We start from the raw sequence: 106495 nt of genomic DNA, 5'->3' as shown, positions 1-106495 counted from the left end.
CCGGTCCAGCGGCAGCAAGCACCGCCCCGGTGTGGCGGCCGACAGATCAAACTCAAGGCACCATGGCCAGTCGTAACGCGGGTCAGACCACCACCCGAGGCGGCACCCGAACATCCTCACAGTCGTAACGCGATGCGACACTGCGCGCATGTATGACATCGCTACGCGTAATCGCGCCTTAGACCTTCTCGCCCAGGGCTGCACCGTCAGCGAGGTCAGCAGGCGCACGCGCATCTCCCGGTGGGCCATCCGGGACTGGCAGCTGCGGGCCGACCAGGGCAGATCCGTAGCGTCGTCTCGCGCGGCATCGTGCCCCCGCTGCGCCACGCCTACGACGGTTCCGCAGCCTGCGGACCGATACGCCTATCTCTTCGGGCTCTATCTCGGAGATGGCTGCATCAGCCCGGTCAGCGATCCCGCGAAACGGATCTGGGCGTTCCGCGTCTTCTGCGCGGACGCCTACCCGGGCCTTCAGACCGAGTGCGCGGATGCCATCCGCGCGGTCCGGCCCCACAACAAGATCCGCTTCCTCAAGCTGAACGGCTGCACGGAGATAAACAGCCATTCGAAGCACTGGCCGTGCCTCTTCCCTCAGCACGGCCCGGGCAAGAAGCACAACCGGACGATCGCGCTGGAGCCCTGGCAGCAGGAGCTCGTGAAGCGGCATACGGAGCCGTTCATCCGCGGCCTGATCCACTCGGACGGGAGTCGCTCGACCAACCGTGTACGGCATGCGACCGCGAACGGCGATCGCTGGTACGAATACCCGCGCTATTTCTTCACCAACGAATCCGCTGATATCACCAGGCTATTCACGGACGCGCTGGACAGGCTCGACATCGCCTGGAAGCGGTCCAACCGCAACAACATCTCGGTGGCGCGGAGGGAGGCGGTGGGGCGGCTAGATGAGTACGTGGGGCCGAAGTACTGATCCGCCGCCGTGCGAGCCTGTGCGGCTCCGAGTGCGGGGTCAGCCGCCCGGGGTGGTGGGCGGTGGCCCCGCACTGGGTCCGGAGCGTCCTGGGGTCAGGACGACGGGTGGGTGGCGATGGCGTCGCCGATGCGGTGGACGCGCAGCGCGTTGGTGGAGCCGGGGGTGCCGGGGGGCGAGCCGGCGACGATGACGACGCGGTCGCCCTTCTGGAGGCGGCCGATGTCGAGGAGCGCGGCCTCGACCTGGCGGACCATCTCGTCGGTGTGGAAGACCTCGGGGACGATGAAGGTCTCGACGCCCCAGACGAGGGCCAGCTGGCTGCGGGTCTCGGGGCGGGCGGTGAAGGCCAGGAGGGGGATCGGCGAGCGGTAGCGCGACATGCGGCGCGCGGTCTCACCGGTCATGGTGAAGGCGACGAGGGCCTTGGCGCCCACGGTCGCGCCGATCTCTGCGGCGGCGCGGGCGATGGCGCCGCCGACCGTCTCGGGGACGCGGTCGAGGGAGTGGGTGGCGCGGAGGGTGTGCTCCTCGGCGGCGCAGACGATGCGGCCCATGGTCTGGACGGACTCGATGGGGTAGTCGCCGACGCTGGTCTCGCCGGAGAGCATGACGGCGTCGGCGCCTTCGAAGACGGCGTTGGCGACGTCGGAGGTCTCGGCGCGGGTGGGGCGCGGCGCGCTGATCATGGACTCGAGCATCTGGGTCGCGACGATGACCGGGCGGGCCTTCTCGCGGGTGAGCTCGATGGCGCGTTTCTGGACGATGGGGACCTGCTCGAGCGGGAGCTCGACGCCGAGGTCGCCGCGGGCGACCATGATGCCGTCGAAGGCTTCGACGATCTCTTCGAGGCGCTCGACGGCCTGCGGCTTCTCGATCTTGGCGAGGAGGGGGACGGTGCGTCCTTCCTCCTCCATGATGCGGCGGGCGGTGGTGGCGTCGTCGGGGCTGCGCACGAAGGACAGGGCGACCATGTCGACGCCGAGGTGGAGGGCGAAGCGGAGGTCCTCCTCGTCCTTCTCGGTGAGGGCGGGGACGCTGACGGCGACGCCGGGGAGGTTGAGGCCCTTGTGGTCGGAGACCATGCCACCGACGAGGACGCGGGTGCGGACGCGGGGGCCGTCGACGGCGGTGACGCTGAGGACGACGCGGCCGTCGTCGATGAGGACGGTGTCACCGGCGTTGACGTCGCCGGGGAGCCCGCCGTAGGTGGTGGAGACCATGGCGCGGTCGCCGGGGACGTCCTCGGTGGTGACGGTGAACTCGTCGCCCAGGGTCAGGCGGACCGGGCCCTCGGCGAACCGGCCGAGCCTGATCTTCGGTCCCTGGAGGTCGGCGAGGATGCCGACGCCGCGGCCGGTGGCGTTGGAGGCGTCGCGGAGATATCGATAGACCTCCGCGTGCTGCTGCTGCGTGCCGTGGCTCATGTTGAGCCGGGCGACGTCGATCCCGGCCTCCACGAGGGCGTGGATGTTCTCCTGGCTGGAACAGGCGGGACCTATCGTGCTGACGATCTTTGCTCGGCGACTCACGCTACAACCCTAGGTAGTTACTGGGCGGTACGCGTATTCATGCAGGTCGGCGTCGCCCAGTGTTCACGTATTGGTCTAGACCGAAGGGGCCGACAAGGGTCCCTTGGCCTAGATGTGAGGGTATGCCCGGATGCGGGAAACGGCAGCCGGATCCGCGAGTCCGGCTCATGCGGAGTGCGGCGGGAGCGGAAGGGCGCACGGACCGTACGGCCCGCCCGCGCGGAGTCCGGGCCGCGTCTCATGCCGCAGGTCCCGGCCGTACGGAGGGCGGCGCGGGCGGCCGGGACGCCGTGCGTCCGGCCGGCCGCGCGCCGGTGGTTCAGGCCGCGAACGTCCCGACGATCTCCTGGCAGAAGGCCTTGAGGTCGTCGGGCTTGCGGCTGGTGATGAGGGTGTTGGGGCCCGCGGTGCAGCGCGCGACCTCCTGGTCGACCCAGGTGCCGCCGGCGTTGCGGATGTCGGTCTGCAGGCTGGGCCAGGACGTCAGGGTGCGGCCGCGTACGACGCCGGCCTCGACGAGGGTCCAGGGGGCGTGGCAGATCGCCGCGACCGGCTTGGCGCTGTCGAAGAATCCCTTGGCGAAGGCGACGGCCTTGGGCTCGGTGCGCAGGAAGTCGGGGTTGGCGACGCCGCCGGGCAGGACGAGCGCGTCGAAGTCGTCGGCCGAGACCTCGTCGACGGTGGTGTCCACGGGGAACGTGTCGGCCTTCTCGAGGTGGTCGCGGGCCTGAACCTCGCCGCCGGCGGTGGAGACGAGGCGCGGCGTGCCGCCGGCCTGTTCGATCGCCTTCCAGGGCTCGGTCAGTTCGACCTGCTCGATCCCGTCGGGGGCGACGAGGAAGGCGATCGTCTTGCCGTGGAGGTTGGTGCTCATGGGTTTACCTTCCCGAATGGTGCTTTCGGCGGTGCTTCATGAGCCCTGCCCGGCATCGGGGCTGATATTCGCCCTGGGGTGTGACGTTCGGAACAGAGCGGTGCCGTCGAGGCGGGGGGCGGCCGGTCGTCGCCGCGTCCGCCGGTGTTCCGCCGACCGTCGGGCATGGCCGGTCTCCGGCCGCCGGGTCACCGACATCTGCCGTTAGATATCGCAATAAAGCGAATTCCGCCGATTGCCCGAATCAACGTTTCCGTCGCCCGATCATCGAACATCGTTCATACGTTCGCGTTGCGCGCGGCCTTTGAATGGGCCATTTTCTATCTGGTGTTTCGTGGTCCTCGGTCCGACGGGAGCGTGTCATATGCCGGAACTCACCCGCCGTCGCCTGTTCAGTGCGGCGGGGGCGATGGCCGCTGCGGCGTCCGCCGCGGAGTTCCTGCCTCCGAATCTGCGGCGGGCGATGGCCTCCGCTCCGTCGCCGGGAAGGGCCCGGCTCGGCGACATCAAGCACGTCGTCGTCCTGATGCAGGAAAATCGCTCATTCGATCATTATTTCGGGACCCTTCCCGGGGTGCGCGGTTTCTCCGATCCGGCGGCGATCACGCTGAGCACCGGCCGGTCGGTCTTCCACCAGCCGGATCCGCAGAATCCAGCGGGCTACCTCCTGCCGTTCCACCTGGACACGCGGACGACGAACGCGCAGTCGATCCCGTCGACCAACCACGCGTGGAAGGTCCAGCACCAGGTGTGGAACGACGGCGGGATGGACAACTGGGTGCCGGCGCACCGCGCCTCCGACGGGGAGAACGCGCCGTACGTCATGGGCCATTACACCCGGGCGGACATTCCGTTCCAATTCGCCCTGGCGGAGTCGTTCACGATCTGCGACAACTATTTCTGCTCGGTGCTGGGGCCCACGTGGCCGAACCGGCTCTACCTGATGAGCGGCACCATCGACCCGGGCGGCGACCAGGGCGGACCCGTCACCGGAAACCGGGGTCCCGTTCCGTACCGCTGGAAGACCTATCCGGAGGCGCTCACCGAGGCCGGGATCGAGTGGCGGGTCTACCAGGAGGTCGACAATTACGCATGCAATGTGCTCGAACGGTTCGACGCGTTCCAGATCGCTTCGGCCGACTCGCCGTTGTACCGCAACGGGCTCCGCACGTACGCCGCGGGCCAGTTCGAATTCGACGCGGCCCACGACCGGTTGCCGACGGTCTCGTGGATCATCCCGACGAGTTATCAGTCCGAACATCCGGACTACACCCCGGCCGCCGGCGCCGACTACGTGGCCAGCAAGATCGACGCGATCGCGTCCAACCCCGCCGTGTGGGCCAAGACGTTGTTCATTCTCAACTACGACGAGAACGACGGGCTGTTCGACCACGTCCCTCCTCCGGTCCCTCCGGCGGGAACGCCGGACGAGTTCGTCGAGGGCCTGCCGATCGGTGGTGGCTTCCGCGTGCCGTGCATCCTCGTCTCCCCCTGGACGCAGGGCGGCTGGGTGGCGCGCGAGGCGTTCGACCACACCTCCACGCTGCGGCTGCTGGAGCGGGTGACGGGGGTTCGCGTGCCGAACCTCAGCGCCTGGCGGCGGCGGACGTTCGGGGACCTGACGTCGGCGCTGGGGATGGCGGTACGCGGCCGGCCGCCGCAGTTGCCCCGGACGAAACCGGAGCTGGCGCGTGCGGCCGACGCCGTCGACCGGCTGCCGGCCCCGGAGTTCCCCGGGGCGGCGCAGACCCCGCCCCACCAGGAGAAGGGACCACGGCCTCGGCCCCGGGGCTGAGCCGCCGCGGGCCGGAAGGGATCGACAGTGCCGAAGAGCATCTCACGACGGCGGCTGCTCCTGGCCGGGAGCGGCGTCGCGGGACTGATCGTCCTCGCCGTCCCCGCGGGTTCGGCGGCGCAGGCGCCCCGGCCGCGGCCCAGCCCGCGCAACACCGTCCCCGGCGACCCGAAGTGGGACCCGCCGGGCGAGCACCCGCAGGCCAGGCGGGCGGCCGGGTCCTACGTCGCGTACGTGGCGCTGGCCGGCGGGTACTCCGTGGCCGCCATCGACGTCGCGACGCACCGGATCGTGGCGGACGACCTTCCCGCCGACGCCCCGCAGGGCGTCGCGGTGACCCCGGACGGCACGAAGCTGTACGTCGCCGAGACGGGCCAGTTCGACGTGCTGGACATCGATCCGGCGACCGGTTCGGCGCGCCCGCTGCCCGTCGGGCCGTTCCCCCGGAGCGTCGCGGTCTCCCCGGACGGGACGAAGGCGTACGCCGCGGTCACCGGCGGGGACACGGGGAAGAGCGGGTCGGACGTCGTCGCGGTCATCGACACCCGGTCCGACACGGTGGAGCGGTCGGTACGGGTCGGGACGGCCCCGCGGCAGGTGGTGTTCGCGGCGGACGGGGCGCGCGCGTACGTCACGTACGACTCCGGCATCGCGGTGCTGGACGCCCGCAGGGACCGGGTGATCCGCAGGGTCCACGACGTGTCCGGTCCGCAGGGCGTCGCGGTGGACGCGGCCGGCCGGGCGGTGTACGTGACGGAGCCCCGGGCGGGCACGGTCGCGGTGCTCGACGCGGTGAGCGGCCGGGTACGCGGCCGGATCGCGGTCGGTGACGAGCCGTGGGGCGTCGCCGTCACCCCGGACGGCGCGAAGGCCTACGTCAGCCGGATGAACGCCGACGCGGTGACGGTGATCGACACGGCGGCCCGGAGGATCCGGCGGACGGTCACGGTCGGCAGGATCCCGGCTCCCGTGGTGATCACGCCCGACGGCGCGGAGGCCTGGGTGGGCAACGCCATGTCCGGCACCGTATCGGCGATCAGCACGGCGTCGGACGCCGTGATCGCGACGGTCTCCAGCGCCTCCGGGGTGAAGCAGCTGCGCACGGCCCCGCTCGGCATCGCCTTCGCCAGGACTCCCGGTGAGCCGCCCCCGGCGGTCCGCCGCCCCGGGCGGCCCGGGCCGGCGAAACCCGATCCCGCGAAGACCGGTCCCGGGCGGTCCGGCCCTGGGCAGACCGGCCCCGGGGCGGCCCGCCAGGGCCCACCGGCCGGGCCCGCGGGCGGCCGGCCCGGATCCGCCGGCCGTGGCGGCGGGCCGCCGTTCGCGCCCGGTGACGGCGGCCTGACCGTGCCACCGGTCCTCATCGATCCCGCGGACGGCGCGTCGCCCGGGAGCCCTCCCGGAGACGACGGAGGCACCGGTCTGTGGCCGTCGCCGATCAGCGGAGTGGAGGTCGCACCCGACGTGGAGGACGTGGACGAGGCGGCGGAGCGCGATGAGTGGACGGAGGAGGCCGATACGGGGCCCGGCGACGTGATGTCCGACACCATGCCGCCGATCGGTACGGCACCGGACACGATCGTCGCGGCGCCGCCCGCCGGGTTCTCGGCCGCCCGCATCCGCCGCAGTGCCGCGGATTGAGTACTCCTGCTCATGCGATCGGGCTCGGGCGCGCCGACGATCCAGGTATGAACACAACGGTCAGATCGAGCACCACCACCGCGTTCCTGGTTCAGGCGGCCATCTCCTTCGGGATCTCGCTGGCGGCCTGCGTCATCGGCATCGCCTACCTGCCGGTCGGCGGGTGGATCAGGGCGTTCCTCGGGCTCACGTTCCTGTACGCGGTGACCTCGACGTTCACGCTCGCCAAGTGTGTACGGGACCGGCAGGAGACCGCGACCCTCACTGGTCGCGTGGACCAGGCCCGGCTGGACAAGCTGCTGGCCGAACACGACCCGTTCAAGGTCGAGCCGTGACCCGCCGCGCCGGAGCCCTCAGCCCGCTTCCTCGTCGCTCTCGTACGGCCGGGTGGTCGGTCTCTTCGGCGACAGTCCGGCGTACTCCCCAGCGAACGCCAGCAGGTCCGCGGTGAGGGCGCGTTCCTTGCTCGCGGGTGAGGCGGCGTGGGCGGTGTCGGGTTCCCGGCGCATCAGGATCGGCCGGTCGCCGCCGGTGGCGTGCTGGAGGGCCGCGCACATCTTGGTGACGTGCGCCTCTCCGGTCTGCAGGTCGGTCACCGCCCCCGCGAGGAGGAACGCCGGGTAGGGCGTGCCGGGGGTGACGTTGTGATACGGCGAGTAGCCGAGCAGCCGGCGCAGTTGCTCGGGCCGGGAGGCGCTGCCGAACTCCTCGGTCCACGTGTGCCCGAGCCCGAAGCGCTCGTACCGCACCATGTCGCACAGCGGCCCTGCGGCGATGACCGCGGCGTACAGGTCCGGTCGCTGGACGGCGGCGGCGGTGACCAGCAGCCCGCCGCCGGACTGGCCGTAGCTCACCAGCCGGCCGGGACTGGTGCGGCCGGTGTCGATGAGCCAGGCTGCGGCGTCGTTGAAGTCGCTGATCGCGCGCTGTTTGTACGGTCCGCGGCCGGCCTCGTGCCAGTGCTGTCCCGCTTCGCCGCCGCCGCGTACGCAGGCGACCGCGTACGCGCCACCGGCGCCGACCCAGGCGGCCGCCAGGGGGAAGAACCAGGGGCGCATCGGCATCCCGAAGCTGCCGTAGCCGTACAGCAGGGTGGGCCGGGGACCATCCTCCGGTCCGTCCGGCGTGAACAGGAACAGCGTGACCTCGGTGCCGTCACGGGCGGGATAGCGAACGCTGTGGCTGCGGATTCCCGGGGCGGGTCCGGCGGTCGTGGCGCCGGTCTCCCGTTCCGTCGTCCCGCGCACGGGGTCGTAGCGGTAGATCGTCGGGGGTGTGGTCGGGTCGCAGTACCCGAACCAGGCGTAGCGGCCGTGCGGGAGGTTCGTGCGCAGGGAGGACACGACGCCGGCGCCGGGCAGGGGCAGGCGGGTGAGCGGCCGGCCGGTCGCGAGGTCGTGCACGGTGACGGCGGAGATGCCGTCGCGGGCGCGTGCCAGCAGCAGGAGGGGACGCGGAAGCGCGGGGTCGTCCAGGACCAGGCACTCGTCGAGCGGGGCCGTGGGGTCCTCGGCCACCAGCGTCCGCCAGGAGGCCGGGTCGGTGTCCTGCCGGCGCGCGCGGCAGACGCGGCCGCACGGGGCCTCGTGGTCGGTCACCAGCAGCAGGTCGCCGTCCGCGAGGAAGCGCGGGAGCACGCGGGCGCGCGCGGTGTGCCGGTCGACGATCCTGGTGAAGGACGGGGCCTCCGGATCGGTGAGCTCGGCGACGTGCACGTCATTGGGCGAGGCGGGCCCCGACATCGCGGTGACCGCCAGGTGACGGCCGTCGGCGCTGACGGTCAGCCCGTAATAGTCGTCCGGGGCGTCCTCGCCGCCGAACACCACGGGGTCGGCCCGCCACGGCGTACCGATCCGGTGGAGTCTCACCCGCCGCTGCAGCCGCGTGTCACCGGGCGCCAGGTCCTCGTCGGGGACCCGGCTGACGTAGTAGAACGCGTCGCCGCCCGGCAGCCAGGCGAGCGAGGTGTTGCGGGTCCGGGGCAGCGGTCCGTCGACCGTGTCGCCGGTGCGGGCGTCGAGCACCGTGATGTCGCTGCCGGGTCGTTCGGCGACCTCGAGCTGGACGGCCACGCGTTCCCCCTCGCGCGACGGCCACCAGGCGTACGGCCCGGTACGCCCGGACGGGTCGATCGCGGCCGGGTCGAGCAGCACGCGACGGTTCCCCTCCGCGTCGATCACGAGCAGGCGCCTCTGCTCGTCCTCCGGCCGTTGCTCGGCGAGGAACATGACCTGACCCCGCACCATCGGGGAGTCCGACACGCCGAAGGACGACGTCTCATCGACCGATGACGCCCACGTCTCCCGCTCGCTCCATCCGGCCCGGCACGCCTGAAAGAGCCGGTCCTGGGCCGCCGCCCAGTCCCGTACGTCCGGATCACGGGCGTCTTCCAGCCACCGATAGGGGTCGGCGACCGGGAATCCGAACAGATTCTCCACCACGTCGCCGCGCCGGGCGGCGGGGTAGCACAACCGCGTCACGAACGCCCCCTCCGCCGTGCCGGCCGCCTGACATGAGCGGAGGTACTGCGGTTTCTCACGACCGCAGTACCTCGCCTCACTCAGCTAGGACTCGCCTCGAAGGATGTCCTGCTGCCAGCCGCGGACGCCGCCGAAACGGGGCGCCGGACCGGTGGAGCTGTAGGGCATGTATCGGCTCATGACAGCCTCCGGATCCCTATGAATTCGCCCACAACGGGCGTTCACGCTGAACCCATCTCCGCCCCCACGATCCATAAACCGGCCCATGCGAGCATCGCCTCTCAGGAAGTAGCGATAGGGCGTGGTGACCGTAAAAAATGCTGCGAGTCAGGAGCGGGCACGGGAATGCGGCATGCAGGCCGACATTGCCCAGCGGCGATTCATCGAGCTCTCGGATAGATCCGTCTTAACGGGGAGACCATTGGGACGTAAAGGTTCACCGGGCGGTACCGATCGCCGCGAACAGCGCCGAACCGCGCGGAACGGCGCCCCTTCCTCTGTGGTCTAACGGTCGGCGGCGGCCGGGTCACGAGCGCAGGGGCCGCCCGGAACGATGGGAGAGAGCACACCGATGGCCGCGGAAGCACTTTTCGGGTTCGCAGGAGTCGTGTTGGGATCTCTCACGACGTCCGTCTTGACGATCTACAAGGACAGACTGGCGGCACGCCATGAGACGGCCGCCCGTGACCGGCAGTACGAGCGAGATCGTGACGCCGCCCGCAATGCCTTCCAGCGGGAGAGCATCCTGGCCCTGCAGGCGGCGGTCTCGGACCTCCTCAAGGCCGCGTACGAGGAGCTCGACCGGGCCATCGCCGAGTCCCGGCGTTCGGGGTCGTGGCCCGCTCGCCAGTGGGAGACCCCTACGGCCATCGGATGGTCGGAGTCTCTGCTCCGGCTGGAGGCGTTGCGCGCCCGCGTGTTCGACGACGAGTTGCGCCGCCTGGCCGGAGAGATCCGCGAGACCGCCGGCGATGCCGTGTGGGCAAGGGATCTGGACGCCGCCAAGGAGTCCAGCCGGCGCCTCGAGCCCCTGCAGAGCCGGTTCAACGAAGCGGTGACCGAGATCATCCCGTCTCTGTACTGACGGTCGGCGATCGCGCCGGGCGGCACTTGAACGCGCGCGGAAGATGTCAGGATTGAGGCATGGACGCCAAGGGACATGAGATCGAGGTCACGCCCGGCTCGGACCAGGTCGTGGTGCGGATCAAGGACACGGTGGTCGCGAGTTCCTCGCGGCCGGTGGTGCTCACCGAGACCGGCTGCCCCGTGCGGTACTACCTGCCGCGGGAGGACGTGAAGACGGACCTGCTCCGGCCGTCGGAGACGACGTCGCACTGCCCGTTCAAGGGCGACGCCGCCTACTGGTCGGTGCAGACGGACGACGGCACGGCGGAGGACGTCGTGTGGTCCTACCCGGAGCCGTTTGCGAGGGTCGAGCCGATCGCGGGCCTGCTCGCCTTCTGGACCGAGAAGCCGGGCGTCACCCTGGAGGTGAACGGGCAGCCGGTGTAGCCGCCGGCGGCTCCCCGGAAGAATTCTGAAGTTCGTCGCGGACGGGTGTCGATTCTGCGCCGGGTCGTTCGACGCGTCAGTGCAAGCGCGAAGACGGACCCCGAAGGAGCACCACATGACCGCCTCGACCGCCATCTCCACCACGGCCTCCACCGTCGTCTCGGCGGACGGCACGCGGATCGCCTTCACCCGAACCGGTGAGGGGCCCGCCGTGATCCTGGTGGACGGGGCCCTGTGCTCCCGCGAGTTCGGTCCCCTGGGGAAACTCGCCGCGGAGCTGAACGGCCGCTTCACCGTCTACACCTACGACCGGCGCGGTCGTGGCGAGAGCGGTGACGCCCCCTCCTACGACCCCGCCCGCGAGATCGAGGACCTGGCGGCGCTGATCGAGGAGGCGGGCGGCTCCGCGCACGTGTGCGGCGTCTCCTCCGGCGCCGCCCTGGCTCTGGAGGCCGCCCGCCGCGGCCTGCCGATCGGCCGGCTCGCCCTGTACGAGGCCCCGTTCATCGTGGACGACAGCAGGACGCCCGTCCCGGACGACTACGTGGCCGCGCTCGAGCGGGCCGTCGCCGCCGGCAGGCCCGGGGACGCGGTCAGGTACTTCATGCGCTTCGTCGGGATGCCGGCGGTCATGGTGGCCATGATGCGCTTCATGCCGGGCTGGTCGAAGCTGAAGAAGGTCGCTCACACGCTGCCGTACGACGGCGCGTTCGTGAACGAGTTCCAGAAGGGCAGGCCGCTGCCCGCCGGCCGGTGGGCGTCGGTGACCGTGCCGACGGCCGTGATCGACGGCGGCAAGAGCCCGGCCTGGATGCGCAATGCCAACGCGGCTCTCGCCGCCGGCATCCCCGGCGCGGCCTACCGGACCCTGCCGGGCCAGACGCACATGGTCAAGGCGGGCGCCCTGGCCCCGGCGCTGACCCGGCACTTCACCGCGTGACGCCACCCGGCAGTGCCCGCCGGCGCCGGGCCGGACCTGAGACCTCGCCGCCGTCGTTGACCGGGCGGATCCGGCGATCCGGACACCCGACCGGCAACACCAGCGGCGACGAGTCAACAGCGGAGGCCTGGACCGCCGCCGGGGTTCTCAGTCGTCGGCCAGGACGGCCTGGATCTCCAGGCCGATGTCGATCTCGTCGCCGAGGACCAGCCGGTCGCCCTGGAGGGGGACGTTGAACTGGATGCCGAACTCCGAGCGCAGGATGCGCGTCGAGGCGGTGAACCCGGCGCGGAGCCCGCCCCACGGATCGACACCGGTGCCGTGGAACTCGGTGAGCAGCCGTACGGGGTTGGTGATGCCGCGGATCGTCAGCTCGCCCTCGACGCCGTAGCGCGGGTGCCGGGCGCGACGGCCGGTACGGGCCGGGGCCACGCCGGTCGCCGTGAAGGTCATGGTCGGATGATGCTCCACGTCCATGATCTCCGAGGAGCGCACGTGGGCGTCGCGTTCGGCGTTGCGCGTGTCGATGGACGCGATGGTGATCTCGGCGGTCGCGGTCGACCGGAAGGGGTCGTCCGCGATCTCGATGGTGCCGCCGAACTCGGTGAAGCTTCCGCGCACCGTCGTCATGAGGTGCCGGATGCTGAAGGTGATCTCCGAATGCGCCGGATCGATGGTCCAGGTGCCGGTGGTCAGGCCGGGCGGCGCGGCCGTCTCCGTCATGTCACTCCCCGATGGTCACTTTCCGCCCCCCAGCATCAATCTAGTCGAATCATCCACATAAGGCACATTGGGCGCTAAACCTCCCGCGACGCCGACCTGCGCAAACCGTCCGCGACGGCCACGAGCAGCGCCAGGCCGACCAGGGCGGCGGATCCGGACAGGGCCCGCCCGGCGGAGAGGGAGAAGTCGCCGCGCGACGCGGTGCGCGTGCCGAGGAACAGCGACCCGGCGACCGCCAGGCCGAACGCCGACCCGATCCGCTGCCCGGTCTGCAGGACCGCGGCGGCGGTGCCGCCCTCGGCCGGCGGGACGTCCCGCAGGGCGAGCGTCAGGTTCGGTCCGATCACCAGCCCGCTGCCCGCGCCGGCGACCAGGAGCGGGACGAGCGTCACCAGCCACATCCGGGTTCCGTGGTCATGGCGGATCAGGATCGCGATGCCCACCAGAGCGAGCACGACGGTGAAGGCGCCGGCGATCACCAGGAGACGGCCGAGACGGTGCACCGCGCGGCCGCTGAGCGCCGCGCCCATGGCCGACCCGATCGAGAAGGGCGTTCCCGCCGCTCCCGCCGCGAGGGCCGAGTAGCCCAGGCCCCGCTGGAAGTACAGCGGCAGCACGAACACGACCCCGGTGTAGCCGGCGAAGTACAGCACCCCGATGAGGGCGCCGGTCGCGTACGGCCGCCGGCGCAGCAGGCCGAGGTCGACCAGCGGCCGGCCGCCTCTCCCCCGTACCCGCCGCTCCCAGGCGACGAAGCAGGCCAGCAGCGCGACTCCGGCGCGAAGCAGGGCCCAGTGCGGCGATCCGTGCCGCCGTTCGGCCTGGATGAGCGGAAGCATGACCGCGATGATCCCGGAGCCGAGCAGCGCCACGCCCGGAAGGTCGAGCCGGACCGCCCGCTCGTTCCCACGGTCGGGAGGAAGCAACCGGCTCCCGAGGACGAGCGCGCACACGCCGATCGGGACGTTCACGAAGAACACCCAGCGCCAGCCGGCGGCCTGGATCAGCAGACCGCCGACCGGCGGGCCGACCGCGGTGGCCGCCGCGACCATCGCGCCGTAGAAGCCGGAGGCCACGCCGCGTTCACGTCCCGTGAACAGCTGCTGCATCAACCCGACCACCTGCGGCGTCAGCGCTCCCCCTGCGACGCCCTGCGCCAGCCGGGCGCACACCAGCCAGGCGCCGGAGACGGACAGCCCGCACAGCAGGCTCGCCCCGGTGAACAGGACCAGCCCGATCAGGAACACGCGCCTGCGTCCGAGGCCGTCACCGAGCCTGCCCGAGGGTACGAGGGCCAGTCCGAAGGCCAACGTGTAGCCCGCGACGACCCACGACAGATCCTGCGCCGAGATCCGCAACCCGGCCTGCATGGACGGCAGCGCGACGTTGACGATGCTGACGTCGAGCAGCGTCATGAACCCGGCCATCAGGCACACGACGAACGCCCGCCACCGCCCCGGGTCCGCTCCCGGCGCGACCTGCTTTCCGGGCTCCGTGCCCGGCGTGAACTCCGTACGAGGCAAGAGTCGTCCTCCGCTTCGGGATCGCCTCCGAGTGACGCTCCCAGTGCAGCGGTCCGACCGATCACCCATCAATGAGCGATCTCACCGTGGAACAATCACCGAAAGGAATCGGTCGGAGGGTCCTGGTGGAGGTTCGGCAGCTTCGCTACTTCGTCACCGTCGCCGAGATCGGCCACTTCGGCCGGGCGGCAGAGCGGCTGCACATCGTCCAGCCCGCCGTGAGCAAGCAGATCGCCGGGCTCGAACGCGAGCTCGGGCTGACGCTGTTCGACCGGTCCCGTCGTCAGATCAGGCTCACCGCCGACGGCGAGGCGTTCCTGCCCCACGCCCGCCGCGCACTCCGCGCCATCGACCGCGCGGCGAAGGCCGCCGCCGACCTCGCCGCCGGCACCGCGGGCCTCCTACACGTCGGCAGCAGCCCCGGGCTCGGCAGGCGCCTGGAGGACATCCTCACCGAGTTCCGCGGGCGGCATCCGGACGTCACGGTCGACCTGACCACCACCTCGTCGGTGCCGGACAAGCTCGCCGCGATCCTCACCGGCGACCTCGACGCCGCGTTCGTTCCCGCGCCGCCGCACCGCCCCGGCATCGCCGTCCATCACCTCTGGGACGAACCGCTCCTCGTCGCCGTCCCCGCCCCGCGTGCGGCCACTGCCGCCGATCTCGTCACCCTCGCCGACCTGCCCCTCGCCCGCTCTCCACGCGAGGCGAACCCCGGAGCCTTCGACCTGATCACCGCGGCCTGCGCCGCGGCGGGCTTCACACCGCGTCCGGGCCCAATCCTCACCAGCGTCCAGGACCTGCTCGCCGGGCCGATCGCCGCCGGGCACTGCTGGGCGCTGCTTCCGGCCGGCTCGATCCGCGCGGACTCGGCGGCGGTCGCCTTCGTCGCCCCGACCCCGCCGATCCACCTGCCGACCGCCCTCGCCCTGACCGACCCGCCCCGGCGCCCGCTCGCCACCGACCTACTCGTCGCCGCCAGACGCACCAACAGCACGGTGAATACGGACAGGACATTGCTTTCGTAAATGTTGGGCACACCTTGACTGAATGTAGTCACACGCATACTCTCCGTGGAGGTCGCGTGTCCTCAAAGGAAGGATCGCCATGCGAATCTCCGGCCGTACCCTCACCGCCGCCATAGCAGGAGCCCTTACGGTTGGCGGCACGTTCGCCGCCTGCCCACCCGCCGGCGCCACCGCGCCCAGATCCCCCCACGGCACCAAATCCGCGGCCATGGCGCTCGTCACCACCATCACGGAAGTCGAGAACGTGACAGACCGTCCGGTAACGGTCTGGAGCAAAGAAGCCAACTCCTGGTTCTCAACAACCCCCATCGCCGCCCACAGCACAATAACCGGCAGCATGCGGGTTCCCTGGGTCGGCAACCAGGATGAGATGAACAAGGCCATCCAGATCTACAAGATCGGTGTCACTAATTCGGGCAGCGAGCAGAGCTTCTTCCTCTACGACCTCTTCCAGGATTATCACCAGCCAAACAACCAGGTCATGTACGGCTTTTACAATTCCTACGACCTGCCACGTCCCCAGCCCGTGCCTGGCGACAGCACCGGCGGCGGCAATAAGCGCCTCGTCATCGCGCCCGACCGGCCATACATGCGGGTGTCTTAGACGACCGGTACCCCCGCAGGCAGGTAAAGCGGGCACATGGATTATTCGGAGCAACCCACAACACTCCGGAGCGCTTCTCTCCAACTGTGGAGGGGACCGCTCCGGTACGGGAACACACCGACAGCGCCGTGGACGAGGGCATGACATAGCCGCCGCTAGTGCCCCACCGAAGCGGGCGAATGCCGCAGACGACCGTTCTTATTGACGACAAAGAGACACCAGCGGCGGCAAAGTGGCACTAGCGACGATCGAGGCGCCGCCCTCTACACCTCGGTCGCTTCGTTCTTTGCGGTCGGCCGCTCGACACTCAACCGAGCGACCTCGACGCAGGCACCGCCCTGGCCGCTGCTGCGGCTGCTCTTACGCCAAAGCGCGGCGACCTCGACACAGTTACCGCCTTGGCTACTGCTGCGACTGCTCTTACGCCACTGAACCTCGCCGCTCATCACTCTCCGATCAGGTCTGCGATCAGCCGGGCGGAATCATCGGGTGGCAGCGCGCAGGCACGCAGCAGGTCGAGAATGACGTGACACTTCGCGACCTCCTCCGGAAGCCCGATGATCTGCCCGCCGCCGAAGGCTTCAGCGTAGACGAGCTTCGTCTCGTCAGGGAGTGTGAACAAGACCATGGGGCCGCTCATCCCTCCGTGCGCGCCGGCCGCGAACGGGAGCACCTGGAGGACTATGTGGGGGGATTGCGAGGCGCGCACCAGCCGGGCGAGTTGGTCCCGCATCACCTCCACACCGCCAACCGGGCGGCGGAGCACGGCCTCGTCAAGAATGACCCATACGAACGGTGGATCGCTGCGCGTCAGGATCTCCTGACGGCTCATGCGGGCGGCGACGTGCTTCTCGATCTCTTCGTCGGATTTACGGATGTGTCCCGTCTTCAGCTGAGCACGTGCGTAATCCTCGGTCTGGAGCAGACCCGGCACGGCTTGGGGCTCGTACTCCAGGATCCCGGTTGCCTCGGATTCCACGTCGACGAAGGGGCGGAACCACTCCAGGTAGGAGTGCTTGATGATCCGTTTCCAGAGGCGGGCGAGGGCGCCGTTGGTGCCCAGGACCTGGTCACAGGACTTGATGAACTCGATGCGGGGCGCGCGTCGGCCCGTCTCCACCATGGCGATCATGGACGGGGACATGTGGATCGCGCGGCCGAGTCCTTCCTGGGTGAGGCCCGCCTGTTCCCGGTGGAACCGCAGCTCGTCGCCCCAGTAGGCGAGCGCGGTGAGGCCGGAGACGGTGGCCGTGGCCGGCTTGCCGGAGGTCTTCGATGTCATCACAGGGCTCCTCACCTCGCGCGACGGGATCCGAGGCCGGAGGTGCCGTTCTCACGGTCGCTTCACCCCGAACCCGACTGCCTACCGAGCGTAAGTATGCAACGACAGACTGTGCGCCATGACGAAGATTTCCACATTCACCGACCTTCAGCAGGAGATCGCGGAGCTGGTCGCCGAAGAGGCGCCCCGGCGCTTCGCGATCTGCTGGATCGACGTCGAGGCGGATGACGGGGGCGTCCTGTGCTGGGGCCTGCAGTTCCGCGACGGCGACGCCCTCGTCCACCGCGACGACGGAGGCTGGTTCGGGCGGTTCGAGAGCGCGGAAGTGGCCCGGCGCATGCTCTCCCGCACGGGAACCGTCACGCTGGTCTGGCTCGACGGCCCGGACCCGGCCGACCGATGACGAGAGTTGTCACACGGACTCATCCCCCGGTCCGCGCTCTCGCAGATCATGCAGCGCCTCAGCGAGTCGGCGGCGCTGCGCGCAAGGGCGGTTTTCCCTGCGCGCAGCGGTGATGCGGGCCCTACCAGGGAAGTTCGTGGTCATCCTCGTGAAAGGTGCCGGTGGGGCCGGCCTTGCCGATGGTCGCCATGCGCACGATGACCTCGGCACTCTCCTCGACCGGGCGCCCGCCCCCGACGGCGGCGGTGAAATCGGTGGCGGTGAAGCCGGGCGCGACCGCGTTGATCTTGATCTCGGGCAGCGCCTTGGCGTACTGGACCGTGAGCATCGAGACGGCCGCCTTGCTCGCCCCGTACACGACGAAGGCGTTGTGCGACTGAGTGCGCTCGGGGTCGGTGACCGCCCAGAACGAGCCGAGGGAGCTGGACACGTTCACCACGACCGGGTTGTCGGACTTGCGCAGCAGCGGCAGCGCGGCCTGGGTGACGCGGACGACGCCGACGACGTTGGTGTCGAAGATGGCGCTGGCGGACTCGCTCGTGATGCCGTCGGCGCCGACGATGCCGTCCCAGATGCCGGCGTTGTTGACGAGGACGTCCAGACGGCCCTCGCGCTCCTCGATCACGCGCACGGCGGCCCGCACCGACGCGTCGTCGGTGACGTCGAGCTGCACGAACCGCGCGCCGAGCTCCGCCGCGGCCGCCTGCCCTCGCTCGACACTGCGCGCCCCGATGTAGACCGTGTGCCCCTCCTTGATCAGCCGGCGGTCGGTCTCACGCCCGAGTCCTTTGTTCGCTCCGGTGACGAGCGTCACGGTCATGTCCGGTGTTTCCTCTCGATGTCGATCCTCGCTGGATGATGCGGGTCTGGGTAGGCGCTAGAGCCGCATGCCGCCGGACGCTTCGATTCGCTCGCCGTTGATCCAGTGCATGTCGTCGGACAGCAGTGCGGCGACCACCGAGCCGATCTCCTGCGGCTCGGCGGGGCGGCCGAGCGCGGTGATGTCCCCGACGCGCTTGCGGTAGTTCGGGTCGTCCCGGATGACGCCGCCGCTGAAGTCGGTCGCCGTCGCGCCGGGAGCCAGGGTGTTGACCCTGATCCCGCGCGGGGCGAGTTCGGCGGCGAGATACCTGGTCAGCGGCTCGATCGCGCCTTTGCTCATCGCGTACGCGGCCTTGCCCGGGAACACGAAGCGCACGAGCCCCGAGGACAGGTTCACAATCCGTCCCTGGTCCCGGAGCAGCGGGATGAGCTTCTGCGTGACGAAGAAGACTCCCCGCACATTGACGGCGTAGAGCCGGTCGAGATCCTCCGGTGTCGTGTCCGCGAACGAGGCGGTGTGCCAAATCCCGGCGTTGTTGACCAGGTAGTCGAATCGGTCCGTGCCCAGCGCGGTGAGTTCGGCGCGCAACTCGTCGACGAAGGAGTCGAACGTGTCGACCTTGCTCACGTCCAACCGCAGGGCACTGACCCGCTGTCCACGCTCGCGCGCCTCGGCGACCACCTCGTCCGCAGCGCCGGCCTCGGAGTTGTAGGTGAAAACGACATCGACTCCGTGCGCGGCCAGGTCCAGCACCGCCGATCGGCCGATGCCCCGGCTGCCACCCGTCACGATCGCCACCCGCCGGACGGCGCCGTCTCGACCAGCCCGCGCCTCGCCATCCGTCATTGCATTTCTCCTCGCTCACAGGAAAGGATCGATGTGATCGATCCACGGGAAACGCTATTTGCGAGGTGACATGCGGGGAAGTTCCTGTCATTCCTGGGACCGTTAGGACCAGCCAGGACATCGCCTCATCGGGTTATGGTGATGCGATGAGCGACAGCAATCTGCTCGGCGAGTTCCTCAGGGCGCGAAGGGGGCGGATTCGCCCCGCCGACGTGGGGTTGCCCTCTGACGAGAATCGACGCGTGCCGGGGCTTCGCCGCGAAGAGGTCGCGCTGTTGGCCGGAATCAGTGCCGACTACTACCTGCGGCTCGAGCAGGGACGCAACCGCAACCCCTCGGTGGCCGTGCTGGAATCCCTGGCTCGCGCGCTCGACCTCGACCACGCCGGCGTCGAACACCTCATGCGCCTGGCGGCCCCCCGCCCGCCCTCGGCCCGCCGCCGTCCCCGGCGGCCGACGGTGCCGGCGACGATCCGCCTCTTGGTCGAGTCATTGAATCTGCCGGCGTTTGTGGAGGACTGTCACTTCGACGTGCTCGCCGCCAACCGGCTCGCCATGATGCTGTCGCCGAACTTTCAGATCGGCCACAACCGCCTGCTCTCGACGTTCCTGGACCCTGAGGAACGAACGCTGTTCCCGGATTGGGACGCCATGACCGCGGACATGGTCGCGGCGTTCCGCACGAGCGTCGCCGACGCCGCGGACGACGCCCGGACCATCGAACTGGTCGGCGAGTTGTCGCTGAGAAGTCAACGGTTCCGTGAGCTGTGGGGGCGCCACGACGTCCAGTCCCGCGTCGGCACCCGGCCCTCGCGCCTGATGCATCCCCAGCTCGGAGAACTGACGCTGATGCGCGAGAAGCTGGTGATCAGCGGACCCGTCTCTCAACTGCTGGTCATCTGGCACCCTCACCCCGGCAGCGACAGCGCCGAGAAACTCGCGCTGCTCCGATCGATGACCGTGTCCGTCGAACCGTCCGCATTCCCGGACGCCGACCGGCCCGACGGCGACGATGACGCAACAGCCGTACGCGACACGCACAGGCGCTCAGCCCCCTGATCCCACGCGCGAGGTGCCCCGACCGGCCTCAAGTTAACGTCCGGAACAGTGACTCACGGGATTGGCCTCTTCAGCCGGAAGGCCGGACACGTGCATGTGAAGGGATGACCGGCCCGAATCAAGTGTGGGGTCTGAGCCGGTCGTTGAGTGCGGCACCGACGTCGGGGCAGTTCTTCCGGATGGTGTCGAGGAAGGCGCGCAGCACCGGGGAGTGATCGCGGGCCGCGAAGGACAGGACGAGATCGGGCAGGGGTGTGCGCGGGGTCACTTCGCAGAACCGTACTCCCGGACGCGGGACCGCCCTCATGCGGGATGGCCCCAGGCCGACGCCCACGCCTGAGGCGGCGAGGCCGATGATCGTGTGCACGTCCCTCGCGACGGTCGCGCCGCCGAGAGCCGATGAGTCCGTGCCCAGCAGGGCGCGCAGTCCGGCGACTACGGCGGGCTCGTCCTCGCCGGCCGACACGATCAGCGGCTGTCGCCGCAGCTGGTCGGCGCTTACCGACTGTTGACCCGCGTACGGGTGCGCCGTACTCACCACAGCGATGACGTGGTCGCGTCCGATCGGGACGGACACGAGATGCTCGGCTCCGGCGCCCCGTGGGGGGCCGAGGGTGAGGGCCACGTCCAGCTCCCCGGCGACGAGAGCTGGGCTGCTGCGGCTGGTTGCCATCTCGTGCAGCTCCAGTCTCACGTCAGGCCGTTCACGGCCGAACCGGCTCAGGACGCCCGGCAGCGGGTCGAGCAGTGCCGAGGCGATGAAGCCAAGGCGCAGACGTCCCGTCTCGCCGCGCGCGGCCCGGCCCGCGTCGACCTTGGCCGCCGCGATCTCGTCGAGCGCCCGGCGCGCCCGCGCGAGGAACGCCTCGCCGGCGGCGGTCGGGAACACCCCCTGGCGTGTGCGGTCGAACAGCCGGGCCCCGACCTCGCGCTCCAGGTCGGCGATCTGCTTGGACAGCGGCGGCTGTGCGATGCCCAGCTCGCCGGCCGCCCGGCCGAAGTGTTCGTGCTCGGCGAGGGCAACCGCGTACCGCAGGTGTCGCGCTTCCATGACCCGCCCTCCATCCCATCGACTGCGTGCAATATCTCAAAGATATCGCCACGCCACTTATTAGATCTGTGGATGGATGGCGCTGTGGTTCCTGTCTGGAATGGAGCCATGAAGAACGTTCCTCTGACCGACACCGTCTTCGTTTTCGTGCACGGCGCCTGGCACAGCTCCGCACAGTGGGCGGCGACGCAGCGCGCGCTGGCCGGACTGGGCGCTGCAAGCGTGGCCGTCGACATGCCGGGGCACGGCTTCGACGCACCCCTGCCCACCGGATACCTGCTGCCCGGCCAGCCGGGCCTGCTGACCGAGAAGTCACAGCTCGCCACCCTGACGATGGACGACTGCGCCGAGGCAGTACTGAGCGTCCTGCACCAGGTGCGTCACCATCGCACTGTCGTGCTCGTCGCGCACAGCGCGGGCGGCGGTCCCGCGTCATTGGCCGCGGAGCGGGCGCCCGAGCTGGTGGACCGGATCGTCTACCTGTCCGCGTTCGTCCCAGGCGGGCGGCCGCGCTTCTTCGACTATCTGGGCTCACCCGAGAACGCCACCGCGCTGGGCCAGAACCTGAACCTCGGCGACCCCGAGGCCCTGGGCGCCGTACGGATCAATCCGCTCTCACTGGATCCCGCCTACCTCGACGAACTGCGGGAAACCCACTACCACGACACCGCCCTGGACCGCTTCGACCGGTGGCGGTCCGCGCTGAGCCCTGATCTGCCCCTGGCGATCCCGACGACTCCGGTCACCCTGACCGCGGCACGGTGGGGACGAATTCCACGCACCTTCCTGCGCTGCTCTGAGGACCGGGCGCTGACACCGGCCGCGCAGGACCTGATGATCGCGGAAGCCGACCGGGCCTTCCCCGGTAACCCGTTCACCGTGCATACCCTGCCCGGCAGCCACAGCCCGTTCGCCGCCCGGCCGGGCGAGCTCGCCGCGGTCCTCGCCTCGTGAGCCGGCATCGGCCCATGAAGGGTTCCCCGTCCCTGAACGGGGGACGGCTCGCGGCCGGTGGCGGCGGGCGGTTCGTACTGCCGGTCGTGCTGAGCGCGACATTCGTGCAGTTGCTCAATGTCACCGTCGCGCAGATCGCCGCCCCGGCGATCCGGACCGACCTGGGTGCCGGCTCAGGTGCCGTGCAGCTGATCCTGGCCGGGTACACCCTGGCCTACGCCTGCCTGCTCATCACGGCCGCGCGCCTCGGCGACCGGTACGGCTACCACCGGCTGTTCGTGCTGGGCACCGTCGTCTTCATGTCCGGTTCAATAGCCGCCGCGTGTGCTCCGGATGCCACGTTCCTCATCGCAGCCCGGCTGGTCCAGGGCGCGGGCAGCGGCCTGGTCGCCCCGCAGGTTCTGTCGATCATCCAGGTCGCCGTCCCCGCTGCCCGGCGCCCACGGGCTCTCGGCCTGTTCGGTGCCACGATGGGAGTGGCATCGCTGGCCGGGCCGCTGATCGGCGGACTTCTCATCGGAGCCGACCTCTTCGGTCTCGGCTGGCGCTCGGTGTTCCTGGTCACGGTGCCGGTGGCACTCGTCTCGCTCGCGGGCGCGACCGTACTGCCTCGCACGCGAGGCGCGGCCGGACAGCGCGTGGACGGGGTGGGCGTGTTGCTGACCACCGCGGGCTTCGGTGCGCTGGTGCTGCCGCTCGCGCTGGGAGGGGAGGCCGGCTGGCCCTGGTGGACATGGGCCATGCTGGCCGTGTCCGTAGCCGTTCTCGGCTGCTTCGCCCTGACTCTCCCGCACCGGGCGGATCCCCTGGTGCATCCGTCGCTGTTCCGCGACCGGAGGGCGCGTGCGGGGGTGCTGCTGGTGTTCGTATTCAACTCCGGGGTGCCGTCCTTCACGTATCTGCTGCTCCTGCATCTGCAGTCGGCCATCGGGTATCCCGCGCTCACGGCCGCGCTGACGTCGGCTCCCTTCGCGGCCGCGGCCGTGTTGGGCAGCCGTGGCGCACCCACGCTGGCCCGCCGACACGGGTCAGCCGTGCTCACGGTCTCGGCACTGGTACTGGCGGGGACGGCCCTGGCTCTCGCGCCGCTCATCGACACGGCAGCCGGACGCTGGGCGGCGTTGCCGGTCCTGGCTCTCGGCGGCGCCGCGTTCGGCTCGTTCACCGCCTCGGTGTTCGCTCTGGTGCTGGCGAGGGTGGACGGCTCCGCGGCCGGTTCCGTGTCCGGGCTGTTGCCCACGGCTCAGCAACTGGGCGGATCGATCGGGGTGGCTGCGGCGGGGCTCGTCTACTTCGCACCCGCCGCCGGCCCGGGCGCCGCGTTTCGGCACGCCATGATCTACGAGGCCGCCGTCTTCGCCGTCACCGCGCTGATCAGCCTTCGGATGCGCGATCGGAACCGACCAGCCGCGCCACGCGCAGATGCGGCGCGTGCTGCGGGGACTTCCGTGTGACGAGCCGTCTGTGCCGCGTGGCCCTATGGTGCGGTGGCCGGGTTCGTCGGGGCGTCGCTTCCGCGTGAGGAGCGCAGGCGGCCGGCGCGGGACTCGAGGTAGCGCTGTTCGGCGAGGCTGGCGGTGGCCTTGGCGGCTCGCCGGTAATGCTCGTATGCCCCGGCCGTGTCACCGGTCCTCTCCAGCAGGTGGGCCCGTACGGACAGCAGCCGGTGGTGGCCGGCGATCCGTTCGTCGGCGTCCAGCGTGGACAGCAGGGCCAGCCCGGCGCGTGGGCCCTCGGTCTCGGCGAGCGCGATCGCCCGGTTGAGGGTGACCATCGGGTTCGGGGCGATCCGCTCCAGGATCAGGTAGAGGGCGTGCACCTGCGCCCAGTCGGTCTCCTCGGCCGTGGCCGCGTCGGCGTGCGTGGCGGCGATGGCGGCCTGCAGCTGGTACGGCCCCAGCGCCGGGCCGGCCAGCGACGCCTTGACCAGTGCGGTGCCCTCGTCGATCAGGTCGCGGTCCCACGTCGTACGGTCCTGCTCGTCCAGTGGCACGAGGTCGCCGGCGGCCGTCGTACGCGCGTCCCGGCGGGCGTGGGTCAGCAGCATGAGCGCGAGCAGTCCGGTCACCTCACCGTCCTCGGGCAACTGGGCGTGCACCATCCGGGTCAGCCGGATCGCCTCGCGCGCCAGGTCAGGGCGGTGCAGGTCGCTGCCCGAGGAGGCGGTGTAGCCCTCGTTGAAGATCAGGTAGAGCACGTGCAGGACGACCCGGAGCCGCTCCTCGCGCTCGGCGCCCTCCGGCAGGCGGAACGAGCTGCCGGCGGCCTTGATGCGCCGCTTGGCCCGGCTGATCCTGGCCGCCATGGTGGCCTCCGGCACCAGGAAGGCGCGGGCGATCTCGGCGGTGGTCAGGCCGCCGACCGCCCGCAGGGTCAGGGCGGTCTGGGAGGCCGCGGTCAGCGTCAGATGGCAGCAGAGGAACAGCAGGACGAGGGTGTCGTCGGTGTCCGGTACGTCTTCGGGCACCGCCTCGGTGGCCGTCACCGACTCCCGCTCGCGGCGCGCGTGGTCGCTGCGGATCTGGTCGATCAGCCGCCGGGACGCGACGGTCGTCAGCCAGCCGCGCGGGTTGTCCGGCACTCCCTCGGCCGGCCACTGCACGGTGGCGGCGAGGACGGCCTCCTGCACGGCGTCCTCGCACCCTTCGAACTGTCCGTGCCTGCGTACCAGCGTGCCGAGGACCTGCGGCGTGAGTTCACGCAGCAGGTCCCCGAGGGGGAGGGCGGTCATGCCTCCAATTGTCCGTCGGCGAACATCACCTGCCGCACCTCGACGCCCAAACCCTTGATCGCGGCGTCCGGGATCTGTGCGGCGAGCTCGATCGCCCGCTCCTTGTTCTCGCAGTCGATGAGGTAGAAACCGCCCAGGTACTCCTTGGCCTCCAGGAAGGGCCCGTCGGTCACCACCCGCCGGCCGCCCCGCACGGAGACCACGGCGGCCTGTGACGGGTCGACCAGCGCCTGAGTGGTGATCATCTCGCCGGACTCCTTCAGCGCCTCGATGAACCGGCCGTGGCCGTCGCCGATCGCCGCCTTCTCCTCGTCGGTGAGCGCGTCCAGCACGGCCGGGTTGATGTGCATGCTGATCAGGAACTTCATTGCGTACTCCTCGTGGTCCGCGAGCCCCGGTCGGGCCCTTCGACCGGTTGGTCGGAGCCGCGGCCGTCGTCTTGACATCGCCCGCCGAATCTTTTCCGCGAATTCTCTCCGTACCGATGTCAAGAAGCTCTCGGCCGCTCCGACCAAGCGGCGAAACGTCGAGAGAACAGGGGATTCAGAGATGCGGGTCAATCGGGCATGGCTGGGGCTGGTCGTCCTCATGCTGCCGACGCTGCTCGTCGCGATGGACATGACGGCGCTGCTCCTCGCGCTCCCACGGCTGAGCGCCGACCTGGGCGCCTCCAACGTCGAGCAGTTGTGGATCAGTGACGGTTACGGGCTCATGGTGGCCGGGCTGGTCATCACGATGGGAACGCTCGGCGACCGGATCGGCCGCCGGCGGCTGCTGCTGATGGGCGGTGCGGCGTTCGCGGCGCTGTCGGTCGTGGCCGCCTTCGCGGTGAGCCCGCTGATGCTGATCGTCGTACGGGCGCTGCTGGGCGTCGCCGGCGCGACCCTGGCACCGTCCACGCTCGCCTTGATCACGAACATGTTCCGCGACGACCGGCAGCGCGGTCGGGCCATCGCGATCTGGGCGACCTGCCAGTTCACCGGAGGCGCGATCGGGCCCGTGTTCGCCGGATTCCTGCTCCAGTACTTCTGGTGGGGGTCGGTGTTCCTGATCGCCGTGCCGGCGATGGCGGTGCTGGTCCTGGCCGGGCCGTTCCTGCTGCCGGAGTTCCGCGGCGACCGGGCCGGCCGGCTGGACCCGGCGAGTGTCGGGCTGTCGCTCGTGGCGGTGCTGCTGGTGGTCTACGGCATCAAGCAGCTGGCCGTGGAGGGCGTGGGAGTCGTGCCGGCGGCGGCCCTCGTCGTCGGCGCGGCCGTCGGATCCCTGTTCGTACGCCGGCAACTGCGGCTGGAGACGCCGCTGCTGGACCTGCGGCTGTTCCGCAACCGTCCGTTCACGGCCGTGATCGTCGCCCTGGTCCTCGCCGGCGTCGCCATGGCCGGTACGGGCCTGCTGGTGACCCAGTACCTGCAGAGCGTGCTGGGCCACTCGCCGTTCGCGTCGGCGGTGCTGTTCGCGCCGATGGGCCTGGGCGTGGCGGTCGGCACCATGACCGCGCCGGCGCTGGCCCGGCGGATGAGGCACACGACCGCGATCGCCGGCGGGCTGGTGACGTCGGCGCTGGGCGGCCTGTCGCTGGTCGCCGTCGACGGTACGGGCGCCCTGCCGCTCGTGATGGTCGGCACCGCCGTACTGGCTCTGGGCACCGGCCCGCTGTTCGCGCTGGGCACCGGGCTGGTCGTCGGATCCGTGTCGCCAGAGCGCGCCGGGTCGGCGGCGTCGATGTCGGAGACCGGCAACTACCTCGGCGGTTCGCTCGGCTTCGCGCTGCTCGGGGTGCTGGCCGCGGTGGTCTACCGCGACCGGGCGCACGGCACGTCGGACTCGCTGGCCGGCGCGGTCGCCGCGAGCAGGCGCCTTCCCGCCGGTCAGGGCGCGGAACTCCTGCACACGGCGCGGGAGGCGTTCACCGCGAGCCTGCACGTGACCGGCGTCGTCGCCGCAGTCGTCTTCGCCGGGTCGGCCGTGCTGATCCTGACCATGCGCCCGGTGATCCGGCCCACGCCGGGGGCGCTCCCCGAGTACGAGGCGACGCGGGCATGAACGCACGTGGGGCACGCCCGAGAACGGGCGTGCCCCACGAGGGGATCGATCGGTCAGACGAGCGGGCGGGCGGTCGGCGGGATCGGAGCGGGCAGGGCCGAGTGGCCCGTCAGCCACTTGTCCACCGCCGCCGCCGCGGAGCGGCCCTCGGCGATGGCCCAGACGATCAGCGACTGGCCGCGGCCCATGTCCCCGGCGACGAACACGCCGTCGACCGAGGTGGCGTAGGCGGTGTCGCGGACGACGTTGCCGCGCTGATCCAGCTCGACGCCGAGCTGCTCCAGCAGGCCCTCGCGCTGCGGGCCGAGGAAGCCCATCGCCAGGGTGACGAGCTCGGCCGGGATCTCCCGCTCGGTGCCCTCGATGGGCTCGAAGCCGGTCTCCGGGCCGCGTACGTCGACGACGCGCAGGGCCCTGACGCGGCCGTTCTCGTCGCCGACGAACTCCAGCGTGTTGACCGCGTACGCGCGCTCGCCGCCGAGGTCGTACAGCTCCTCGTGCGCCGACTCCATCTTGAACAGCATCGGGTACGTCGGCCACGGCTGGCTGCCGGGCCGGGTCTCCGGCGGACGCGGCATGATCTCCAGCTGGGTGATCGACGCGGCGCCCTGGCGGACGGCCGTGCCGATGCAGTCCGCGCCGGTGTCGCCGCCGCCGATGACGACGACGTTCTTGCCCTTGGCGGAGATCGGCGTGTCGGCGATGTCCCCCTCCTGGACCTTGTTGGCCAGCGGGAGGTACTCCATCGCCTGGTGGATGCCGTCGAGTTCGCGGCCGGGCACCTTCAGGTCGCGCCAGACGGTGGCGCCGCCCGCGAGGACCACGGCGTCGTACGAGGCGCGCAGCTCCTCGGCGGTGACGTCGGCGCCGATGTTCACCGAGCAGCGGAAGTCGGTGCCCTCGGCGCGCATCTGGGCCAGGCGGCGGTCCAGGTGCGCCTTCTCCATCTTGAACTCGGGGATGCCATAGCGCAGCAGCCCGCCGGGGCGGTCCGCCCGCTCGTACACGACGACGTCGTGGCCGGCGCGGGTGAGCTGCTGGGCGGCGGCCAGGCCGGCCGGGCCGGAGCCGACGACCGCGACCTTCTTGCCGGTCCGGACGGACGGCGGCTGCGGCGTGACCCAGCCCTCGGCGAAGGCCCGGTCGATGATCTCCACCTCGACCCGCTTGATGGCCACCGGGTCGGAGTTGATGCCCAGGACGCAGGCGGACTCGCACGGCGCCGGGCACAGCCGCCCGGTGAACTCCGGGAAGTTGTTCGTGGCGTGCAGCCGCTCGATGGCGTGACGCCACTCGTCCCGGTGGACGAGGTCGTTCCACTCGGGGATGAGGTTCCCGAGCGGGCAGCCGTTGTGGCAGAACGGGATCCCGCAGTCCATGCAGCGGGACGCCTGCTTCTCCAGGGAGCTCTTCGGGAAGTCCTCGTACACCTCGCGCCAGTCGCGGATCCGAACGTCGACGGGGCGACGCTTCGGAAGCTCCCGCTGATGGGTCAGGAAACCCTTCGGGTCAGCCATGTCTCCCCCTTCACCCGTTGCTGGCCATGACGGCCTGGTCGGCGTCGCGTCCCTCGGCCTCCGCGGCGGCGCGGGCGGTCAGGACCCTCTTGTAGTCGCGCGGCATGACCTTGCTGAACCGGCCGGCCGCGGTCTCCCAGTCGGCGAGCAGCGCGGCGGCCACCGTCGAACCGGTCTCGGTGTGGTGACGTTCGACGATGTCCCGCAGGTAGGCCAGGTCGTCGGCGTCGAGCGGGTCGAGGTCGACCATCTCGGTGTTGAGACGCTCGGGCCGCAGGTCCAGGACGTAGGCGATGCCGCCGGACATGCCGGCCGCGAAGTTGCGGCCGGTCGGGCCGAGGACGATCGCCCGGCCGCCGGTCATGTACTCGCAGCCGTGGTCGCCGACGCCCTCGACGACGGCGGTGGCGCCGGAGTTGCGGACGCAGAACCGCTCGCCGACCACACCGCGGACGAACGCCTCACCGGACGTCGCGCCGTACAGCATGACGTTGCCGGCGATGATCTGCTCCTCCGCCTTGAACGGCGCGTCGGCGGGCGGGCGCACGGTGAGGCGGCCGCCGGACAGGCCCTTGCCGACGTAGTCGTTGGCGTCGCCGATGAGCCGCAGGGTGATCCCGCGCGGCACGAACGCGGCGAACGAGTTGCCCGCCGAGCCGGTGAAGGTGACGTCGATCGTGTTGTCGGGCAGGCCCTCCCCGCCCCACTTCTTGGTCACCTCGTGGCCGAGCATCGTGCCGACGGTGCGGTTGACGTTGCGGATCGGCATCTCGAGCGTCACCTGGTCGCCGTAGGCGATGGCGCCCTCGGCGAGCTGGATCAGCGTGTTGTCCAGGGCCTTCTCCAGGCCGTGGTCCTGCACGGTGACGCGGCGCAGCGCCGCGCCGTCGGGCAGGTCCGGGCGGTGCAGGATCGGGCGCAGGTCGAGCCCGGCGGCCTTCCAGTGGTCCACGGCCTCGGCGGTGTCGAGCAGGCCGACCTGCCCGATCGCCTCGTCCAGGGACCGGAAGCCGAGCGCGGCGAGGTACTCGCGGACCTCCTCGGCGATGAACTCGAAGAAGTTGACCACGAACTCCGGCTTGCCGCTGAACCGCTTGCGCAGCTCCGGGTTCTGGGTCGCGACGCCGACCGGGCAGGTGTCGAGGTGGCAGACGCGCATCATCACGCAGCCGGAGACGACCAGCGGCGCGGTGGCGAAGCCGTACTCCTCGGCGCCGAGCAGCGCGGCGATGACCACGTCACGGCCGGTCTTCATCTGCCCGTCGGTCTGCACGACGATGCGGTCGCGCAGGCCGTTGAGCAGCAGCGTCTGCTGGGTCTCGGCGAGGCCGAGCTCCCAGGGCGCGCCGGCGTGCTTGATCGAGGTGAGCGGCGAGGCGCCGGTGCCGCCGTCGTGCCCGGAGATCAGGACGACGTCGGCGTGCGCCTTGGACACGCCCGCCGCGACCGTGCCGACACCGACCTCGGCGACGAGCTTGACGTGCACGCGCGCCGCGGGGTTGGCGTTCTTCAGGTCGTGGATGAGCTGGGCGAGGTCCTCGATCGAGTAGATGTCGTGGTGCGGCGGCGGGGAGATGAGCCCGACGCCGGGCGTGGAGTGCCGGGTCTTGGCGATCCACGGGTACACCTTGTGGCCGGGCAGCTGGCCGCCCTCGCCGGGCTTGGCGCCCTGCGCCATCTTGATCTGCAGGTCGTCGGCGTTGGTGAGGTACTCCGAGGTCACGCCGAACCGGCCCGAGGCCACCTGCTTGATCGCCGAGCGGCGCAGGTCACCGTTGGCGTCCGGCGTGAACCGCTCGGGGTCCTCGCCGCCCTCACCGGTGTTGGACTTGGCGCCGAGACGGTTCATCGCGATCGCGAGGGTCTCGTGGGCCTCGGCGGAGATCGAGCCGTACGACATCGCGCCCGTGGAGAACCGCTTGACGATCTCCGAGACGGGCTCGACCTCCTCGATCGGCACCGGCGGGCGCACGCCCTCGCGCAGCTTGAACAGGCCGCGCAGGGTCATCAGCCGCGCCGACTGGTCGTCGACGAGCCTGGTGTACTCCTTGAAGATCTCGTAGCGGCGGCTGCGGGTGGCGTGCTGCAGCTTGAAGACCGTCTCGGGGTTGAACAGGTGCGGCTCGCCCTCACGCCGCCACTGGTACTCCCCGCCGACCTCCAGGGTGCGGTGCGCCAGCTCGTTGCCGCCCGGCGGGAACGCCCGGCGGTGGCGCTGCGCGACCTCCTCGGCGAGCACGTCGAAGCCGACGCCGCCGAGGCGGGAGGTCGTGCCGGCGAAGCACTCGGCGAGGACCTCCTCGCCGAGGCCGACGGCCTCGAAGATCTGCGCGCCGGTGTACGAGGCGACCGTGGACACGCCCATCTTGGACATGACCTTCAGGACGCCCTTGCCGTACGCCTTGACGAGGTTGCGGACGGCCTTGGCCGGCTCGATCTCCAGGACGCCGGTGGCGACCAGGTCCTCGACGGTCTCGATCGCGAGGTACGGGTTGACGGCCGAGGCGCCGTATCCGATGAGCAGCGCCATGTGGTGGCACTCGCGGGCGTCGGCGGCCTCGACGACCAGGCCGACCCGCGTACGGCTCTTCTCCCGGATCAGGTGGTGGTGCACCGCGCCGGTGAGCAGCAGCGACGGGATCGGCGCCCGGTCGGCGGTGGCGCCGCGGTCGGACAGGACGAGGAGGCGGGCGCCGTCGCGGATCGCGGCCGACACCTCGGCGCAGATCTCCTCCAGGCGGTGCCGGAGCGCCTCGCCGCCGCCGGTCACGTCGTACAGGCCGGAGACGACGTACGGCTGGAAGTCGGCCCGGTCGCCGTCGTCGTTGATGTGGATGATCTTGGCCAGTTCCTCGTTGTCGAGGATCGGCGTGGGCAGCACGAGCCGCCGGCAGGACTCCGGGCCGGGCTCGAGGAGGTTGCCCTCCGGGCCGAGCGTCGACTGCAGGCTCGTGACGAGCTCTTCGCGGATGGCGTCCAGCGGCGGGTTCGTGACCTGGGCGAACAGCTGCTTGAAGTAGTCGAACAGCTGCCGCGGGCGGTCCGACAGCGCGGCCAGCGGCGTGTCGGTGCCCATGGACCCGATCGGCTCGGCGCCGGTCTTCGCCATCGGCGCCAGGATGATCTTCAGCTCCTCGTTGGTGTAGCCGAAGACCTGCTGGCGCTTGACGAGCGTCTCGTGCGAGGGAACGTCGCCCTCGTGCAGCTCCTCGACGACGCGCAGCTCGCGCTCGGGCAGCTCCCCGAAGCGGACGAGGCCGTCACGGAGCCACTCGGCGTACGGGTGCTCGCGGGCGAGCTCGGCCTTGATCTCGTCGTCCTCGACGATGCGGCCCTGCGCCGTGTCGACGAGGAAGATCTTGCCGGGCTGCAGGCGGCCCTTGCGGACGACCTTCGACTGCTCGATGTCGAGCACGCCGGCCTCGCTGGCCAGCACGACGAAGCCGTCGTCGGTGACCCAGAAGCGTCCCGGGCGCAGGCCGTTGCGGTCCAGGACCGCGCCGACGACGGTGCCGTCGGTGAAGGTGACGCTCGCCGGGCCGTCCCAGGCCTCCATCAGCGTCGAGTGGAACTCGTAGAAGGCCCGGCGCTCCGGGTCCATCTCGGTGTGGTTCTCCCACGCCTCGGGGATCATCATCAGCACCGAGTGCGGCAGCGACCGGCCACCGAGGTGGAGCAGCTCCAGGCATTCGTCGAAGGAGGCCGTGTCGCTGGCCTCCATGTCGATCACCGGGAAGATCCGGGACAGGTCGCCGGGCAGCAGGTCGGACTTGAGCAGCGCCTCGCGGGCCCGCATCCAGTTCCGGTTGCCCTTGACCGTGTTGATCTCACCGTTGTGCGCGACGAACCGGTACGGGTGGGCCAGCTCCCACGCCGGGAACGTGTTGGTGGAGAACCGCGAGTGCACCAGCGCGATCGCGCTGCTGTAGCGCCGGTCGGACAGGTCGGGGAAGAACGGCTCCAGCTGCGGGGTGGTCAGCATCCCCTTGTAGACGATCGTGCGGCTGGACAGGCTCGGGAAGTACACCCCGGTGTCCTGTTCCATGCGCTCGCGGGCGCAGAACACGATCCGGTCCAGCTCCAGCTCCCGCGCGCCGCCGCGGGCGCTGAGGAACAGCTGGGCGAAGTGCGGCATGACCGCGCGCGCCGTCGGCCCGGTGAACTCCGGGTCGTACGGCAGCTCGCGCCAGCCGAGGACGGTCAGGCCCTCCTCGTCGGCGATCCGCTCGATGGTCGCGACAGCCTCGGCCCGCGTCGCCTCGTCGGCGGGCAGGAACGCGATGCCGGCGGCGTACGCGCCCGCCTCGGGCAGCTCGAACCCGGCGACCTCCCGGAACAGGGCGTCGGGGAGCTGGGTGAGGATTCCGGCACCGTCGCCGTCGTCCGGCTCGGCGCCCTTGGCACCGCGGTGATCCAGGTTACGCAGGACGGTCAAGGCCTTGACGATGATGTCGTGGCTCTTACGACCATTGAGGTCGGCGACCATGCCGACGCCACAGGCGTCATGCTCACCCGCGGGGTCGTACAGACCTTGACGCTCAGGGCGTCCCCGGCCCGGAATCATGGCAGCAGGCACCATCAACCCTCCCGTCGTCTCGTTACGCTCCTCATCAGTGCAGTCCGGGACGACGTTGGCCCACTGCGGTGACAAGAGATTACAACACTGCCTGATTCATCCCCGACGCGGCATGATCGCGAAACTTGCACAATCTCCCGCCTTTTGGTTCAACTGAGCACTTCGCCCGGTTGTTCCGGTCGGCGGTCGATCGCGCGAAACGTGGGTTGAGCTGCCGTGATGCCGGCGGCGGAAGCGCCGCCGGCAGGCTCGATCAGTTGGAGCCGACGTTCCGGCTGAACAGGAACGTCTTGCCCGCCCGCTCGGTGAGCGAGGCCGGGGCGATGGTGTCGGGCTCGGACGCGTTGCCGTCCGCGGCGCCCGCCCAGCCGATCACGACGAAGTGGCCGTACGCGCCACCGGACGCGCCCGTGGCCCCCTTGCCGAACCGATCCACCGGCGAGGCGCCCGACACGGGCAGGAAGAAGCCCTTGTTCCCCGCCTCCGGGTCCAGGTCCTGGATCAGCGTGTTCGCGGCGTTGACGTCCCGCAGGTTGAAGATCACCAGCTGGCCGACCCACTTCTGGTCCGACGAGACGTACGCGGCGCGGATCGCCTGGGTGCAGCCGTCGCTCTGCAGCGCCGCCTTCAGCGCCGGGCCCCACACCGTGCTCGCGCAGTCCGTGTCCAGCCGCCCGTTGCCCTGCAACTGCATCGTGATGTGCTCGATGTTGTTGGTCTGGGCCTTGGCCTCGGCGTCGCCGAACACCTCGTCCGTGGTCATCGGCTTGGAATCCTGGGACGCGGTGTTCAGGTTGTTCCACAACGACCAGGACTTGGTGGCGTTGTAGTACGACGGCTTGGACTGGCCGCCCGCCGAACCCGGCTGCCCGGCCGCCGGCCCTCCGGCTCCCGGCGTCGCCACCGCGGCCGGCGTCGTCCTCGACTTGTCGTCGTCGTTCCCGCCGCTGGAGGCCGCGTAGTACACGCCGCCGAGCACCCCGCCGACCACGACGACCGCCGCGGCGATCACGCCGAAGACCATGCCGCCGTTGCCCTTCTTCGGCGGCGGTCCCATCGGAGGCTGACCCATCGGACCCATCGGGCCCATGGGCGGCTGCCCCATCGGGCCCATCGGAGGCTGCGCCTGGGGCGGCAGCATCTGCGGCTGCCCCATCGGCATCCCGGCCGCCATCGTCTCCTGGTGCTGCCAGCCGGCCCCGGACGGGCCGTATCCGCCCTGCGGAGGCGGCGCGCCCCACCCACCGGACTGCCCGCCAGGAGGCTGCTCGCCCCACCCGCCGGGCTGGCCGCCAGGGGGCTGCTCGCCGGGGCCGTTGGGCGGGTACGGGTAACTCATATCGCGATCTCCTCTGACGACATCGCCTCTTCGATGGGAGAAGCCTAAGGTCTGGTTCCCTGCAGTTTGGGCGAATTCCGACACCTCTAGGCTTGGCGGCATGTCTGAGGTGCCCGAGGAGGCCGCGCGGATGGTCGAGGGCGTCGGTGCCCGCCGCCTGCGCCATGCCCTCGCTCTGCTGACCGGTGATCGTTCATGGGACGCCGACGCGCTCGTCCGGGCGACCGCCGCGCCCCGCCGGGCGATCGACGCGCTGCTGGCCGCGCTCGGGGACGACCTGGAGGACGGGCGGATCCGCCGCGACCGGGTGGACGCCTACCGGCCGCTGGCCGCCCCGGCGGTCCTCGCCGACCCCGTCGCCCACCTCCTCGCCGACCACGCCGAGACCGTCGCCGAGATGGCGGCGCTGATCGCGGCCGCGCCCCGCGCCCGTACCGCGCTCGACCACGTCGCGGCGACCGCCGACACGGCCGTACGGCGGGCACTGCTGCTCGGCGCCCGGTTCTGGCTCGGTTCCGCGCGGCTGCTGTGCGTCGGCGACCACGACCTCACGTCGCTCGCGGTCGCGCTGACCCACCCCGGGGTCGAGATCACCGTGGTGGACATCGACGACCGCATCCTGGAGTTCATCGGCGAGCAGGCCGCCCGGCGCGGCCTGCCGATCCGCTGCCGGTTCGCCGACCTGCGCCTGGGCCTGCCGCCCGGCGCGCGGGAGTGGGCCGACCTGGTCTTCACCGATCCGCCGTACACCCCCGACGGCGTCGCGCTGTTCACCCGGCGCGGCCTGGAGGGACTGCGGGACCGCGACTCCGGACGGGTCCTGGTCGCGTACGGGGCCAGCGAGGGGACCCCGGCGCTGGCGCTGAAGGTCCAGGAGGCCCTCGGGCCACTGCATCTGGCGTACGAGGCGATCTGGCCGGACTTCAACCGCTATGACGGAGCACCGGCGATCGGCTCCGCCAGTGACCTGTACGTTCTGCGCCCCACGAGCCGCACCTGGAAGGCGCTGGGACCCGCCGCCGTGGGCACCCGGATCTACACGCAGGGGCCGCAGGCGGTGGAGGCCCCGGATCGGCCCCTGGAGGCCGCCGTCGCCGAGCCCGCCGACCTGCTGGTCGGCGACTGGCCGAAGGGATTCGCGCCCGGAACGCCGCGCGTGCACCTGGCGACCTGGCTCGCCAAGCCGTACGCCGGCCGCACCGGGGACGTCGTCATCGCGCTCCCGGCCGGGTACGACGCGCTGCTGCCGCGGGTGCTGCTCGCCTCGCGCGCCGAACGGGTGCGCGTGCTCACCCCCGCGGTGCTCCCCCGCTCCCTCAAGGGCGTGCTCTCGGCCGTGTACCACCTGAAGACGGCGCCCGGCGAGATCGTCGCCTCCCGGATCGAGGCACCCGGCGGCACCGGAGCCGTTCTCCGCCACATCCTGGACCGGCCGCACAACCGGGTCGCGGGCTCCTGGCGCGAGGGTCTCATCCGGCACGCCTCCGGTGACCTGACCAAGAACCAGGCGCGCGCCCGGATCCAGGAGGCCGCCCCCTGGCTCGGCGACGCGACCGTCCTCGACCTGCCCGCCCACCGGCTCGCCGGTCTTCCCGACGCCGTACGGCGGACGCTCGGCGCCTGACCCGGCCCGTACCGGCCGCAAGCGACCGGGGTCGGCGATCATGCCCCCGGCCAGCACCGCGCCGACGAGGGGCAGCGGGCCGGTGGCGAGGAGCGGGGGCCGGCGAGGAGCGGCGGATCGGGCGGCGGCCGGTGCTGACCGGTCCGCGTCAGCCCTGCCCGCCCTTGTCGGCGACGCGCTGGACGATGGCGGGCGGAGGGCCGATCGTGACGAGCAGCGACACCAGCTTCGGGTCGGTCTCACTGCCCGAACCGTCCGCGCGCCGGACCCAGGTGATCACCGCGTAGTGGCCCATCGCCACCCCGCGCGCCGTGCTGAAGCCCTGACCGTACGCCGCGTCGTCGTCGCCCAGCGGGCGCACGAACCCGTCGCCGGACCGCGGGTCGGCCGCCGCGACGAGCTTGTCGGCGGCCGTCGAGTCCGCCAGGTTGAAGATCGCGACCAGAGCCGAGAAGCCCTTGTCCCCGTACGCGCCGCGCGTCACCTGCGTGCAGCCCGACTGCTGCAGGAGCTGGGCGAACGGCTGTCCCCACACGGCGTCGGCGCACCGGGCGTCCAGCTTGGACGCCGTCAGCCTCAAGGACGCCTTGGCATCCCGGTCCGAGATGGTCTTCTTGTCGAAGACCTCGTTCGCGGTCAGGGGGCGGGGGTCGGCGGTGCGCTTGGCGATCGGCGCGAACACCGAGGTCGTGGAGGCCGCGGAGTAGGTCGAGGGCAGCGGGCCGCCGGCGGGCGCCGCGGCCGGCTGCCGCTCGGACGGCTTCCGATCGTCGTGGGTCAGCACCACCAGGCCCGCGATGGCGATGAGCGCCACGACGAGGACGACCCCGGCCGCGGCGAAGTACGCGACCGGCGGCAGGGCGCCGGGGCCCTTCTCACCGCGCGCGGGCCGGGCCGGGAGCTTGATCGCGGGGAGCCGGAGCGACCGGCGCGACGGTCGCGGCGTCTCCGCCTCCGGATCACGCTCCCCCTCCCCGCCGGGCGGCCGCCCGCCGTTCCACGCGGCAGGCTCCTGCCCCTCCCACGCGGGAGGCGCCGGGACGTTCGGCCCGGACGGCGGCGGCCCGTCCCACGCGGGAGACCCTGAGCCGCTCGGCCCGGACGGCGGCCCCTCCCAGGTGGGGGGCTGCCCGCCGTTCCAGGCCGGCTGGGGCGCCTCCCCGGCCGGGGGGCGTCCGTGATCCCACGCGGGCGGCTGCTGCGCGTCCGGCGGCGGAGCGTGCCCGCCGTTCCAGGCCGGAGGCGACCCGGCGCCCCACGGCCCGGACGGCGCGGACGGCGCGCCGTATCCGCCGGGCGGCGGTGAGGGCTCTCCCTCGGGGAGCGGCGGGGCGTCCTGGTCCGCGGGGTCGGCGGGCGACGCCGGCCGGCGGCGTGGCCGCCTATTCACCGGCGAGGACGAGTCGTTCCCAGACGAAGTCGTCGGCCCGCTCGATGGCGATACTGGCGTCCAGGAGTTCGTTCATCGTCTGCGGCTGGGCACCGCCGGCCTTCTCCACCCAGCTGATGACCACGTAGTGGCCGTACGCCTGGCTGTAGGCGGCGTTGAAGCCGCCGGTGAAGTTCGTCGATCCCTTCACCGTGAACGGTGAGACGAAGCCCGCGCCGCTGTCGGGGTCCAGGTCGCGGACGATCTGCTCGGCGCCCTGCAGGCTCGCGAGGTTGATCGCGATGAACTGGCCGACGTACTGCTTGTCGTTGCTGACGTACGCGCCGCGGGCGACCTGGGTGCAGCCGTACTTCGCCAGGTCGCCCTGGAACTCCTGGCCCCAGGTGACGGCCTTGCAGTCTCCGGCGAGATCCGCCCCGGCGAGCGTGAAGGTGTACTTGCCGTGGGTGACCGTCTTGTCGTCGTCGCCGAACACCTCGTTCTTGTTCAGCGGGCGCTTGTCCTTGGTGCGGTCGGCCAGCTTCTTCACCTGCGGGTTCGCCGGGGTGTTGACGTACACCTTGGGCAGCACCCGCACCGCGGCGGCGGCCTGCGGCTTCTTGTCGCCGCCACCGCCCATCGCCACGACCGCGACGACGGCGACGATGACGAGCACGGCCACCGCGGCGCCGCCGATGATCAGGAGGTTCCGCTTTGACCCCCCCTCGGAGCCCTGTGCGGCGCGGCGTCCCCGGGACGGCCGACCTTGCTCGCGGTCCTCGTAACCCATCTCGCTCACGAGGCGTGAGCTTAGCGAACCTCCATCGCCGAGATGTCCATATCGCCGTTCTGCCCTAGTTTGCGGCGCTTTTTGTGGCGTAGCCCACGGGCCGATCCGGGGCACACTCCACGGGCCGACGGGCGTCCGCCGGCCCTGCGGAGCGAACGATCAGGTCGGGCGGGCCGCCGACGGCCGTCCGGCCGGGTCGGCCTGCGCCGGCGCGGTCTCCTGGGAGACCTCTTCGGCGTCGGCTTCGGCGTCGGACGTTCGGGCGTCCGCCGTCTCGTCCTTGTCCGCTGCGGCCGATTCGCCGGTCGCCGTGGCGGGCGCGACCTCCGTACGGTCGTCGTCCGCGGGCTCACCGCCCTCGGCCTCGGCGTCTGCCGCCTCGGCGGACCCGGCGTCCTTCGCCTCGGGCGGCGTCGCGTCGGCTTCGGCGGCCGTCGTGTCCTCCGGGTCGGCGGCCTCCGCGTCGGCCACGGCGGGCGCGGCAGCCGCCGGCTCCGGCTCCGGCTCGGGCTCGGATCCGGGCTCCAGGACCGCTTCGGAGTCTGCGGGCTCCGCGATGGCGGTGGTCGTGGTGGCCGTCGCCGTGTCGCCGTCCGCGGTGGCGGGTTCGGCCGGGTCCGCGACGGCTTCGCCGGCGTCGCTCACCGTGCCCAGGGCGCCCGGCGGGTTCTCGGTCCGGTGCCGCTGGAGGTACATGTAGGCCACCGCGCCGAGGAACACGATCAGGCAGGTCCAGTCGTTGAGCCGCAGGCCCAGGATGTGGTGCGCCTCGTCGATGCGCAGCCATTCGATCCAGGCCCGGCCGACGGTGTAGGCGGCGACGTACAGCGCGAACGTGCGGCCGTACGCCAGCCGGAACCGCTTCTCCGCCCAGATGACCAGGATGGCCACCCCGATGCACCAGAGGCACTCGTAGAGGAAGGTGGGCTGGTAGGTGGCGATGTCGGCGTACTTCGCGTCCGGCGGGCGGTGCGCGGGGTCGATCTTCACCGCCCAGGGCAGCTTGCTCGGACGGCCGTACAGCTCCTGGTTGAACCAGTTGCCCCAGCGCCCCATCGCCTGCGCGAGGGCGATGCCCGGCGCGGCGGCGTCGGCGAACACGCGCAGCGAGATGCCGCGGCGGCGACAGCCGATGTAGGCACCGAGGGCGCCGAGCGCGATCGCCCCCCAGATGCCCAGCCCGCCGTTCCAGACCTTCAGGGCGTCGACCGGATGACGCCCGTGCCCGAAGTACAGCTGGTGATCGGTGATCACGTGGTAGAGACGGCCGCCGACCAGGCCGAACGGCACCGCCCAGACCGCGATGTCCAGGACCGTGCCCGCCGTGCCGCCGCGCGCCGCCCAGCGCCGGTCCCCGAGCCAGACGGCGATGATCACCCCAATGATGATCATCAGGGCGTATCCGCGCAGGGGCAGAGGGCCCAGATGAATGCTCCCCTGCGACGGGCTGGGGATGAAGGCGAGCGGCTGCTGCATGGGAAGTGAGATTACCGTCTGACGGACGCGCGGAGGCGCGGCGACGGTGAAGATCGGGCGTCGAATGCGCGGCGCACCGCATGCTCGGTGACCGCGGGCCACGGTGGAGTCGGAGTCCGCCCATCGGCGACCCCGAGGACACTTTGGGCGATCCGGTGGTGGCCGGGAACGCACGAAGGGGCCGCGACCGGTGGTCGCGGCCCCTCGTCCGTCCGGCCGTTCGCGACGGCCGTCGGCGGGCGGCGCGATGGTGGGCGCCGCCCGCGACCGTCACTTGGCGGGCTTGCTCGGCGTGGCCGACGCCGACGGGCTCGCCGAACCGCTCGGCGTGGCCGACGCCGCCGGGCTCGGCGTGGCGTCGACGGGCTTGGCGGCCAGGACGGCCTTCTCCAGCGCGGACGGCTTGAGCAGGACGTTGGTCAGGTCCAGCGACTGACCGTCGAGGAAGACGGTCGGCGTGCCGCTGACCTTGCGGGTCTGCTCGGCGTAGGTCGTCATCGCGTCGACCTGACTCTGCTTCTGCAGACCCTTGACGCACTGCTCGAAGGCCGGCGTGTCGAAGCCGAGCTTGTTGGCCCAGCCGATGAGGTCCTTGTTGGAGAAGCCGTTCGAGCCCTCGGCCGGCTGGTTCTTGTAGATCATGTCGTGGTACTGGACCCACTTGTCCGCCGGAGCGCACAGCGCCGCGTTGGCCGCCCGCTGGGAGTTGCCGCGGATCGGCTCCGACTGCTGCTTGAACAGCCAGAACGGGTAGTAGATGACGTTGACCTTGCCCTCGGCCGCGAGCTTCTTGACCGTGTTGCCGCTGGTGTTCTCCATCTCATGGCAGATGGGGCACTGGAAGTCCTCGAACATCTCCAGCTTGGGCGCCTTGACGCCGGGCTTGCCCATCAGGATCCCGCCGTCGGCCAGGCGGGTCGCCGGCGCGATCGCACCGCTGTAGGTGTTCCTGTTGTTCCTGTTCACCAGGTACACGGTGAGGATCACGGCCAGCGCCACGATGGCGAGAGCGCTGATGGCGATGGTCAGGGCGCGCATCCGCTGCTGCTTCTGCGCTTGGCGCTTGCGCTCCTCTGCCAGCCGCTCGCGGGCCGACCGCTGTCGAGCGGCCTTACTCATCTGGTCTCCTAGTCGAATATCCGGTCAGCGCTCGAACCGTCCGACGCTCAGGCGTACATCCCGAGCACCCGGTCGAGCGCGAATTTGCCGCGCGGGTACAACATCAGCCAGGCGGCGAGAACGAGGAAGCCGAGGTCTCTGAAGACCTCTCTAAGGTAGTGGGTCTGGCCCTTGGCCACCGTGCCGCCGCCCCCGAAACAGCCACAGTCGATGGAAAGCCCACGTGCGGCCACCGAGATGATCCCGGCGATGAAGACGACGAACAGCAGACCCACGCAGATCGCCATGACCCGCGTGGCGAAGCCGAGCAGGATCATCACGGCGAGGACCATCTCCAGCACCGGCAGGCCGAGGGCGACCGGGGTCACCGCGCCCTGCGGCAGGATCCGGTACGCGGACACCGCCGTCTTCTGCAGCGCTGCGGGCTCGGTGAACTTCGCGTACCCGGCGGTGCCGAGGATACCCGCGAGCAGGACCCGCACGACGAGCGTGATCCAGTGCTGGTAGCGCTCGGGCACGGCCGGAACGCGGATCCGTCCGGCCAGGCCGGTCCGGCCCTGGTCGACGTCGGCCTTCCCGCGGGCGGGGCCGGTCCTGGTGTCGGTGGCGCGCGTCTTCCCGCCGCCTGATCCGCCCTTGCCGCGTCCGGGCGGGGTCTTTCCGCCCGCGGGCCCGGACGCCCGTTTGGTGGCCTTGGTCCTACGCCCTGCGGAGTCAGCCTTGGTAGCCACTGTCGTTCCTCACCCTGGTCATGATCCCGGCGCGCGCCAGCATAGGCGACGGGAATGTAAGGACGCCGTCAAAGCACGAGGTAGATCCTGTCACCTCCGGGCCGAGCGCGGACCTTTTATCGCCGCACGCCCTCGGCGAGTTCGGCCGTGAGGCGGCGTACGGCGTCGAGCCCGGCGTCGAGCGACGGCGCGTCGAGCAGCCGGCGGATGAACGCCGAGCCGACGATCACACCGTCGGCGAAGCCCGCGACCTCCGCGGCCTGCTCGCCGTTGCTGACGCCGAGGCCGAGCCCGACGGGCAGCGAGGACGGCTGCGTCATCGCCTTGCGGGTGCGCTCGACCAGGTGCGCGGCGCCGGTGTCGACGGCGGAGCGCGCCCCGGTCACGCCCATGAGGGAGGCGGCGTACACGAAGCCGCGGCACAGAGCGGTGATCTTGGCCAGGCGCTCGTCGGTGGAGCTGAGCGCGACGAGGAACACCCGGTCCAGGTCGTACGCGTCGGAGGCGGCCAGCCACGGCTCGGCCTCCTCCGGCGTCAGGTCCGGGGTGATCAGGCCGCAGCCGCCCGCCGAGGACAGGTCGCGGGCGAAGGCGTCCACGCCGTACCGGTCGACGGGGTTCCAGTAGGTCATGACGAGGGTGCGCACCCCGGTGGCGGCGACCGCCTCGACCGTGCGGAACACGTCGGCGACCCGGATGCCGCCGGTCAGCGCCTGGTGGACGGCGTCCTGGATGGTGGGGCCGTCCATGAGCGGGTCGGTGTACGGCAGGCCGATCTCGATGACGTCGCAGCCCGCCTCGACCATCGTCTTCGCGGCGGTGACGGCGCCCTCGTACGAGGGGAACCCCGCCGGGAGGTACCCGACCAGCGCGGCGCGTCCCTCCGCCTTTGCCTGCTCGAACGCCGTCGCGACGGTGCGCGCCGGTGCGCCCTCGGTCCGCTCCATGCTCTCGCTCCCGCTCCGCTCAGTCATGCGCCCGCCGGCCCTTCGCCCTCGACCAGCCCGAACCATTCGGCGGCCGTGTGCATGTCCTTGTCGCCCCGGCCGGACAGGCAGACCACGATCGTGGCGTCCGGGCCGAGCTCGCGGCCGACGCGCAGCGCGCCGGCCAGCGCGTGCGCGGACTCGATGGCGGGGATGATGCCCTCGGTGCGACACAGGAGCGCGAAGGCGTCCATGGCCTCGGCGTCGGTGACGGCCTCGTAGGTGGCGCGGCCGCTGTCGTGCAGCCAGGAGTGCTCGGGGCCGACACCGGGATAGTCGAGCCCGGCCGACACCGAGTGGGTCTCCAGGGTCTGGCCGTCCTCGTCCTGCAGCAGGTAGGTGCGCATGCCGTGGATGACCCCGAGGGAGCCGCCGACGAGGGTGGCGGCGTGCTTGCCGCTCTCGACGCCGGAGCCGCCGGCCTCGAAGCCGTACAGCCGGACGCCCTCGTCGGGGACGAACGCGTGGAAGGCGCCGATGGCGTTCGACCCGCCGCCCACGCAGGCGACGACCGCGTCGGGCAGTCGCCCGGTCAGCTCGAGGACCTGCTCGCGGGCCTCGACGCCGATGATCCGCTGGAAGTCGCGGACCATCATCGGGAACGGGTGCGGGCCCATGACGGAGCCGATGCAGTAGTGCGTGTCGTCGACGGTCGCCACCCAGTCGCGGAACGCCTCGTTGCAGGCGTCCTTGAGGGTGCGGCTGCCGGTCGTGACCGGGACCACCTCGGCGCCGAGCATCCGCATCCGGGCGACGTTGAGCGCCTGGCGGACGGTGTCGACCTCGCCCATGTAGACGACGCACTCGAGACCGAGCAGGGCCGCGGCGGTCGCGGTGGCGACGCCGTGCTGGCCGGCTCCGGTCTCGGCGATGATCCGGGTCTTGCCCATGCGCCGGGTGAGCAGCGCCTGCCCCAGCACGTTATTGATCTTGTGCGAGCCGGTGTGGTTGAGGTCCTCGCGCTTGAGGAGGATCCGGGCGCCGCCCGCCTCCGCGCCGAAGCGCTTCGCCTCGGTGAGCAGGCTGGGCCGCCCGGCGTAGGTCGCCAGCAGGTGGTCCAGTTCGGCCCGGAAGGCGGGGTCCGCCATGGCGGTCTCGTACGAGGTCGTGAGCTCGTCGAGCGCGGCCATGAGCGCCTCGGGCGCGAACCGCCCGCCGAAGGGGCCGAAGTGCCCGGTCAGGTCGGGAAGAGAGCGTGCGGCATCGATGGTCATCGCAGTGGTCCTGTCGCAGTCGGTTAGGGCCGGATCCGGTCAACTGAGGTGCGGATTCAGGCCCGCCATCGCTCGCGAAGGATCATGCGCATAGCTTACTTGCTCCGCCGCCTACTTGCCTTGGCGAAGCGCCGGGTGCGCCCCGGCCGCGACCAGGTCGGACACCGCCGAGCGCGGGTCCTTGCCGATGACCAGGCTCTCCCCCACCAGGACCGCGTCGGCGCCGGACGAGGCGTACGCGAGCAGGTCGTGCGGCCCGCGCACGCCGGACTCGGCGATCCGCACGATGCCGTCGGGGATCTGCGGCGCGATCCGGGCGAAGACGCCGCGGTCGACGCGCAGCGTGGTCAGGTCGCGGGCGTTGACCCCGATGACCTTCGCGCCCGCGTCCAGCGCGCGGCCCAGCTCCTCCTCGGTGTGCACCTCGACGAGCGGGGTGAGCCCGATCGACTCGGCCCGCTCGATCAGGGAGACCAGGGCCTGCTGCTCGAGCGCGGCCACGATCAGCAGCACCAGGTCGGCGCCGTACGCCCGCGCCTCCCACAGCTGGTAGGAGGAGACGACGAAGTCCTTGCGCAGGACGGGGATGTCGACGCGGTTGCGCACCGCGGCCAGGTCGTCGATGCTGCCGCCGAAACGGCGGCGCTCGGTCAGCACGCTGATCACGGCGGCGCCGCCGGCCTCGTAGTCGGCGGCGAGCGCGGCCGGGTCGGCGATCGCCGCCAGCGCGCCCTTCGAGGGGCTGCACCGCTTGACCTCGGCGATCACCGCGACGCCCTGGCCGCGCAGCGCGCCGATCGCGTTGCGCGGTGACGGGGCGTGGGTCGCCATCTGCTTGAGCGCGTCGAGCGACACGGCCGCCTGCCGCTCCGCAAGATCCGCCCGGACGCCGTCCAGGATCTCGTCGAGCACGCTCACGAGCCCACCTTCCCCGCACTCATCGGAGGCCTTCGCAGCGCCGCCTCGCCGAACCGGTCGCCCACATGCCCTCCCCGCTGATCGCTCGCCGGATGTCCGCACCGTCCCCGCACCGAGCCCTGCCTCGCGAGCTCGCCCACGAAAACGGTCCCCCCTTGCCGGACGGTCGTGTGTGTCTCGATCGTAGCCCCGCCGGTCCGATGCGCCTTGCGGGGGTGGGAAATCACGGGGCCAGAGCACGTCCGATCGGGAGATTCCGGACAACCCAGAAAAGCAGGATGACCGCCGTGAATCCGACGATCACGGCTGGCTGGAGGATCCGGGACCGCACCGGCCGCCCCTTCCGCGCCGCCCACACCCATCTGACCCACAGGTAAGCCAGGAATGGCAGTGTGGCGAAGGCCAGCGGGTTACGGCCGAACGCCTCGGCGAGATGACCGTGGCCGATGGCGTGGATCATGCGCAGCGACCCGCAGCCGGGGCAGTAGTACCCCGTCAGGGCGAGGAACGGGCAGGTCGGGTAGTGCCCCGGGTGGTTCGGGTCGACCGCCGAGACGTAGCAGGCCGCGCCGAGCACGGCGGCGAGCACGGCGTACGGCGTCCAGCGCGCCCTCCGGCGCCCCACACTCCGCGGCATCGGCCGGGTTCCGGTCTGTCCCGCTGTCACGCTCCCAGCGTACGGCGCACCGGTCCGGCGACTCGGGACTCCGCCCCACCCGACCGAGGTGACGGCCGGCGACCCGTGACTCCGGCGCACCCGGCCGCAGGGGCGGCGGCCGGCGGCGGCACGACGCGCGACTCCGGCGCACCCAGGCGCAGGGGCGGCGGCCGACGGCCGCGGCGGCGCGTCCGCCGACAGAGACGGCGGATCAGCGGTCGGCGACGTAGCCGACGCCGCGTACGGTGCGCAGCGGGCTGCCGGCGCCCAGCTTGGCGCGCAGCTGCGCGATGTGGACGTCGACGGTGCGGACGCCCGCGGCCTCGGTGTCCCCCCACACGGCCACGAGCAGCTGGTCACGGGCGAACACCCGCCCCGGGTGGCTCATCAGGAACGCCAGCAGGTCGAACTCCATGACGGTCAGCGCCTTCGGCACCCCCGCGACGGTGACGGAACGGGTACGCGCGTCGAGCACGACGGCGCCGGCTCGCAGCACGTCCTGGCGCGGCGCGGCGACCTGGTGACCCCGCAGGGCACGTCCGAGCGTCGCGAGGAGCACCCGCGGGCTGAACGGGCGCGGCACGGTGGGCCCGGCGGGCGCCGTCATGCCGGGCGGCACCACGGACACGACGACCGCGGGACCGGCGGCCTCCGTGACCTCGCGGTGCACGCCCGTGGTCAGGTCGAGGACGATCGCGTCGGGGCGGAGGGTGCGCGCGAGCCCGGCGGCCGCCTTCGGGTCGGTGACGAGCCGGGCGCGGTACCCCTCGCGGGTGAGGTAGAGCCGGATGAGGTCGGCGACACCCGGGTCGTGCTCCACCACGAGCACGGTGGCCCGGCCCGGCGCGTCCGCCCGGGAACGCGGTGAGCGGGCACCCGGCGCGGCCGGCCGGGATCGTGGTGAGCGGGCACCCGGCGCGTCGTCCTCCCCTGCCGGTCGGGACGGCGCGCGCCCGCTCACTCAGTGCTCCTGGAGCTCGTCGCTGGTGGGGTCGTCGCCTCGGTCGAGCGACTTCCACAGCGAGGCGGGATCGTCGCCGGCGCGGGACGCGGTGCCCGGGCGGTCGTAGCGGGCGGACATGCCGGGCCAGCGCCGGCCGCGTACGACGGTGAGCAGACCGGCGGCGGCCAGCAGGATCCCGCCGGCCATCGAGACGATCCACCAGCCGCCCACGTGCACGGACAGGTCACCGGTCAGCCGGGTGAGGTTGGTCCGGTCGGCGGCGGCCGACACGACCCGCGCGTGGCGGACGGCCAGCGGTGACAGCACGGCCACGAGCACGCCGAAGACGGTCAGCAGCACGCCGACGGCCGTCCGCGCCCAGCCGCGCGTGGCGAGCAGCGCGGCGATCCCGGCCAGCCCCGCCAGGCCGAGCGCGGCGATGCCGCCGCTCAGCGACCTCCCGGTGAGGTGCTGGAGCGACGGCATGAGCTGCGGGCCGCCGCGCACGGTGACGGTCGCCCAGGTCCGGCCGGTGAACCCGGCGGCGAGCGCCGCGCCCGCCACGCCGAGCAGCGCGGCGGCGGCGAGTTCGCGGCGGTGTGTCACTGGGGACGCTCTCCCACGACGGCGTCGAGGCGATCGGCGTCCCAGCAGGTGCGGTCACCGGTGTGGCAGGCGGCTCCGACCTGGTCGACCTTGACCAGGATGGCGTCGCCGTCGCAGTCGAGGGCGACCTCCTTGACCCACTGCTGGTGGCCGGAGGACTCCCCCTTCACCCAGTACTCCTTGCGGCTGCGCGACCAGTAGGTGGCGCGGCCGGTGGTCAGCGTGCGGTGCAGGGCCTCGTCGTCCATCCAGGCCAGCATGAGCACCTCGCCCGTGTCGTACTGCTGGGCGATGGCCGGGACGAGCCCGTCTTCGGTTCGTTTGAGACGGTCGGCGATCTTGGGGTCCAAGGACATGACATCCATTGTGCCGCCTCACTCGGCCACAGGCGCGGACGGGGCGAGGCGCCGCAGCGGTGACTCGGGCATCAGGGCGAAGACCACCAGCGCGATGGCGGCGCCGGCGGTGCCGAGCCACGGGATGACGGTCGCCGTCGCGGACGCCGACGCGGCGGTCAGGCCGTGCGCGGGGGCGGCGGCGCGTACGTGGGAGGCGTACGCGGTGCCGGCGATCGCCAGGGCGACCGACCCGCCGACCTGGCGGAAGAAGGTGATCTTGCTGGTGGCGGTGCCGATGTGCTCGGGTTCGACGGCGTTCTGGACGGCGATCGTGAGGCCGGACAGCATCGGGCCGATGCCGAGCCCGATCAGCGCCATCCAGCCCGCCAGGGCCCAGACGCCGGTGTGGACGCCGATGCCCGCGCACAGCAGCGACCCGGCGGCCAGCAGCGCGGGCGCCGCGACCAGCCACGGCTTGTAGCGCCGGGTCCGGCTGATCAGCGCGCCGGTGACGAAGCTGCCGGCCAGCATGCCGAGCATCAGCGGGTACACCTTCAGCCCGGAGGTGGAGGCGCTGTCGCCGTGGACCTCCTGGAAGTAGCGCGGCAGGAAGATGATGGCCGCGTACATCCCGAAGGCCGTGAAGAACGATCCGACGTTGGCCGCGGTGTAGGTGCGGTTGCGGAACAGCCCGAGCGGAACGATCGGCTCGGCGGCCCGCCGCTCGACGAGGACGAACCCGGCGAGCAGCGCCAGTGAGGCCGCGATCGGGGCGGCGACGGTCCCGCTCGTCCACGCGTGGGTCGCTCCGCCGGCCGTCGTGCGGCCCTTCTCGGTCAGGCCGAACAGCAGCAGCCCGATGGCGGCCGCGAACACCGCGATGCCGAGGTAGTCCGGCCGGGCCGGGACCCGCTCGCGCCGCACATGGGGCAGGCGGAGGGCGATCACCGCGAGGACGACCACGCCGACCGGCAGGTTGACCAGGAAGACCCAGCGCCAGTTCGCCTGCTCGGTGAGCAGGCCGCCGAGGTAGGGGCCGGCGACGTAGCTGAGCGCCATGACGCCGCCGACCGCGCCCTGGATGCGCCCGGAGTTCTCCGGCGGGAACAGGTCGGCGACCAGCGCGAGGGACAGCGGGATGAGCGCACCGGCGCCGAGACCCTGGAGGGCGCGGAAGGCGATGAGCTCGGGCATGTTCTGCGCGACGGCGCACAGCGCGGAGCCGATGAGGAAGACCGTCACCCCGATGAGCAGGAGCGGCTTGCGGCCGTGCACGTCCGACAGCCGCCCGTACAGCGGCACGGTGATGGTCGAGGTCAGCAGGTAGGCCGTCACGACCCAGGTGTAGAGGTCCTCGCCGCGCAGGTCCTGGACGATCCGCGGCAGCGAGGTGCCGACGATCGTCTGGTCGAGCATCGCGAGGAACATGCCGCCGAGGACGGCGACGATCAGCAGGCCCGTCTTGGGCCGGCGCGCCGCCTCGGGCGGCGCGGTGCTCGTCATGGCCGACATCCCGATCCCTTCTCAGGTTTCAATCAACGCGTCGATCGCAACATGTAAGAGCCGACATGTCAACTCTGACATCGCTGCCTCGACATGTCACGGCATAGCTATGCTGGTGGGATGTCACTGCGCGCAGCACTGCTGGCACTGATCGAGGTGGCGGGGCCGTCGAGCGGCTACGACCTGACCAAGCGGTTCGAGGGGTCGCTCGCCCACGTCTGGCAGGCGAGCCACAGCCAGATCTATCCCGAGCTGAACCGCATGGCGGCGGACGGACTGCTCGAGGTGGAGGCGGAGGGCCCGCGCGGCCGTAAGACCTACTCCATCACCGCGGCCGGCGAGGCGGAACTACACCAGTGGCTGACCGAGACCAAGCCCGAACAGCGGGTGCGCAGCGAGGAGGCGCTCCGGGCCTTCCTGATCCCCCTGCTGCCCCGGAAGGAGGCCCTGGACCTCGTCAGAGAGGAACTGCGCCACGTCGAGGCCCGGCGGGCGGAACTCGAAACGCTATGCGAGCACGCCAGCGAGTCCGATTTTGGGCGTTATGCCCTCGAACGCGGACTTCGGCAGTTGGCGGCGTCCCGCGACTGGGCACTCTGGGCGATCGACCGGCTCCAGAAAAGCGAAGAGGCCCGTACCGAAACGGCACGGACCCCGACGGGTGAACTTTGACCGAACGTTATCCGAACTACAGCGGACGGACCTGGTCCGCCTGCGGGCCGCGGTCGCCCTGGACGACCTCGAACTCCACGCGCTGATTGTCCTCGAGCGTCCGGTATCCGGAGGTGGCGATCGCCGAGTAGTGAACGAAGACGTCCGGACCACCGCCGTCAATGGCGATGAAGCCGAACCCCTTGTCGGCGTTGAACCACTTCACGGTGCCCTGGGCCATGCCTAACTCCTTGCGGGACAAACAAAACCCACAGGTTGTGGGTCACTTTATGGTTGCCGCGGGTGTGTGCAGGCCCTTGAAGAAGCAAGAACACGCCCGCCAGTCATCGGTCCGCGGGCGTCTGGCAAACGAACGTGGAACTACGACAACAACCGGTTTGAGTTTACCAAGTTCGGTGCTCTGTCACACGCCCCGGTGCGAAAGACTGTTTTCTGCCGTCGATATTCCCCGCCGTTCTCGCGGCAACCCACCTCTCACCGGCGAGAACGGCGCGGGAGTCGGGAAAATCAAATTTTCAACTGTGCTGCCCAGGACGCGTACAACTCGGCATATCGTCCCGGTTCGGCGACCAGCGCGGCGTGTGGGCCGCGTTGGACGAGATGTCCCTGATCGAACACGAGGACCTCGTCGGCCGCCTCCGCGGTGGACAGCCGGTGGGCGATCGAGACGGCCGTACGGCCGCGGGTGACGCTCTCGATGGCCCGCTGCAGGCGCACCTCCGTGGCCGGGTCGACGGCGGAGGTCGCCTCGTCCAGCACGAGCAGGTCCGGGTCGGCGAGGTACGCCCGGGCCAGCGCCACCAGCTGCCGCTCCCCCGCCGACAGCGACTCGCCGCGCTGCCCGACGGGGGTCGCCAGCCCCTCCGGCAGGCCGTCCAGCCAGTCGCCCAGCCCGAGTTCGGTCAGCACCCGGTGGATGTCCTCGTCCGAGGCCTCGGGCCGCCCGAACCGGATGTTGTCCGCCAGGGAGGCGTCGAACAGGAAGCCGTCCTGCGGGACCATGACGATCCGCTCGCGCAGCGAGGAGAACCGCACGTCGGTCAGGGGCACCCCGTCGATCAGCACCCGCCCCGACGCCGGGTCCATCATCCGGGTCAGCAGCTTGGCGAAGGTCGTCTTGCCCGAGCCCGTCTCTCCCACGACCGCGATCCGGGAGCGCGGCGCGATCCGCGTGGACACGTCGTGCAGCACGGTCGGCCCGCCGGGATAGGCGAACGACACGTCCTCGAACCGCACGTCGATCGCGCCTCGGGGCAGCTCGACCCCCGCGGGGCCCGGATCGGCCACGTCCGGCGTCATGTCCAGCACGCCGAGCACGCGCTGCCAGCCGGCGATGGCGTTCTGGGCGTCGTTGAGGACCTCGGTGGCCACCTGCAGGGGGCTGACGAACAACGTCACCAGGAACAGGAACGCCACGAGCTTCCCGGCCGTGAGGTGGCCCCCGACGCCCAGCGCCGTGCCGGCCATGACGACCCCGGCGGTCGCGATCGCCGCGGCCAGCTCGGTCGAGGGGAAGGTCAGGGCGACGAGGCTCTGCGCCCGTACCTGCGCGTCGCGGTACGCGCCCACGGACTCGTCGATCCGGCGGGCGGTCCGCTCCTCGGCTCCGTACGCGCGGATCACCGACGCGCCCACGACCGACTCGCCGACCGCCGACAGCATGTCGCCGACGCGCTCGCGCACCGCGCCGTACGCCTTCGACAGCCAGCGCTGGAAGATCCGCAGCGCGAACGCCAGCGGCGCGAAGACGGCCCAGACCAGCAGCGCGAGCGGCCAGGAGTAGACGGCCATGAGCACGGTGGCCACGACGAGCTGGCCGCCCGCGATGATGATCATCAGGCCGCCGTACTGCATGAACTGGCTCATCTGGTCGACGTCGCTGGTGACGCGGGAGACGAGCGACCCGCGCCGCTCGCCGCTCTGGGTCAGCATCGACAGGTCGTGCACGTGCCGGAACGCGCGGACGCGCAGCGCCGCCAGGCCGTTCTCGCTGGTGCGGTACAGGCGGATGTTCATCAGGTACGCGGCGACGGCCGTCATGAGGACGGCGATGGCGCACAGGATGACGGCGGTGCGGATGAAGCCGATGTCCGGCCCGCCGTGGGCGCGCAGCCCACGGTCCATGGTCTGCTGCACGGCCACCGGGACGACGATGCGCCCGCCGGTGGCGACCAGCGCGAGCAGCAGCGTGCCGGTGATGCCGCGCCGGAACTCCGGGGTCAGGGCAAGGCCGCGCCGGAGCGTGGCGAGCCCGGACCGCGGCTGGGTCTGCACGGCCGTCATGCCACGGCCTCCTCGTTCTCCTCGTCCTCATCCTCGTCCGGTACGGGCTCCTCGGCGGCACGCTCGTAGGCGGTGACGAGGTCCCGGTATCCGGCGGATCGTTCCAGCAGTTCCTTGTGCGGGCCCTGCGCGACGACGCGGCCGCGCTCGACGTAGACGACGTCGTCGGCCAGCTCGATCGTCGCCTTCCGGTAGGCCACGACCACCACGGTGGCGGCCGAGTCCCGCAGGCCGTCGAGGATGCGGGCCTCGACCTGGGGGTCGACGCTGGAGGTCGCGTCGTCGAGCACCAGGAGCCGCGGGCGGCGGATGAGGGCGCGGGCCAGCGCGAGCCGCTGCCGCTGCCCGCCGGACAGGGTGGCGCCCCGCTCCCCCACGTGGGTGTCGAGTCCGTCCGCCAGCGCGGAGACGAACCCGTCGGCCTGGGCCAGCCGCAGCGCCTCCCACACGTCCTCGTCGGAGACGTCCAGGCCGAGCGCCACGTTGCCGCGCACGGTGTCGTCGAACAGGAACGCCTGCTGCGGCACCAGCGCCGTCGTCGCCGCCAGGCCGTGCCGCTTCACGTCGCGCGCGTCGACGCCGTCGAGCAGGACCTGCCCGCCCGCCGGGTCCACGAGCCGGACGAGGAGGTTCGTGAGCGTCGACTTGCCGGAGCCGGTGGGGCCGACGACCGCGATCGTACGGCCCGGCTCGGCGGTGAAGGCGACGTCGTGCAGGACGTCGTCCTCGGTGTAGCCGAACCGCACGGCGCTTACCTCCAGCCGCGCCGGCCCCTCGCCCTCGACGGACCGGTCGCCGTACGGCAGGGAGCCGGTGGCCTCCAGGACGTTCTGCACCCGTTCCCAGCCGACGACGCTGCGCGGCACCTCGGCCAGGACCCAGCCGAGCGCCCTGATCGGGAAGGACAGCAGGGTGAACAGGTACGCGACGTGCACCAGGTCGCCCGGCGACATCGCGCCGGACCGCAGCCGGATCGATCCGACGAGCAGGACCGCGAGCACGCCGAGGTTCGGCAGGGCCTCCAGGACGGGGTCGAACAGCCCGCGCAGGCGGCCGACCGCGACGTTCGCCTCGCGCAGTTCGGCCGCGACGGCGGCGAAGCGCTCGGTCTCGTCGGCCTCGCGGCCCAGCGTCTTGACGACCAGCGCGCCCTCGAAGCTCTCGTGCGCGACCTCGCTGACGCCCGCCCGCAGGCGCTGCGCGTGCGCGGCGACCGGGGCGAGCCGCCGCTGGTAGATCACGTTCAGCCCGGCGATCGCGGGGAAGACGAGGAAGCCGACGATCGCCACGACGAGGTCGGTGGCGAGGATGGCGATCGCGGCGATGACCAGCATCAGCACGACCCCGAGCGCCATCGGCAGCGGGGCGAGCGGCGCCCAGGCGGCCTCGACGTCGGCGTTGGCGTTGGACAGGAGCCGGCCGGTGGGATGCCGCTGGTGCCAGGCCAGGGGCAACCGGAGGTACTGACGGGTGACCGCGCGCCGGTAGGCGGCCTGCATGTTGTACTGGACCATCCCGGCGTAGAGCCGCCGCCCCGCGACGCCGAGCGCCTTGAGGAGTGCCACGCCGACGATCGCCAGGCCGCCGAGGACCAGCGTGCCCGTGGTCGTACGGCCGTCGCGGAAGGCGGGCAGCACGACGTCCTGGGTGACCCTGCCGAGGACCGAGGCGCTGCCCACGGTCGTCGCCGCGTACAGCCCGCTGCTGAGCACGGCGGCGATGAGGAGACGCGGCTCGGCCCGGGCGGCGACCCACAGGACGCTTGCGCCCTTTTTCAGGATGTCCGATGTCACCTTTTGTGACAACAAAGTCCCCTCTCGTGGCAGATAGTGGGGCCGATAATCCCTATCACGCGACAACGACGGGTTATTCCGCCCTACGGGGAAGAGCGGGCCTACCATCGCCAGATGGGGAACCAGAACTGGGCGCGCGCCGAGCGCCACGCCCTCAGCGACGCCCTGATCCAGGCCGGTCCCGACGCGCCCACCCTCTGCCAGGGCTGGACCACCGGCGACCTGGCCGCCCACCTCGTCGTCCGGGAGCACCGGCCCGACTCCGCCCCGGGCGTCATGATCCCGCTCCTGGCGGGCTACACCGAGAAGGTACGCCTCGGGGTCCGCGACGCCACGCCGTACGCCGACCTGGTCGCGCGCTTCCGGGCCGGGCCGCCGGCCTGGTCGCCGTTCACGCTGGCGGCCGTCGACGCCGCGGCCAACACCACCGAGTACTTCGTCCACCACGAGGACGTGCGCCGCGCCGGTGAGGGCTGGGAGCCGCGTGAGCTGCCCGAGGCGTTCGAGGAGCAGCTGTGGCGGCGGCTGGGGATGGCCCGGCTCGTCCTGCGGCGGCTGCCCGTGGAGATCACCCTGGTGGACCCGGCCGGCCGCACCCGGCGCGTCACCAAGGGCGGCAGGCTGGTCCGGGTGCACGGCAGGCCGAGCGAGCTGACGCTGTGGGCCCTCGGCCGCAAGGACGCCGCGCGGGTCGAGCTGACGGGCGAGGCCGAGGCGGTCAACGTCCTGAGCCAGGGCCGCTGGCGCCTGTGACCCCGCCCGCCGGCTCCGGCCGGCCCGCGGCGGCCGAGGCTCCGCCCAGGCCACGGCTCCGGCCGGCCTCCGGTCAAGCCACGGTCCGCCGAAGCGCCGGTCGGGCCAGGGTCCGCCGAAGCGCCGGTCGGGCCAGGGTCCGGCGACGCTCCGTCGAGGCCGTAGGCCGCCCCGGCTGCGGTCAGGCCGCGGCCTTCTCCCGCCGCGGCTCCGGCCGTACGGTCCGCCGTGGCGGCCGCACGAGCGCCAGGACGACGATCCCGGCCGCGATGCCCAGCCCCGCCGAGACGGCGTAGACCTCGTTCAGCCCCGAGGCGACGGCCGCGCGGACGATCGGCAGCCGGGGTGCCTGTCCGCCGCTCGCCGCGCCGGCCATCGCGTGCGGATCCGCGACGTGCCCGGTCAGCACGTGCTCGATCCGGCCGCGGAAGACGATGCCGAGCACGGCGATGCCGAGGGCGTACCCGAGCTGCCGGAACGTGTTGAGGGCACCCCCGGCCATCCCGCCGCGCTCGGGCGGGACCGCGCCCATCGCCGCCGCCGACAGGACGGGGATGGCCGCCCCGACCCCGACGCCGCCGACGATCAGCCCCGGGATGATCGCGGTCGAGGTGGACCCGGCGTCCAGGACGGCCTGCAGGCCCGAGCCGGCGCCGATCAGCAGCAGCCCGATCCCGATGCTCAGCCGGGGCGGGACGCCGTGCAGCAGCCGTGCCCCGGCGGCGGACACCAGGAAGGACGCCAGGGCGAGCGGGATGAGGGCCGCCCCGGCCCGTACCGGCCCGAGACCCAGGGTGCCCTGCAGCCACAGGGAGGTGAACGCCAGGCAGGCGAACGCCGAGGCCATCAGGAGGGCGCCGGCGATCAGCACGGCGACGAACGACCGGTTGCGGAACAGGCCGAGGTCGAGCAGCGGGTGCGGAGTCCGCCTCTCGACCACGACGAAGACGGCCAGGGTGACGGCGGCCAGGGCGAACATCGTGAGCGGCGTCGCGGCGGTGAAGCCGTCGTCGCCCGCACGGATGAGCCCGTAGGTCAGGGCGCCGGCGCAGGCCGTGAAGGACGTCATCCCCGGCAGGTCGATCCGCGCCCGGCCGGTCCGCCGGGACTCTCCGACGACGGCGAGCGTGAGCACGATCGCGATGACGGTCACCGGCAGGTTGACCAGGAAGATGGACCGCCAATTCACGTGCTGGGTGAGCAGGCCGCCGAGGATCGGGCCGCCCGCCGCGGCCAGACCGTTGACCGCGCCCCAGACGCCGAACGCGACGCCCCGGTCCCGGCCCTGATAGGTGCTGTTCAGGAGCGCCAGGGTCGTGGTGAACATGGCCGCGCCGCCCACGCCCTGGACGCCGCGCGCGGCGATGAGGGTCGCGGCGTTCGGCGCCAGTCCGCAGGCGAGGGAGGCGGCGGCGAACAGTACGAGCCCCGCGACGTACACCCTGCGCGCCCCGAACAGGTCCGCCACCGATCCGGCGCCCAGCAGGAGCGCGGCCAGGGCGAGCGCGTAGATGTCCAGCACCCACTGCAGGGCCGAGAACGACGCGTGGAGGCTCCTGGCCATTCCGGGCAGCGCAACGGTCACGATCGTGACGTCGACGAGCAGCATGAAGGCCCCGAGGCAGACCGCCACGAGGGGCCACCATTTGCGCATGTGAGGTTTCCTTCCGGTCGATGGGGAGGTCCTCACCTTCGCCACCGTGGGAAGGATTCTCCAGCCGGAGGCCGCCATCTGGCGTTTATCGACACGGGATACGGTCGTGCGGTGAAATATCCCACGCTCGACGAGCTGGACCGTCACCTCGTCCACGCGCTGCAGCTCGACGGCCGGGCCCCGTTCAGCAAGATCGGCGAGGTGCTCGGGGTCTCCGACCAGACGGTCGCCCGCCGCTACCGGCGGCTCCGCACGGCCGGGGCGCTGCGCGTCGTCGGGGCCGTCGACCCGCTCCGGGTCGGCCTGGTCTCCTGGGCCATCCGGCTCCGGGCCACACCGGACGCGGCCGGCGCGATCGCCACCGCGCTCGCCCGGCGCCCGGACACCTACTGGGTCCACCTGCTCTCCGGCGGCACGGAGATCGCCTGCGGGACGATGAGCCGCACGCCGGAGGAGCGCGCCGACCTGCTGCTGCAGAAGCTGCCGCGCACGGGCCGCGTGTCGTCGGTCACCGCGCACGCGCTCCTGCACCAGTTCGTGGGCGGCCCGATCGGTTGGGCGGGCGCCCGATCGCTGCCCCCGGAGCAGGCCGAGCGCCTCCGGCCGGACCCGCCGGTGCCGGGTGACGAACCGGTCGCGCTCAGCCAGGCCGACTACGCGCTGCTGGCGGCGCTGTCCGTCGACGGGCGCGCCGGCCACGCGGAGCTGGCCTCCGCCACCGGATGGTCGCAGTCCACGGTCCGGCGGCGCATGGATCAGCTCCGCCGGGCCGGTGTGCTGTTCTACGACCTGGACCTGCCGGCGGAGCTGTTCGGCTACCCGGTCGAGGCCCGGCTGTGGCTGTCGGTCGAGCCGTCCCGGCTCGCGGCCGCCGGCGAGGCCCTGGCCGGGCACTCCGAAGTGGCCTTCGCGGCGGCCACCACGGGCCCGACCAACCTGCTGGTCGCCGTGACGTGCCGGGACCCGCGCCATCTCTACCGGTACCTGACCGAGCGGGTCGGCGCGCTGGAGGGCGTCCGTCACGTGGAGACCGCGCCGGTGATCCGTACGGTCAAAGGAGCGGGCGCGACTCTGTTCCCGTAATTGGCTTGCCCGATTTGTGGTCGAGTGCGCATCCTGCAGCAGTGGAACCCATCGTCATTCACCCGGCGGAGTCACTGCACGGCCGCCTGCAGCGCGGCCGGGGCTGCGCCGCACGCCGTGCCGCCGGCACGCCCGGCGCGCGCGACCTCGTCTACGACTGCGTGAGCCGCGATCCTCGATGGGACACCCTTGAGGAGCGTGGACTCTACTACGCGCGGCTGATCCTCGACCTGGAGCTGGAGATCGGCCCCATAGTCGAACACATATTCGATCCCGTCGATCGCTTGGACACCGAGCCGGACCGCACCACCCTGGCCCTGGACGTCCTGTCCCATCTCGTCCGCCTCGGCCGGCGGGAGGCCGCCGTGCCGCTGCGCCGGTACGCCGCCGAGGGCGAGAACTGGTACACCGCCCTGCAGTCCCTCGTCGAGCTCGACGACCCGGTCCTGGCGGAGGGGCTCGACGAGGTCGCGGCGGCCCGCTGCGACGACCGCGCCCTCGCCTGGCTGTGCGGGGTGGACGGGGCGGTCACCCGGATGTGGGCCCGCCGCCAGCCGAGGATCGCCGCCGCCCGCAGACCGGAACAACGCCCGCACGAGCCGAGACCCTCGCTCACCGGCCGCTCCGACGCCGAGCTGGCCGCGCTCGTCCGCGCGGACGGCGAGGGCGCGACCGGCGCCATCCTCGAACTCGGCCGCCGCCGCAGCCCCCTGATCCTCGACCTGGCCGAGGAGCTCCTGCCGGGCGGCGCCTACGACGGCCCCCTGTGCCGCGCCGTACGCGACCTGGGTCCCGTCGCCCTGGGCCGCGCCCGCCTGTGGGCCGCGGAACAGCGGTCCTACCAGGACGTCGGCATGGACGTGCTGGCCGCGCACGGAACGGAGTCCGACGCCCCGCCGCTCCTGGAGGCACTCGAGACGGCCCTGGACGAGGAGGACTGGGACCTGGCCGCGGTGCCCGCCGACGGGCTCGGCCGCCTGCGATCCCGGCCCGCGATCCCGCTGCTGCTGTACGGCTGGGAGGAGAGCGCCTCGTCGGGGCTGCGCGCCAACCTGCTCGGCGCGCTGGCCAGGATCGACGCGCACGTCGCGGAGCCGTACCTGGTGGAGGCCCTGTGGGACTGCGAGAGCGGCGCGCGCCGCGTCGCCGCCGGGGCGGTGCCCCTCGACGGCGCGACGCAGGCCCGGCTGCGCCGGCTCCGCCACGAGGACGCCGAGGAACCCGCCGTGCGCGCCGCGGCCGCCGAGCGCCTGCCCGGCCCTCTGAACTGAACCGCGGCGCGGCCGCCCGGCTTCGCGGCCGTCCGTGGCCGCCCCGGCTTCCCGGGCGCCCCCGGCCCCGGCTCCGGCCGGCCGCAGGGCGCCCCGGCCTCGCAGCCGTCCGCAAGGCGTCCCCGGCTCCGCGGCCGCCAGCAGGACGCCCCGGAATCGCGGCCGTCCGCCGGCCGCGCCCGTGCCCTCAGCGGCCCACCGCGAGCTCGGACAGCCGCATCGCCAGCCTCCGCCGTACCGCCGCGTTGTGTCCGGCCACCGTCAGCAGGGTGTTGCGCACGGCGCGGGCGGCGGGTCCGCCGGCGGTGGCGGCGCGGGTCATCCGGTCGGTCATCGCCACGACGTCGAGGGCCACCGGGCGCCGCGCGTCCTCGTAGCCGTCCTCGGCGCCGTCGGCGAGACGGCGGGCCAGGTCCACCGCGTCCTGGATTCCGGTGTTCATCCCCTGGCCGCCGGCCGGGCTGTGCACGTGGGCGGCGTCGCCGGCGAGGAAGATCCGCCCGGCCCGGTAGTGGCCGGCCATCCGGTGGTGCACCCGGAACCGCGAGCTCCACACGACGTCGTGGACGCGCGCCGGGGCGGACCGCGGGCCCCGGGCGGCGAGCAGGCCGCGCACGTCGGCGACGTCGGGGTGCTCGGGGGCGTCGTCAACGGTGGCGACGACCCGGTGCCGGCCTCCCGGTAGCGGGGCCACCACGACCAGCCCGTCCGGGGAGAAGAACAGCTGGACCTCGTCGCCCGGCAGGTCCCACTCCAGGTGGACGTCGGCGAGCACGAACGACTGCGGGTAGGCGTCGCCGGTGAAGCCGATACCGGCCTGCTCGCGGACGACGCTGTGCATCCCGTCGGCGCCGACGACGTACCGCGCCCGTACGGTGGCCCCGTCGGCCAGCCGCACGGTGGCGCCCTCCGCGTCGCCCGTCACCGCGGTCACCTCACGGCCCCGGTGGACGTCGCCGCCGAGCGCCCGCAGGCGCCGGAGCAGGACCTCCTCGGTGGTGCTCTGCGGCACCATCAGCGTGTACGGGTGCGCGCTCGGCAGCCCGCCGAAGTCGATCCTCATGAGCGTCCGGTCCCGGTCCCGGACCGTGAACGTCGGGACGATCACCCCGCGCTCGACGAGCTCGCCGCTGACCTCCAGCGGCTCGAGGACCTCCAGGGTCCGGGCGTGGACCACGGCGGCGCGGGAGGTGTTCGCCCCCTCCGCCGCCTTGTCCAGCAGCACGACGTCCTTGCCCCGGTCGGTCAGGGACGCGGCCAGGGCGAGGCCGGTGGGGCCGGCGCCGACGATGGCGACCTCGGTGGTGTCGGGAAGCTTCGGCATGGTGACCTCCCACGGTCAACAAGTGATGGCCAACGCCTGTTGGCAAGACAGTAACCCCTCAGGACGGACTTTGCCAACAGGCGTTGGCCTACACTTGGTGGCATGGCTTTCACCGCTCGCTCCCAGGAGACCCGCGCGACGATCCTCGCCGCGGCGCGCCGCCGCTTCGCCGCCGACGGCTACGAGCGGGCGACCGTCCGCGCCATCGCCGCCGACGCGGGCATCGACCCGTCGATGGTCATCCGCTACTACGGGTCGAAGGAGGGGCTGTTCGCCGCGGCGGTCGACGTCGACCTGCGGCTTCCGGACCCGGCCGGGCTCCCCGCCGACCGGGTCGGCGAGGTCTTCGCCCGTCACTTCCTCGGGCTGTGGGAGGACGGGGAGTCCGGGGAGGTGCTGCGGGTGCTCCTCCGGACCGCCGTCACGAACGAGGGCGCGGCCGAGCGCATGCGCACCATCTTCGCCACCCAGGTCGCGAGGGCACTCGGCCCGTCGGTCGAGGACGGTCCCACCCGCGCCGCCCTCGTCGCGAGCCAGATGCTCGGCGTCGCCCTGTGCCGTTACGTCCTGGCACTGCCGCCGCTCGTCGCCCTGGACGTCGAGACGCTCGTCGCCGACCTGGCCCCCACGGTCCAGCGGTACATCGGCACGCCCCCGGACCTGACGAGACCCCCGGCGTCACCGGCCTGACGAACCCGCCGGCGCTACCGGCCTGACGGGCCGGCGGCGTCACCGACCGGATGGGTCCGCCCGTGTTACTGGCCTGGCGGGCCCACCCGTGTTACGCCATAGCTATGGGCGCCAGCAGAAGGCGGGACGACCGGGTGGCGGCACACGTCACGGAACGGGTCGAAACCGGCCGGATCGACCTCATCCGATTCCTCTACGCCGACCATGGCGGTGTCATTCGCGGCAAGGCCGCCGCCGGGCCGCGGATCGCCGAGAGGCTCCACACCGGCATCGGGCACACGGTTGCCATGATGGCCATGACCATGCTCGACACGCTCCAGCCGGTCGAGGGCATGGGCCCCGTCGGGGAGGTCCGCATCCTGCCCGATCCCTCGACCTTCACGCCGCTCCCCTACGCTCCCGGCTCGGCCGTGATGCTGTCGGACCTCGCCCAGCCCGACGGCGGGCCGTGGGCGGCGTGCCCGCGCACGTTCCTCAAACAGGCCGTCGCCGAGCTGGCGGACGCCGGTTACTCCCTCCTCGCGGCGTTCGAACCGGAGTTCACGCTGGGCCGCCGGACGCCGGCCGACCAGGGCCCGGACCGGCTCGTCCCCATCGACGACAGCCTGTGCTACTCGGCCACCGGTTTCCACGCCGCGCACGACTTCGCCGTCGAACTGCTCCACGCCCTGGAGGCCCAGGGCATGCGCGTCGAGCACTACCACCCCGAACTCGGGCACGGGCAGCAGGAGATGTCCATCCGGCCCGCGTCGGCCCTGCGCGCCGCCGACAACCACGTGCTCTACCGCGAGACCGTAAGGGCCGTGGCGATGCGGCAGGGGCTGTGGGCCTCGCTCGCGCCGAAGCCGATCCCCGATCAGCCGGGCAACGGCTGCCACCTGCACCTGTCGCTGTGGTCCGGCGACCGCAACGTCTTCCACGACCCGGCGGGGGCGTACGGGCTGTCGAACGAGGGCCGCTGGTTCCTCGGCGGCCTCCTCGCGCACCTGCCCGCCCTGACGGCCCTCACCTCCGGCACCGTCAACGGCTTCCGCCGGCTCACGCCGCGGTCGTGGGCCAGCGCGTACGCCTGTTACGGGGTGGACAACCGCGAGGCCGCCGTGCGGATCTGCTCGCCGATGCGCGACGCGGCCGAGGAGAGCACCAACCTGGAGCTGAAGCCGTCGGACTCCTCTGCCAACCCGTACCTCTCGCTCGGGGCGGTCATCCACGCGGGCCTGGACGGCCTCCGGTCCAAGACCGAACCCGGCGCGGCCGTCGACGTCGATCCCGACACCCTCCCCGAGGACGGCCGGCCGCCCCGCCTGCCCTCGTCCCTCGGCGAGGCGCTGGACGCCCTGGAGGCCGACGACCTGCTCATGACGGCCCTCGGCCCGCTGCGCGGCGCCGCCTACCTGGCCGTCAAGCGCGCGGACGTGGAGGCCTTCGCCGAAAGAGACGCGGACTACGAGTGCCATCACCACTTCACGAAATTCTGAGCTGCGATCGCTGGAGAGCCCACCGAATTCGCCGGACAGCACCGCGCCCACAGGCGCCGCCGAGACGCTCACAGATCACTGGCGTCCGCTGCGCTCTTAAGGCAGCGGACGCCAGTGATTCGGGCTCACCTGGAAGACCTATCAGTGTGCCTGCGTCAACGGCTGCGCCGCTCCCGCGTGGATCCTGGCGGTTCCGGTGGGTGACAGGTCCGTGACCGTGTAGGCGATGGCGGCCCCTTCGGGAGTCACGGTCCACAGACCGGGTGTGCCGCTGTCGCCGAAGACGGCCGCCTGGAACGTGCTGAGCGTCGCGCCGGTGTTCCATCCCCCGGCGATCTTGTACTGGGTGTACTCGATGGTCCCGGTGGAGTCACCGTTGTCGTGAATGCCGACCTTCTCCCACAGGTAGAGGTCTCCCGTGGAGGGTTTCCACAGGTACATCGCCGTTCCCGACGCCAGCCGCGTGGTGGTCATCTTCCAGTTCTGCCAATCGGGGGTGCCGTCCGGCGTGTTCGTGTGGATGAAGAACTGGGGGGCCGCATCCAGCATGCCGAACGACCGGTTGGCGTAGTAGTCGAGGTAGTAGCCGTTGTCCGCGTCGCCGGATATCGCGATGAGGTCATCGCCGGATCCGTCCACATGGCGGGAGTCGTAGGCGTTGGCGAACTGGACCGGGTTGTCGTTGTTGTAGTCGGCCAGATAGACGTTCTTCTGATTGCCCGAATATGGGTACACCACGGTGCCGTCGCCGCTCCCGCCCAGCAACGCCGCTACGCCGTTGCGGAGGCCGGAGGGGTAATACACGAGGAAGTCCTGGAAACCGTCACCGAAGTAATCACCCACGACGACCTGTCCGCCGTCGAAGTCGGCTGGGTCCGGCCCGGAGCCGAACCCGGCACCCAGTGCGCCGATGTCGGAGGCGGGCGTACTGACCCGGCCGGCCGTCCTGTCCTTTACTCCGCGCGCGAGCCAGAGCCCGGACGCCAGACCGGGCGTGCCGCCGACCGTGACCAGGTCGGGCACTCCGTCCCCGTTGATGTCCTGGTTCGCCGCCGGGGGGACGCTCTCCGCGAAGAACTGCTCCGACACCGTGTCGCTCTGGCTGCCGTCGGCTGCCACGGCGGTGACCTTCAAAGTCCCGACCCGCCCGGTCGGCGTGATCGAGATCTGCGCCGTTCCCACCGTCGCGCGTACCGTGACGGTCGCCTGGCCGTTCACCTCGTAGTGGTATTCGACCGGTGTCTCTCCGGTGCCCGGAGAAAGTGTCAGGTCGATGGGCGTTGAGGTGTCGAAGGGGCCTGGGACGACGCCCTGGTAGTCGGCCGGCCAGTTCGGGCCCGAGATGGTCGGGCGGCCAACGACGGTGTCCGCACTCGCGGGGATCGTCGTCGCGATGACCAGAGCGGCCGCCGCAGGCAGCAACGAAAAGGCGAATCGGTACTTCACCATCGAGTTTCTCCCAGGGGTCCGCGGCCATCTCGGTGGCCGAGCCGGCTCACGTTAGCAGGACCGTCGATATCAAGCGATATCGCGCGGTAAATGGAGAAAAGTGCGGTGTTGACCCGCAGGTGAAGTCCGTGTGGTCGGAGGTGGAGGCCGTCGTGGAGATCGCCTGACCGTCAGGGGCGGATCGGGCCGCGGCCGGCGCAGGTGCGCTCCAGAGCCGCGGTGATCTCGTCCAGGTCCTCCCGGGTCGGCTCCAGGGTCGCGGCGGGGAGCCAGCTGTCGACCTGGTCCGCGTTGCGGGCGCCGACGATCGCGCCGGTCACGCCCGGCCAGGTGAGAGTCCACGCGACTGCGACGGCGGCCTGCGACACGCCGTGCCGCTCGGCGACGGGGCGCAGCGCGTCGGCCAGCGCCAGGTTCACCTCGAGGTCGCTCGTGAAGTCGGGGGAACGCCGCCGCCAGTCGTCCTCGGGCAGCGCCGCGACGCGTTCCCGCGAGAACGCCCCGGTGAGCAGGCCGGACTGCATCGGCGAGTAGACGATCACTCCGGCGTCGTGCCGGACGCACCAGTCGATCTCCGGCGCGGCGGTGCGGTCGATCAGGGAGAACGCCGGCTGGAGGGCGTCGACGTGCGCGATCTGCTCGGCCTGCCCCAGCCGCAGGGCGCTGTGGTTGGACAGGCCGATCGCCCGGACCTTCCCCTCCCGTCGCAGCTCCGCCATGGTCTCCCAGTACATGGCGATCGGTATGCCCTCACCGGGTGGCTGATGGACCTGGTAGAGGTCGATCCGCTCGACCCGGAGCCGCCGCAGCGACTCCTCGACCTCGCGGCGGATCGTCTCGGGGCGGGCGACGCGGCTCACGTTCCCGGCCTCGTCCCAGAGCAATCCGCACTTGGTGAAGACGTACGGGCGGTCGGCGACGCCCTGGAGCGCCGCGGCGACGACCTCCTCGGAGTGCCCGAGCCCGTAGACCGCCGCCGTGTCGATCCAGTTGACGCCCTGGTCGATGGCGCGCCGGATCGCGGCGATCGACTCCTCGTCGCTCTGCGGCCCCCAGCCGTACGCCCACGACCCCCCGGCCGCCCAGGCGCCGAAGCCGACGCGTGTGATCCTCATGTCGGTCGTTCCCAGGCGGGCCGTGGGCAGGGTCATGGTCCGCTCCTCGTCGGTCGGTCCTCCGGGCGTCAGCCCATCTCCTCCAGTTTCTTGCCCTTGGTCTCGCGCACGTACCTGACCACGAAGAACACCGACAGCAGGGCGAAGACCGAGTACCCGATGTACGCCCCGGACAGGCTCCACTCGGACAGGCTCGGGAAGGTCACCGTGACCAGCCAGTTGGCGATCCACTGGGCCGCGACGGCCACCGCCATCGCCGCCGCCCGTACGCGGTTCGGGAAGATCTCGCCGAGCATCACCCAGACGACCACGCCCCACGACAGCGCGAAGAACAGCACGTACGTGTGCGCGGCCACGAGCGCGACCATGCCGTGCGAGTGCGGGATGTGGACGTCGGTGCCGCCCGTTTTGTGCGCGGCGCTGAACGCCCAGGCCATGATCGCCAGGGAGATCGTCATGCCGACGGAACCGATCAGGGCGAGCGGCTTACGGCCGATCCGGTCGACGAACATGATCGCGATCAGCGTGCCGAGGATGTTGATGATCGAGGTGGAGAGGCTGATCAGCAGGGAGTTGGTCTGGGAGATGCCGACCGAGTGCCACAGCGACGCCGAGTAGTAGAAGATCACGTTGATGCCGACGAACTGCTGCAGCACGGACAGCGCGATGCCGATCCACACGATCGGCAGCAGGCCGAGGGCGGGGCCGCGCAGGTCGCGGATCGACGGCTTGTGCTCGGAGCGCAGGACCCCCTGGATCTCCCCGATCCGGGCGTCCAGGTCGGTGTGCTCGCCCTCGACCTCCGCGAGGACCTTCCGGGCCCTCTTGAGCCGGTTGTTCGCCACCAGGTAGCGCGGCGACTCGGGGATGACCAGGGTGACGACGAGGAAGATCAGGGCGGGCAGGGCCGCGACGCCCAGCATCCACTGCCAGGCCTCGATGCCCACCAGGTGGCCCCGGACCTGACCGCCGGCGAACGAGGCGATCCCGAAGTTGACGAGCTGGGAGATCGCGATGCCGAGGACGATCGCGAGCTGCTGGAAGGACGCGAGCCGCCCGCGGTAGGCGGGCGGCGCGATCTCGGCGATGTAGGTCGGGGAGACCACCGAAGCCATCCCGATGGCGATGCCGCCGATGATCCGCCAGCCGGCCAGCTCCCAGTCGGCGAACGGGAACATCGAGCCGACCGCGCTGATCACGAACAGCAGCGCGGACAGCCGCATCACGAGGATGCGGCCGCGCAGGTCGGCGAGCTTGCCGGCCACCGCCGCCCCGGCGGCGGAGCCCAGCAGGGCCGACGACACGATCAGGCCGGTGACGCCGGCCCCGACGTGGAAGTGACCCTTGATACCGTCCACGGCTCCGTTGATGACGGCGCTGTCATACCCGAACAGGAACCCGCCGAGGGCGGCGGCCGCGCTGATGAAGACCACATGCGCGAGCGTGTGTTCCTGCCGGGCGGCGGGAGCTTGAATGGTCATTTTCATCCCGATCTACAGGTCGATGACGACTTTCACGTCGTCGTCGCTGCCGGCCCGGAGCGCTTCGGGCGCCCGGTCGAGGGGCAGCCGGTTGGTGATGAGTTGGGCGAGCCACGACCGGTCCGCGCGGCCGAGGGCCTCGACGGCCAGCCGGTAGTGGCGGTGATTGGCGTTGACCGAGCCGAAGACGGCGGCGTTGCGCAAGACGACCTGCCGGTTCAGCTCGCCGGCGTCGACCTCCGCCGGGTGGCCCGCGCGCGAGACGCCGGTCAGGCACACGACGCTCGCCGCCGCCTCCGCGATCGCGTCCATGACGAGCGGGGCGGCGCCGGTGGCCTCGATGACGATGTCCGGCCGCGTCTTCGCGGCGACATCGGTGAGGGAGCCGGTGTGGTACGTGCCGCCGAGGTTCGCGACGATCTTCGGCTTCACGCCCCCGGTGACCCGGTCGAGCACGTGGACGTCGAGCCCGCGCTGGGCGCCCAGCAGGGCGGCCAGCAGCCCGATCGGGCCCGCCCCGGTGACCAGGACCCGGCGGGGTTCGAACCACGCCCGCTCGCCGATGCGCTCGACGTGGTCCCAGGCCTTCGCCACGACGGTCGTCGGCTCCAGCAGCACGCCGAGGTCCCCCAGCGCCGGATCGACGCGGATCGCGTAGTCGGCCTCGACCGTCCATCGCTCGGACCCGAAGCCGTGCAGCTGCTTGATCCCGCGCTCGGTGTACCGGCCGTTGCGGCACATGTCGAACTCCCCGTGCGCGCAGGCGCCGCACGGCACCGGGTCCGGCCGCCGGACGATGCCGACGACGAGGTCGCCCGGAGTGAAGCCGCTGCCCTCCGGGGCCTCCCGTACCCGGCCCAGCGACTCGTGCCCGATGATCAGACGCTCGTCGCCGGGAGGCGCGTCGCCGAAGTCGCCGGAGACGATCTCCCGATCGGTGCCGCAGACGCCGAGGGCGACACCCTCGACGAGGAGTTCGCCCTCGCCCCGCGTGGGCTCGGGGACCTCGCTCACCTCGAGCGACCCTGCCGTCAGCGGCACCATCGTAAGAGCGCGCATGATCATCTCCTACTCAGAGCCGTCGCCCGTCCCCCAGGACGACCGCGGCCCGAATGTCCGGAATGTGGATTCGCGGCAACCGTACACACATCATGCGTGATCGAATCGCCACGGACCGCACACGAGGCCGGACGTCCTGAAACACCCGGTGACCGGGTGAATCGCCGGACACCGGGTGCTCAGGCCGCTCCTGGAGGACACGTCCCACCTTTGCCCCGATCAAAGGTGAACATGCTTCACGGAAGCGCATTCGAGACGTACGTCACCGCCGCCCGCCCCCGTGCGCTCGGGGAACACGTCATGGACGGGCGCGGTGAACGGCCGGAGGGTGCGGAGGACCGGCGGTCAGCGGACCGGGTGGCCGGCCCGGCGCAGGGACTCCTTGACGTCGCCGATCCGGAGGTCGCCGAAGTGGAACACGCTGGCGGCGAGCACCGCGTCGGCGCCCGCGTCGATCGCGGGGGCGAAGTGCTCGATCGCGCCCGCTCCCCCGCTCGCGATGACCGGGACGCTCACCACCGCGCGCACCGCGCGCAACATCTCCAGGTCGAAGCCGTTCTTCGTGCCGTCGGCGTCCATGGAGTTGAGCAGGATCTCCCCGACGCCCAGCTCCTCGCCGCGCCGCGCCCACTCGATCGCGTCGATGCCGGTGCCGCGCCTTCCCCCGTGCGTGGTGACCTCGAAGCCGGACTCCGTGCGGCGGGCGTCCACCGACAGCACGACGCACTGCGAGCCGAACCGATGCGCCGCCTCCCGCAGGAACTCCGGCCGGGCGATCGCCGCGGTGTTGATCGACACCTTGTCCGCTCCGGCCCGCAGCAGCCGGTCGACGTCGTCCACGGTACGGACGCCGCCGCCGACCGTCAGCGGGATGAACACCTGCTCGGCCGTACGGCGGACGACCTCGTACGTCGTGTCGCGCCCCGCGCTGGAGGCGGTGATGTCGAGGAAGGTGAGCTCGTCGGCGCCCTCGGCGTCGTAGCGCCGGGCCAGTTCGACCGGGTCGCCGGCGTCCCGGAGGTTCTCGAAGTTGACCCCCTTGACCACCCGTCCGGCGTCGACGTCCAGGCAGGGGATCACCCGAACCGCCACGGTCATGCGCTCTCTCCGTCCTGGAGCGCCTCGCAGTAGGCGTCCACCTCGATCTCCACCAGCATCCGGTGATCGATGAACCGGGAGACCTCGATCATCGTCGCGGCCGGGCGGACCTCGCCGAAGAGCTCACGGTGCGCCCGGCCCACGGCCTCGGCGTCGCCGATGTCCCGGACGTACATGCGCGTCCGTACGACGTCCTCCACCGAGGCGCCGGCCTTCTCCACCGCCTCCAGGGCGATGCCGAACGCGGTCTTCGTCTGGCCGTACGCGTCGTTCTCGTGCAGCACCTCGCCGTCCACGGTGGAGGTGCAGCCCGCGACGAGCACCCAGGGGCCGGCGACGACCGCCCGGCAGTATCCGACGACGTCCTCCCAGGGACCGCCGGAGGGGATCCGCTTGATCACGCGACCGCTCCCACCGTGGCCAGGGCCTCCTCCAGGGTGAACGCGCCGGCGTACAGGGCCTTGCCGACGATGGCGCCCTCGACGCCGACCGGCACCAGCTCGGCGAGGGCGCGCAGGTCGTCCAGGGACGAGACGCCGCCCGAGGCGACGACCGGGCGGTCGGTACGGGCGCAGACCTCCCGGAGCAGGTCGGTGTTGGGACCCCGCAGGGTGCCGTCCTTGGTCACGTCGGTGAGGACGTAGCGCGGGCAGCCGTCGGCCTCCAGGCGGTCCAGCACCTCCCACAGGTCGCCGCCCTCGCGGGTCCAGCCCCGCGCGGCGAGGGTCGTGCCGCGCACGTCCAGCCCCACCGCGATCCGGTCGCCGTACTCGGCGATGATCTTCCGGCACCAGTCGGGGTTCTCCAGCGCGGCGGTGCCGATGTTGACGCGCGCGCAGCCGGTCGCCAGCGCGGCCGCGAGCGACTCGTCGTCGCGGATCCCGCCGGACAGCTCGACCTTGACGTCCAGCTTGCCGGTCACCGCGGCGAGCAGGTCGCGGTTGGAACCCCGGCCGAAGGCGGCGTCGAGGTCCACCAGGTGGATCCACTCCGCGCCCGCGCTCTGCCAGGCCAGGGCCGCCTCGATGGGCTCCCCGTAGGACGTCTCGGTGCCGGCCTCGCCCTGCACCAGGCGGACCGCCTGGCCGTCCGCGACGTCGACGGCGGGCAACAGGACTAGGGACATGGTCAGGACCTCCGGTCGAAGGCGAGCGTGACGAACACGGGGACCAGGAACACCGACAGGGCCAGCACCCCGAGCCGTCCGGTCCACGAGGACAGAGAGATCCAGGCGATCACCTGGACGAGGACGAAGATCACCGCGACGATGGCGTTCTGCTCGCGGCGGCGGCGGGCGAGGATGCCGCCGGGCCGCCCCGACCGGCGCGGCAGGAGCCGCGTGATCCGGGCGATCCGGGCCCGGCGGCGCGCCGCGCGGGCGTTCCGGCGGGCGGCCTCGGCGGCGGCGCGCTCACGCGCGGCCTCGCGCTCCGCCCGCCGCCGCTGCCGTTCCTTGCTCATCAGAGCGTCGACAGCCAGTTCTTCAGGACGGCGGCGCCGGCGTCGCCGGACTTCTCCGGGTGGAACTGCGTAGCGCTCAGCGGGCCGTTCTCCACCGCCGCGACGAAGGGCTCGCCGTGCTCGCTCCAGGTCACCAGCGGCGGGGTGAACCGGCCGGGCGGCATGTCCCAGCGGCGCACGCCGTACGAGTGCACGAAGTAGAACCGCGTGTCGGGGTCCAGGCCCGCGAACAGCGTCGTCCCCTCGGGCGCCTGGACGGTGTTCCAGCCCATGTGCGGCAGGATCGGCGCGTCGAGCCGCTCCACCGTGCCCGGCCACTCGGCGCAGCCGTCGGTGGTGATGCCGTGCTCGACGCCCTTCTCGAACAGGATCTGCATGCCGACGCAGATGCCGAGCACCGGGCGGCCGCCGGCGAGGCGGCGGCCGATGATCTGCTCGCCGCGGACCCCGCGCAGGCCGTTCATGCAGGCCGCGAAGGCGCCGACGCCCGGCACCACCAGGCCGTCGGCGTTCAGCGCCGCGTCGAAGTCCGCGGTGACCGTGACGTCCGCCCCGGCCCGGGCGACGGCCCGCTCCGCGGAGCGGAGGTTGCCCGATCCGTAGTCGAGGACGACGACGTTCTTCACAGGGCGCCCTTCGTCGAGGGGATGCCGTGCGCGCGCGGGTCGTGGGCGACGGCGTCGCGCAGGGCCCGCGCCAGCGCCTTGAACTGCGCCTCGACGATGTGGTGGGCGTTGCGCCCGTACGGGACGTGGACGTGCAGGCAGATCGCGGCGTTGAACACGAACGCCTCGAAGATGTGCCGGGTCATCGTCGTGTCGTAGTCCGGGCCGATCATCGGGGCGATGCCCTCCGGCTCGGTGTGCACGAGGTACGGCCGGCCGGACAGGTCGACCGTCACCTGGGCGAGCGTCTCGTCGAGCGGCACACTCGCATCGGCGAACCGCCGGATGCCGGACTTGTCGCCCATGGCCTCGCGGAACGCCTGACCGAGCGCGATCGCGGTGTCCTCGATCGTGTGGTGACTGTCGATGTGCAGGTCACCGGAGGTCTTCACGGTCAGGTCGAACGACCCGTGCTTGCCCAGCTGCGTCAGCATGTGGTCGAAGAAGCCGACGCCGGTGGCGACGTCCACCCGCCCGGTGCCGTCCAGGTCGATCTCGACGACGACCTGGGTCTCCTTGGTACCCCGCTCGACGCGTCCGGTGCGCATCCGCTGCTCTCCTCCGGTGGTGGAAGTCGTGTTGGACTGCGCTCGCTGGCGCGAGCGCGGTTCGCCGGCGCCCAACGCGCCGTCTTCCCTCGTCGCTCCGGTCGCTTCGCTCCCTTCCCTCGTCGCTCCGGTCGCTTCGCTCCCTTCGCTCCTCAGTCCAGACGACGCGCGCCCGCTCACTGGGCCTCCTTCAGGGCGGCGCGGAAGGCCGCCATCTCCTCGGGCGTGCCGACGCTGACCCGCAGCCACTCCGGCGGGCCGACCTCGCGGATCAGCACGCCGCGGTCCAGGACGCCCTGCCAGACGGCGCGCCGGTCGGGGAACCGCCCGAACAGCACGAAGTTCGCGTCCGAGTCGGCGACCTCGAAGCCCTCCCCGCGCAGCCAGCCGACCAGGGCGTCGCGCTCGGCGCGCAACGCCTCCACCGCGCCCAGCAGCTCCTCCTGATGGGCGATGGCCGTGCGAGCCACCGCCTGCGTCACCGCCGACAGGTGGTACGGCAGGCGCACGAGCAGCAGCGCGTCGATCACGGCGGGGTCCGCGGCGAGGTAGCCGACCCGGGTGCCCGCCATGGCGAACGCCTTGCTCATCGTCCGGGTGACGATCAGCCGGGGGTTGCCGGGCAGCAGCGACAGCGCGCTCGGCGTGCCCTGCCGGCGGAACTCGGCGTACGCCTCGTCGACCACGACCATCCCCGGCGCCACGGCCAGGACCGCCTCGATCGCCTCCAGCGGCAGGGAGGTGCCCGTCGGGTTGTTCGGCGAGGTCAGGAACACGATGTCGGGACGGTGCTCCTCGATCGCCGCGACCGCGCGCTCGGCCTCCAGCCCGAAGTCCTCGTCACGGAACGCGTCGATCCACTCCGTGCCGCTGACCCGCGTGATGATCGGGTGCATGGAGTACGACGGCTCGAAGCCCAGCGCGCTGCGGCCCGGGCCGCCGAACGCCTGCAGGATCTGCTGGATGATCTCGTTCGAGCCGTTGGCCGCCCACACCTGCCGGGCCGTGACGCCGTGGCCGAGGTAGTCGGCGAGGTCCTTGCGCAGCTCGACGGCGTCGCGGTCGGGGTAGCGGTTGAGGCCGCCGGCGACGTCGGCGACCGCGCGGCCGAGCGCCTCGACCAGCCGCGGCGACGGCGGGTAGGGGTTCTCATTGGTGTTGAGCCGCACCGGCACGTCCAGCTGCGGCGCGCCGTACGGCTCCCGCCCCCGCAGGTCGTCGCGGATCGGGAGATCGCGCAGAGTGGTCACTCGGGGATTCCCCAATCGAACCGCGCCTTCATGGCGGCGCCGTGGGCGGGGAGGTCCTCGGCCTCGGCGAGCGTGACGACCCGGCCGGTCACGTCGGCCAGGGCCTGCTCGTCGTAGTCGACGACGTGGATGCCGCGCAGGAAGGTCTGCACCGACAGGCCGCTGGAGTGGCAGGCGCACCCGCCCGTGGGCAGGACGTGGTTCGAGCCGGCCATGTAGTCGCCGAGCGACACCGGGGCGTGCGGCCCGACGAAGATCGCGCCGGCGTTGCGCACCCGGCTCGCGACCGTACGGGCGTCGGCGGTCTGGATCTCCAGGTGCTCGGCGGCGTACGCGTCGACGACCTTCAGCCCGGCGTCGACGTCGTCGACGAGCACGATCCCGGACTGGCGGCCGGCCAGGGCCGCGGTGATCCGCTCGGTGTGCTTGGTCCGCGCGACCTGCTCCGCCAGCTCACGCTCGACCGCGGCGGCGAGCTCCTCGGAGTCGGTGACCAGGACGGCGGCGGCGAGCGTGTCGTGCTCGGCCTGGCTGATCAGGTCGGCGGCGACGTGCACCGGGTCGGCGGTGGCGTCGGCCAGCACCGCGACCTCGGTCGGGCCGGCCTCGGAGTCGATGCCGATGACGCCCTTGAGCAGCCGCTTGGCCGCCGCGACCCAGATATTGCCGGGCCCGGTGACCATGTCGACGCGCCGGCACTCCTCGGTGCCGTAGGCGAACATCGCGATCGCCTGCGCGCCGCCCGCGGCGTACACCTCGTCGACGCCGAGCAGGGCGCACGTGGCGAGGATCGTCGGGTGCGGAAGGCCACCGAACTCCTGCTGCGCCGGCGAGGTCACGGCGAGGGACTCGACCCCCGCCTCCTGCGCGGGCACGACGTTCATGACGACGCTGGAGGGATAGACGGCCTGACCGCCGGGGACGTACAGCCCCACCCGCTCCACCGGGACCCACCGCTCGGTGACGGTGCCGCCCGGCACCACCTGCGTGGTCACGTCGGTGCGCCGCTGCGCGCGGTGGACGACGCGGGTGCGGCGGATGCACTCCTCCAGCGCGTCGCGGACGGCGGGGTCGAGCTCCTCCAGCGCCCGGCCGATGGCCTCCTGGGGCACCCGCAGCGACTCGACCTTCACCCCGTCGAAGCGCTCGGTGTAGTCCCGTACGGCCTCGGCGCCGCGATGGCGTACGTCATCGCAGATGGGCCGCACCTTCTCCAGGGCGGCCTCGACGTCGAGCTCGGCTCTCGGCAGCACGGAGCGCAGGTCGTCGGGAAGGGACCCGCGCAGGTCGATACGGGATATCACCTGATCAGTCTACGAAGCCGCGTCACCCGCCCGGACGCCCGTCTCACGGAACGAGACACCAGAGACCGGAGCGACGGCCGGTGGTCAGGCGCGCAGACCGCCTTCGATCACGGTGACGGCGGCGCCGCGGAGGATGACGCGGTCGTCGCGGACCGACACGCGGACGTCTCCCCCGCGCGCCGACGCCTGGTGGGCCAGCAGGTCCGCGCGGCCCAGGCGCTCGGCCCAGTACGGGCCCAGCATGCAGTGCGCCGACCCGGTCACCGGGTCCTCGGGAACCCCGACCCTCGGCGCGAAGAAGCGGGACACGAAGTCGTGGTCCTCGCCGGGCGCGGTGACGCAGATCCCCCGCGCGTCGATCCGGCCGAGCGCGTGCCGGTCGGGCCGCAGTGAGCGCACGGTCGCGGCGTCCGGCAGGAGGGCCAGGATGTCGTGTTGGGCGTTGCGCCCGGTCCAGAGCGGCTCGGCGGCGAGGGCCTCGGCCAGGCCCGCGGGCGGGTCGATCCGCACGGGAGGCACGGCGGGGAAGTCCATGGCGAGCAGGTCGTCCTCCCGCCGCACGGTCAGCACGCCGCTGTGCAGGGTCCGGAAGCGGATCGGCCGGTCGCCGGGGGCGGCCCCGGTCTCGTACAGCACGTGCGCGGCGCCGAGCGTGGCGTGCCCGCAGAGGGCGACCTCGACGGCGGGCGTGAACCAGCGCAGCTCGTAGTCCGCGTCCGGGTCCTCGACCGGGCGCGGGAACGCCGTCTCGGACAGGTTGAGCTCCGCCGCGACGCGCTGCATCCAGCCGGCGTCCGCCGGGCCGGTCAGCGGGCAGACCCCCGCCGGGTTTCCCGCGAACGGCCGGTCGGTGAAGGCGTCGACGACGTACACGCGCATGCGGACACCCTAAATTCCGGTGTCACGCACCCGGCCGCGTGCCCCCGGTGAACTGCTCCGAGTTCTCCTGCCCCTCGGCGGCGGCCGGGCCGCCGGTGGGAAAGCCGCCCCAGCGACGAGGGCGGGCGACGATCCAGCCGAGGATGAATCCGACGCACAGGCTGGCGATGGTCAGGAAAAGCATGTTCAGCCACATACGGGCCTCCGGGCGACCAAGCCGGCGGGAGGTACCGCCGTACCGCGGCGGCGGGGCCGCGCGGTCGTCCGACCGTAACTCCGCAGCTCGTGGTGGTGTGTGCCGGTTGACGCGATCTAGCCCAAGGTGACTACGGTCACACCGTCCGACCGGTGACCTCCGCACTGGTCCCTGATCGTCCGCGCCGACCGCCTTTACGGTGTAGATCACAAAAACGGACGCGACGGCGACCGCCCCGACGTCGTACGCTGAACGCCGTGACCGAACGGCTACCGATCTTTCCGCTGGGAGCCGTGCTGTTCCCGGGGCTGGTGCTGCCCCTCCAGATCTTCGAGGAGCGGTACCGCGACCTCATGCGCGATCTCCTGGAAGGCGAGGAGCCGTTCCGGTTCGGCGTCGTCTCCATCGAGCTGGGGCACGAGGTGGGCCCCGGCGCCGCCCGCCGGCTCGCCGCGGTCGGCTGCACCGCGGAGCTCCGCGGGATCCAACGCCACGACGACGGCCGCTACGACGTGGTCACGAGCGGCGGCGCCCGGTTCCGGATCGAGGACATCGACGACTCCCTGAGCTACCTCCGCGCCGACGTGACGATGCTGCCCGAGGAGGACGGCCCGGACGCCGGCAAGATCACCGAGCCGGTGACGCGGCTCTTCCACCGGTACTGCGACCGGCTGTCCGAGCACGGCGCCGAGGTGACCGAGATGGAGGAGCTACCGGCGGAGCCGATCCAGCTGTCCTATGTGGTCGCCGCCTCGATGGTCCTGGACCGCCACGACAAGCAGCGGCTGCTGCAGGCCGAGGACGCCGCGACCCGGCTGCACCTGGAGTACGACCTGCTGCGCCGGGAGAACGTCCTGCTGGAGGCGCTCCCCACCGTGCCGGCGTCGGAGTTCCTCGGCGGCACCGTCAGCCCCAACTGAACCCTGGAAGAGAGACACCTGTGGCATCGAACCGGCGATCGGGCGGCAAGGGCACGCCCGCCACCGTGTCGGCGACCCGCGCCGGAATCGCGTTCACACTGCACCCGTACGAGGTCGATCCGGACGCGGACTCCTACGGCGAGGCCGCCGCCGACGCCCTCGGCGTGCCTCACGACCGGCTGTTCAAGACCCTGGTGGCCGAGGTGGACGGCGACCTCACCGTCGCGGTCGTGCCCGTGTCGTCCTCGCTCGACCTCAAGGCCCTGGCCTCCGCGGCCGGCGGCAAGCGCGCCGCCATGGCCGACCCCGCGCACGCCGAGCGCGTCACCGGGTACGTCCGCGGCGGCATCAGCCCGCTCGGGCAGCGCAAGACACTGCCGACGGTCGTCGACGCCTCCGCGTCACGGTTCCCGACGATCTACGTCTCGGCCGGTCGGCGCGGCCTCCAGATCGAGCTCTCCCCCGCCGACCTCGTCCGCCTGACCCGGGCGTCCACCGCCGGCATCGCCCGCGGCTAGCTTCGCCCGCGACTCCCGGTTCGCCACGTCCAGGGCCTCCAGCAGGCCGAACACCACCACCGCCGTCAGCGGCCAGGCGAGGACCACGCCGTAGGCGTGCAGGCCGAGCGGCGCGTGGACCAGCGTCCCGTCGCCCGCCGTGCGCAGCGCGTGCCGGTAGCCGCTCTGGCCGACGAGGTGACCCAGCCGCCAGGCGACGATCGCGGCGGCGAGACCGCCCGCCGCGATCCCCACGAGCAGGCCCTGCTCTCCCAGCCGTCCCGCGAGCACGTAGGCGGCGACGCCGCAGAGCAGGCCGGCGGCGACGGTCAGCACGGCGAACCAGCCGTCCGCCGCGATCAGCGTCTCGGTCTCCGGATCGGCAAGGAGACCCTTGCCGCCCGAGACCTGGTAGGCCGTCCGGGGCGCGATCGCGACCCACAACAGCCCGATGGGCACTCCCAGCACCGTGATCGCAAGCGCCGCCAGCAGTCCGATGCGTATCCGGCTCGCCACTCGCCCTCCCCCGGCGTCGGTGAACAAGGCAGCGTAGCGCCTTAACCTGGACGCCTCCTGGCCTGCTCCGCTACGTCGATCTTCTGAGATAGTGTGCCCGGCATGTCAGGATTCAGCCCGGCGTTCGAGCGGCTTGGAGCCGCGTACGCGGCGGTCGCCGCCCAGCAGCAGGAGGTTCTGGCGGAAGTCCTGCCGGCGGGCGCCGACTGGACCACCGATCTGACGGCCGGCACGTACACCCAGGGCGACGTCACGTTGCACGTCGCCCTGATCGGGAGCTTCGCCGAGAGCGACCGCAGCTGGCTGTGGGGCTGGGCCAACCCGCAGTTCGGCCCCGAGAATCCCGCCGTGCTGAATCCCCGCCCCATGGGCTCCCGGCTCGGCGTGCCCGAGATGACGACGCCCGAGCTGGACCTGGCCTGGTACGACGGACCGGCCCGTAACGGCGGCGAACTGGTCGCCCTGGTCACGAACGGCCTCCTCGGCCTCAGCGGAACGATCCCCGGCCGTTACGACGGCGGTATCGCCTACTTCGCCGTCCGCGACCCGGCCGTGCCGAACGGCGGGTGGGACTCCGTCACGGCGCCCCGCCTGATCACCGGCGGTCTCTCCCTCTTCCCGGCCGACCACCGGCTGACCGTGATGCGGTTCTTCAGCCACCACCGGCTGCCGTACCGGCAGACCGAGACGTCGATCGTCGCGAACCTCCCGGACGGTGGCTCCTGCGTCGCGCGGTTCGACGACCGGGACCGGCTGGCCGACCTGTCGATGACCGTTTCCGGCCGCTGACCACCGGCGGCCGCTCCCGGCCGCCGATCCCCGGGGCACGCCGTTTCCCGTCGCACGCCGCCGGGGCACGCCGTCTCGGGCCGCCGGCCCCCGGGCCGCCGCTTCCGGCCGCCGGCTCCAGGCGGCCGTCGGCCTCAGGTCCGCGAACCTCAGGCTCGCCGATCCCCGGCCCGTGCTCAGACCGGGACGCTCCCGAGCTCCACGGCGAGGGCCCGGCGTACGGCGTCGGCGACCCAGTCGTCCTCGGTCATCGCGCGCATCCGGTCACGGAGCGCACGCCAGTTCCCCGACGTGGCGAACACCGCCTTGCTCAGCCCGGCGGCCGCGACGAGCGCGCCGAGGGCGAGGGTACGGGCGTCGGCGGGCGCGTCCGTCGTGACGGCCGCGACGACACGCTGCTGCGCCTCCCACAGTCCCACGATGTCGCGGACGGGATGCCGGGTCTCGACGAAGACGCCGAGCGTCCGGTGGAGGCGGTGACGGTCGACGGCCACCTGACCGTGATCGGCCAGGCGCGCCAGCAGCCGCTGCTGGTGGTCGGTCGCACGCAGCCGGGTCACCCATTCCTGGGGGGTCCGGCCGCGAGGCGAGGCCGCGATGTCGGCGAGGAGCCCGTCGAGGACCGGATCACCGACGGGCTCGGTGTCGGCGACGGCCAGCACCGTGCCGTCGAGGCCGATCCGGCCGGCGAGCCTCAGCTCCGACAGCATCGCGCCGCCGACCCCGCAGTCGAGCTCGACCGGGCCGATACGGGACTTACCGCGCAGGTCATAGGCGAGGAGCAGCAGCTCCTCGGCCAGCGTCTCAGGCACGTTTCGCACTGTAAGCGGCTCGTACGAAGTCTCGGTTAACACTGGGCAAAGCGTTTTACCCGGCCATTACCCGCCTCTTGATCCGGACCGACAGCAGTGCGGCCAGGAGGCACAGGGCCCCGGCCCCGTACCAGGCGGCCGCGTAGTCGCCGAGCCGATCGCGGATGACGCCGGCGGCGACGGCGGCGGCCGCCGCGCCGATCTGGTGGGAGGCGAAGACCCAGCCGAAGACGATCGGCCCGGTCAGCCCGAAGTGCTCCCGGCACAGGGCGACCGTCGGCGGCACCGTGGCGACCCAGTCCAGACCGTAGAAGATGATGAACACCAGCATGCTCGGGTGCGCGGTACGCGCGAACAGGCTCGGCAGCACGAGCAGCGAGCACCCGCGCAGGGCGTAGTAGACGCCGAGCAGCACCCGGGAGTCCGCCCGGTCGGTGAGCCAGCCGGAGAAGATCGTGCCGGCCACGTCGAAGATCCCCACGAGGGCCAGCAGGTTCGCCGCCGTCGTCTCCGGCATGCCGTGGTCGTGCGCGGCCGGGATGAAGTGCGTGCCGACCAGGCCGTTCGTGGACGCCCCGCAGATCGCGAAGCCGCCGGCGAGCAGCCAGAAGACCGGCGTACGCGCGGCCGTGGTGAGCGAGCCGAGCGCCCGCCGCGCCGCCCCCGTGTTGTGCGGCTTCGGGACGACCTCGGGGGCTCCGTACGGCGGGACGCCGACGTCCGCGGGGTGATCGCGCAGGAGGAGCACGACGAGGGGCACGACGGCCAGCGCGGCGATACAGACGGTGACCGCGGCCGAGCGCCAGCCGTGCATGTGGGTCAGGTGGGCGAGGATCGGCAGGAAGACCAGTTGCCCGGCCGCGCCGGCCGCGGTGAGCACGCCGGTCACCAGCCCACGGCGTTCCACGAACCACCGGGAGGTCACGGTGGCGACGAAGGCCATGGCCATCGACCCCGTACCGAGGCCGATCAGCACGCCCCAGCAGGCGATGAGCTGCCACGGCGCGGTCATGAAGACCGTCAGGCCGCTGCCCGCCGCCACGAGCAGGAGCGCGCCTGACACCACCACCCGCATCCCGAACCGGTCCATCAGAGCCGCCGCGAACGGGGACGTCAGACCGTACAACAGCAGGTTGACCGAGACGGCGGAGGCGATCGTGCCACGCGGCCAGCCGAACTCGGCACGGAGGGGATCGATGAGGACGCCGGGCGTGGCACGGAACCCGGCGGCGCCGACGAGGGCGATGAGCGTCACCGCGGCGACGATCCAGGCACGGTGCAGGCGTGGGCGAGCCCGTGCCGGTGTGTCGGGAAGTGTCTGGGTCACGCAGTGGAGTCTCCCGATCGGCGATTCCGTCCGCGAGTGGCCCGAAAGCCAATATGTGAAAGAATCGGGCCATGACGCATGAGGTGGTGGTCCTCGCCGTCAATGAGGTCGTCGCGTTCGACCTGGGGGTTCCGTCGCAGATCTTCGGGGCGGCCCGGGACGCCGGCGGACGGCCGTACTACCGGGTCCGCGTCTGCACCCCGGACGGCGGACCGGTGCGCACGTCGGCCGGGTTCAGGGCCGTCCCCGACCACGGCCCGGAGATCCTCGCGGCCGCCGACAGCGTCGTGGTGCCCGGGGTGCACGGCGGCGCGGCTCTGGAGGACGGCGTCCTGGAGCCACCGCTGGCCGCCGCGCTGGCCCTGCGGCGCCCGGACACGCGGCTGATGTCGATCTGCACGGGCGCCTTCGTGCTGGCCGCCGCAGGTGTGCTGGACGGCCGTCCGGCGACGACGCACTGGGCGCACGCGGACCGGTTCCGCGCACTGCACCCCACGGTGCGGCTGGACCCCGGCGTCCTGTTCGTGGACGACGGCGACGTGCTGACCTCGGCCGGAGTGGGGGCCGGGGTGGACCTGTGCCTGCACGTCATCCGCCGGGACCACGGCAGCGCCGTGGCGAACCGCGCGGCCCGGCGTTCGGTGATGCCGCCGTGGCGCGAGGGCGGGCAGTCCCAGTTCATCGAGCGGCCGTTGCCGGCGACCACCGGGGCCTCGACGGCGGAGACCCGCGCCTGGGCCCTGGAGCGGCTGCAGGAGCCCCTCGACCTGGCACGGCTGGCGCGCCGGGCGGGCATGAGCGTGCGCACCTTCACCCGCAGGTTCCGCGCGGAGACGGGGCTCAGCCCGGCGCAGTGGCTGATCCGGCAGCGGATCGAGGAGGCCCGGCGGCTGCTGGAGACCACCGACCTGCCGATCGACCAGGTCGCCGAGCGCGCCGGGCTGGGCACGGCGGCCTCTCTGCGCCAGCATCTGCACGCCGCCGTGGGGGTGTCCCCCGCCACCTACCGGCGGACGTTCGGCGTCGCGCGGGTCTGACGCCCCGCCCCCGGTCCTCGGCCGACGGGCACCGACGGCCCGCACCGGACCCTCGGCCGCCGGGGCACGGGCGGCCCGCCCCCGGCCCTTCGGCCACCGGGATCCGGCGGCCGGCCGTCGGGCGTCGGGCGTCGGGCGTCGGAGCGCGTCAGCGGTCGGAGTCCCACGGCGCGGCGGAGGCGTCGCCGGCCCGGACGAGCCCCGACTCGTAGGCCAGGACGACCAACTGGGCGCGGTCGCGGGTGCGCAGCTTGGTCATCGCCCGGCTGACGTGGGTCTTGGCCGTCGTCGGGCTGATCACCATGTGCGCGGCGATCTCCTCGTTCGACATCCCACGGGCGACCAGCGCGGTCACCTCGCGCTCCCGGTTGGTGAGGACGTCGAGCGCGTCCGGGGAGGCGGGCGGGCGGCGGGAGACGAACTCCCTGATCAGCCGCCGGGTGATCGCCGGGGCGAGCAGCGCGTCGCCCCGTGCGGCGACGCGGACGCCGTGCAGCAGGTCGGCGGGTTCGGTGTCCTTCACGAGGAAGCCGCTCGCCCCCGCGCGGAGCGCCTCGAAGACGTACTCGTCGAGCCCGTAGTTGGTCAGCATGACGACGTGGACACCGGACATGCGCTCGTCGGCGGTGATCCGGCGGGTCGCCTCGATGCCGTTGAGGACGGGCATCTGCACGTCGACGAGGGCGACGTCGGGCAGGTGGGCGGCGGCGAGCGCGACGGCCTCCCGTCCGTCGGCGGCCTCGGCGACCACCTCGAGGTCGTCCTCCGCCTGCAGCAGGGCACGGAACCCGGCGCGGATCAGCGCCTGGTCGTCGGCGAGCAGGACGCGGATCACAGCGCCGCCTCCTCGTCGCGGACGGTGTCGCGCCGTCCGGGTACGACGCCGTCGAGGGCGGCGTGGTCGGCGCCGGCACGACTCGGCGCGGCCCCGCCGAGGGTGGGATCGCGGTCGGTGGCGAGGTGGGCGGCGCGGGTCCGGCCGGGCGTGACGGGGTCGTCGCCCGCGCCGTCCAGGGCGGGGAGCGGATGGCCGTCCGCCCGCGGCTCACCGGTGGTCGGGAGGTCGGCGTGGACGGTGAAACCGCCCCCGGCGCGGGGTTCGGCCCGCAGCCGGCCGCCGAGCGCCGTGACGCGCTCGCGCATCCCGGTCAGGCCCACGCCCGGCTCGTGCGGCGTTCCCGGCGTGGCGCGGCCGTCGTCGTCGACCCGTACGGTGAGCGTGTCGTCGCCGTAGCGGATGAGGACGGAGGCGGCGGCCGGGCCCGCGTGCCGGGCGACGTTGGTCAGCGCCTCCTGGACGATCCGGTACGCCGCGCGGTCGACCGCCGTCGGCAGGTCGCGAGGCCGGCCGGTGACCGTGACATCGGCCGGCAGCCCCGCGGACCGGGCCCGGCGCACCAGGTCCGGCAGCCGGTCGAGGCCGTTGCCGGTGGGCTCGCCGTCCCGCAGCACCTCGAGCGTGGCGCGCAGCTCCCGCATCGCCTCGGCGCTGGCCTCCTGGATGGCCAGCAGCGCGTCGGGCACCGGCTCGCCGCGCTTGCGGGCGAGGTGGATCGCCACGCCCGCCTGGACCTTGACGATGGAGATGCTGTGGGTCAGCGAGTCGTGCAGCTCGCGGGCGATCCGCAGGCGTTCCTCGCCGGCGCGGCGCAGCGCCATCTCCTCGCGGGTGCGCTCGGCCTCGGCGGCCCGTTCCCGTGCCTCGTGGACGTAGGCGTCCCACTGCCGGAACGCACCGCCCATCATGGCGCTGGCCACCAGCCACCCGGCCAGCAGGAATCGGTCCTGCAGCACCTGACGGACCGGCTCCCCGTGGTGGAGGGTCAGATCAGTGATCACCACGACGACGAGGGCGGCCTTGGGCACGAGCACGACGACCCGGCGCCCGGCGCGCATCGCGGTGAACAGCGCGACCATCACCGGCTCGGCGGCGGCCACGCCGGGGTAGCCGCGTACGAGGTAGGCGACGACGCAGGCCGTCGTGACCAGCAGGACGGGGACCGGGGCGCGGCGGCGTGCGAGGAGCGCGGCGGAGCCGGCCAGCAGCAGCAGGTAGCCGAACGCGTCCAGCCCGGTCCGCCCGGGCGGCGCGATGGCCGCGCCGATCAAGGCCACGGCGGCGACGGCCACCGAGATGATCAGGTCGGACACGGGTGGGCGAAGCCGGTGCTGGATCCCCATTCGGGCAGCGTAAACCGCCGCCCGCCCCCTTCGGCTCCTCCCGGAAAAGGAGCCGCGCACTACTCCCACCGGAGTACACCGGCCTCCGCTGCGCCGAACGCGGCAGCGCGACTGCCGCCCCCCGGCCGATGACGCCGGGGCGGCCGGACGGCGAGCATCGGGACGTCCGGAAGGAACCGTCACACCGGTGACGGCCGGCACCCACGGGGAGCGGAACCCGATGACCCAAGCGACGACCGTCGGCCCGGAGGGCGTCGCGCGCACGCTGCGCGACACCTTCACCGGGCCGGTGCACCTGCCCGGCGACGCCGCGTACGACACGACCCGATCGGGCTGGAACCTCCTGATCGACCATCGTCCGCTGATCGTCGCCGAGGCGACCGGGCCCGGTGACGTACGGGCCGCGGTCCTCGCCACGCGCGAGGGCGGGCTGCCGCTCACCGTCCAGGCGACGGGGCACGGAACGTACGTGCCCGCCGACGGCCTGCTGCTCACGACGGGGCGGATGGCGGGCGTACGGGTCGACCCGTATCGGCGCGTCGCCCGGGTCGGGCCCGGCGCGCGCTGGTCCGATGTGATCGCCGCGGCCGCGCCGTACGGCCTGGCGCCGCTGTCGGGCACGCCGTTCGTCGGCGTGACCGGCTACACCCTGGGCGGCGGCACCGGATGGCTGTCCCGCAAGTACGGGTACGCCGCCGACTCCCTGCTGAGGGCGGACCTGGTGACCGCCGACGGCGAGCACGTGACCGCGGACGCCGACCACCACGCCGACCTGTTCTGGGCGCTGCGCGGCGGAGGCGGCAACTTCGGCGTGGTGACCGCCCTGGAGGTCCGGTTGCACGCCGTCGGCCGGGTCTACGCGGGCGTGTCCCTGTACGACGCCGGCCGTGCGGCCGGGACCCTCGCGCGGTACCGGGAGTGGGCGGCCGGGGAGCCGGATGAGCTGAACACGGCCGTCATGCTGATGCGGATGCCGGACGTCCCGGGCGTTCCCGAGCCGGTGCGCGGCCGGCCGGTCCTCGGCGTCCGGGTCTTCCACCTGGGCGGGTACGAGGAGGCCGAGCGCCGGCTGGAGCCGCTGCTGGAGGCCGCGGGCACGCCGCTGGTGGACGGGTTCCGCGCGATGACCTTCGCGGAGGCGGGCACGGTGATCGCCGGGGCGTCGGGGCCTCCGATGGCGGTCCGCCAGCACATCGACCTGTTCCGGGAGTTGCCGGACGCGGTGCTGGGGGCGCTGCCGGACCCGGCGTTCGCCGACCCGCCGGGACCGGCGGTCGAGGTCCGGCACTGGGGCGGGGCGATGGCGCGGCCCGCCCCGGACGCCGGCCCGGTGGGCCACCGCGACGTGCCGTTCTCGGTGATCGCGACCGCGCCCTACGGGCCCGGATACGGCGACCCGGGCGCACGGGCCCGCGTCGACACGGGCGTCGACGACCTCGCCCGCCGTCTTCGGCCGCACGCGACCGGCGGGTCGTTCCTGAACTTCCTGGCCGATCCGGCCCGGACCGCGACGGCGTACACGCCGGAGGACCACGCGCGCCTGGCCCGGGTCAAGAAGACCTGGGACGCCGACGACGTGTTCCGCCCGGGCCACCACATCCCGCCGCTGTCGTAGGCTCCGGAGCGGCTCCGCGGGAGGGGAAGGCCGGCTCAGCGGCGCAGCGGGGTCTCTCGCTCGACCCGTGACAGCTTCTCGGGGTTGCGCACGGCGTAGAGGCCGGTGATGAGGCCGCCGTCGATGCGCACCGCGATGACCGTGTCGATCTCGCCGTCGAGCCGGAGGATCAGCGCGGGATGGCCATTGACGTGGGCCGGCCGCAGCGATGCCGCGGCGCCGAACCTGCGCAGGCCGGCGGCCAGGGGGGCCACCCGATCGGCCCCCACGATGGGCGCCGGGGCGGCCTCCTTGATGCCGCCGCCGTCGCCCAGGAAGACGACGTCCGGCGCGAGGACGTCGAGCAGGCCCTGCAGATCGCCGGTTGCGACCGCCTGCTGGAACGCCTCGAGCGCGCTGCGGGTCTCGGTGGCCGAAACGACCCCGCGTGGCCGGCGCGCGGCCACATGGGACCGTGCCCGGTGGGCGATCTGGCGAACCGCGGCGGGGCTCTTGTCGACGGCTTGGGCGATCTCGTCGTAGGCCAGGTCGAACACCTCACGCAGGACGAACACCGCGCGCTCGGTCGGCGTGAGCGTCTCCAGCACCAGCAGCATGGCCATCGAGACGCTGTCGGCCAGCCCGACGTCGTCGGCCACATCGGGCGTGGTCAGCAGCGGCTCGGGCAACCACGTGCCGACGTAGGACTCCTTGCGGCGGCCGAGCGTACGCAGCCGGCTGAGCGCCTGCCGGGTGGTGATTCGGACCAGGTACGCGCGCGGCTCTCGCACCGTGCCCGGATCGACGCCTGTCCACCGCAACCAGGTCTCCTGCAGGACGTCTTCGGCGTCGGCGGCCGAGCCGAGCATCTCGTAGGCGACGGTGAACAGCAGGTTGCGGTGGGCCACGAACGCCTCGGTGGCGGAGTCCATCCTGCCGCCATCAGCGTACGGCCCGGCCCTGTCCACGGTCGGCTCTCCGCGTTCCCTCATCGCCGGCTCCTCCGCCTGTTCGCCCTCGATCGTGACACGCGCACAAGACGCCGCTCCCCGCCGCCGTGTGACACCCGCGCGCGGTGGCGTAGGTCACACGGCCGTCCTGTCACAGGGCTCGGGACGCCGGCATCTCTTGTTCGACCCGTCACAACGGCAAGGAGCACACGATGACCGCTCGTTTGGACCTGTTCGGCACTCCGACCACGGCCAAGGCCGCGGGACACTTCGGCACGGCGAGCAAGACGATCCTTCAGGGCTCGACGCTGCCCGCCGCGACCCAGAAGCTGGTCCTGCTGCGCGCGAGCCAGATCAACGGCGACGGTTACGCCACCGACGTGTGGAGCAAGAACGCCGCACACGCCGGAGAAGACGCGACCCGCGTCAACCTCGTCGCGGCCTGGCGCGAGTCCACGGTGTTCACCGACGCCGAACGCGCCGCCCTGGAAGTCGCCGAGCAGGGCACCCGCATCGCCGACGCGGCCGGTGGCGTCACCGACGAGGCATGGGCCGACGCCGCCGAGCACTACAACGAGAACCAGCTGGCCGACCTGGTGATGCTCATCGCACTCATCAACGCCACCAACCGCATGGGCGTCATCCTCGGCCGGCGCGGCGGCGACTACCAGCCCGGCCGCCTCGGATAACCCCGGGCAGCCGGCATCACCGGAGCCGGCCGCCCGGATCGGGGCCGGCCCGGCGAGCCGGTGGGGTCAGACCAGGCAGGCGGGGCCGAGGAGCTGCTTGAGATCACCCATCAGCGCCGGGGAGGCCGTGACCCGGAGCTTGTCGTCGAGGCGGACGACCGTGGTCCGCGGGCCGTTCTGCAGCTGCAGGTGGACCTCGGTCTGGCCCGGGTGGGCGCCCAGCACCTCCTTCAGGCCCTGGACGACCGGCGGGGTCACGCGGGTCACCGGCATCGAGACGGTGAGCGGCCGGCCCGAGTCGCTGACCGTCAGGTCCGGCTGGGTGACCTCCATCGCGATCAGCTTCGCGGTGTCCTCACGCTTGTCGAGGCGTGCCTTCACGATGAGGATGGCGTCCTCGGCGAGCAGCGTGGAGCACAGCTGGTACGCCGACGGGAAGATCATCAGCTCGATGGCGCCCTCGAGGTCCTCCAGCGTGGTCAGCGCCCAGGAGTCGCCCTTCTTCGTGACCTTCCGCTGCAGCCCCGAGACCAGGCCGCCGACGGTGACGATCTGACCGTCCGGCCGCTCGTCGGCGGTGAGGGCGGCGATCGAGCAGTCGACGTTGGCGGACAGGATGTGCTCGATGCCGAGCAGCGGATGGTCGGAGACGTACAGGCCGAGCATCTCGCGTTCGAAGGCGAGCAGGGTGGTCTTGTCCCACTCCCCCTCCGGGATGGCGATGTCGAACGTGGTGTCCACCACGTCGTCGCCCCCGCCGAACAGGGAGTCCTGCCCGATCGCCTCGTTGCGCTTGATGTCGATGATCGCGTCGATGGCCTGCTCGTGCACCATGACGAGGCTCTTGCGCTCGTGGTTCAGGCTGTCGAAGGCGCCCGCCTTGATCAGCGACTCGACGACCCGCTTGTTGCAGACCTGCGGCGGCACCTTGCGCAGGAAGTCCTGGAAGTCGGTGAACCGGCCCTTCTCCTTGCGGGCCTTGACGATCGCGTCGACGACGTTCTCGCCGACGTTGCGGATCGCCGACAGGCCGAACAGGATCTCGGTGTCGCCCTTCGGGGTGAAGTCCGAGTCGGACTCGTTGACGTCGGGCGTGAGCACCTTGATGCCCATGCGGCGGCACTCGTTGAGGTAGAGGGCGCTCTTGTCCTTGTCGTCCTTGACGGAGGTGAGCAGCGCCGCCATGTACTCGGCGGCGTAGTTGGCCTTGAGGTAGGCGGTCCAGTACGAGACCAGGCCGTATCCGGCGGTGTGCGCCTTGTTGAACGCGTAGTCGGAGAAGGGCAGCAGGATGTCCCACAGCGCCTTGATCGCCGCGGCGGAGAAGCCGCGCTCCTTCATGCCGGACTCGAAGGTGGCGTACTGCTTGTCCAGCTCCGCCTTCTTCTTCTTGCCCATCGCGCGGCGGAGCAGGTCCGCTTGTCCGAGGCTGTACCCCGCGACCTTCTGCGCGATGGCCATGACCTGCTCCTGATAGACGATCAGGCCGTAGGTCGTGTCGAGGATGTCCTTGAGCGGCTCTTCCAACTCCGGGTGGATCGGCGTGATCGGCTGCTGGCCGTTCTTGCGCAGCGCGTAGTTCGTGTGGGAGTTGGCGCCCATGGGGCCGGGGCGGTACAGCGCGAGGGCCGCGGAGATGTCCTCGAAGTTGTCGGGGCGCATCAGCCGCAGCAGCGAGCGCATGCCGCCGCCGTCCAGCTGGAAGATGCCGAGCGTGTCGCCGCGGGCCAGCAGCTCGTACGCCTTCTTGTCGTCCAGGGGCAGCTTCAGCAGGTCGAGGTCGACGCCCTTGTTGGCCTTGATGGCCTTCACGGCGTCCTGCATGATCGTGAGGTTCCGCAGGCCCAGGAAGTCCATCTTCAGCAGGCCGAGCGTCTCGCAGGTCGGGTAGTCGAACTGCGTGATGATGACGCCGTCGGAGTCGCGGCGCATGATCGGGATGTGGTCGGTCAGCGGCTCCGCCGACATGATCACACCGGCGGCGTGCACGCCGGTCTGGCGGATCAGGCCCTCCAGGCCCTGCGCCAGATCCATGATCTGCTTGACGTCGGCTTCTTCCTCGTACAGCTTGCGCAGCTCGCCGGCCTCGCCGTAGCGCGGGTGCTTGTCGTCGAAGATGCCCGACAGCGGGATGTCCTTGCCCATGACCGCGGGCGGGAACGCCTTGGAGATGCGGTCGCCGAGGGCGTACGGGTAGCCGAGGACGCGGCCCGCGTCCTTGATCGCGGCCTTCGCCTTGATGGTGCCGAAGGTGGCGATCATGGAGACCTTGTCGGCGCCCCACTTCTCGGTGACGTAGCGGATCGCGTCGGCGCGCCCACGCTCGTCGAAGTCGACGTCGATATCGGGCATCGACACGCGGTCGGGGTTGAGGAACCGCTCGAAGATCAGACCGTGCGGGAGCGGGTCGAGGTCGGTGATGCCCATCGCGTACGCGACGAGCGAACCGGCGGCCGAGCCACGGCCCGGGCCGACCGCGATCCCGTTGTTCTTCGACCACATGATGAAGTCGGCGACGACGAGGAAGTACGAGGGGAACCCCATCTGGCAGATGACGTCCATCTCGTACTCGGCCTGCTTGCGGTGCTCCTCGTCGATCCCCTCGGGGAAGCGCCGCTCCATCCCCTTCCAGACCTCTTTGCGGAACCACGACTCCTCGGTCTCGCCCTCCGGCACCGGGAACCGCGGCATGAGGTTGCGGTACTCGAACATGCCGGTGGAGTCGACGCGCTCGGCGACGAGGAGGGTGTTGCGGCAGCCCTCGGCCCAGATGTCGGAGGTGTCGAGCGCCCGCATCTCGTCGGCGGTCTTGAGGTAGTAGCCGGACCCGTCGAACTTGAAGCGTCCCGGGTCGGACAGCTGCTTGCCGGTCTGGATGCACAGGAGCGCGTCGTGCGCGGACGCCTCGGACTCCCGCGTGTAGTGCGAGTCGTTGGTGACGACCGGCGGGATGCCCAGCCTCTTGCTGATCTCGATCAGCCCGTCGCGGACCCGGCGCTCGATGTCGAGGCCGTGGTCCATCAGCTCCAGGAAGTAGTTCTCCTTGCCGAAGAGCTCCTGGTACTTGGCGGCGGCCTCCAGGGCCTTGTCGAAGTGGCCGAGGCGCAGCCGGGTCTGGACCTCGCCGGAGGGGCAGCCGGTGGTGGCCATGAGGCCGGCCGAGTGCTCGGCCAGCAGCTCGAAGTCCATCCGGGCCCACTTGCGGACGAACCCCTCGGTGTAGGCCCTGCTCGTCAGCTTGAACAGGTTGTGCAGGCCCTCGGCGTTGCGCGCCCAGATCGTCTTGTGGGTGTAGTGGCCGCCACCGGAGACGTCATCGCCCTTCTGGCTCGGCTCCCCCCAGCGGACCGGCTCCTTGTGGAACCGGGACGCCGGCGCGACGTACGCCTCGATGCCGACGATGGGGGTCACCCCGGCCGCGGTGGCCTGCTTGTAGAAGTCGTAGGCGCCATGGGTGTTGCCGTGGTCGGTCATCGCGATGGCCGGCATCTTCTGCCGCTCGACCTCGGCGAACATCTCCTTGAGACGGGCCGCCCCGTCGAGCATGGAGTACTCGGTGTGCACATGCAGATGCACGAACGAGTCACTCATGCGCGATGCGCCTCCTTCAGGCATGCGACGCCTCGCGTGCCCGGAGCACGCGCCGCGTCGAAGATCGTCGTCTGGGGGTGAGAGACCGGCCGGGGACCGGGTCCCCTGAGCCTAACGGTGCCAGAGTGATCGCCGGGGCCCGACACTCCGGATGCCCGGTTTAAACCCGTTGCCGGTCGGCCATACCTCTCCTCCAGGCGAGGCGCCTCCGGTCGCGGCCGGCGGTCCGGGCGGCGGCACTCACCTCACCTACCAGGGTGTACCGCATTTCGATCCCCGGGGCGACCGCACCCGCGTCGCGGCGCGAACACGCTGCGCGACCTTGTATGGTCAGTGACCGGAAAGCGGTTTTCGGGGGGAGCGAAACCCGCTGGAAATCGGAGGCCGCGTGTCGACAGCAGTGGACCACCAGGGCACCGCGCCCGGCAGCGAGGACGCCGGCTACGTCCAGTCCCTCGGGAACCGCCAGGTACGGATGATCGCCATCGGCGGCGCGATCGGCGTCGGCCTGTTCCTCGGAGCGGGCGGCAGGATGGCCGCGGCCGGACCGGGACTCGTCCTCTCGTACGCCGTCTGCGGCATCGCGGCCTTCTTCGTCATGCGGGCGCTCGGCGAGCTCGTCCTGCACCGGCCCAGCGCGGGCAGCTTCGTCACGTACGCCCGTGAGTTCATCGGCCCGTGGGCCGGCTTCGCCAGCGGCTGGATGTACTGGCTGAACTGGGCGATGACCGGGGTGGCCGAGACGACCGCGGCCGGCATCTACGTCCACAAGTGGCTGCCGCAGATCCCGCAGTGGGTCACGGCCCTCGTCGCCCTCGCCGTCCTCCTGGCGGTGAACCTCCTGTCAGTGCGGCTCTTCGGCGAGCTGGAGTTCTGGTTCGCCGTGATCAAGGTCCTCGCCATCGTCGTCTTCCTGTTCGTGGGCGTGGCGCTGGTCCTCACCGGCGCCGGCGTCGGCCACGACGGCCACGCGGGCCTGTCCAACCTCACCGCGCACGGCGGCTTCCTGCCGCACGGCGTGCCCATCGTCTTGATGAGCCTGCAGGCGGTCGTGTTCGCCTACTCGGGGATCGAGATGGTCGGCATCGCCGCCGGCGAGACCGAGAACCCCCGCAAGGTGCTGCCCGGCGCGATCGGCAGCGTCATCTGGCGGATCGGCGTCTTCTACGTCGGCTCGGTCCTGCTGCTGGCGATGATCCTGCCGTGGACGGTCTACAGCGCGAACGAGAGCCCGTTCGTCACGGTCTTCTCCCGGCTCGGCGTCCCCGGCGCCGGCGACATCATGAACGCGGTCGTGCTCACCGCCGCCCTGTCGTCCTGCAACTCCGGCCTGTACTCCACCGGCCGCGTCATGCGGGCCCTGGCCGTCAAGGGCGAGGCGCCGTCGTTCGTGGGCCGGATGAGCGGGCGGCACGTGCCGTACGGCGGGATCCTGTTCACCTCGATCGTGCTGCTCCTCGGCGTGGTCCTCAACTACGTCGTGCCGAAGATGGCCTTCGACATCGCCACCTCCATCGCCTCCCTCGGCGTCGTCGCCGTGTGGGTGACCCTGATCGGCTGCCAGCTCCGGCTCCGCTCCCGGGCGAACCGCGGGGAGATCGAGCGCCCGCCCTTCCGGATGCCATGGGCGCCGGTGTCGAACTGGGCCACGCTCGGCTTCCTCGCCCTGGTCGTCATCCTGATGGCCTTCGCGGACACGGCCAACAAGATCGCCTTCTGGTGCCTGCCCGCGGTGGCCGTCGTGCTTTTCGCCGGCTGGCGCGTCGTCCGCAACCGCCGGACGCCCTGACCCTGTTCGCGTCGGCCGGACCGGTGTAGCCGGTCCGCGGTGGCCGGGCCCGGCGTGGCCGGGCCGCGGTGGCCGGGCCTCTGCGGTCGGGCGTCAGGCCGAGGACAGGTCGCGGTCCTCGGCGGCCTCCAGGCCGGCCTCGATGACGGCCGTCATGATGCGGGCGAGCCGGTCGGCGCCCAGCCGGGGCGCGAGCGAGGCCATCGCCTCGACGATCTCGCGTTCGCGGCGGGGATCCCGGCCGGCGAAGCCGCCGACCGGTTTGAGCCGCTGCACGGTGGCCGCGAGCTCCGCCCGGCGCTCCAGCAGCGTCGCCAGTGCCGCGTCGATCCGGTCGATCGCCGCGCGTGCGTCGGGGATCGTCTCCGGCACGTCGTCGTGCGTCAGGGCCGCCAGAAGCGCCGCCTTGGCCTGCGGGTCCATCGAGATCTCCTTCCGGGGCGGGCCCGGGGCCGAGCCGCCCACTCACGGTGGATAAGCGAAAGGCAGAGCCCATGGGGCTCTGCCTCGGCCGGCTCGGGGGTCGTCGCTCAGGTCGCGTCGACCGGCTCACCCGGAGCCGGCTGCATAAACCCGAAATAACGACGATCCACGGGCCCAGGGTAACCGGGGCGGCCGGAGAACCGCCACCTTGCGGAATCCTCGTCTCGGTCAATGGGACGGAGAGCCCGCCGCGGCGAGGTCACCTCCGGGTACGAGCACAGCCCCACCGAGGCGAGGTCACCTCCGGGTACGGAGAGCCGAGCCCCGCCGGGGGTCACCTCCGAGTGTGGAGAGTCAAGCTCCTCCGGGACGGGTCCTCCGGGTACACCGGCGGCCTCCTCGCCGTGCGTCCCGGTTCTGTCGGAGGGCGGGCGTATACAGAGGGCGGTGTGGTCCCGCGGTGCCCGCCACGGCGGGTCACCGGTCACCCGGAGCGACGTACTCGAAGGGGCACCATGGGCACGGACAAGGCGGTCAAGGACGACTTCCTGCGGCAGGCGGCTCCGTACCGGCGCGAGCTGCTGGCGCACTGCTATCGCATGCTCGGCTCGGTGCACGACGCGGAGGACCAGGTCCAGGAGACCTACCTGCGCGCGTGGCGCTCCTATGAGGGCTTCGAGGGACGGTCCTCGGTACGGACGTGGCTGCACCGGATCGCCACCCGCACGTGTCTCACCGCCCTGGAGAGCCGTGGCCGCCGGCCCCTGCCGACCGGTCTCGGCGAGCCGAGCGCCGACCCGTACGACACGCTGGTCGAGCGGTCCGAGGTGCCCTGGCTGGAGCCGGTCCCCGACGCGATGGCCGGCGCGGAGCACGCCGACCCGGCCGCGATCGTGACCTCGCGGGAGAGCATCCGGCTCGCGCTGATCGCCGCCCTGCAGCACCTGCCGCCCCGGCACCGCGCGGTGCTCATCCTGCGCGACGTGCTGCGGTGGCGGGCGGCCGAGGTCGCCGAGGCACTGGGCACGACCACCACCGCGGTGAACAGCCTCCTGCAGCGCGCCCGCGCCCGGCTCGACGAGGTGACGCCGGCGCAGGCGGAGCTGGCCGAGCCGACGTCGGCGGAGGAGCGCGACCTGCTCGCCCGTTACGTCCGGGCGTTCGAGGAGTACGACGTCTCCGCCATCGTGGAGTTGCTCACCGCCGACGCCGTCTGGGAGATGCCGCCCTACACCGGCTGGTACCAGGGCCCGGAGGACATCGGCCGGCTGATCGGCGCGCAGTGCCCCGCCGACGGCCCGGGCGCGATGCGGCTGGTGCCGGTCCGGGCGAACGGCCAGCCGGCCTTCGCCGTCTACATGCGCGCGGCGGACGGCGCGCACCACGCCTTCGCGCTGCAGGTGCTCACGCCCACGCCCACCCGCGTCGCGCACGTCGTCATGTTCTTCGACCTGCGCCTTTTCCCGATGTTCGGGCTGCCCGCCGTGCTGCCGGCCGCGCCTGCGGGGCCGATAGCATCGGTGCCATGAGCCCGGAGGTCGCGCACTACCGGCGGCACCCGGCCGAGCCGGGCGTCGACCTGCTGAGCGCCCGTTACGTCACCCACCGCTACACCAGGCACGCGCACGCCACCTACACCGTCGGGCTGATCGAGTTCGGGGTGGAGGAGTTCGAGCACGCCGGGTCGATGCTGCGGGCGGCCACCGGCCAGGTCGCGCTCCTCAACCCGGAGGTCGTCCACACCGGGCACGCGGGCGTCCCCGAGGGCTGGCGCTACCGCGTGCTCTACCCCTCCGTGGACGTCGTGGCGCAGATCGCCGCCGAGCTGGGCGCCCCGCGCGGCACGCCGTACTTCCCCCAGACGATCGTGGACGACCCGGAGGCCGCCCGGCTGCTCCGCGCCGTGCACCACAGCGCCGACGGCGGCGACGCCCTGGCGGCGTCCTCCACGCTGCACCGGGCGCTCGCCGGCCTCCTGCGCCGCCACGCCGCCCGGCCGCCCGGGTCGGTCCCGCGCGGCGCGCCGCCACGGGCGGTCCGCGCGGCCCGCGAGATCCTGCACGAGCGGCTGTCCGACCCGCCGTCCCTGGACGACCTGGCCGCCATGGTCGGCACCGGCCGGTTCGCCCTGCTGCGCGCGTTCCGGGCCGCCTACGGGCTTCCGCCGCACGCCTACCTGACCAACCTGCGGGTCCAGCGTGCCCGTGCCCTTCTGGACGCCGGTGCCCGCCCGGCCGAGATCGCCGCCGACCTCGGGTTCACCGACCAGGCGCACCTCACGCGGCATTTCAAGCGGATCGTCGGCGTGCCGCCCGGCGCGTACCTGCTCGGCCGCCCCGCCTGACCGTCCCGCCTGGCCTCCCCGCGGCACTGCAATTTCGTGCAAGACCGGCCGATGTCCGGCTACCTACCCTTCGGGCATGGATTCGGAGAGACGCGCCGCCGTCCGCGACGGGCTGGGCGTCGGTCTGGCCGTCGGCCTGTCCGGGCTCGCCTTCGGGGCGGCCGCGGTCGCGGCCGGGCTCGGCGTGGCGCAGGCCTGCGCGCTGAGCCTCGTGGCGTTCACGGGAGCGTCGCAGTTCGCGCTGGTCGGGGTGGTCGCCGGCGGCGGCAATCTGCTCGCGGGGGCCCTCGGCGCGATGCTGCTGGGCGGCCGCAACGCCCTGTACGGCCTGCGCCTGGCGCCGACGCTCGGCGCGCGCGGGTGGCGACGGCTGCTGACCGCCCACCTGGTCATCGACGAGACGACGGCGGTGGCCACGGCCCAGCCCGGACCCCGGTCGGCGCGGGCGGGCTTCTGGGCCACGGCGATCAGCCTCTACCTGACCTGGAACCTCGCCACGCTGTTCGGCGCCCTCGGCGCGGCCCGGCTGGGGAACCCGGGGACGTACGGCCTCGACGTGGTCGGCCCGGCGGCGTTCCTGGCCCTGCTGTGGCCCCGCCTCGTCGCCGGCGGCACCGAGCGGGTCGTCGCCCTCCTCGCGATGGCCGTCGCGGTCGCGACGACGCCGCTGCTGCCTCCCGGCGTGCCGGTCATGCTGGCGGCGGTCGCCGCCCTGGCCGGGGTCGTACGGCGGCGCCGCACCCCTCCGGCCCGCCGGGCCGGGGAGCTCTCGAAGGCCTAGCGCGAAGATTCAGAGAAGATTCAGAGGAAGGGGAAGCCATGGCCGTCTGGATCGCGGTCGTCGCGACCGGGATCGGCTGTTACGCCCTCAAGCTCGCCGGGCTGGTGGCCCCGCAGCGGGTGCTGGCCGACGAGCGCGTACGGCGGTTCACCGCGCTGGTGCCGGTCGCGTTGCTGACCGCGCTGGTCGCCGTGCAGACCCTCGCTCACGGGCGCGTCCTGGAGCTCGACGCCGCGCGACTGAGCGGGCTGGCCGCCGCGGTCGTCGCCCTCCTGCTGCGCGCGCCGTTCCTCGTGGTCCTGGTGGCCGCAGCCGCGGTCACCGCCGGGCTCCGCGCGTTCGGCGTCTGACCGCAATCTCAACAATGTGATCTCGGGAACAGGATCTTTGTGCGTGCCGAGTCGCCGACAGAGATCATTCCAAACGGCCGGATCGACCCGAAAGCCGGATACACTCGGCGATTCGTCCTAATCGCCAGGTAGTAGTCGATCTCCGGCTATTCGCCCTGCGTCGCGCGCACGGTGACCACGCGGTTAAGATCGATCCGCTTAGGTCAACTCAGCGTGAATAATGAGATGCGCCGCCGTCCCCCGGCCACGGCACCCGCATCGCCGGCCACGGAGTCAAGAGGTTCTGCTGGTGTCACCCAAACTCAGCGTCGTCGTCCCCTTTTTCAACGTCGAGCCGTACATCGAGGCGTGCCTGGAATCCATCGCCCGCCAGACGATGCGCGACCTCGAAGTGATCATGGTCGACGATGGTTCTCTGGATGACAGCACCGTGATCGCCAAGGCGTTCACGGTGCGGGATCCCCGGTTCAAACTGGTCCAGCAGGAGAACCAGGGACTCGGGCCCGCGCGCAACACCGGCACCGCCCACGCGTCCGGTGAGTACATCACCTTCGTCGACAGCGACGACATCGTCGCCCGCTCGGCGTACGAGCTGCTCGTCGGGTCGCTCGACGAGACCGGCTCGGACCTCGCGGCCGGCAACGTCATGCGGTTCAACTCCGGCCGCGTCTGGCAGGGCTGGGCGCACGCCGAGCCGTTCCGCAAGACCAAGCAGAGGACCCACGTCACCGCCCAGACCAACCTGATGCAGGACCGCATGGTCTGGAACAAGGTGTTCCGGCGGTCCTTCTGGGACGCCAAGGACCTGCGCTTCCCGGGAATGCTCTACGAGGACTCCCCCGTGATGGTCCGCGCGCACGTCCTCGCGTCCTCGGTCGACGTGCTGCACCCGCACGTCTACTACTGGCGGCAGCGCGACTCCGGCGAGCTGTCGATCACCCAGCGCAAGGCCGAGCTGGCGAACCTCGAGGACCGCATGCTCTCGGTGCAGCAGGTCCACGACTTCCTCCGCGAGCACGCGCCGCAGCTGAAGGCCATCTACGACGGCTACGCCCTCGAGGTGGACCTGCGCGTCCTCGTCGAGTCGCTGCTGACCGCCCCGGACGGCGACCAGAAGCGCATCCTCGAACTCGGCCAGGAGTTCCTCCGGGACGTGGACCCGTCGATCCTGGAGAACCTCAAGGTCTCGCACCGGCTGGGCTACCACCTGCTGGGCCGGGGGATGCTGCCGCAGCTCATCGAGGTCCTCAAGTTCGACCGGAGCGAGAAGTGGCGCATGGAGGTCGTCCGCCGCGGCCGCCTGCGCCCCCGCTACTACGCGAAGTACCCCTTCTTCGAGGACGCCTCCCTCAACCTGCCCACGAGCCTCTACGACATCGGTGAGGAGCTCGAACTGCAGGCCGGCGTCGACGACGTCACGTGCCAGGACGGCCGGCTACGCATCGACGGGCACGCCTACGTCAAGCACCTGCCGATGACGTCCGAGAGCCGGCTCGACGTCTGGCTGGAGCACACCAAGTCCAAGCGGAAGATCGAGCTTCCGGTCACGCGCGTACGGCGGCCCGACGTGACCGCCGACTCCGGACAGGGCGCCGTCAGCTACGCCGACTCCGGGTTCCGCGTGGACATCCCCCTCACCCAGCTGCGGATCGACTCCGCCTGGAAGGCCGCCGACTGGCGGATCCACGTCGCCGTGAAGACCGGCGGCCTCCGCCGCACCGGGACGATCGGCAAGCAGGCACCGGGACGCGCCACCTGGACCCCCATCGCCGAGGTCGGCGACGGCGCCCGGGTCCAGGTCACCAAGTCGAACTCCGACGCGATCGTCGTCCGGGTCAAGCGGCCGACCGTGATCGTCACCGGCCAGCGGCTCGACGGCGACACCGCCGAGATCACCGGGTGGATCGACGGAACTCCCGGGACCTGCGCACTCCAGCTGACGCGCCGCCAGGGCGTCCGGGCCATCGAGTTCCCCGTTCGCACCGAGCCGGCCGCCCCCGCCGGCGGCACCTCCTTCACCGCGCGCATCCCGATGGACCAGCTCGCCGAGGACCTCGACCTCGTCGACCGCGTCGTCAACGTCGCCCAGGTCGGCGAGGGTGTCCAGTGGGACGTCTCGCTGATGGTGGACGGCAAGGCGCGGAAGCTCGCGATGAACGACGACGTCGCCGCGGTCCGGCACGCCTTCGGCAGCCGCGAGGTCACCGTCACCCGGACCCGGTACGGCAACCTGACGGCCGTCGAGCGCTCCAGCCGCCCCGTCGTCGACCGGACCGAATGGCTCCCCGACGGCCGGCTGCGGCTGTCCGGAACCGCCGCCGAGCGTCCCCCCGTGCTCATCCTCCGGCACCGGCGCGTCAGTCACGAGCACCGGTTCCCGCTGTCCTGGGACGGTGACCGCTTCACCGTCGAGTTCACGCCGGGCAGGATCGCCAAGCTGGCCGGTGAGCTGCCGCTCGCCAGCGGCAACTGGGCGTTCGTGGTCAACACCCCGGCCGGCGAGGTCCCCGTGGTCATCGACCGCCTCCGCCTCGCCGACCTCACCACCCCGCACGTCCTCGGGGACCACCAGTTCCGGCTGGCGTCGTACCAGACCGACGCCCTGCAGCTGAAGGTCGCCGCGGCCCTCACCGACGACGAACGCGGGCGCTACGCGCAGCGGATCATCCAGGAGAACGACTACCCGGCGTTCCGGACCGAGCCGCTCCGCGACCTCGTCGTATTCGACTGCTACGAGGGCGCGCAGTACTCCTGCAGCCCCCGGGCGGTCTACGAAGAGCTCGAACGCCGCGGCGCGCCCTTCGAGTACGTCTGGGTGACCAAGGACGGGCAGTTCGAGGTGCCGGGCAGCGCCCGTACGGTGCTGGTCGGCAGCCGCGAGCACTACCGCGCTCTCGCGCAGGCACGCTTCGTCTTCGGCAACTACGGCCAGTTCCCCTGGTTCGACAAGCGGGACGGCCAGGTGTACGTGCAGACCTGGCACGGAACGCCGCTGAAGAAGCTGGCCTACGACCTCAAGGAGATGCCCTACCAGCGCACCGAGACGCTGGACTGGATGGAGCGCGAGGTCCCCCGGTGGGACGTGCTGCTGTCCCCCAACCCCTTCACGACTCCGATCATGCGGCGTGCGTTCGGGTACCAGGGGGAGATCCTCGAGTCCGGATACCCGCGCAACGACCTCCTCAAGAGCCCTCGCCGCGACGAGGTCGCCGAGTCCGTCCGCCGGCGCCTGAACATCCCCGCCGGGAAGACCGTCGTCCTGTACGCCCCGACCTGGCGCGACGACTACCACATCGCGGCCGGCAAGCGCGGCTTCTCCCTGCAGCTCGACATCGAGCGGGCCCGCGCGGCCCTGTCGGAGGACCACGTCCTGCTCGTCCGGACGCACTACCTGATCAGCGACCGGACCTGGTCCCAGATGGACGACTTCGTGATCGACGTGTCGTCCTACCCGGACATCACGGACCTGTACCTGGTGGCGGACGTCCTCATCACCGACTACTCCTCGGCGATGTTCGACTTCGCGGGCACCGGCAAGCCCATCCTGTACTTCACCTACGACCTGGAGCGTTACCGCGACCACGTCCGCGGGTTCTACTTCGACCTCGCCGCCGAGGCCCCCGGACCGCTCCTGCAGACCTCCGACGAGGTGATCGAGGCCCTGTTCAACCTCGAGACCGTGCACCGGCGGTATGCCGACGCCTACGACGCCTGGGTCCAGAAGTTCTGCCCGTGGGACGACGGCCACGCCGCCGCCCGCGTCATCGAGCACGTCATCGAGCGCTCCTGAACGGTGCCGGCATGGCGCCCGCTCACCGAGAGCGGGCGCCATGCCGGATCGTGCTCGCCTCGTCCGCGCGGCGGGCGGGTGTCGTACCAGAGCGCCCCTGTTACGCCCGCGCGGTGGGCGAGCGTCGCGCCGTATCGCGCTCCCGCCCCCCGCGGCGGGCAGGTGCCGCGCCGACCACGCTCGCTTCGCCCGGGTCGTGGGCGGGCGCCGCGCCGGGGCGCGGCGGGCCGCTCAGGACTCCGCTCTGACCGCGTCGAGGGCGTGGGCGAGGTCGGCGGGGTAAGGGCTCTCGAACTCCACCCAGTGGCCCTGGGTGGGGTGTTCGAAGCCGAGGCGGACCGCATGCAGCCACTGGCGGCGGAGGCCGAGCCGGGTGGCGAGCGTCGGGTCGGCGCCGTACAGCATGTCGCCGACGCAGGGGTGGCGTACGGCGGCCATGTGCACGCGGATCTGGTGGGTGCGCCCGGTCTCCAGCTTGATGTCCAGCAGGCTCGCGGCCCGGAACGCCTCGATCGTGTCGTAGTGGGTGACCGAGGGCCGGCCGCCCGCCACCACGGCGAACCGCCCGTCGCCGGACGGGTGCCGGTCGATCGGCGCGTCGATGGTGCCGCGCAGCGGGTCGGGGTGGCCCTGGACGAGCGCGTGGTACCGCTTGTCGACGGTCCGTTCCTTGAACGCGCGTTTCAGGCGGGAGTAGGCGACCTCGCTCTTGGCGACGACCATCGCCCCGGTCGTGTTGGCGTCGAGCCGGTGGACGATGCCCTGGCGTTCGGCGGCGCCGCTCGTGGCGACCGTGTGCCCGGCGCCGAGCAGGCCGCCCAGCACCGTGGGCCCCGTCCAGCCGGTCGTGGGGTGGGCGGCGACGCCGATCGGCTTGCTGACGACGACGATGTCGGCGTCCTCGTACAGGATGGACATGCCGGGCACCGGCTCGGGCTCGGGCATCGGCGCGGACGGCGGAGCCGGCAGGGTCACCTCGAGCCAGGTGCCGGCCTGCATGCGGTCGGACTTGGCCGCGGCCCGGCCGTCGACCAGGACGTCACCGGCCGCGATGACCTCGGCCGCGCGGCTGCGCGACAGCCCGAACAGCCGGGCCAGGGCGGCGTCGAGCCGTTCCCCCTCCAGGCCGTCGGGCACGGGAAGGCTGCGGTGCTCGCCCATCAGTGCTTCGCATCCGGGACGGAGGAGCCCTTGCCGGCCGGGCCGTCGCCCTCCGGCGCGCCGCCTTCGGCGGGCGCGGCCTCGTCGCGGGGCGCGGCGGGAGCGGGCGGGGCGGCCTCATCGCGGGGCACGCCCGGCGCGGCCGAAGCGGCCTCGTCTCCTGGCGCGGCCGGAGCAGGCGGCGTGACCGGAGCGGCCTCGTCGCCCGGCGCGGCCGGAGCAGCGGGGGTGGCCGGAGCGGTGGACTCCTGCTCCGACGGGGCGTCGGCTCCCGGTGCGGTCCCCGCGCCGGAGCCGCCGGTCCTCGCGGGGGGCGCCCCGGAGGCGGCGGTCCGCGCGGCGTCGTCCTTGTCATCGCCGTCGCGGTAGACGGTGCCGTCGACCTGCAGTCCGCGGGAGGCCAGGATCACGGCCAGCGCCCCGCCGCACACGATCGCCGAGTCGGCCAGGTTGAACACGGGCCAGTGCGGCAACTCGATCCAGTCCACGACGTGACCGCGCAGCGGCCCCGGCGACCGCAGCATCCGGTCGGCGAGGTTGCCCAGCGCCCCGCCGAGCAGGAGGCCGAGGGTGATGGCCCACGGCAGGCTGCGCAGCCGCCGGGCGTACCGCAGGATCGCCACGACCACACCGGTGGCGATCACGGTGAAGACGTAGGTCATGCCGTTGCCGATGTTGAAGGCCGCCCCGCTGTTCCGGATCACTCGCAGGGTCAGCAGCCCGCCGAGCAGCTTGATCGGCGCGTGGTCCTGCAGGAGCGCCACGACGATGACCTTGCTGATCATGTCGATGGCGAGGGCGGCCGCCGCGACGGCGACGAGCACGCTGACGCGCCGCGGCGGGGCCGCGGCTCCTTCTTCTGGGTTCATGGCGTCGCTCAGCGACGCTCCTCGCGCTGTTTGCATCTCACACATAGGGTCGCACGCGGAAAAGCCTGCAAGCGCGCCTTGCCGATCGCCTGCCCGCAGGACTCGCACACACCATAGGTTCCCTGGTCGATCCGGACGATGGCGCGTTCGTTCTGGGCGAGCAGGTCACGGGCATTGTAGGTGAGCGCCATCGCCTGCTCGCGCTCGAAGGTCTTCGCCCCCGCGTCGGCCTGGTCGTCGCCGGCGCCCTCGGCGGCGTCGTTGATGCGCTCGGCGATCTGCGACTCCGCCGTCGCGATCTCAGCGGTCAACTCCCCCATCTCCGTCTGCAACCGGTCGCGGACCTCGGACAGCTCGGTGCTGGTCCACAGGTCCTCCCCCTCGCGGACCGGAAGCCGCTGCGCGGTGGCCGTCGAGATCTGCTGTGTCTTGGCAGACCGGCGTCGTGTCCCGGTGCGCGATGTACGGGGCGCCTCGGCTGTGCGATTCTTATCTTCCGCACCAGTGGTACCGTCCATGTGGGCCCCCTCGCGCTGATCTTGTTTTCCGGCAGTGCGGGCAGCATAGGTCGCGGTTCGCCAGACGGCAAATGACCAGCGGTTGTCACACTCCGCATATCACCCATTACGCCATCGGAGCGTCACTTCACCCTGGCGTGTCATTACCAGCGCTTGACCCCCCGGGGCCGTCCGAAACCTCCTCGTGCCCACCTCCGCTCCGTATTCGGGAAGAAGGCACCCGCCCCGGTGCGTTATCGTCGCTATCGGCAAGGCGTTGATGGGGACACCTGCCGCCGTACGCAGCCATGAGCGACCCGGAGACGGTGCGAGTCCGGGGGTGGGCGCGGCGGTCTGATCACCCCTGAGCCGTCGGCAGAACGGCCACGTGGCCAAGTAGATCCGGCAGCCGACCGTAATGAGCGGGTCGTTCCCTGGTTCCCTGGAGCGGCCAAGGAGGGTGGTACCGCGGGGCTCGCCGCCTCGTCCCTCCGGTCCACGTAATGGTTCGTGAACGCCGGAGGTGCACCCGAATGCCCGACGAGCCGCAGGTCACGCCCGAGAGCGGGCGCGGCAGGCTGCGTACCCTTCCCGCGCAGGTCGACCTTCCCGCGCTGGAGCGCGAGGTCCTTGCCCGGTGGCGGCAGGGCAAGGTCTTCCAGCGGTCCCTGGAGCAGACCGAGGCCGGCCCGCAGTGGGTCTTCTACGAGGGGCCGCCGACCGCGAACGGCATGCCCGGCGTGCACCACGTCGAGGCGCGCGTGTTCAAGGACCTGTTCCCGCGCTTCAAGACGATGAAGGGCTACAGCGTCCGCCGCAAGGCCGGCTGGGACTGCCACGGCCTGCCCGTCGAGGTGGCCGTCGAGAAAGAGCTCGGCATCTCCGGCAAGCGCGACATCGAGTCGTACGGCGTGGCGGAGTTCAACGCCCGCTGCCGTGAGTCCGTGCTGCGCCACGTCGACGCCTTCGAGGCGATGACCGAGCGCATGGGCTACTGGGTCGACCTCGCCCAGGCCTACCGCACGATGGACCCCGACTACGTCGAGGCCGTCTGGTGGTCCCTCAAGGTCGTCTTCGACAAGGGCCTGCTCGTCCGCGACCACCGCATCAGCCCGTACTGCCCGCGCTGCGGCACCCCGCTGTCCGACCACGAGCTCGGCCAGCCGGGCGGGTACGAGACGGTCACCGACCCGTCGGTGACCGTACGGTTCCCGATCACCGAGGGACCGCTCGAGGGCGCCGACCTGCTCATCTGGACGACGACCCCCTGGACGCTGGTGTCCAACACCGCCGTCGCCGTGCACCCGGACGTGACGTACGTCGTCGCCGCCCGGTCCGGCGAGCCGGGCCGGGTCGTGGTCGCCGAGCCGCTGTTCGCCCGCGTCCTCGGCGAGGGCTGGCACATCCTGTCCCGCGTCCAGGGCTCCGACCTCGTCGGCACGCCGTACCGCCGCCCCTTCGACTTCGTCGACATCCCCGACGCGCACCGCGTGCTCGGCGCCGAGTTCGTCACGACCGAGGACGGCACCGGCCTGGTGCACCTGGCGCCCGCCTTCGGCGCCGACGACTTCGCGGCCTGCCGGGCGGCCGGCATGCCCGTCGTCAACCCCGTCAACCCGGACGGCCGGTTCGACCTGTCGGTGCCGCTCGTCGGCGGCGTCTTCTTCAAGGAGGCCGACGCGCGCCTCGTCGAGAACCTGCGCGAGCGCGGCATCCTCTTCCGCGTCGAACGGTACGAGCACAGCTACCCGCACTGCTGGCGGTGCCACACGCCGCTGCTCTACTACGCGCTGCCCGCCTGGTACATCAGGACCACCGAGATCAAGGACCGGCTCCTCGCGGAGAACGAGCGCACCAACTGGTTCCCGGCCACGATCAAGGAGGGCCGGTACGGCGAGTGGCTGCGGAACAACGTCGACTGGTCGCTGTCGCGCAGCCGCTACTGGGGCACCCCGCTGCCGATCTGGCTGTGCGAGGACGACCACGCCACCTGCGTCGGGTCCCTCAAGGAGCTCGGTGAGCTCGCCGGGCAGGACCTCAGCGCGCTCGACCCGCACCGCCCGTACGTCGACGACGTCGCCTTCGCCTGCCCGGAGTGCGGCAAGGAGGCCCGCCGCGTCCCGGACGTCATCGACGCCTGGTACGACTCCGGCTCCATGCCGTTCGCCCAGTGGGGCGCGCCGCACCGGCGGAACGAGGTCTTCGAGGCCTCCTACCCGGCGCAGTACATCTGCGAGGCCATCGACCAGACCCGTGGCTGGTTCTACTCGCTGATGGCCGTCGGCACCCTCGTCTTCGACCGCTCGTCGTACGAGAACGTCGTCTGCCTCGGCCACATCCTGGCCGAGGACGGCCGGAAGATGAGCAAGCACCTCGGCAACGTCCTCGAGCCGATCCCGCTCATGGACAAGCACGGCGCCGACGCCCTGCGCTGGTACATGGCCGCGGCCGGCCAGCCGTGGGCGGCCCGCCGGGTCGGCGACGCGGCGCTCGAGGAGATCGTCCGCAAGATCCTCCTCACCTACTGGAACACCGCGTCGTTCTTCGCGCTGTACGCCAACGCCGCAGGCTGGACGCCGGGCGCGCCCGCCCCGGCGTACGCCGACCGGCCGCTGCTGGACCGGTGGGTGCTGGCCGAGCTGCACCGTACGGTCCGCGAGGTGGACGGCGCCCTGGAGGGCTTCGACACCGCCGCCGCGGGACGCCGCCTCGCGGAGTTCATCGACGACCTGTCGAACTGGTACGTCCGCCGCTCCCGGCGCCGGTTCTGGGAGGGCCCGGAGCAGGACGCCCCCGGGGAGAACGCCGCGGCCTTCGCCACCCTGTACGAGTGCCTGGAGACGCTGACGCGGCTCATGGCGCCGATCGCGCCGTTCGTCACCGACTACGTGTGGGACGTGCTGCGGCGCGACGGCGACGCGGACTCGGTCCACCTGGCCTCGTGGCCGGAGGTCGACGAGACGCTCCTCGACCCGGAGCTGTCCGCCCGGATGGCCCTCGTCCGGCGTCTCGTCGAGCTCGGCCGGTCCGCCCGCGCCGCGTCGGGTGTCCGCACCCGCCAGCCGCTCGGCCGCGCGCTGGTCGGCGCCGCGGGCTGGGCCTCGCTCCCCGACGAGCTGCGCGCCCAGATCGCCGACGAGCTCAACGTCCAGGGCTTCGACACGCTCGCCTCGATCGGCGGCGAGCTCGTCGAGTACCAGGTCAAGCCGAACTTCCGCGAGCTCGGCAAGCGTTTCGCCAAGCAGACGCCGAAGGTCGCGGCGGCCGTCACCTCGGCCGACCCGGCCGGGCTCGTCCACGCCCTGCGCGACTCCGGTACGGCGGCCGTCGACGCGGCCGAGGTCGGCAAGGTCGACCTCACGCCCGACGACGTCATCGTCACCGAGCGGCCGCGCAGCGGCTGGGCGGTGGAGAGCGCCGCCGGGGAGACCGTCGCGCTGGACCTGACCGTCACGCCGGAGCTCCGCCGCGCCGGCCTCGCCCGCGAGGTCATCCGGCTCATCCAGGACGCCCGTAAGAACAGCGGCCTGGACATCTCCGACCGGATCGACCTGTGGTGGCGGACCAGCGACGCCGAGCTCGCCGACGCACTGCGCGGGCACGGTGACGAGGTGGCCGGCGAGGTCCTCGCGGACAGCTGGCAGGACGGCGAGCCGGACTCGGACCTGCCGGCCTTCCGGGACGAGGAACTGCGCCTGACCTTCTGGCTGCGCCGGTCCGCCTGACCGGCGCTCCGGCCGTCGTCGCCTCTCCGAACCGCCGTCCGTCCACCGCCATCCCGGCGGAACGGACGGCGGTCCCCGCGCGGTACCGCACCACGGACCCGAACCCCAGGAGCCGAGCGGGCCCGAGCCCGACCGCGCAGGACCGAGCCCGACCGAGCGGGACTGAGCGGGTCCGGGCCCGACCGGGCGGGAGCGGGCGGGACCGGGCAGGTCCGAGCGGGACCGGGCAGGTCCGAGCGGGACCGGGCAGGTCCGAGCGGAACCAAATGGAGTTGCGTCGGACCGGGTCGAAGCCGACCGGGCGAAACTACGCCAAGCCGAACCGGACGAGACCGCGACGAGCGGTCACCGACCCCGCTGCACAGGGACCAGCTATCCTCGGCCATCGCGTAATCGTCATCGCCGCCGACCATCAGGCTGGGCTCGATGGCGAGCCGGCTGCCAACCCTGCGGGATGTGCTCCGGCGGCATCCAGCGCTCGCGAGATGCTGAAGAGCGCCCGATGCCCGAATCGCCCTTGCACCCGGATTACCTCGATCCCGCCGATCAGGCCAGGTCGAGCAGGACCGCACCAGGTCGAACCGAACCTAGGCGGGCAAGGGCCGCGTCGGGAAGCCAGGGCGGCGGGCAACCGGCCCGAGGCGAGGGCCGGGTCAGGATCAAGACGGCGTGGCTAAGGCCGGGCCGCGGGAAAGGCCACGCTGGCCTCGGTCCGGTCGGTGCGGAATGATGCTTGCGTGGACGTTCCCGACAAGCCCGTGGAGGTCGATCCGAGGCTGATGCGCGCCTCGGACGCCGACCGTGACCGGATCGCCGACCAGCTGCGAGAGGCCCTCGCGGAAGGTCGCCTCACGGCGGAGGAACACGCCGAGCGCCTCGACATCGTCTACCAGGCCAAGACGTATGCCGAGCTGGCACCGGTCGTCGCGGACCTCCCCGGCGCAGGCGCTCCCGCGCCCGCGGCACCGCAGCCGGTGCGCCACGACCTGCCCGCTCCGCAAGCGGGCTCACCGAACCTGGTGGCGATCCTGAGCGGCGCCGAGCGCAAGGGCCGTTGGCTCGTCGAACCACACACCAACGTCGTCACCGTGCTCGGCGGCGTAGAGCTCGACCTCCGCCAGGCCGTACTGGCCCAGCGCGAAGTCACCATCAACATCACGGCCGTTCTCGGCGGCGTCTCGATCACCGTTCCGCCGGGCGTGCGCGTGCTGAACTCCGTGACCTCCGTGATGGGCGGCTGCTCCCTGCCGTCCGACGACACGGTAGGCCCGGACGCGCCGGTGATCCGGCTGACGGGCATGGCGTTGCTCGGCGGGATCGACGTCAAGCGACTGAACGCGGACGCAACCATGGACTCGGCGGCGATCGTCGGTCGCGACTTCCACGCGCGGCAGCGGAGCCTGCACCGGGAGTTCCGCGAGAAGCAGAGCGCGGTGCACCGGGAGTTCCGGGAGCAACAGCGAGAGCTGCGCCGGCAACGGCGAACCCGCTAAGCCGCCTCCGCAGAGGGCCTTCAGCGGCTTCGCAGGAGGTCTTCCGCGGACTCTTCGGGGGCTTCGCGGAGAAGTTTTTGCAGGGGACCCGCAAATGAGGCCTTCGCGCGCGAAGGTAGCCCTCGCAGGGGGCCTGCACAACGGCTTCACGGGGAGCCTTCGCCGTGCGCAGTCCTCCGGGCCCGGTCGACCTCACGACGTGATCATTGGCGTTCACTGAGTTCTAGACGGCAGCATCCGCCAATGATCAAGGACCGTGACGACGACGCCTGAAAACTGGACCAGTGGCGACGCGTGAAAACGGACCCACCTCGAGCCCTTTGGGGCTAGTGGAGAGGGGTGCTGAGCGTGGAGGACTGGGCGGAGATCCGCAGGCTGCATCG

At 71.9% G+C, this 106495-nt stretch carries 93 protein-coding genes; 35 read left to right on the top strand and 58 right to left on the bottom strand.

Going from position 1 to position 106495, the window contains the following annotated elements:
• Positions 1-148 precede the first annotated feature (148 nt).
• Positions 149-931 (top strand): transcriptional regulator, encoded by a 783-nt coding sequence (locus NE234_RS40510; protein ID WP_252786465.1) that lies wholly within the window; start codon positions 149-151, stop codon positions 929-931.
• Between the two features lie 95 nt (positions 932-1026).
• Here the strand turns inward: NE234_RS40510 and pyk are convergent, their stop codons facing one another.
• Both pyk and NE234_RS40500 read right to left on the bottom strand, forming a co-directional pair.
• Positions 1027-2463: a pyruvate kinase gene (gene pyk, locus NE234_RS40505; protein ID WP_252786464.1), complete on the bottom strand. Its 1437-nt coding sequence runs from the start codon at positions 2461-2463 to the stop codon at positions 1027-1029.
• Between the two features lie 319 nt (positions 2464-2782).
• A complete protein-coding gene (locus NE234_RS40500) occupies positions 2783-3337 on the bottom strand; it encodes a type 1 glutamine amidotransferase domain-containing protein (RefSeq protein WP_252786463.1) in 555 nt (184 codons plus the stop codon).
• Between the two features lie 364 nt (positions 3338-3701).
• Here NE234_RS40500 and NE234_RS40495 point away from each other — a divergent pair, with 364 nt between their 5' ends.
• The 3 genes from NE234_RS40495 to NE234_RS40485 are packed head-to-tail and all read left to right on the top strand — an operon-like array spanning position 3702 to position 7108.
• Positions 3702-5132 carry an alkaline phosphatase family protein gene (locus tag NE234_RS40495; RefSeq protein WP_252786462.1) on the top strand — a complete coding sequence of 477 codons (1431 nt, stop codon included), beginning with the start codon at positions 3702-3704 and terminating at the stop codon, positions 5130-5132.
• Between the two features lie 27 nt (positions 5133-5159).
• Positions 5160-6773, top strand: coding sequence for a hypothetical protein (locus NE234_RS45695; protein ID WP_252786461.1), 1614 nt, complete (start codon positions 5160-5162; stop codon positions 6771-6773).
• A gap of 47 nt (positions 6774-6820) precedes the next feature.
• Complete coding sequence (locus NE234_RS40485; RefSeq protein WP_252786460.1) at positions 6821-7108, top strand: YiaA/YiaB family inner membrane protein; 288 nt, start codon at positions 6821-6823, stop codon at positions 7106-7108.
• An 18-nt stretch (positions 7109-7126) separates the two neighbouring features.
• Here the strand turns inward: NE234_RS40485 and NE234_RS40480 are convergent, their stop codons facing one another.
• Complete coding sequence (locus NE234_RS40480; protein WP_252786459.1) at positions 7127-9253, bottom strand: prolyl oligopeptidase family serine peptidase; 2127 nt, start codon at positions 9251-9253, stop codon at positions 7127-7129.
• Positions 9254-9887: 634 nt separating this feature from the next.
• Here NE234_RS40480 and NE234_RS40475 point away from each other — a divergent pair.
• The 3 genes from NE234_RS40475 to NE234_RS40465 all read left to right on the top strand — a co-directional run bounded on the left by NE234_RS40475 (position 9888) and on the right by NE234_RS40465 (position 11705).
• The gene (locus NE234_RS40475; RefSeq protein ID WP_252786458.1) at positions 9888-10337 is read left to right on the top strand and encodes a hypothetical protein; all 450 of its coding nucleotides are present in this window, start codon (positions 9888-9890) and stop codon (positions 10335-10337) included.
• A 59-nt stretch (positions 10338-10396) separates the two neighbouring features.
• Positions 10397-10765, top strand: a complete 369-nt coding sequence (locus NE234_RS40470) for a DUF427 domain-containing protein (protein WP_252786457.1) — start codon at positions 10397-10399, stop codon at positions 10763-10765.
• 115 nt (positions 10766-10880) lie between these two features.
• Entirely contained in the window at positions 10881-11705 is an 825-nt protein-coding gene (locus NE234_RS40465) for an alpha/beta fold hydrolase (RefSeq protein WP_252786456.1), read from the top strand.
• 147 nt (positions 11706-11852) lie between these two features.
• Here NE234_RS40465 and NE234_RS40460 read toward each other — a convergent pair whose 3' ends face one another.
• Positions 11853-12428: a YceI family protein gene (locus NE234_RS40460; RefSeq protein ID WP_252786455.1), complete on the bottom strand. Its 576-nt coding sequence runs from the start codon at positions 12426-12428 to the stop codon at positions 11853-11855.
• Between the two features lie 74 nt (positions 12429-12502).
• Entirely contained in the window at positions 12503-13951 is a 1449-nt protein-coding gene (locus NE234_RS40455) for an MFS transporter (RefSeq protein WP_252786454.1), read from the bottom strand.
• Between the two features lie 125 nt (positions 13952-14076).
• Between NE234_RS40455 and NE234_RS40450 the strand changes: the two genes are divergently transcribed.
• A complete protein-coding gene (locus tag NE234_RS40450) occupies positions 14077-14979 on the top strand; it encodes a LysR family transcriptional regulator (RefSeq protein ID WP_252786453.1) in 903 nt (300 codons plus the stop codon).
• 79 nt (positions 14980-15058) lie between these two features.
• A complete protein-coding gene (locus NE234_RS40445; protein WP_252786452.1) occupies positions 15059-15583 on the top strand; it encodes a hypothetical protein in 525 nt (174 codons plus the stop codon).
• 263 nt (positions 15584-15846) lie between these two features.
• Here the strand turns inward: NE234_RS40445 and NE234_RS40440 are convergent, their stop codons facing one another.
• Together NE234_RS40440 and NE234_RS40435 are read right to left on the bottom strand one after the other, a co-directional pair.
• Positions 15847-16029, bottom strand: a complete 183-nt coding sequence (locus NE234_RS40440) for a DUF397 domain-containing protein (protein ID WP_252786451.1) — start codon at positions 16027-16029, stop codon at positions 15847-15849.
• Complete coding sequence (locus NE234_RS40435) at positions 16029-16865, bottom strand: helix-turn-helix domain-containing protein (protein WP_252786450.1); 837 nt, start codon at positions 16863-16865, stop codon at positions 16029-16031. The genes NE234_RS40440 and NE234_RS40435 overlap by 1 nt, the downstream gene beginning before the upstream one ends.
• 118 nt (positions 16866-16983) lie before the next feature.
• Between NE234_RS40435 and NE234_RS40430 the strand changes: the two genes are divergently transcribed.
• A complete protein-coding gene (locus NE234_RS40430) occupies positions 16984-17268 on the top strand; it encodes a hypothetical protein (RefSeq protein ID WP_252786449.1) in 285 nt (94 codons plus the stop codon).
• A 121-nt stretch (positions 17269-17389) separates the two neighbouring features.
• Here NE234_RS40430 and NE234_RS40425 read toward each other — a convergent pair whose 3' ends face one another.
• Together NE234_RS40425 and NE234_RS40420 are read right to left on the bottom strand one after the other, a co-directional pair.
• The gene (locus NE234_RS40425; protein WP_252786448.1) at positions 17390-18088 is read right to left on the bottom strand and encodes an SDR family NAD(P)-dependent oxidoreductase; all 699 of its coding nucleotides are present in this window, start codon (positions 18086-18088) and stop codon (positions 17390-17392) included.
• A gap of 57 nt (positions 18089-18145) precedes the next feature.
• The gene (locus NE234_RS40420; RefSeq protein WP_252786447.1) at positions 18146-18937 is read right to left on the bottom strand and encodes an SDR family NAD(P)-dependent oxidoreductase; all 792 of its coding nucleotides are present in this window, start codon (positions 18935-18937) and stop codon (positions 18146-18148) included.
• A 146-nt stretch (positions 18938-19083) separates the two neighbouring features.
• Between NE234_RS40420 and NE234_RS40415 the strand changes: the two genes are divergently transcribed.
• Entirely contained in the window at positions 19084-19995 is a 912-nt protein-coding gene (locus NE234_RS40415; RefSeq protein ID WP_252786446.1) for a helix-turn-helix transcriptional regulator, read from the top strand.
• 118 nt (positions 19996-20113) lie between these two features.
• Here NE234_RS40415 and NE234_RS40410 read toward each other — a convergent pair whose 3' ends face one another.
• Positions 20114-21046 (bottom strand): LysR family transcriptional regulator, encoded by a 933-nt coding sequence (locus tag NE234_RS40410; RefSeq protein ID WP_252786445.1) that lies wholly within the window; start codon positions 21044-21046, stop codon positions 20114-20116.
• Positions 21047-21154: 108 nt separating this feature from the next.
• Here NE234_RS40410 and NE234_RS40405 point away from each other — a divergent pair, with 108 nt between their 5' ends.
• On the top strand, positions 21155-22000 hold the full coding sequence (locus NE234_RS40405) for an alpha/beta fold hydrolase (protein WP_252786444.1): 846 nt from the start codon (positions 21155-21157) through the stop codon (positions 21998-22000).
• Positions 22001-22014: 14 nt separating this feature from the next.
• A complete protein-coding gene (locus NE234_RS40400; RefSeq protein ID WP_252786443.1) occupies positions 22015-23454 on the top strand; it encodes an MFS transporter in 1440 nt (479 codons plus the stop codon).
• A 23-nt stretch (positions 23455-23477) separates the two neighbouring features.
• On the opposite strand, the gene NE234_RS40395 is transcribed toward NE234_RS40400, so the two are convergent.
• Entirely contained in the window at positions 23478-24731 is a 1254-nt protein-coding gene (locus NE234_RS40395; RefSeq protein WP_252786442.1) for an RNA polymerase sigma factor, read from the bottom strand.
• Complete coding sequence (locus tag NE234_RS40390) at positions 24728-25099, bottom strand: YciI family protein (RefSeq protein ID WP_252786441.1); 372 nt, start codon at positions 25097-25099, stop codon at positions 24728-24730. Before NE234_RS40390 ends, NE234_RS40395 begins: the two co-directional genes overlap by 4 nt.
• Positions 25100-25280: 181 nt before the next feature.
• On the opposite strand from NE234_RS40390, the gene NE234_RS40385 reads away from it, so the two are divergent.
• A complete protein-coding gene (locus tag NE234_RS40385; protein WP_252786440.1) occupies positions 25281-26774 on the top strand; it encodes an MFS transporter in 1494 nt (497 codons plus the stop codon).
• 53 nt (positions 26775-26827) lie between these two features.
• On the opposite strand, the gene NE234_RS40380 is transcribed toward NE234_RS40385, so the two are convergent.
• The 3 genes from NE234_RS40380 to NE234_RS40370 form a co-directional block, all read right to left on the bottom strand.
• Positions 26828-28291, bottom strand: coding sequence for a glutamate synthase subunit beta (locus NE234_RS40380; protein ID WP_252786439.1), 1464 nt, complete (start codon positions 28289-28291; stop codon positions 26828-26830).
• 10 nt (positions 28292-28301) lie between these two features.
• On the bottom strand, positions 28302-32870 hold the full coding sequence (gene gltB, locus NE234_RS40375; protein ID WP_252786438.1) for a glutamate synthase large subunit: 4569 nt from the start codon (positions 32868-32870) through the stop codon (positions 28302-28304).
• Positions 32871-33120: 250 nt separating this feature from the next.
• Positions 33121-34206 (bottom strand): hypothetical protein, encoded by a 1086-nt coding sequence (locus NE234_RS40370; protein ID WP_252786437.1) that lies wholly within the window; start codon positions 34204-34206, stop codon positions 33121-33123.
• A gap of 100 nt (positions 34207-34306) precedes the next feature.
• On the opposite strand from NE234_RS40370, the gene NE234_RS40365 reads away from it, so the two are divergent.
• Complete coding sequence (locus NE234_RS40365) at positions 34307-35830, top strand: bis-aminopropyl spermidine synthase family protein (RefSeq protein WP_252786436.1); 1524 nt, start codon at positions 34307-34309, stop codon at positions 35828-35830.
• A gap of 148 nt (positions 35831-35978) precedes the next feature.
• Here the strand turns inward: NE234_RS40365 and NE234_RS40360 are convergent, their stop codons facing one another.
• The 13 genes from NE234_RS40360 to NE234_RS40300 form a co-directional block, all read right to left on the bottom strand.
• Entirely contained in the window at positions 35979-37220 is a 1242-nt protein-coding gene (locus tag NE234_RS40360) for a hypothetical protein (protein WP_252786435.1), read from the bottom strand.
• Positions 37213-37998, bottom strand: coding sequence for a hypothetical protein (locus tag NE234_RS40355; RefSeq protein WP_252786434.1), 786 nt, complete (start codon positions 37996-37998; stop codon positions 37213-37215). The genes NE234_RS40360 and NE234_RS40355 overlap by 8 nt, the downstream gene beginning before the upstream one ends.
• 150 nt (positions 37999-38148) lie before the next feature.
• Complete coding sequence (gene lgt, locus NE234_RS40350; RefSeq protein WP_252786433.1) at positions 38149-39465, bottom strand: prolipoprotein diacylglyceryl transferase; 1317 nt, start codon at positions 39463-39465, stop codon at positions 38149-38151.
• A 270-nt stretch (positions 39466-39735) separates the two neighbouring features.
• Complete coding sequence (locus NE234_RS40345; RefSeq protein WP_252786432.1) at positions 39736-40584, bottom strand: DsbA family protein; 849 nt, start codon at positions 40582-40584, stop codon at positions 39736-39738.
• Between the two features lie 47 nt (positions 40585-40631).
• Positions 40632-41315 carry a MauE/DoxX family redox-associated membrane protein gene (locus NE234_RS40340; protein WP_252786431.1) on the bottom strand — a complete coding sequence of 228 codons (684 nt, stop codon included), beginning with the start codon at positions 41313-41315 and terminating at the stop codon, positions 40632-40634.
• Between the two features lie 116 nt (positions 41316-41431).
• Positions 41432-42262 carry a tryptophan synthase subunit alpha gene (gene trpA / locus NE234_RS40335; RefSeq protein WP_252786430.1) on the bottom strand — a complete coding sequence of 277 codons (831 nt, stop codon included), beginning with the start codon at positions 42260-42262 and terminating at the stop codon, positions 41432-41434.
• A gap of 23 nt (positions 42263-42285) precedes the next feature.
• Positions 42286-43515: a tryptophan synthase subunit beta gene (gene trpB / locus NE234_RS40330; protein ID WP_252786429.1), complete on the bottom strand. Its 1230-nt coding sequence runs from the start codon at positions 43513-43515 to the stop codon at positions 42286-42288.
• Between the two features lie 111 nt (positions 43516-43626).
• Entirely contained in the window at positions 43627-44433 is an 807-nt protein-coding gene (gene trpC / locus NE234_RS40325; RefSeq protein ID WP_252786428.1) for an indole-3-glycerol phosphate synthase TrpC, read from the bottom strand.
• Positions 44434-44656: 223 nt separating this feature from the next.
• Positions 44657-45100 carry a DUF2752 domain-containing protein gene (locus NE234_RS40320; RefSeq protein WP_252786427.1) on the bottom strand — a complete coding sequence of 148 codons (444 nt, stop codon included), beginning with the start codon at positions 45098-45100 and terminating at the stop codon, positions 44657-44659.
• A gap of 202 nt (positions 45101-45302) precedes the next feature.
• Positions 45303-46052: a response regulator transcription factor gene (locus tag NE234_RS45690; RefSeq protein ID WP_308206992.1), complete on the bottom strand. Its 750-nt coding sequence runs from the start codon at positions 46050-46052 to the stop codon at positions 45303-45305.
• On the bottom strand, positions 46053-46640 hold the full coding sequence (locus NE234_RS40310) for a Trp biosynthesis-associated membrane protein (protein WP_252786426.1): 588 nt from the start codon (positions 46638-46640) through the stop codon (positions 46053-46055).
• Positions 46637-47005 carry a phosphoribosyl-AMP cyclohydrolase gene (gene hisI, locus NE234_RS40305; protein ID WP_252786425.1) on the bottom strand — a complete coding sequence of 123 codons (369 nt, stop codon included), beginning with the start codon at positions 47003-47005 and terminating at the stop codon, positions 46637-46639. The genes NE234_RS40310 and hisI overlap by 4 nt, the downstream gene beginning before the upstream one ends.
• Before the next feature lie 9 nt (positions 47006-47014).
• Positions 47015-48481: an MDR family MFS transporter gene (locus NE234_RS40300; protein WP_252786424.1), complete on the bottom strand. Its 1467-nt coding sequence runs from the start codon at positions 48479-48481 to the stop codon at positions 47015-47017.
• Between the two features lie 120 nt (positions 48482-48601).
• Here NE234_RS40300 and NE234_RS40295 point away from each other — a divergent pair, with 120 nt between their 5' ends.
• Entirely contained in the window at positions 48602-49153 is a 552-nt protein-coding gene (locus NE234_RS40295) for a PadR family transcriptional regulator (RefSeq protein WP_252786423.1), read from the top strand.
• Positions 49154-49169: 16 nt separating this feature from the next.
• Here the strand turns inward: NE234_RS40295 and NE234_RS40290 are convergent, their stop codons facing one another.
• The 3 genes from NE234_RS40290 to NE234_RS40280 all read right to left on the bottom strand — a co-directional run bounded on the left by NE234_RS40290 (position 49170) and on the right by NE234_RS40280 (position 53229).
• A complete protein-coding gene (locus NE234_RS40290; protein ID WP_252786422.1) occupies positions 49170-49373 on the bottom strand; it encodes a cold-shock protein in 204 nt (67 codons plus the stop codon).
• Between the two features lie 287 nt (positions 49374-49660).
• On the bottom strand, positions 49661-51436 hold the full coding sequence (locus NE234_RS40285) for an ABC transporter ATP-binding protein (protein WP_252786421.1): 1776 nt from the start codon (positions 51434-51436) through the stop codon (positions 49661-49663).
• Positions 51433-53229, bottom strand: coding sequence for an ABC transporter ATP-binding protein (locus NE234_RS40280; RefSeq protein ID WP_252786420.1), 1797 nt, complete (start codon positions 53227-53229; stop codon positions 51433-51435). Before NE234_RS40280 ends, NE234_RS40285 begins: the two co-directional genes overlap by 4 nt.
• 114 nt (positions 53230-53343) lie before the next feature.
• Here NE234_RS40280 and NE234_RS40275 point away from each other — a divergent pair, with 114 nt between their 5' ends.
• A complete protein-coding gene (locus NE234_RS40275; protein WP_252786419.1) occupies positions 53344-53982 on the top strand; it encodes a TIGR03085 family metal-binding protein in 639 nt (212 codons plus the stop codon).
• Between the two features lie 181 nt (positions 53983-54163).
• On the opposite strand, the gene NE234_RS40270 is transcribed toward NE234_RS40275, so the two are convergent.
• The gene (locus NE234_RS40270; protein ID WP_252786418.1) at positions 54164-55636 is read right to left on the bottom strand and encodes an MFS transporter; all 1473 of its coding nucleotides are present in this window, start codon (positions 55634-55636) and stop codon (positions 54164-54166) included.
• A gap of 111 nt (positions 55637-55747) precedes the next feature.
• Here NE234_RS40270 and NE234_RS40265 point away from each other — a divergent pair, with 111 nt between their 5' ends.
• Together NE234_RS40265 and NE234_RS40260 are read left to right on the top strand one after the other, a co-directional pair.
• Positions 55748-56719 (top strand): Lrp/AsnC family transcriptional regulator, encoded by a 972-nt coding sequence (locus tag NE234_RS40265; RefSeq protein WP_252786417.1) that lies wholly within the window; start codon positions 55748-55750, stop codon positions 56717-56719.
• 41 nt (positions 56720-56760) lie between these two features.
• On the top strand, positions 56761-57990 hold the full coding sequence (locus NE234_RS40260; protein ID WP_252786416.1) for a HEAT repeat domain-containing protein: 1230 nt from the start codon (positions 56761-56763) through the stop codon (positions 57988-57990).
• A 187-nt stretch (positions 57991-58177) separates the two neighbouring features.
• Here the strand turns inward: NE234_RS40260 and NE234_RS40255 are convergent, their stop codons facing one another.
• Complete coding sequence (locus NE234_RS40255) at positions 58178-59314, bottom strand: FAD-dependent oxidoreductase (RefSeq protein WP_252786415.1); 1137 nt, start codon at positions 59312-59314, stop codon at positions 58178-58180.
• A 102-nt stretch (positions 59315-59416) separates the two neighbouring features.
• Here NE234_RS40255 and NE234_RS40250 point away from each other — a divergent pair, with 102 nt between their 5' ends.
• A complete protein-coding gene (locus NE234_RS40250; protein ID WP_252786414.1) occupies positions 59417-60004 on the top strand; it encodes a TetR/AcrR family transcriptional regulator in 588 nt (195 codons plus the stop codon).
• Positions 60005-60108: 104 nt separating this feature from the next.
• On the top strand, positions 60109-61482 hold the full coding sequence (locus tag NE234_RS40245; protein ID WP_252786413.1) for a glutamine synthetase family protein: 1374 nt from the start codon (positions 60109-60111) through the stop codon (positions 61480-61482).
• Between the two features lie 141 nt (positions 61483-61623).
• On the opposite strand, the gene NE234_RS40240 is transcribed toward NE234_RS40245, so the two are convergent.
• From NE234_RS40240 to NE234_RS40175, 14 genes are all read right to left on the bottom strand, one after another.
• Positions 61624-62931: a VCBS repeat-containing protein gene (locus NE234_RS40240; RefSeq protein ID WP_252786412.1), complete on the bottom strand. Its 1308-nt coding sequence runs from the start codon at positions 62929-62931 to the stop codon at positions 61624-61626.
• Positions 62932-63101: 170 nt separating this feature from the next.
• Positions 63102-64082 (bottom strand): aldo/keto reductase, encoded by a 981-nt coding sequence (locus NE234_RS40235; protein ID WP_252786411.1) that lies wholly within the window; start codon positions 64080-64082, stop codon positions 63102-63104.
• 32 nt (positions 64083-64114) lie between these two features.
• The gene (locus NE234_RS40230; protein WP_406567136.1) at positions 64115-65527 is read right to left on the bottom strand and encodes a sugar porter family MFS transporter; all 1413 of its coding nucleotides are present in this window, start codon (positions 65525-65527) and stop codon (positions 64115-64117) included.
• Positions 65528-65539: 12 nt separating this feature from the next.
• Positions 65540-66586 (bottom strand): glucose 1-dehydrogenase, encoded by a 1047-nt coding sequence (locus NE234_RS40225; protein WP_252786409.1) that lies wholly within the window; start codon positions 66584-66586, stop codon positions 65540-65542.
• A 345-nt stretch (positions 66587-66931) separates the two neighbouring features.
• Positions 66932-67684: an imidazole glycerol phosphate synthase subunit HisF gene (gene hisF / locus NE234_RS40220; RefSeq protein ID WP_252786408.1), complete on the bottom strand. Its 753-nt coding sequence runs from the start codon at positions 67682-67684 to the stop codon at positions 66932-66934.
• A complete protein-coding gene (locus NE234_RS40215; RefSeq protein ID WP_252786407.1) occupies positions 67681-68085 on the bottom strand; it encodes a RidA family protein in 405 nt (134 codons plus the stop codon). The genes hisF and NE234_RS40215 overlap by 4 nt, the downstream gene beginning before the upstream one ends.
• Complete coding sequence (gene priA, locus NE234_RS40210) at positions 68082-68810, bottom strand: bifunctional 1-(5-phosphoribosyl)-5-((5-phosphoribosylamino)methylideneamino)imidazole-4-carboxamide isomerase/phosphoribosylanthranilate isomerase PriA (protein ID WP_406567135.1); 729 nt, start codon at positions 68808-68810, stop codon at positions 68082-68084. The genes NE234_RS40215 and priA overlap by 4 nt, the downstream gene beginning before the upstream one ends.
• 2 nt (positions 68811-68812) lie before the next feature.
• Positions 68813-69145: a hypothetical protein gene (locus NE234_RS40205; RefSeq protein WP_252786406.1), complete on the bottom strand. Its 333-nt coding sequence runs from the start codon at positions 69143-69145 to the stop codon at positions 68813-68815.
• On the bottom strand, positions 69145-69771 hold the full coding sequence (gene hisH, locus NE234_RS40200; protein ID WP_252786405.1) for an imidazole glycerol phosphate synthase subunit HisH: 627 nt from the start codon (positions 69769-69771) through the stop codon (positions 69145-69147). The genes NE234_RS40205 and hisH overlap by 1 nt, the downstream gene beginning before the upstream one ends.
• Positions 69768-70358: an imidazoleglycerol-phosphate dehydratase HisB gene (gene hisB / locus NE234_RS40195; RefSeq protein ID WP_252786404.1), complete on the bottom strand. Its 591-nt coding sequence runs from the start codon at positions 70356-70358 to the stop codon at positions 69768-69770. The genes hisH and hisB overlap by 4 nt, the downstream gene beginning before the upstream one ends.
• A gap of 176 nt (positions 70359-70534) precedes the next feature.
• Positions 70535-71608: a histidinol-phosphate transaminase gene (locus NE234_RS40190; RefSeq protein WP_252786403.1), complete on the bottom strand. Its 1074-nt coding sequence runs from the start codon at positions 71606-71608 to the stop codon at positions 70535-70537.
• On the bottom strand, positions 71605-72912 hold the full coding sequence (hisD, locus tag NE234_RS40185) for a histidinol dehydrogenase (RefSeq protein ID WP_252786402.1): 1308 nt from the start codon (positions 72910-72912) through the stop codon (positions 71605-71607). Before hisD ends, NE234_RS40190 begins: the two co-directional genes overlap by 4 nt.
• Before the next feature lie 84 nt (positions 72913-72996).
• Positions 72997-73791, bottom strand: a complete 795-nt coding sequence (locus NE234_RS40180) for a PhzF family phenazine biosynthesis protein (protein ID WP_252786401.1) — start codon at positions 73789-73791, stop codon at positions 72997-72999.
• Between the two features lie 22 nt (positions 73792-73813).
• Positions 73814-73975 carry a hypothetical protein gene (locus NE234_RS40175; RefSeq protein ID WP_252786400.1) on the bottom strand — a complete coding sequence of 54 codons (162 nt, stop codon included), beginning with the start codon at positions 73973-73975 and terminating at the stop codon, positions 73814-73816.
• Between the two features lie 269 nt (positions 73976-74244).
• Between NE234_RS40175 and NE234_RS40170 the strand changes: the two genes are divergently transcribed.
• Together NE234_RS40170 and ybaK are read left to right on the top strand one after the other, a co-directional pair.
• Positions 74245-74907: an LON peptidase substrate-binding domain-containing protein gene (locus NE234_RS40170; protein ID WP_252786399.1), complete on the top strand. Its 663-nt coding sequence runs from the start codon at positions 74245-74247 to the stop codon at positions 74905-74907.
• 20 nt (positions 74908-74927) lie between these two features.
• Positions 74928-75425, top strand: coding sequence for a Cys-tRNA(Pro) deacylase (gene ybaK, locus NE234_RS40165; RefSeq protein WP_252786398.1), 498 nt, complete (start codon positions 74928-74930; stop codon positions 75423-75425).
• Here ybaK and NE234_RS40160 read toward each other — a convergent pair.
• Positions 75309-75920 carry a hypothetical protein gene (locus NE234_RS40160; protein ID WP_252786397.1) on the bottom strand — a complete coding sequence of 204 codons (612 nt, stop codon included), beginning with the start codon at positions 75918-75920 and terminating at the stop codon, positions 75309-75311. The two genes, ybaK and NE234_RS40160, sit on opposite strands and share 117 nt — an antisense overlap.
• A 102-nt stretch (positions 75921-76022) precedes the next feature.
• Between NE234_RS40160 and NE234_RS40155 the strand changes: the two genes are divergently transcribed.
• The gene (locus NE234_RS40155) at positions 76023-76709 is read left to right on the top strand and encodes a DUF6882 domain-containing protein (RefSeq protein ID WP_252786396.1); all 687 of its coding nucleotides are present in this window, start codon (positions 76023-76025) and stop codon (positions 76707-76709) included.
• 176 nt (positions 76710-76885) lie between these two features.
• Here the strand turns inward: NE234_RS40155 and NE234_RS40150 are convergent, their stop codons facing one another.
• Both NE234_RS40150 and NE234_RS40145 read right to left on the bottom strand, forming a co-directional pair.
• Positions 76886-77521: a GOLPH3/VPS74 family protein gene (locus NE234_RS40150; protein WP_252786395.1), complete on the bottom strand. Its 636-nt coding sequence runs from the start codon at positions 77519-77521 to the stop codon at positions 76886-76888.
• 55 nt (positions 77522-77576) lie between these two features.
• Positions 77577-78848, bottom strand: coding sequence for an MFS transporter (locus tag NE234_RS40145; RefSeq protein ID WP_252786394.1), 1272 nt, complete (start codon positions 78846-78848; stop codon positions 77577-77579).
• A gap of 71 nt (positions 78849-78919) precedes the next feature.
• Between NE234_RS40145 and NE234_RS40140 the strand changes: the two genes are divergently transcribed.
• Positions 78920-79885, top strand: coding sequence for a GlxA family transcriptional regulator (locus tag NE234_RS40140; protein ID WP_252786391.1), 966 nt, complete (start codon positions 78920-78922; stop codon positions 79883-79885).
• Positions 79886-80033: 148 nt separating this feature from the next.
• Here the strand turns inward: NE234_RS40140 and NE234_RS40135 are convergent, their stop codons facing one another.
• Both NE234_RS40135 and NE234_RS40130 read right to left on the bottom strand, forming a co-directional pair.
• On the bottom strand, positions 80034-80720 hold the full coding sequence (locus NE234_RS40135; protein ID WP_252786389.1) for a response regulator: 687 nt from the start codon (positions 80718-80720) through the stop codon (positions 80034-80036).
• Positions 80717-82066, bottom strand: coding sequence for a sensor histidine kinase (locus NE234_RS40130; RefSeq protein WP_252786387.1), 1350 nt, complete (start codon positions 82064-82066; stop codon positions 80717-80719). Before NE234_RS40130 ends, NE234_RS40135 begins: the two co-directional genes overlap by 4 nt.
• A 220-nt stretch (positions 82067-82286) precedes the next feature.
• Between NE234_RS40130 and NE234_RS40125 the strand changes: the two genes are divergently transcribed.
• The gene (locus NE234_RS40125; RefSeq protein WP_252786386.1) at positions 82287-83681 is read left to right on the top strand and encodes an FAD-binding oxidoreductase; all 1395 of its coding nucleotides are present in this window, start codon (positions 82287-82289) and stop codon (positions 83679-83681) included.
• 35 nt (positions 83682-83716) lie between these two features.
• Here NE234_RS40125 and NE234_RS40120 read toward each other — a convergent pair whose 3' ends face one another.
• The gene (locus tag NE234_RS40120) at positions 83717-84652 is read right to left on the bottom strand and encodes an RNA polymerase sigma-70 factor (RefSeq protein WP_406567134.1); all 936 of its coding nucleotides are present in this window, start codon (positions 84650-84652) and stop codon (positions 83717-83719) included.
• Positions 84653-84822: 170 nt separating this feature from the next.
• Here NE234_RS40120 and NE234_RS40115 point away from each other — a divergent pair, with 170 nt between their 5' ends.
• Positions 84823-85299, top strand: coding sequence for a carboxymuconolactone decarboxylase family protein (locus tag NE234_RS40115; RefSeq protein WP_252786383.1), 477 nt, complete (start codon positions 84823-84825; stop codon positions 85297-85299).
• Between the two features lie 66 nt (positions 85300-85365).
• On the opposite strand, the gene dnaE is transcribed toward NE234_RS40115, so the two are convergent.
• A complete protein-coding gene (gene dnaE, locus NE234_RS40110) occupies positions 85366-88890 on the bottom strand; it encodes a DNA polymerase III subunit alpha (RefSeq protein ID WP_252786381.1) in 3525 nt (1174 codons plus the stop codon).
• A 388-nt stretch (positions 88891-89278) separates the two neighbouring features.
• On the opposite strand from dnaE, the gene NE234_RS40105 reads away from it, so the two are divergent.
• Positions 89279-90679, top strand: coding sequence for an amino acid permease (locus NE234_RS40105; RefSeq protein ID WP_252786379.1), 1401 nt, complete (start codon positions 89279-89281; stop codon positions 90677-90679).
• Between the two features lie 93 nt (positions 90680-90772).
• On the opposite strand, the gene NE234_RS40100 is transcribed toward NE234_RS40105, so the two are convergent.
• A complete protein-coding gene (locus NE234_RS40100; RefSeq protein ID WP_252786377.1) occupies positions 90773-91102 on the bottom strand; it encodes a chorismate mutase in 330 nt (109 codons plus the stop codon).
• 71 nt (positions 91103-91173) lie between these two features.
• On the opposite strand from NE234_RS40100, the gene NE234_RS40095 reads away from it, so the two are divergent.
• From NE234_RS40095 to NE234_RS40075, 5 genes are all read left to right on the top strand, one after another.
• The gene (locus NE234_RS40095; RefSeq protein ID WP_406567133.1) at positions 91174-92631 is read left to right on the top strand and encodes a sigma-70 family RNA polymerase sigma factor; all 1458 of its coding nucleotides are present in this window, start codon (positions 91174-91176) and stop codon (positions 92629-92631) included.
• Entirely contained in the window at positions 92628-93446 is an 819-nt protein-coding gene (locus NE234_RS40090; protein ID WP_252786373.1) for an AraC family transcriptional regulator, read from the top strand. Before NE234_RS40095 ends, NE234_RS40090 begins: the two co-directional genes overlap by 4 nt.
• Positions 93447-93522: 76 nt before the next feature.
• Positions 93523-94227: an AzlC family ABC transporter permease gene (locus NE234_RS40085; protein WP_252786372.1), complete on the top strand. Its 705-nt coding sequence runs from the start codon at positions 93523-93525 to the stop codon at positions 94225-94227.
• Between the two features lie 38 nt (positions 94228-94265).
• Positions 94266-94577, top strand: coding sequence for an AzlD domain-containing protein (locus NE234_RS40080; RefSeq protein WP_252786370.1), 312 nt, complete (start codon positions 94266-94268; stop codon positions 94575-94577).
• Between the two features lie 289 nt (positions 94578-94866).
• Positions 94867-98367, top strand: a complete 3501-nt coding sequence (locus NE234_RS40075; protein WP_252786368.1) for a bifunctional glycosyltransferase/CDP-glycerol:glycerophosphate glycerophosphotransferase — start codon at positions 94867-94869, stop codon at positions 98365-98367.
• A gap of 231 nt (positions 98368-98598) precedes the next feature.
• Here NE234_RS40075 and NE234_RS40070 read toward each other — a convergent pair whose 3' ends face one another.
• From NE234_RS40070 to NE234_RS40055, 3 genes are read right to left on the bottom strand one after another with little or no spacing between them, the layout of a single operon-like run.
• Complete coding sequence (locus tag NE234_RS40070; protein ID WP_252786366.1) at positions 98599-99528, bottom strand: RluA family pseudouridine synthase; 930 nt, start codon at positions 99526-99528, stop codon at positions 98599-98601.
• On the bottom strand, positions 99528-100397 hold the full coding sequence (gene lspA, locus NE234_RS45115; RefSeq protein WP_305886747.1) for a signal peptidase II: 870 nt from the start codon (positions 100395-100397) through the stop codon (positions 99528-99530). The genes NE234_RS40070 and lspA overlap by 1 nt, the downstream gene beginning before the upstream one ends.
• 8 nt (positions 100398-100405) lie before the next feature.
• Positions 100406-100816 (bottom strand): TraR/DksA family transcriptional regulator, encoded by a 411-nt coding sequence (locus NE234_RS40055; protein ID WP_252786466.1) that lies wholly within the window; start codon positions 100814-100816, stop codon positions 100406-100408.
• Between the two features lie 611 nt (positions 100817-101427).
• On the opposite strand from NE234_RS40055, the gene ileS reads away from it, so the two are divergent.
• Together ileS and NE234_RS40045 are read left to right on the top strand one after the other, a co-directional pair.
• Entirely contained in the window at positions 101428-104619 is a 3192-nt protein-coding gene (gene ileS / locus NE234_RS40050) for an isoleucine--tRNA ligase (protein ID WP_252786363.1), read from the top strand.
• Positions 104620-105356: 737 nt separating this feature from the next.
• The gene (locus NE234_RS40045; protein WP_308206990.1) at positions 105357-106112 is read left to right on the top strand and encodes a DUF1707 SHOCT-like domain-containing protein; all 756 of its coding nucleotides are present in this window, start codon (positions 105357-105359) and stop codon (positions 106110-106112) included.
• The last annotated feature ends 383 nt before the right edge of the window (positions 106113-106495 follow it).

The sequence above is a fragment of the Actinoallomurus rhizosphaericola genome, assembly GCF_024055675.1.
GTDB lineage: Bacteria > Actinomycetota > Actinomycetes > Streptosporangiales > Streptosporangiaceae > Actinoallomurus > Actinoallomurus soli.
The sequence above is the reverse complement of the archived record's forward strand: the minus strand, read 5'-3'. Positions and strand labels throughout refer to the sequence as shown.

Excerpts from the sequence above, each read along its gene's own strand:
- NE234_RS40510 (WP_252786465.1), top strand. The coding sequence starts at position 149 with ATGTATGACATCGCTACGCGTAATCGCGCCTTAGACCTTCTCGCCCAG.
- NE234_RS40500 (WP_252786463.1), bottom strand. The coding sequence starts at position 3,337 with ATGAGCACCAACCTCCACGGCAAGACGATCGCCTTCCTCGTCGCCCCC.
- NE234_RS40495 (WP_252786462.1), top strand. The coding sequence starts at position 3,702 with ATGCCGGAACTCACCCGCCGTCGCCTGTTCAGTGCGGCGGGGGCGATG.
- NE234_RS40485 (WP_252786460.1), top strand. The coding sequence starts at position 6,821 with ATGAACACAACGGTCAGATCGAGCACCACCACCGCGTTCCTGGTTCAG.
- NE234_RS40470 (WP_252786457.1), top strand. The coding sequence starts at position 10,397 with ATGGACGCCAAGGGACATGAGATCGAGGTCACGCCCGGCTCGGACCAG.
- NE234_RS40465 (WP_252786456.1), top strand. The coding sequence starts at position 10,881 with ATGACCGCCTCGACCGCCATCTCCACCACGGCCTCCACCGTCGTCTCG.
- NE234_RS40460 (WP_252786455.1), bottom strand. The coding sequence starts at position 12,428 with ATGACGGAGACGGCCGCGCCGCCCGGCCTGACCACCGGCACCTGGACC.
- NE234_RS40445 (WP_252786452.1), top strand. The coding sequence starts at position 15,059 with ATGCGAATCTCCGGCCGTACCCTCACCGCCGCCATAGCAGGAGCCCTT.
- NE234_RS40440 (WP_252786451.1), bottom strand. The coding sequence starts at position 16,029 with ATGAGCGGCGAGGTTCAGTGGCGTAAGAGCAGTCGCAGCAGTAGCCAA.
- NE234_RS40435 (WP_252786450.1), bottom strand. The coding sequence starts at position 16,865 with ATGACATCGAAGACCTCCGGCAAGCCGGCCACGGCCACCGTCTCCGGC.
- NE234_RS40430 (WP_252786449.1), top strand. The coding sequence starts at position 16,984 with ATGACGAAGATTTCCACATTCACCGACCTTCAGCAGGAGATCGCGGAG.
- NE234_RS40425 (WP_252786448.1), bottom strand. The coding sequence starts at position 18,088 with ATGACCGTGACGCTCGTCACCGGAGCGAACAAAGGACTCGGGCGTGAG.
- NE234_RS40420 (WP_252786447.1), bottom strand. The coding sequence starts at position 18,937 with ATGACGGATGGCGAGGCGCGGGCTGGTCGAGACGGCGCCGTCCGGCGG.
- NE234_RS40415 (WP_252786446.1), top strand. The coding sequence starts at position 19,084 with ATGAGCGACAGCAATCTGCTCGGCGAGTTCCTCAGGGCGCGAAGGGGG.
- NE234_RS40410 (WP_252786445.1), bottom strand. The coding sequence starts at position 21,046 with ATGGAAGCGCGACACCTGCGGTACGCGGTTGCCCTCGCCGAGCACGAA.
- NE234_RS40405 (WP_252786444.1), top strand. The coding sequence starts at position 21,155 with ATGAAGAACGTTCCTCTGACCGACACCGTCTTCGTTTTCGTGCACGGC.
- NE234_RS40400 (WP_252786443.1), top strand. The coding sequence starts at position 22,015 with ATGAAGGGTTCCCCGTCCCTGAACGGGGGACGGCTCGCGGCCGGTGGC.
- NE234_RS40395 (WP_252786442.1), bottom strand. The coding sequence starts at position 24,731 with ATGACCGCCCTCCCCCTCGGGGACCTGCTGCGTGAACTCACGCCGCAG.
- NE234_RS40390 (WP_252786441.1), bottom strand. The coding sequence starts at position 25,099 with ATGAAGTTCCTGATCAGCATGCACATCAACCCGGCCGTGCTGGACGCG.
- NE234_RS40385 (WP_252786440.1), top strand. The coding sequence starts at position 25,281 with ATGCGGGTCAATCGGGCATGGCTGGGGCTGGTCGTCCTCATGCTGCCG.
- NE234_RS40380 (WP_252786439.1), bottom strand. The coding sequence starts at position 28,291 with ATGGCTGACCCGAAGGGTTTCCTGACCCATCAGCGGGAGCTTCCGAAG.
- gltB (WP_252786438.1), bottom strand. The coding sequence starts at position 32,870 with ATGGTGCCTGCTGCCATGATTCCGGGCCGGGGACGCCCTGAGCGTCAA.
- NE234_RS40370 (WP_252786437.1), bottom strand. The coding sequence starts at position 34,206 with ATGAGTTACCCGTACCCGCCCAACGGCCCCGGCGAGCAGCCCCCTGGC.
- NE234_RS40365 (WP_252786436.1), top strand. The coding sequence starts at position 34,307 with ATGTCTGAGGTGCCCGAGGAGGCCGCGCGGATGGTCGAGGGCGTCGGT.
- lgt (WP_252786433.1), bottom strand. The coding sequence starts at position 39,465 with ATGCAGCAGCCGCTCGCCTTCATCCCCAGCCCGTCGCAGGGGAGCATT.
- NE234_RS40345 (WP_252786432.1), bottom strand. The coding sequence starts at position 40,584 with ATGAGTAAGGCCGCTCGACAGCGGTCGGCCCGCGAGCGGCTGGCAGAG.
- trpA (WP_252786430.1), bottom strand. The coding sequence starts at position 42,262 with ATGGAGCGGACCGAGGGCGCACCGGCGCGCACCGTCGCGACGGCGTTC.
- trpB (WP_252786429.1), bottom strand. The coding sequence starts at position 43,515 with ATGACCATCGATGCCGCACGCTCTCTTCCCGACCTGACCGGGCACTTC.
- hisI (WP_252786425.1), bottom strand. The coding sequence starts at position 47,005 with ATGGATGTCATGTCCTTGGACCCCAAGATCGCCGACCGTCTCAAACGA.
- NE234_RS40300 (WP_252786424.1), bottom strand. The coding sequence starts at position 48,481 with ATGACGAGCACCGCGCCGCCCGAGGCGGCGCGCCGGCCCAAGACGGGC.
- NE234_RS40295 (WP_252786423.1), top strand. The coding sequence starts at position 48,602 with ATGTCACTGCGCGCAGCACTGCTGGCACTGATCGAGGTGGCGGGGCCG.
- NE234_RS40290 (WP_252786422.1), bottom strand. The coding sequence starts at position 49,373 with ATGGCCCAGGGCACCGTGAAGTGGTTCAACGCCGACAAGGGGTTCGGC.
- NE234_RS40285 (WP_252786421.1), bottom strand. The coding sequence starts at position 51,436 with ATGACGGCCGTGCAGACCCAGCCGCGGTCCGGGCTCGCCACGCTCCGG.
- NE234_RS40275 (WP_252786419.1), top strand. The coding sequence starts at position 53,344 with ATGGGGAACCAGAACTGGGCGCGCGCCGAGCGCCACGCCCTCAGCGAC.
- NE234_RS40270 (WP_252786418.1), bottom strand. The coding sequence starts at position 55,636 with ATGCGCAAATGGTGGCCCCTCGTGGCGGTCTGCCTCGGGGCCTTCATG.
- NE234_RS40255 (WP_252786415.1), bottom strand. The coding sequence starts at position 59,314 with ATGCCGAAGCTTCCCGACACCACCGAGGTCGCCATCGTCGGCGCCGGC.
- NE234_RS40250 (WP_252786414.1), top strand. The coding sequence starts at position 59,417 with ATGGCTTTCACCGCTCGCTCCCAGGAGACCCGCGCGACGATCCTCGCC.
- NE234_RS40245 (WP_252786413.1), top strand. The coding sequence starts at position 60,109 with ATGGGCGCCAGCAGAAGGCGGGACGACCGGGTGGCGGCACACGTCACG.
- NE234_RS40240 (WP_252786412.1), bottom strand. The coding sequence starts at position 62,931 with ATGGTGAAGTACCGATTCGCCTTTTCGTTGCTGCCTGCGGCGGCCGCT.
- NE234_RS40235 (WP_252786411.1), bottom strand. The coding sequence starts at position 64,082 with ATGACCCTGCCCACGGCCCGCCTGGGAACGACCGACATGAGGATCACA.
- NE234_RS40230 (WP_406567136.1), bottom strand. The coding sequence starts at position 65,527 with ATGACCATTCAAGCTCCCGCCGCCCGGCAGGAACACACGCTCGCGCAT.
- NE234_RS40225 (WP_252786409.1), bottom strand. The coding sequence starts at position 66,586 with ATGCGCGCTCTTACGATGGTGCCGCTGACGGCAGGGTCGCTCGAGGTG.
- hisF (WP_252786408.1), bottom strand. The coding sequence starts at position 67,684 with ATGACCGTGGCGGTTCGGGTGATCCCCTGCCTGGACGTCGACGCCGGA.
- priA (WP_406567135.1), bottom strand. The coding sequence starts at position 68,810 with ATGTCCCTAGTCCTGTTGCCCGCCGTCGACGTCGCGGACGGCCAGGCG.
- NE234_RS40205 (WP_252786406.1), bottom strand. The coding sequence starts at position 69,145 with ATGAGCAAGGAACGGCAGCGGCGGCGGGCGGAGCGCGAGGCCGCGCGT.
- hisB (WP_252786404.1), bottom strand. The coding sequence starts at position 70,358 with ATGCGCACCGGACGCGTCGAGCGGGGTACCAAGGAGACCCAGGTCGTC.
- NE234_RS40180 (WP_252786401.1), bottom strand. The coding sequence starts at position 73,791 with ATGCGCGTGTACGTCGTCGACGCCTTCACCGACCGGCCGTTCGCGGGA.
- NE234_RS40175 (WP_252786400.1), bottom strand. The coding sequence starts at position 73,975 with ATGCTTTTCCTGACCATCGCCAGCCTGTGCGTCGGATTCATCCTCGGC.
- NE234_RS40155 (WP_252786396.1), top strand. The coding sequence starts at position 76,023 with ATGTCAGGATTCAGCCCGGCGTTCGAGCGGCTTGGAGCCGCGTACGCG.
- NE234_RS40140 (WP_252786391.1), top strand. The coding sequence starts at position 78,920 with ATGACGCATGAGGTGGTGGTCCTCGCCGTCAATGAGGTCGTCGCGTTC.
- NE234_RS40130 (WP_252786387.1), bottom strand. The coding sequence starts at position 82,066 with ATGGGGATCCAGCACCGGCTTCGCCCACCCGTGTCCGACCTGATCATC.
- NE234_RS40125 (WP_252786386.1), top strand. The coding sequence starts at position 82,287 with ATGACCCAAGCGACGACCGTCGGCCCGGAGGGCGTCGCGCGCACGCTG.
- NE234_RS40120 (WP_406567134.1), bottom strand. The coding sequence starts at position 84,652 with ATGAGGGAACGCGGAGAGCCGACCGTGGACAGGGCCGGGCCGTACGCT.
- NE234_RS40115 (WP_252786383.1), top strand. The coding sequence starts at position 84,823 with ATGACCGCTCGTTTGGACCTGTTCGGCACTCCGACCACGGCCAAGGCC.
- dnaE (WP_252786381.1), bottom strand. The coding sequence starts at position 88,890 with ATGAGTGACTCGTTCGTGCATCTGCATGTGCACACCGAGTACTCCATG.
- NE234_RS40100 (WP_252786377.1), bottom strand. The coding sequence starts at position 91,102 with ATGGACCCGCAGGCCAAGGCGGCGCTTCTGGCGGCCCTGACGCACGAC.
- NE234_RS40095 (WP_406567133.1), top strand. The coding sequence starts at position 91,174 with ATGGGGCTCTGCCTCGGCCGGCTCGGGGGTCGTCGCTCAGGTCGCGTC.
- NE234_RS40090 (WP_252786373.1), top strand. The coding sequence starts at position 92,628 with ATGAGCCCGGAGGTCGCGCACTACCGGCGGCACCCGGCCGAGCCGGGC.
- NE234_RS40085 (WP_252786372.1), top strand. The coding sequence starts at position 93,523 with ATGGATTCGGAGAGACGCGCCGCCGTCCGCGACGGGCTGGGCGTCGGT.
- NE234_RS40080 (WP_252786370.1), top strand. The coding sequence starts at position 94,266 with ATGGCCGTCTGGATCGCGGTCGTCGCGACCGGGATCGGCTGTTACGCC.
- NE234_RS40070 (WP_252786366.1), bottom strand. The coding sequence starts at position 99,528 with ATGGGCGAGCACCGCAGCCTTCCCGTGCCCGACGGCCTGGAGGGGGAA.
- lspA (WP_305886747.1), bottom strand. The coding sequence starts at position 100,397 with ATGAACCCAGAAGAAGGAGCCGCGGCCCCGCCGCGGCGCGTCAGCGTG.
- ileS (WP_252786363.1), top strand. The coding sequence starts at position 101,428 with ATGCCCGACGAGCCGCAGGTCACGCCCGAGAGCGGGCGCGGCAGGCTG.